General features: G+C 69.1%; 100 protein-coding genes and 2 tRNA genes (2 of these 102 cut by a window edge). 49 read left to right on the forward strand and 53 right to left on the reverse strand.

What is annotated here, in order from left to right; genetic code table 11:
• From gyrB to dnaA, 6 genes are all read right to left on the reverse strand, one after another.
• On the reverse strand, nucleotides 1–1,543 hold the 5' portion of the coding sequence (gene gyrB / locus ACSHXN_RS20635; protein WP_355128698.1) for a DNA topoisomerase (ATP-hydrolyzing) subunit B. 518 nt of this gene lie to the left of the window's left edge; the window shows 1,543 of its 2,061 coding nt (coding positions 1–1,543); the start codon lies at nucleotides 1,541–1,543; its stop codon lies off the left edge, out of view.
• Between the two features lie 387 nt (nucleotides 1,544–1,930).
• Entirely contained in the window at nucleotides 1,931–2,464 is a 534-nt protein-coding gene (locus ACSHXN_RS20640; RefSeq protein ID WP_355128696.1) for a DUF721 domain-containing protein, read from the reverse strand.
• Nucleotides 2,461–3,582: a DNA replication/repair protein RecF gene (recF, locus tag ACSHXN_RS20645; protein WP_383352691.1), complete on the reverse strand. Its 1,122-nt coding sequence runs from the start codon at nucleotides 3,580–3,582 to the stop codon at nucleotides 2,461–2,463. The genes ACSHXN_RS20640 and recF overlap by 4 nt, the downstream gene beginning before the upstream one ends.
• Before the next feature lie 53 nt (nucleotides 3,583–3,635).
• Nucleotides 3,636–4,511, reverse strand: a complete 876-nt coding sequence (gene gnd / locus ACSHXN_RS20650) for a phosphogluconate dehydrogenase (NAD(+)-dependent, decarboxylating) (RefSeq protein WP_356291593.1) — start codon at nucleotides 4,509–4,511, stop codon at nucleotides 3,636–3,638.
• A 193-nt stretch (nucleotides 4,512–4,704) separates the two neighbouring features.
• Complete coding sequence (dnaN, locus tag ACSHXN_RS20655) at nucleotides 4,705–5,835, reverse strand: DNA polymerase III subunit beta (RefSeq protein ID WP_059127416.1); 1,131 nt, start codon at nucleotides 5,833–5,835, stop codon at nucleotides 4,705–4,707.
• Nucleotides 5,836–6,980: 1,145 nt separating this feature from the next.
• On the reverse strand, nucleotides 6,981–8,831 hold the full coding sequence (gene dnaA / locus ACSHXN_RS20660) for a chromosomal replication initiator protein DnaA (RefSeq protein WP_355128689.1): 1,851 nt from the start codon (nucleotides 8,829–8,831) through the stop codon (nucleotides 6,981–6,983).
• 399 nt (nucleotides 8,832–9,230) lie between these two features.
• Here dnaA and rpmH point away from each other — a divergent pair, with 399 nt between their 5' ends.
• From rpmH to ACSHXN_RS20705, 9 genes are all read left to right on the forward strand, one after another.
• A complete protein-coding gene (rpmH, locus tag ACSHXN_RS20665) occupies nucleotides 9,231–9,368 on the forward strand; it encodes a 50S ribosomal protein L34 (RefSeq protein ID WP_003956500.1) in 138 nt (45 codons plus the stop codon).
• Nucleotides 9,369–9,389: 21 nt separating this feature from the next.
• Complete coding sequence (gene rnpA, locus ACSHXN_RS20670; RefSeq protein WP_355128687.1) at nucleotides 9,390–9,764, forward strand: ribonuclease P protein component; 375 nt, start codon at nucleotides 9,390–9,392, stop codon at nucleotides 9,762–9,764.
• The gene (gene yidD, locus ACSHXN_RS20675; protein WP_059127414.1) at nucleotides 9,761–10,117 is read left to right on the forward strand and encodes a membrane protein insertion efficiency factor YidD; all 357 of its coding nucleotides are present in this window, start codon (nucleotides 9,761–9,763) and stop codon (nucleotides 10,115–10,117) included. The genes rnpA and yidD overlap by 4 nt, the downstream gene beginning before the upstream one ends.
• 3 nt (nucleotides 10,118–10,120) lie before the next feature.
• Nucleotides 10,121–11,413, forward strand: a complete 1,293-nt coding sequence (gene yidC / locus ACSHXN_RS20680) for a membrane protein insertase YidC (RefSeq protein ID WP_355128685.1) — start codon at nucleotides 10,121–10,123, stop codon at nucleotides 11,411–11,413.
• 15 nt (nucleotides 11,414–11,428) lie between these two features.
• Entirely contained in the window at nucleotides 11,429–11,941 is a 513-nt protein-coding gene (locus ACSHXN_RS20685; protein ID WP_438303495.1) for a protein jag, read from the forward strand.
• 160 nt (nucleotides 11,942–12,101) lie between these two features.
• The gene (rsmG, locus tag ACSHXN_RS20690; RefSeq protein ID WP_355128681.1) at nucleotides 12,102–12,818 is read left to right on the forward strand and encodes a 16S rRNA (guanine(527)-N(7))-methyltransferase RsmG; all 717 of its coding nucleotides are present in this window, start codon (nucleotides 12,102–12,104) and stop codon (nucleotides 12,816–12,818) included.
• Nucleotides 12,819–13,153: 335 nt separating this feature from the next.
• Complete coding sequence (locus tag ACSHXN_RS20695; RefSeq protein WP_438306486.1) at nucleotides 13,154–14,227, forward strand: ParA family protein; 1,074 nt, start codon at nucleotides 13,154–13,156, stop codon at nucleotides 14,225–14,227.
• Complete coding sequence (locus tag ACSHXN_RS20700) at nucleotides 14,224–15,327, forward strand: ParB/RepB/Spo0J family partition protein (protein WP_355128679.1); 1,104 nt, start codon at nucleotides 14,224–14,226, stop codon at nucleotides 15,325–15,327. The genes ACSHXN_RS20695 and ACSHXN_RS20700 overlap by 4 nt, the downstream gene beginning before the upstream one ends.
• A gap of 327 nt (nucleotides 15,328–15,654) precedes the next feature.
• A complete protein-coding gene (locus tag ACSHXN_RS20705) occupies nucleotides 15,655–16,272 on the forward strand; it encodes a GNAT family N-acetyltransferase (protein WP_355128677.1) in 618 nt (205 codons plus the stop codon).
• Nucleotides 16,273–16,391: 119 nt separating this feature from the next.
• Here ACSHXN_RS20705 and trxA read toward each other — a convergent pair whose 3' ends face one another.
• The 7 genes from trxA to ACSHXN_RS20740 form a co-directional block, all read right to left on the reverse strand.
• Entirely contained in the window at nucleotides 16,392–16,724 is a 333-nt protein-coding gene (gene trxA, locus ACSHXN_RS20710) for a thioredoxin (protein ID WP_059127407.1), read from the reverse strand.
• A 40-nt stretch (nucleotides 16,725–16,764) separates the two neighbouring features.
• The gene (gene trxB, locus ACSHXN_RS20715) at nucleotides 16,765–17,736 is read right to left on the reverse strand and encodes a thioredoxin-disulfide reductase (protein WP_355128675.1); all 972 of its coding nucleotides are present in this window, start codon (nucleotides 17,734–17,736) and stop codon (nucleotides 16,765–16,767) included.
• A 180-nt stretch (nucleotides 17,737–17,916) separates the two neighbouring features.
• Entirely contained in the window at nucleotides 17,917–18,846 is a 930-nt protein-coding gene (locus tag ACSHXN_RS20720; RefSeq protein ID WP_355128673.1) for an anti-sigma factor family protein, read from the reverse strand.
• Entirely contained in the window at nucleotides 18,843–19,550 is a 708-nt protein-coding gene (gene sigM / locus ACSHXN_RS20725) for an RNA polymerase sigma factor SigM (RefSeq protein ID WP_355128671.1), read from the reverse strand. Before sigM ends, ACSHXN_RS20720 begins: the two co-directional genes overlap by 4 nt.
• Nucleotides 19,551–19,580: 30 nt before the next feature.
• A complete protein-coding gene (locus tag ACSHXN_RS20730; RefSeq protein ID WP_355128669.1) occupies nucleotides 19,581–21,299 on the reverse strand; it encodes a protein kinase family protein in 1,719 nt (572 codons plus the stop codon).
• 118 nt (nucleotides 21,300–21,417) lie between these two features.
• Nucleotides 21,418–23,736, reverse strand: a complete 2,319-nt coding sequence (gene murJ, locus ACSHXN_RS20735) for a murein biosynthesis integral membrane protein MurJ (RefSeq protein WP_438303497.1) — start codon at nucleotides 23,734–23,736, stop codon at nucleotides 21,418–21,420.
• Between the two features lie 46 nt (nucleotides 23,737–23,782).
• A complete protein-coding gene (locus ACSHXN_RS20740) occupies nucleotides 23,783–26,221 on the reverse strand; it encodes a DUF6049 family protein (protein ID WP_356107970.1) in 2,439 nt (812 codons plus the stop codon).
• 244 nt (nucleotides 26,222–26,465) lie between these two features.
• Between ACSHXN_RS20740 and ACSHXN_RS20745 the strand changes: the two genes are divergently transcribed.
• Nucleotides 26,466–27,932, forward strand: coding sequence for a CCA tRNA nucleotidyltransferase (locus ACSHXN_RS20745; protein WP_356107973.1), 1,467 nt, complete (start codon nucleotides 26,466–26,468; stop codon nucleotides 27,930–27,932).
• Nucleotides 27,933–28,055: 123 nt separating this feature from the next.
• On the opposite strand, the gene ACSHXN_RS20750 is transcribed toward ACSHXN_RS20745, so the two are convergent.
• From ACSHXN_RS20750 to ACSHXN_RS20765, 4 genes are all read right to left on the reverse strand, one after another.
• Nucleotides 28,056–28,640, reverse strand: coding sequence for an LppU/SCO3897 family protein (locus ACSHXN_RS20750; RefSeq protein ID WP_438303498.1), 585 nt, complete (start codon nucleotides 28,638–28,640; stop codon nucleotides 28,056–28,058).
• A gap of 85 nt (nucleotides 28,641–28,725) precedes the next feature.
• Nucleotides 28,726–30,018, reverse strand: a complete 1,293-nt coding sequence (locus tag ACSHXN_RS20755; RefSeq protein WP_355128659.1) for an MFS transporter — start codon at nucleotides 30,016–30,018, stop codon at nucleotides 28,726–28,728.
• A 98-nt stretch (nucleotides 30,019–30,116) separates the two neighbouring features.
• Nucleotides 30,117–31,199, reverse strand: coding sequence for an inositol-3-phosphate synthase (locus ACSHXN_RS20760; RefSeq protein ID WP_355128657.1), 1,083 nt, complete (start codon nucleotides 31,197–31,199; stop codon nucleotides 30,117–30,119).
• A gap of 44 nt (nucleotides 31,200–31,243) precedes the next feature.
• Entirely contained in the window at nucleotides 31,244–31,924 is a 681-nt protein-coding gene (locus ACSHXN_RS20765) for a PadR family transcriptional regulator (protein WP_355128655.1), read from the reverse strand.
• A 374-nt stretch (nucleotides 31,925–32,298) separates the two neighbouring features.
• Here ACSHXN_RS20765 and ACSHXN_RS20770 point away from each other — a divergent pair, with 374 nt between their 5' ends.
• A complete protein-coding gene (locus ACSHXN_RS20770) occupies nucleotides 32,299–34,992 on the forward strand; it encodes a transglycosylase domain-containing protein (protein WP_356291583.1) in 2,694 nt (897 codons plus the stop codon).
• Nucleotides 34,993–35,121: 129 nt separating this feature from the next.
• Complete coding sequence (locus ACSHXN_RS20775; RefSeq protein ID WP_355128651.1) at nucleotides 35,122–36,630, forward strand: glycosyltransferase family 87 protein; 1,509 nt, start codon at nucleotides 35,122–35,124, stop codon at nucleotides 36,628–36,630.
• Nucleotides 36,631–36,724: 94 nt separating this feature from the next.
• On the opposite strand, the gene ACSHXN_RS20780 is transcribed toward ACSHXN_RS20775, so the two are convergent.
• The 3 genes from ACSHXN_RS20780 to ACSHXN_RS20790 all read right to left on the reverse strand — a co-directional run bounded on the left by ACSHXN_RS20780 (nucleotide 36,725) and on the right by ACSHXN_RS20790 (nucleotide 39,488).
• Complete coding sequence (locus tag ACSHXN_RS20780; protein WP_355128649.1) at nucleotides 36,725–37,756, reverse strand: alanine racemase; 1,032 nt, start codon at nucleotides 37,754–37,756, stop codon at nucleotides 36,725–36,727.
• A 137-nt stretch (nucleotides 37,757–37,893) separates the two neighbouring features.
• A complete protein-coding gene (femX, locus tag ACSHXN_RS20785; RefSeq protein WP_355128647.1) occupies nucleotides 37,894–39,012 on the reverse strand; it encodes a peptidoglycan bridge formation glycyltransferase FemX in 1,119 nt (372 codons plus the stop codon).
• Nucleotides 39,013–39,170: 158 nt separating this feature from the next.
• Nucleotides 39,171–39,488, reverse strand: a complete 318-nt coding sequence (locus ACSHXN_RS20790; RefSeq protein ID WP_355128645.1) for a hypothetical protein — start codon at nucleotides 39,486–39,488, stop codon at nucleotides 39,171–39,173.
• 264 nt (nucleotides 39,489–39,752) lie between these two features.
• Between ACSHXN_RS20790 and rpsF the strand changes: the two genes are divergently transcribed.
• The 4 genes from rpsF (at nucleotide 39,753) to rplI (ending at nucleotide 41,494) form a co-directional block, all read left to right on the forward strand.
• The gene (gene rpsF, locus ACSHXN_RS20795) at nucleotides 39,753–40,043 is read left to right on the forward strand and encodes a 30S ribosomal protein S6 (RefSeq protein ID WP_355128643.1); all 291 of its coding nucleotides are present in this window, start codon (nucleotides 39,753–39,755) and stop codon (nucleotides 40,041–40,043) included.
• Between the two features lie 74 nt (nucleotides 40,044–40,117).
• Nucleotides 40,118–40,711, forward strand: a complete 594-nt coding sequence (locus ACSHXN_RS20800; RefSeq protein WP_355128641.1) for a single-stranded DNA-binding protein — start codon at nucleotides 40,118–40,120, stop codon at nucleotides 40,709–40,711.
• Nucleotides 40,712–40,792: 81 nt separating this feature from the next.
• Nucleotides 40,793–41,029, forward strand: coding sequence for a 30S ribosomal protein S18 (rpsR, locus tag ACSHXN_RS20805; RefSeq protein WP_003949403.1), 237 nt, complete (start codon nucleotides 40,793–40,795; stop codon nucleotides 41,027–41,029).
• A gap of 18 nt (nucleotides 41,030–41,047) precedes the next feature.
• Nucleotides 41,048–41,494 (forward strand): 50S ribosomal protein L9, encoded by a 447-nt coding sequence (gene rplI, locus ACSHXN_RS20810; RefSeq protein WP_355128639.1) that lies wholly within the window; start codon nucleotides 41,048–41,050, stop codon nucleotides 41,492–41,494.
• A gap of 158 nt (nucleotides 41,495–41,652) precedes the next feature.
• Here rplI and ACSHXN_RS20815 read toward each other — a convergent pair whose 3' ends face one another.
• Complete coding sequence (locus tag ACSHXN_RS20815; protein WP_355128638.1) at nucleotides 41,653–42,990, reverse strand: MATE family efflux transporter; 1,338 nt, start codon at nucleotides 42,988–42,990, stop codon at nucleotides 41,653–41,655.
• A gap of 460 nt (nucleotides 42,991–43,450) precedes the next feature.
• Here ACSHXN_RS20815 and dnaB point away from each other — a divergent pair, with 460 nt between their 5' ends.
• The gene (gene dnaB / locus ACSHXN_RS20820) at nucleotides 43,451–44,926 is read left to right on the forward strand and encodes a replicative DNA helicase (protein ID WP_355794815.1); all 1,476 of its coding nucleotides are present in this window, start codon (nucleotides 43,451–43,453) and stop codon (nucleotides 44,924–44,926) included.
• A gap of 194 nt (nucleotides 44,927–45,120) precedes the next feature.
• Here dnaB and ACSHXN_RS20825 read toward each other — a convergent pair whose 3' ends face one another.
• Complete coding sequence (locus tag ACSHXN_RS20825) at nucleotides 45,121–46,605, reverse strand: S1 RNA-binding domain-containing protein (RefSeq protein WP_438303500.1); 1,485 nt, start codon at nucleotides 46,603–46,605, stop codon at nucleotides 45,121–45,123.
• Between the two features lie 180 nt (nucleotides 46,606–46,785).
• Between ACSHXN_RS20825 and ACSHXN_RS20830 the strand changes: the two genes are divergently transcribed.
• Entirely contained in the window at nucleotides 46,786–48,171 is a 1,386-nt protein-coding gene (locus ACSHXN_RS20830; RefSeq protein ID WP_438303501.1) for a serine hydrolase domain-containing protein, read from the forward strand.
• Between the two features lie 76 nt (nucleotides 48,172–48,247).
• Here ACSHXN_RS20830 and ACSHXN_RS20835 read toward each other — a convergent pair whose 3' ends face one another.
• Nucleotides 48,248–48,700, reverse strand: a complete 453-nt coding sequence (locus ACSHXN_RS20835; protein WP_355128630.1) for a GNAT family N-acetyltransferase — start codon at nucleotides 48,698–48,700, stop codon at nucleotides 48,248–48,250.
• Between the two features lie 52 nt (nucleotides 48,701–48,752).
• Nucleotides 48,753–49,211 carry a MarR family winged helix-turn-helix transcriptional regulator gene (locus ACSHXN_RS20840; RefSeq protein ID WP_059127383.1) on the reverse strand — a complete coding sequence of 153 codons (459 nt, stop codon included), beginning with the start codon at nucleotides 49,209–49,211 and terminating at the stop codon, nucleotides 48,753–48,755.
• Between the two features lie 140 nt (nucleotides 49,212–49,351).
• Between ACSHXN_RS20840 and ACSHXN_RS20845 the strand changes: the two genes are divergently transcribed.
• Nucleotides 49,352–50,560, forward strand: a complete 1,209-nt coding sequence (locus tag ACSHXN_RS20845) for an MFS transporter (protein WP_356107985.1) — start codon at nucleotides 49,352–49,354, stop codon at nucleotides 50,558–50,560.
• A gap of 73 nt (nucleotides 50,561–50,633) precedes the next feature.
• Here ACSHXN_RS20845 and ACSHXN_RS20850 read toward each other — a convergent pair whose 3' ends face one another.
• On the reverse strand, nucleotides 50,634–51,506 hold the full coding sequence (locus ACSHXN_RS20850) for a GNAT family N-acetyltransferase (protein WP_383352641.1): 873 nt from the start codon (nucleotides 51,504–51,506) through the stop codon (nucleotides 50,634–50,636).
• A 229-nt stretch (nucleotides 51,507–51,735) separates the two neighbouring features.
• On the opposite strand from ACSHXN_RS20850, the gene ACSHXN_RS20855 reads away from it, so the two are divergent.
• The gene (locus ACSHXN_RS20855) at nucleotides 51,736–52,368 is read left to right on the forward strand and encodes an HAD family hydrolase (protein ID WP_355128624.1); all 633 of its coding nucleotides are present in this window, start codon (nucleotides 51,736–51,738) and stop codon (nucleotides 52,366–52,368) included.
• Between the two features lie 416 nt (nucleotides 52,369–52,784).
• Nucleotides 52,785–54,215, forward strand: coding sequence for a globin domain-containing protein (locus ACSHXN_RS20860; protein WP_438303502.1), 1,431 nt, complete (start codon nucleotides 52,785–52,787; stop codon nucleotides 54,213–54,215).
• A 25-nt stretch (nucleotides 54,216–54,240) separates the two neighbouring features.
• On the opposite strand, the gene ACSHXN_RS20865 is transcribed toward ACSHXN_RS20860, so the two are convergent.
• From ACSHXN_RS20865 to ACSHXN_RS20885, 5 genes are all read right to left on the reverse strand, one after another.
• Nucleotides 54,241–54,723: an NUDIX hydrolase gene (locus ACSHXN_RS20865; RefSeq protein WP_355128620.1), complete on the reverse strand. Its 483-nt coding sequence runs from the start codon at nucleotides 54,721–54,723 to the stop codon at nucleotides 54,241–54,243.
• Nucleotides 54,724–54,875: 152 nt separating this feature from the next.
• Nucleotides 54,876–55,784, reverse strand: a complete 909-nt coding sequence (locus tag ACSHXN_RS20870; protein ID WP_355128618.1) for a LysR family transcriptional regulator — start codon at nucleotides 55,782–55,784, stop codon at nucleotides 54,876–54,878.
• 258 nt (nucleotides 55,785–56,042) lie between these two features.
• Nucleotides 56,043–57,197 carry a cystathionine gamma-lyase gene (locus ACSHXN_RS20875; protein ID WP_356291571.1) on the reverse strand — a complete coding sequence of 385 codons (1,155 nt, stop codon included), beginning with the start codon at nucleotides 57,195–57,197 and terminating at the stop codon, nucleotides 56,043–56,045.
• On the reverse strand, nucleotides 57,194–57,685 hold the full coding sequence (locus ACSHXN_RS20880) for a low molecular weight protein-tyrosine-phosphatase (protein WP_356291569.1): 492 nt from the start codon (nucleotides 57,683–57,685) through the stop codon (nucleotides 57,194–57,196). Before ACSHXN_RS20880 ends, ACSHXN_RS20875 begins: the two co-directional genes overlap by 4 nt.
• Before the next feature lie 9 nt (nucleotides 57,686–57,694).
• Entirely contained in the window at nucleotides 57,695–58,072 is a 378-nt protein-coding gene (locus ACSHXN_RS20885) for a phage holin family protein (protein WP_059127376.1), read from the reverse strand.
• Between the two features lie 59 nt (nucleotides 58,073–58,131).
• On the opposite strand from ACSHXN_RS20885, the gene ACSHXN_RS20890 reads away from it, so the two are divergent.
• The 4 genes from ACSHXN_RS20890 to ACSHXN_RS20905 all read left to right on the forward strand — a co-directional run bounded on the left by ACSHXN_RS20890 (nucleotide 58,132) and on the right by ACSHXN_RS20905 (nucleotide 60,448).
• Nucleotides 58,132–58,449 carry a cupin domain-containing protein gene (locus tag ACSHXN_RS20890; protein WP_059127375.1) on the forward strand — a complete coding sequence of 106 codons (318 nt, stop codon included), beginning with the start codon at nucleotides 58,132–58,134 and terminating at the stop codon, nucleotides 58,447–58,449.
• Between the two features lie 164 nt (nucleotides 58,450–58,613).
• Nucleotides 58,614–58,826 carry a DUF5326 family protein gene (locus ACSHXN_RS20895; RefSeq protein WP_355128610.1) on the forward strand — a complete coding sequence of 71 codons (213 nt, stop codon included), beginning with the start codon at nucleotides 58,614–58,616 and terminating at the stop codon, nucleotides 58,824–58,826.
• A gap of 242 nt (nucleotides 58,827–59,068) precedes the next feature.
• The gene (locus ACSHXN_RS20900) at nucleotides 59,069–59,911 is read left to right on the forward strand and encodes an IclR family transcriptional regulator (RefSeq protein ID WP_355128608.1); all 843 of its coding nucleotides are present in this window, start codon (nucleotides 59,069–59,071) and stop codon (nucleotides 59,909–59,911) included.
• A gap of 99 nt (nucleotides 59,912–60,010) precedes the next feature.
• Complete coding sequence (locus ACSHXN_RS20905; protein ID WP_059127372.1) at nucleotides 60,011–60,448, forward strand: SsgA family sporulation/cell division regulator; 438 nt, start codon at nucleotides 60,011–60,013, stop codon at nucleotides 60,446–60,448.
• A gap of 223 nt (nucleotides 60,449–60,671) precedes the next feature.
• Here ACSHXN_RS20905 and ACSHXN_RS20910 read toward each other — a convergent pair whose 3' ends face one another.
• Entirely contained in the window at nucleotides 60,672–62,132 is a 1,461-nt protein-coding gene (locus tag ACSHXN_RS20910; RefSeq protein ID WP_438306487.1) for a YibE/F family protein, read from the reverse strand.
• A 229-nt stretch (nucleotides 62,133–62,361) separates the two neighbouring features.
• Between ACSHXN_RS20910 and thiC the strand changes: the two genes are divergently transcribed.
• From thiC to ACSHXN_RS20925, 3 genes are all read left to right on the forward strand, one after another.
• A complete protein-coding gene (thiC, locus tag ACSHXN_RS20915; protein WP_438303504.1) occupies nucleotides 62,362–64,164 on the forward strand; it encodes a phosphomethylpyrimidine synthase ThiC in 1,803 nt (600 codons plus the stop codon).
• Nucleotides 64,165–64,305: 141 nt separating this feature from the next.
• Nucleotides 64,306–64,449, forward strand: coding sequence for a hypothetical protein (locus ACSHXN_RS20920; RefSeq protein WP_355128604.1), 144 nt, complete (start codon nucleotides 64,306–64,308; stop codon nucleotides 64,447–64,449).
• A 165-nt stretch (nucleotides 64,450–64,614) separates the two neighbouring features.
• Nucleotides 64,615–65,244 (forward strand): pyridoxamine 5'-phosphate oxidase family protein, encoded by a 630-nt coding sequence (locus ACSHXN_RS20925; protein ID WP_355128602.1) that lies wholly within the window; start codon nucleotides 64,615–64,617, stop codon nucleotides 65,242–65,244.
• A gap of 555 nt (nucleotides 65,245–65,799) precedes the next feature.
• Here the strand turns inward: ACSHXN_RS20925 and ACSHXN_RS20930 are convergent.
• The 3 genes from ACSHXN_RS20930 to ACSHXN_RS20940 all read right to left on the reverse strand — a co-directional run bounded on the left by ACSHXN_RS20930 (nucleotide 65,800) and on the right by ACSHXN_RS20940 (nucleotide 69,310).
• The gene (locus ACSHXN_RS20930; RefSeq protein ID WP_438303506.1) at nucleotides 65,800–66,666 is read right to left on the reverse strand and encodes a hypothetical protein; all 867 of its coding nucleotides are present in this window, start codon (nucleotides 66,664–66,666) and stop codon (nucleotides 65,800–65,802) included.
• Between the two features lie 192 nt (nucleotides 66,667–66,858).
• Nucleotides 66,859–67,953: a metallophosphoesterase gene (locus tag ACSHXN_RS20935; protein ID WP_355128598.1), complete on the reverse strand. Its 1,095-nt coding sequence runs from the start codon at nucleotides 67,951–67,953 to the stop codon at nucleotides 66,859–66,861.
• A gap of 244 nt (nucleotides 67,954–68,197) precedes the next feature.
• Nucleotides 68,198–69,310, reverse strand: coding sequence for a LacI family DNA-binding transcriptional regulator (locus tag ACSHXN_RS20940; protein ID WP_355128596.1), 1,113 nt, complete (start codon nucleotides 69,308–69,310; stop codon nucleotides 68,198–68,200).
• Between the two features lie 455 nt (nucleotides 69,311–69,765).
• Here ACSHXN_RS20940 and hisC point away from each other — a divergent pair, with 455 nt between their 5' ends.
• From hisC to ACSHXN_RS20965, 5 genes are all read left to right on the forward strand, one after another.
• Nucleotides 69,766–70,845: a histidinol-phosphate transaminase gene (gene hisC, locus ACSHXN_RS20945; RefSeq protein ID WP_355794785.1), complete on the forward strand. Its 1,080-nt coding sequence runs from the start codon at nucleotides 69,766–69,768 to the stop codon at nucleotides 70,843–70,845.
• A 318-nt stretch (nucleotides 70,846–71,163) separates the two neighbouring features.
• A complete protein-coding gene (locus ACSHXN_RS20950; RefSeq protein ID WP_438303508.1) occupies nucleotides 71,164–72,672 on the forward strand; it encodes a cytochrome ubiquinol oxidase subunit I in 1,509 nt (502 codons plus the stop codon).
• Between the two features lie 20 nt (nucleotides 72,673–72,692).
• Nucleotides 72,693–73,706, forward strand: coding sequence for a cytochrome d ubiquinol oxidase subunit II (cydB, locus tag ACSHXN_RS20955; protein WP_355128590.1), 1,014 nt, complete (start codon nucleotides 72,693–72,695; stop codon nucleotides 73,704–73,706).
• Between the two features lie 55 nt (nucleotides 73,707–73,761).
• Complete coding sequence (cydD, locus tag ACSHXN_RS20960) at nucleotides 73,762–77,310, forward strand: thiol reductant ABC exporter subunit CydD (protein ID WP_438303509.1); 3,549 nt, start codon at nucleotides 73,762–73,764, stop codon at nucleotides 77,308–77,310.
• A gap of 135 nt (nucleotides 77,311–77,445) precedes the next feature.
• On the forward strand, nucleotides 77,446–78,495 hold the full coding sequence (locus ACSHXN_RS20965; protein ID WP_355128586.1) for a M23 family metallopeptidase: 1,050 nt from the start codon (nucleotides 77,446–77,448) through the stop codon (nucleotides 78,493–78,495).
• A 16-nt stretch (nucleotides 78,496–78,511) separates the two neighbouring features.
• Here the strand turns inward: ACSHXN_RS20965 and ACSHXN_RS20970 are convergent, their stop codons facing one another.
• The 4 genes from ACSHXN_RS20970 to ACSHXN_RS20985 form a co-directional block, all read right to left on the reverse strand.
• On the reverse strand, nucleotides 78,512–79,381 hold the full coding sequence (locus tag ACSHXN_RS20970; RefSeq protein ID WP_355128584.1) for a Cof-type HAD-IIB family hydrolase: 870 nt from the start codon (nucleotides 79,379–79,381) through the stop codon (nucleotides 78,512–78,514).
• 90 nt (nucleotides 79,382–79,471) lie between these two features.
• On the reverse strand, nucleotides 79,472–80,374 hold the full coding sequence (locus ACSHXN_RS20975) for an LLM class flavin-dependent oxidoreductase (protein ID WP_356108012.1): 903 nt from the start codon (nucleotides 80,372–80,374) through the stop codon (nucleotides 79,472–79,474).
• A gap of 78 nt (nucleotides 80,375–80,452) precedes the next feature.
• Nucleotides 80,453–81,013, reverse strand: a complete 561-nt coding sequence (locus tag ACSHXN_RS20980) for an RNA 2'-phosphotransferase (RefSeq protein WP_355128580.1) — start codon at nucleotides 81,011–81,013, stop codon at nucleotides 80,453–80,455.
• Nucleotides 81,014–81,538: 525 nt separating this feature from the next.
• Entirely contained in the window at nucleotides 81,539–83,293 is a 1,755-nt protein-coding gene (locus ACSHXN_RS20985; RefSeq protein WP_438303510.1) for an SDR family oxidoreductase, read from the reverse strand.
• A gap of 364 nt (nucleotides 83,294–83,657) precedes the next feature.
• Here ACSHXN_RS20985 and ACSHXN_RS20990 point away from each other — a divergent pair, with 364 nt between their 5' ends.
• From ACSHXN_RS20990 to ACSHXN_RS21015, 6 genes are all read left to right on the forward strand, one after another.
• Nucleotides 83,658–84,620 (forward strand): ABC transporter ATP-binding protein, encoded by a 963-nt coding sequence (locus ACSHXN_RS20990; RefSeq protein ID WP_355128923.1) that lies wholly within the window; start codon nucleotides 83,658–83,660, stop codon nucleotides 84,618–84,620.
• A complete protein-coding gene (locus ACSHXN_RS20995) occupies nucleotides 84,610–85,518 on the forward strand; it encodes an ABC transporter permease (RefSeq protein WP_059127356.1) in 909 nt (302 codons plus the stop codon). The genes ACSHXN_RS20990 and ACSHXN_RS20995 overlap by 11 nt, the downstream gene beginning before the upstream one ends.
• A gap of 49 nt (nucleotides 85,519–85,567) precedes the next feature.
• Nucleotides 85,568–86,479, forward strand: coding sequence for an ABC transporter ATP-binding protein (locus tag ACSHXN_RS21000; RefSeq protein WP_355128575.1), 912 nt, complete (start codon nucleotides 85,568–85,570; stop codon nucleotides 86,477–86,479).
• A gap of 10 nt (nucleotides 86,480–86,489) precedes the next feature.
• A complete protein-coding gene (locus ACSHXN_RS21005; protein WP_355128573.1) occupies nucleotides 86,490–87,209 on the forward strand; it encodes an ABC transporter permease in 720 nt (239 codons plus the stop codon).
• Nucleotides 87,210–87,391: 182 nt separating this feature from the next.
• Nucleotides 87,392–87,631, forward strand: coding sequence for a hypothetical protein (locus ACSHXN_RS21010; protein WP_355128572.1), 240 nt, complete (start codon nucleotides 87,392–87,394; stop codon nucleotides 87,629–87,631).
• Nucleotides 87,632–87,927: 296 nt separating this feature from the next.
• Nucleotides 87,928–88,015, forward strand: a tRNA-Ser gene (locus tag ACSHXN_RS21015).
• Between the two features lie 48 nt (nucleotides 88,016–88,063).
• Here the strand turns inward: ACSHXN_RS21015 and ACSHXN_RS21020 are convergent.
• From ACSHXN_RS21020 to ACSHXN_RS21060, 9 genes are all read right to left on the reverse strand, one after another.
• On the reverse strand, nucleotides 88,064–88,882 hold the full coding sequence (locus ACSHXN_RS21020; protein WP_355128570.1) for an HAD family hydrolase: 819 nt from the start codon (nucleotides 88,880–88,882) through the stop codon (nucleotides 88,064–88,066).
• Nucleotides 88,879–90,156 carry a serine--tRNA ligase gene (gene serS / locus ACSHXN_RS21025; RefSeq protein ID WP_355128568.1) on the reverse strand — a complete coding sequence of 426 codons (1,278 nt, stop codon included), beginning with the start codon at nucleotides 90,154–90,156 and terminating at the stop codon, nucleotides 88,879–88,881. The genes ACSHXN_RS21020 and serS overlap by 4 nt, the downstream gene beginning before the upstream one ends.
• Nucleotides 90,157–90,690: 534 nt before the next feature.
• Complete coding sequence (gene pheA / locus ACSHXN_RS21030) at nucleotides 90,691–91,623, reverse strand: prephenate dehydratase (protein WP_355128566.1); 933 nt, start codon at nucleotides 91,621–91,623, stop codon at nucleotides 90,691–90,693.
• Between the two features lie 78 nt (nucleotides 91,624–91,701).
• Entirely contained in the window at nucleotides 91,702–93,072 is a 1,371-nt protein-coding gene (gene efeB / locus ACSHXN_RS21035) for an iron uptake transporter deferrochelatase/peroxidase subunit (protein ID WP_438303511.1), read from the reverse strand.
• An 8-nt stretch (nucleotides 93,073–93,080) separates the two neighbouring features.
• Nucleotides 93,081–95,027, reverse strand: a complete 1,947-nt coding sequence (locus tag ACSHXN_RS21040; RefSeq protein ID WP_383352812.1) for a copper resistance CopC/CopD family protein — start codon at nucleotides 95,025–95,027, stop codon at nucleotides 93,081–93,083.
• Nucleotides 95,028–95,133: 106 nt separating this feature from the next.
• Entirely contained in the window at nucleotides 95,134–95,592 is a 459-nt protein-coding gene (locus tag ACSHXN_RS21045) for a copper chaperone PCu(A)C (RefSeq protein WP_355794763.1), read from the reverse strand.
• The gene (locus ACSHXN_RS21050; RefSeq protein WP_355794761.1) at nucleotides 95,589–96,260 is read right to left on the reverse strand and encodes an SCO family protein; all 672 of its coding nucleotides are present in this window, start codon (nucleotides 96,258–96,260) and stop codon (nucleotides 95,589–95,591) included. The genes ACSHXN_RS21045 and ACSHXN_RS21050 overlap by 4 nt, the downstream gene beginning before the upstream one ends.
• A gap of 105 nt (nucleotides 96,261–96,365) precedes the next feature.
• Nucleotides 96,366–97,115: a YcnI family copper-binding membrane protein gene (locus tag ACSHXN_RS21055; protein ID WP_355128558.1), complete on the reverse strand. Its 750-nt coding sequence runs from the start codon at nucleotides 97,113–97,115 to the stop codon at nucleotides 96,366–96,368.
• Nucleotides 97,116–97,266: 151 nt separating this feature from the next.
• A complete protein-coding gene (locus ACSHXN_RS21060; protein WP_438303512.1) occupies nucleotides 97,267–98,088 on the reverse strand; it encodes a hypothetical protein in 822 nt (273 codons plus the stop codon).
• A gap of 254 nt (nucleotides 98,089–98,342) precedes the next feature.
• Here ACSHXN_RS21060 and ACSHXN_RS21065 point away from each other — a divergent pair, with 254 nt between their 5' ends.
• Nucleotides 98,343–98,789 carry an ATP-binding protein gene (locus ACSHXN_RS21065; protein ID WP_355128554.1) on the forward strand — a complete coding sequence of 149 codons (447 nt, stop codon included), beginning with the start codon at nucleotides 98,343–98,345 and terminating at the stop codon, nucleotides 98,787–98,789.
• A gap of 131 nt (nucleotides 98,790–98,920) precedes the next feature.
• Here ACSHXN_RS21065 and ACSHXN_RS21070 read toward each other — a convergent pair whose 3' ends face one another.
• The 3 genes from ACSHXN_RS21070 to ACSHXN_RS21080 form a co-directional block, all read right to left on the reverse strand.
• Entirely contained in the window at nucleotides 98,921–100,315 is a 1,395-nt protein-coding gene (locus ACSHXN_RS21070) for a PLP-dependent aminotransferase family protein (RefSeq protein ID WP_356108022.1), read from the reverse strand.
• A 70-nt stretch (nucleotides 100,316–100,385) separates the two neighbouring features.
• Nucleotides 100,386–101,843 (reverse strand): aminopeptidase P family protein, encoded by a 1,458-nt coding sequence (locus ACSHXN_RS21075; protein WP_355794753.1) that lies wholly within the window; start codon nucleotides 101,841–101,843, stop codon nucleotides 100,386–100,388.
• A 100-nt stretch (nucleotides 101,844–101,943) separates the two neighbouring features.
• Complete coding sequence (locus ACSHXN_RS21080) at nucleotides 101,944–103,461, reverse strand: PP2C family protein-serine/threonine phosphatase (protein WP_355794751.1); 1,518 nt, start codon at nucleotides 103,459–103,461, stop codon at nucleotides 101,944–101,946.
• A 480-nt stretch (nucleotides 103,462–103,941) separates the two neighbouring features.
• Here ACSHXN_RS21080 and ACSHXN_RS21085 point away from each other — a divergent pair, with 480 nt between their 5' ends.
• The gene (locus ACSHXN_RS21085; RefSeq protein WP_356108025.1) at nucleotides 103,942–104,607 is read left to right on the forward strand and encodes a bifunctional DNA primase/polymerase; all 666 of its coding nucleotides are present in this window, start codon (nucleotides 103,942–103,944) and stop codon (nucleotides 104,605–104,607) included.
• 55 nt (nucleotides 104,608–104,662) lie between these two features.
• A complete protein-coding gene (locus ACSHXN_RS21090) occupies nucleotides 104,663–105,259 on the forward strand; it encodes a hypothetical protein (RefSeq protein WP_438303513.1) in 597 nt (198 codons plus the stop codon).
• Between the two features lie 254 nt (nucleotides 105,260–105,513).
• Here ACSHXN_RS21090 and ACSHXN_RS21095 read toward each other — a convergent pair whose 3' ends face one another.
• From ACSHXN_RS21095 to ACSHXN_RS21105, 3 genes are all read right to left on the reverse strand, one after another.
• Nucleotides 105,514–106,479: a DUF5926 family protein gene (locus ACSHXN_RS21095; protein ID WP_355128544.1), complete on the reverse strand. Its 966-nt coding sequence runs from the start codon at nucleotides 106,477–106,479 to the stop codon at nucleotides 105,514–105,516.
• Between the two features lie 354 nt (nucleotides 106,480–106,833).
• Entirely contained in the window at nucleotides 106,834–107,466 is a 633-nt protein-coding gene (locus ACSHXN_RS21100) for an ATP-binding protein (protein ID WP_355128542.1), read from the reverse strand.
• Between the two features lie 104 nt (nucleotides 107,467–107,570).
• On the reverse strand, nucleotides 107,571–108,380 hold the full coding sequence (locus ACSHXN_RS21105) for a glycerophosphodiester phosphodiesterase (protein WP_355128540.1): 810 nt from the start codon (nucleotides 108,378–108,380) through the stop codon (nucleotides 107,571–107,573).
• Nucleotides 108,381–108,660: 280 nt separating this feature from the next.
• On the opposite strand from ACSHXN_RS21105, the gene ACSHXN_RS21110 reads away from it, so the two are divergent.
• The 7 genes from ACSHXN_RS21110 to ACSHXN_RS21140 form a co-directional block, all read left to right on the forward strand.
• Nucleotides 108,661–110,133, forward strand: a complete 1,473-nt coding sequence (locus ACSHXN_RS21110) for a S1C family serine protease (protein WP_438303514.1) — start codon at nucleotides 108,661–108,663, stop codon at nucleotides 110,131–110,133.
• 459 nt (nucleotides 110,134–110,592) lie between these two features.
• Nucleotides 110,593–111,885 carry an alkaline phosphatase gene (locus ACSHXN_RS21115; protein ID WP_355128537.1) on the forward strand — a complete coding sequence of 431 codons (1,293 nt, stop codon included), beginning with the start codon at nucleotides 110,593–110,595 and terminating at the stop codon, nucleotides 111,883–111,885.
• A 214-nt stretch (nucleotides 111,886–112,099) separates the two neighbouring features.
• Nucleotides 112,100–112,184: transfer RNA gene (locus ACSHXN_RS21120), tRNA-Ser, on the forward strand.
• A gap of 197 nt (nucleotides 112,185–112,381) precedes the next feature.
• A complete protein-coding gene (locus ACSHXN_RS21125) occupies nucleotides 112,382–112,948 on the forward strand; it encodes an HAD domain-containing protein (RefSeq protein ID WP_356108033.1) in 567 nt (188 codons plus the stop codon).
• A gap of 376 nt (nucleotides 112,949–113,324) precedes the next feature.
• Nucleotides 113,325–113,843, forward strand: a complete 519-nt coding sequence (locus ACSHXN_RS21130; protein WP_356108036.1) for a toxin-antitoxin system HicB family antitoxin — start codon at nucleotides 113,325–113,327, stop codon at nucleotides 113,841–113,843.
• Between the two features lie 80 nt (nucleotides 113,844–113,923).
• Complete coding sequence (locus tag ACSHXN_RS21135) at nucleotides 113,924–114,766, forward strand: DUF4097 family beta strand repeat-containing protein (protein ID WP_355128531.1); 843 nt, start codon at nucleotides 113,924–113,926, stop codon at nucleotides 114,764–114,766.
• A gap of 78 nt (nucleotides 114,767–114,844) precedes the next feature.
• A protein-coding gene (locus ACSHXN_RS21140; protein WP_355128917.1) for an ATP-binding cassette domain-containing protein crosses the window boundary here: on the forward strand, nucleotides 114,845–115,343 show its 5' portion. The gene runs 506 nt beyond the window's last position; only the first 499 of its 1,005 coding nucleotides appear in the window; the start codon lies at nucleotides 114,845–114,847; the stop codon falls past the right edge of the window.

Raw genomic sequence — 115,343 nt, forward strand, 5'->3', positions numbered from 1 at the left:
GGATCTCCTGGTTCTGCAGGATCTTGTCGATCCTGGCCTTCTCGACGTTGAGGATCTTGCCGCGGATCGGGAGGATCGCCTGGTACTGCGGGTTGCGGCCGGACTTGGCCGAGCCGCCGGCGGAGTCACCCTCGACGATGAAGATCTCGCACTTGGTCGGGTCGTTGGACTGGCAGTCCGAGAGCTTGCCCGGCAGGGACGCGCTCTCCAGCAGGCCCTTGCGGCGGGTGAGGTCGCGCGCCTTGCGGGCCGCAACGCGCGCGGTGGCCGCCTGGATGCCCTTGCGGACGATGTCCGCCGCCTCGTTCGGGTTGCGGTCGAGCCAGTCGTTGAGGTGCTCGTAGACCGCCTTCTGGACGAACGTCTTCGCCTCGGTGTTGCCCAGCTTGGTCTTCGTCTGGCCCTCGAACTGCGGCTCGCTCAGCTTGACCGAGATGATCGCCGTCAGGCCCTCGCGGATGTCGTCGCCCGTGAGGTTGTCGTCCTTCTCGCGGAGCATCTTCTTGTCGCGCGCGTACTTGTTGATCAGCGAGGTCAGCGCCGCACGGAAGCCCTCCTCGTGCGTACCGCCCTCGTGGGTGTGGATGATGTTGGCGAAGGAGTACACGCCCTCGCTGTATCCGCTGTTCCACTGCATCGCGACCTCGAGGGACAGGCTCTTGTCCTTGTCCTCGGCCTCGAGATCGATCACCGTCTGGTGCACCACCTCTCCCTTGCGGGAGTTGAGGTACTTCACGAAGTCGACGATGCCGCCCTCGTAGTGGTACGTGACGCTCTTGACCTCGTCCTTCTCGTCGGCACCGGCCTCGTCCGCCCCTGCGGTGGCCTTCGCCGACTCGCGTTCGTCGGTGAGCCTGATCGTCAGGCCCTTGTTGAGGAACGCCATCTCCTGGAAGCGCCGCGAGAGCGTCTCGAAGGAGTACTCGGTGGTCTCGAAGATGTCCGGGTCGGCCCAGAAGGTGACCGAGGTGCCGGTGTCGCCGGTCTCCTCGTGCTGGGCGAGCGGGGCCGTCGGGACGCCCATCTTGTAGTCCTGCGTCCAGCGGTGGCCGTCGGTCCTGACCTCGACCGACACCTTGCTGGACAGGGCGTTCACGACGGAGACGCCGACGCCGTGCAGACCGCCGGAGACCGCGTAGCCGCCGCCGCCGAACTTGCCGCCCGCGTGCAGGACGGTCAGCACGACCTCGATGGCCGGCTTGCCCTCGGAGGGGACGATGCCCACGGGGATGCCGCGGCCGTTGTCGACGACGCGCACGCCGCCGTCGGGCAGGATCGTCACGTCGATGGTGTCCGCGTGGCCGGCCAGAGCCTCGTCGACGGAGTTGTCCACGACCTCGTACACGAGGTGGTGCAGACCGCGCTCGCCGGTGGAGCCGATGTACATACCGGGTCGCTTGCGGACCGCGTCCAGCCCTTCGAGCACGGTGATGGCGCTGGCGTCGTACGAGGCGGTGACCTCGCCGTTCGACGGAGTCACCGCACCGTTCTCGCCGGCGTCGGTGGACGGGATGTTCTCGTTGGGGTTGCCGGAATCGGCCACGAAGCGCCCTTTCTGGCACAGCACGAGCCGGGCTCGTCGGCGGCTTGCCGGAGCGGCTGCGGCATGTTGCGTTGGTAAGCCTTGATCAGCGTTGCTCAGCTATTCCCGGACGGTCCCCACGTTTGGGGCGGGATTCGCTTCTAGTCTACCGGTAGCGCCGACAGTGATGGGGGTTTGCCGGTACCTGAGTCCGCATGTGCCGCCCTCAACCGGTCTCGCCCGACTCCCCATATGCGGAGCGGGGCTCCAAGAGGCTCTACGAGGCACTCAGCGCTTCCGGCTGTCAACCCTTGGCAACTGAGGAGTCGGACCCGGCTTCGCAATCGCATGTGGGTACGACGAAACGGCCGCCGGGCGCCTGCCGCGGACGGTGCCGAGTGATGTCCGTCACCCGTACGTGTCACCGGGGCCCCGGCTGCCGGGGGCGCGCAGCGGGCCGAAACGCTGGGCCGGAGCACCGGGTCCGTGCACCTTGATCAACCGGACGGTGCCGTGCCCCAGGTCCTCGTTCAGGCGCGCCACGAGCTGCGGGGCCAGCAGCCGCAGCTGCGTCGCCCAGGCCGTGGAGTCGCAGCTCACGGTGAGCACGTGTTCGTCCTCGTCATACCTCTGCGGTACGCAGTGCCTGGCGAGGTCCGCGCCGACGATCTGCGGCCAGCGGCCCATCACCCCGCCCACCGCGGCCGGTGTCTCCCAGCCGCGCTCGGTGATCAGCCGGTTGATCGCCGCACCGAGTGCCATCGGGTCGCGGCCGTCGGCTCGGGCGCCCGAGCGCAGTCCGCCGCGGCGCGCCTGCTTCTTCTGCTGCGCGGCGTCGCCACGCGCGCGTGCCTGTTCCTTCGCGGCCCGCAGCGCCACGCGCGCGAGGTCCACGCCCGAGAGTTCGGAGGTCTTCTTCGGTGCGGGTTCGTCGGTGCTCATGCGCGCTCCACGGTGCCGTCGGACACGGCGAACCGCGTCCCCGTCAGTACGTGCGGTACGTCGTCGTCGACCGCGGCGGTCACCAGGACCTGCTCGCCGGGTGCGACCAGCTCGGCCAGTCGTTCGCGCCGGCGGGTGTCCAGCTCGGCGAAGACGTCGTCGAGGACGAGCACCGGCTCGTTGCCCTCCGCGCGCAGCAGGTCGTAGGACGCGAGGCGCAGCGCCAGTGCGTACGACCAGGACTCGCCGTGGGACGCGTAGCCCTTGGCGGGCAGCTGACCGAGCTTGAGCAGCAGATCGTCCCGGTGCGGTCCCACCAGGGTGACGCCGCGTTCGATCTCCTGCTTGCGGGCCTCGGTGAGCGCGGCCGTCAGCTGCTCGTACAGCGCCTCACGGGTGTGGGCGTCGCCCGGCGCGGACGGCCTGTACTCCAGGGTGACCGGGCCGCCGCCGGGTGCCAGCTGCTCGTAGGCCTTGTCCGCGAGCGGCTGGATCGCGGCGATCAGATCGAGTCGCTGGGCGAGCAGCTCGGCCCCGGCGCGCGCCAGGTGCTGGTCCCAGACGTCGAGTGTGGACAGGTCCGTGCCCCGGCCACCGTGGCGGCGGGCCAGCGCGGCCGTCTTCAACAGCGTGTTGCGCTGCTTGAGGACCCGGTCGTAGTCGGAGCGGACGCCCGCCATGCGCGGGGAGCGGGCGGTGATCAGCTCGTCGAGGAAACGGCGGCGCTCGCCGGGGTCGCCCTTGACCAGTGCCAGGTCCTCGGGCGCGAACAGCACGCTGCGCACTATGCCCAGCACGTCACGCGGCTTGACCTGTGAGGACCTGTTGATGCGCGCGCGGTTGGCCTTGCCGGGGTTCAGCTCCAGCTCGACCAGCTGCTGCCGGTCGCCCTGGCGGACCCGCGCCCGGATGATGGCCCGCTCGGCGCCCATGCGGACGAGCGGCGCGTCGGAGGAGACGCGGTGGCTGCCGAGCGTGGCCAGATAGCCGACCGCCTCGACCAGGTTCGTCTTGCCCTGCCCGTTCGGGCCGACGAAGGCGGTGACGCCCGGGTCGAGCGGGACTTCGACCCGGGCGTACGAGCGGAAGTCGGCCAGCGACAGGTGCGCGACGTGCATGGTCGTTCGCCGACCTCCCCCAGGGGTTGTGGACCGCCGGGCGGTCCTGTGGATTACTTCTGCGCTACGGCGTGGCCGCCGAACTGGTTGCGCAGCGCCGCGATCATCTTCATCTGCGGCGAGTCGTCCTGCCGCGAGCTGAAGCGGGCGAACAGCGACGCCGTGATCGCCGGAAGCGGCACGGCGTTGTCGATGGCCGCTTCCACGGTCCACCGGCCCTCGCCGGAGTCGGCGGCCCAGCCGCGCAGCTTGTCGAGGTGCTCGTCCTCGTCGAGGGCGTTGACCGCGAGGTCGAGCAGCCAGGAGCGGATGACGGTGCCCTCCTGCCAGGAGCGGAAGACCTCGCGGACGTTCTCCACGGAGTCGACCTTCTCCAGCAGTTCCCAGCCCTCGGCGTAGGCCTGCATCATCGCGTACTCGATGCCGTTGTGGACCATCTTCGCGAAGTGGCCCGCGCCGACCTTGCCCGCGTGCACCGCGCCGAACTCGCCCTCGGGCTTGAGGGCGTCGAATATCGGCTGGACCTTGGCGACGTTCGCGGCGTCGCCGCCGTACATCAGCGCATAGCCGTTCTGCAGGCCCCAGACGCCGCCGGAGACGCCGCAGTCCACAAAACCGATGCCCTTGGCCGCCAGCTGCGCGGCGTGCTTCTCGTCGTCCGTCCAGCGGGAGTTGCCGCCGTCCACGACGACATCGCCCGGCTCGAGGAGTTCGGCGAGCTCGTCGATCGTGGACTGGGTCGGGGCGCCGGCCGGGACCATCACCCACACCACCCGCGGTCCCGCGAGCTTGTTCACAAGCTCCTCGAGGCTGTGGACGTCGGCGAGGTCCGGATTGCGGTCGTATCCGATGACGGTGTGGCCTGCGCGGCGGATCCGCTCGCGCATGTTGCCGCCCATCTTGCCGAGGCCGACGAGACCGAGATCCATCAGTTGTTCCTTAGGTTGCGATGTGGCATGAGGGGCACTTTCGTACCCGCGTCCGAGCCTAGACCCGGGGCCTCATGCACATCTCCAGACCCTCCATGCCCACGCAATGGGCCCGGACCTGCGGCTTCGTCCCGAGGCCCACAGGTTCCGACGATCCACCGGACCACCGGAACCTGTGGACGGCGACCGACGCTCAGCCGCTCAGCCGCACCGGCATGATCAGGTACTTGTACGCGTCGTCCGCCTCGGCGTCCATGGCCGGCTTGCCGCCCAGCAGCGCGGGCTTCGTGGACGTCGTGAAGGACAGCTGGGCCACCGGGGAGTCGATCGCGCTCAGGCCGTCCAGCAGGAAGGTCGGGTTGAAGGCGATCGAGATGTCGTCGCCCTCCAGGTTGGCGTCGACCCTTTCCACAGCCTGTGCGTCGTCGCTCGAACCGGCCTCCAGGATCAGCACACCCTGCTCGAAGCTGAGCCGCACCGGGGTGTTGCGCTCGGCGACCAGGGCGACGCGCTTGACGGCCTCCACGAAGGGGGCGGTCTCGATGGTGGCGACCGAGTTGAACTCCGTCGGGAACAGCGTCCGGTACTTCGGGAGGTCGCCCTCGAGAAGGCGCGTCGTCGTACGGCGGCCGGCGCCCTCGAAACCGATCAGACCCTCGCCGGCGCCCGAGCCCGACAGGGCGAGCGTCACGGTGTCACCGCTGGTCAGGGCCTTGGCGGTGTCCAGCAGGGTCTTGGCGGGCACCAGGGCGACCGCGGACGCCTCGGGGTTCTCCGGCTTCCACAGGAACTCGCGGACCGCGAAGCGGTAGCGGTCGGTGGAGGCGAGCGTGACCGTGTCGCCCTCGATCTCGATGCGCACACCGGTGAGGACGGGAAGCGTGTCGTCGCGTCCCGCGGCGATGGCCACCTGCTGGACCGCCGATGCGAAGACCTCGCCCGGGACCGTGCCCGTCGCGTTCGGCATCTGGGGCAGTGCGGGGTACTCCTCCACAGGCAGTGTGTGGAGTGTGAAGCGCGAGGACCCGCAGACCACCGTCGCCCGTACACCGTCTGTGGAAATCTCCACGGGGCGGTTGGGCAGGGCCCGGGAGATGTCGGCGAGGAGCCGGCCGGAGACGAGGACCGTGCCCTCCTCCTCGACCTCGGACTCCACGGACACACGCGCCGAGACCTCGTAGTCGAAGCTGGACAGGCTCAGCTGGCCGTCCTCGGCCTTCAGCAGCAGGCCGGCGAGGACAGGCGCCGGCGGACGGGCCGGAAGGCTGCGCGCCGCCCAGGCCACTGCCTCCGCGAGTACGTCGCGTTCCACCCGGATCTTCACCTAAGCCGCCTCCTGCTGTTGCCGGCGTTCTCGCCCTGCCTGGCCTTCGTCGTCTGACTCGGTGTCGGGGGCCCCTGGGAGGGGAAGACACCGGGGAACAGTCTGACGCACCGCACCGACAGTAGGCGCCTGTCGGGGTCAAGTCGTGATGCGGGGCAGCCGGAGGCCGGACAGCGAGTTGTGCACAGGACCCACTTCGAAGCGAAATTCCTGGTCTCTCTAGTTGGGAGTAGTAGTAGGGCCTGTGGAAACCGTGGATAACCTTGTTTTCCCAGGTCAGAGGCGAAATTTTGTCCACGGGCCCTGTGGGCGGGATCGGTGGACAACCCGTGGTCTCTGTGGAGAACGGAAAGTTCTGCACACCCCGTGCACAGCCTCAGGGCACTTCTCCCCAGTGCCGTCCCCAGCTTTACCCACCTTTCCCACAGACCAACCCAGCACCTTGGTGTGACGCCTTTCACTCGTGCCGGTGAGAGGCCGCGTCGCGTTGCCGAACAGTGGACAAGGATGTGGAGAAGACCGAGTTCACTGGGGACAACGGGCCCCGAGCTGTGGGTGGGCAGTGGACAACTCCGTCCACAAGCTGTGGATCTTCGTCTTCTCCACAGTCTGTGGAGATCGACTGTCCACCAATCCACAGGCAGTTGAGCTGGGCTGATCGCCGTTCCCCAGGGCAGCCTGTGGACACCGTCTGGACAACTTCGCGGTCCCCAGGATGTGGACGGAAGAAAGTCGCCGGATCTGTGGAGCGCGGCCGTAACCCATGCAGATATTCGAACAGGGCGTGTCCTGTGTACGACCCGAACCGGACGGCCGCGCTCGCCGGGACGGGCCGGACCACGGCTGTGGAGGGCCTCCGCGCGTGGACGGGGGACGCCGGAGAGCTTCCTCGGCGTACGGACGGGAACGGCGGAGCGACGCCGTCGAGCCCGGTTCGGCGGGCGGAGGTGCTGGAGGCCGCCCTCCGCGCAGGGAGGTGCGACGGTGCGGGGCCCTCGGTGCGCATCGAGGGGAATCGGGCGGGAGACGCCCGGGCGTGCCGCGTCGGGGACGCGGCACCTCACGCTCCATGCGGTGGCCGGACAGCGGAAGGCGCCCGCGGGAGAGATTCCCGGGGCGCCGTCGGTGACGTGTGTGTGCGGTCGTCAGCCGTTCTTGATGCGGTTCGTCAGCTCGGTCACCTGGTTGTAGATGGAGCGCCGCTCCGCCATCAGCGCGCGGATCTTGCGATCGGCGTGCATGACCGTCGTGTGGTCGCGGCCACCGAACTGCGCACCGATCTTCGGCAGCGACAGATCCGTCAGCTCCCTGCACAGATACATCGCGATCTGCCGGGCGGTGACCAGGGCACGGCCGCGTGAGGTCCCGCACAGGTCCTCCACCGTCAGCCCGAAGTAGTCGGCGGTGGCCGCCATGATCGCGGTCGCGGTGATCTCGGGGGCCGTGTCCTCGCCGCCGGGGATCAGGTCCTTGAGGACGATCTCCGTCAGACCGAGGTCCACGGGCTGGCGGTTGAGCGACGCGAACGCCGTCACCCGGATCAGCGCGCCCTCCAGCTCGCGGATGTTGCGGGAGATACGGGAGGCGATGAACTCCAGCACCTCCGGTGGGGCGTTGAGCTGCTCCTGCACCGCCTTCTTGCGAAGGATCGCGATGCGCGTCTCCAGCTCGGGCGGCTGGACGTCCGTGATCAGGCCCCACTCGAAGCGGTTGCGCAGCCGGTCCTCCAGGGTGATCAGCTGCTTGGGCGGCCGGTCCGAGGAGAGCACGATCTGCTTGTTGGCGTTGTGGAGCGTGTTGAAGGTGTGGAAGAACTCCTCCTGCGTCGACTCCTTCTGCGCGAGGAACTGGATGTCGTCGACCAGAAGGATGTCCATGTCGCGGTAGCGCTTGCGGAACGCGTCCGCCTTGCCGTCCCGGATGGAGTTGATGAACTCGTTGGTGAACTCCTCCGAGCTCACGTAGCGCACGCGCGTGCCCGGGTAGAGGCTGCGCGCGTAGTGCCCGATCGCATGCAGCAGGTGCGTCTTGCCGAGCCCCGACTCCCCGTAGATGAAGAGGGGGTTGTACGCCTTCGCGGGCGCCTCGGCGACAGCGACCGCGGCCGCGTGCGCGAAACGGTTGGAGGCACCGATGACGAAGGTGTCGAAGAGGTACTTCGGGTTGAGGCGTGCGGTCGGCTCGCCGGGACCGGCGGCCGGCGCGGGCTGCGCGGCCAGTGGACCGGGCGCGCCGGTGGCGGGACCGGGGCCGACCGGTCCGCCCCGGTGCACATGGCCGTCGGCGGAGGGCCGCTCGGGCCGGCCGGAGCGCTGCTGCTCGAAGTCGGACCGTGCGCCGTCGTAGTCCGGGCGCTGCTGTTCGTAGGGCGAACGGGGCAGTGACTGCCCGTGGTAGTCCGGTGCCGGCGTCGCGTACGGGTCGCGGTCGGGGAAGCCGAGACGCTGCTGCTGCCAGCTGTAGTCGTCCTGCGACGGGCGCGGCCAGGCGCCGGGCTCCGGGCGCTGGTACTCGCTCGGGTAGGCCGGACGGGCACTGGGCAGCTGGTCGCCGGGTCCGGCCGGAAGGCGGTCGGAACGGCCCCCGCGGTGGTCGTCCGCACGGTGCCGGCCGTATCCCTCGTAGCCGCCGCCCTGGCCCTCGTACGGGTCGCCCGGCTGGGGCGCCGTGAACTCGGGTTCCTCGTAGCGCGGCTGGGCGGGCGGAGCCGGGGGTTCGCCGACGGAGTCGTCGACGGTGATCGCGATGCGGATCGGGCGGCCGCACTCGCGGCTCAGCGTCTCACTGACAACGGGCGCGAGCCGTCCTTCCAGGACGCCCTTCGCGAACTCGTTGGGAACGGCGAGCAGAGCGGTGTCCGCGACCAGCGCCAGCGGCTGGCAGCGCTTGATCCAGTGCTCGTCCTTCGCCTCGACACCCGGTCCGTGCCCCTCACCGAGGAGCTGCTCGAGTACGCGCGGCCACACTGCGGCAAGATCGGCAGGTACATCAGCCACAGGGCACGCTCTCTCACAGGTCCCACGAACGTGTGGTTGCGGGACGGGTCGGGATGTAAATCGGGTGGGGCAGGGACAAGGGAACGAATCGGAGTCCAGCCACGGTAGTCAGGGCGGCCCGTGCGGTTCAAGTTGTTGTCCCCAGCCTGTGGACAAGTGTCTCCCACGGGTCGTTGGTTTGACCGGATGGCGTAGCCGCGCGTACCGTAACCAGGTCGAGTTGTCGATGGCTGCTGCCGCCTGCCTCCGATGGGCACAGATCACGTACCAGTGTCCCCACCAGGGCACATTCGGTGATCGGGAAGCGGTGCACTCGGGCGTAATGCGAGCTACTCGTGGGCGCACGGTGACAGCCAGGCGACACCCCGCGAACCACCGAATCATTACTGGAGCCCCCGAGTGAGCAAGCGCACCTTCCAGCCGAACAACCGTCGTCGCGCGAAGACCCACGGCTTCCGGCTGCGTATGCGCACCCGTGCCGGCCGCGCCATCCTGGCGTCCCGCCGTAGCAAGGGTCGCGCCCGCCTGTCCGCCTGATCGCGTACAGGGCATGACGTCGTGCTGCCTACCGAGCATCGGCTGAGGCGGCGCGAGGACTTCGCGACCGCGGTACGACGAGGACGCCGGGCCGGACGCCCGCTTCTCGTGGTCCACCTTCGCAGCGGTGCAACGGACCCGCATGCGCCTGGGGAGAGCGCTCCCCCGACGCGTGCGGGTTTCGTCGTGAGCAAGGCCGTGGGCGGAGCGGTCGTACGCAACACGGTCAAGCGCAGACTTCGTCATCTGATGCGCGATCGAGTGGCACTGTTGCCCACCGGTAGCCTGGTAGTCGTACGAGCGCTACCCGGTGCGGGTGACGCCGACCAAGCACAGCTGGCCCGAGACCTGGATGCCGCTCTTCAACGGCTGCTGGGAGGAGGGAGCGCGCGGTGAAGTACCCGCTGCTGGCTCTGATCAAGATCTATCAGTGGACGATCAGTCCGCTGCTCGGTCCGGTGTGCAAGTACTACCCGTCGTGTTCCCACTACGGCTACACGGCCATAGACCGGCACGGTGCGATCAAGGGAACCGCACTCACCGCCTGGCGCATCCTGCGGTGCAATCCATGGTCGCTGGGTGGTGTGGACCATGTCCCACCGCGCAAGCGTCCTCGGTGGCACGAAATGCTGCGCGACGCCTGGCGTGCACGCAAGGGCGGGCCCTCCGCCGCCGAACCGGCCATCGAGGGGGACATGATCCCCTCGAGCCCGGCCGCAGAGACCTCGTCCCATGCCCAAGGAGCATGATTAGTGGACACGATTGCCAGCCTCTTCAGTTTCATCACGACACCTGTCTCCTGGGTCATCGTCCAGTTCCACTCGGTGTACGGGAAGATCTTCGGACCGGACACGGGCTGGGCCTGGGGCCTGTCCATCGTGTCCCTCGTGATCCTGATCCGTATCTGCCTGATCCCGCTCTTCGTGAAGCAGATCAAGGCGACCCGGGCCATGCAGACGCTGCAGCCCGAGATGAAGAAGATCCAGGAGCGCTACAAGAACGACAAGCAGCGCCAGTCCGAAGAGATGATGAAGCTGTACAAGGAGTCGGGTACCAACCCGCTCTCCTCGTGCCTTCCCATCCTGGCGCAGTCTCCGTTCTTCTTCGCCCTCTACCACGTGCTCAACGGCATCGCGACGGGCAAGACGATCGGCGTCATCGACGATCAGCTGCTCGCCAGCGCCCGTAAGGCGCACATCGTCGGTGCTCCGCTGGCCGCGAAGTTCACCGACGGCGCGGACAAGGTCGCGGCGCTCGGTGCCTCGCTGACCGATGTGCGTGTGGTCACCGCGATCATGATCGTGCTGATGTCGGCGTCGCAGTTCTACACGCAGCGCCAGCTGATGACGAAGAACGTCGACACCACGGTGAAGACGCCGTTCATGCAGCAGCAGAAGATGCTGATGTATGTCTTCCCCGTCATGTTCGCCGTCTTCGGTATCAACTTCCCGGTCGGTGTCCTCGTCTACTGGCTGACCACCAACGTGTGGACCATGGGTCAGCAGATGTACGTGATCCGCAACAACCCGACCCCCGGTTCCAAGGCGCAGGCCGCGTACCTGGAGCGTCTGCACAAGCACGTGACGCACCACGGCAAGACCCGCAACCGGCGGGAGAAGACCATCGTGAAGGCGATCGTCGCCAAGGGCCGTGACCGCAACGAGTTCGAGCGGAAGTTCATCAACGGCCTGACCAAGGCCGGCCTGGCGGCGCAGGCCGACGGCACCGTGGCGACGAGCGAGGCCGTGGCCGTCGCCACCGTCGAGGACGGCACGCCCACCACCGCCGCCGTTCCCAGGCGCCAGCAGCCCAAGCGGCAGTCCAAGTCGCAGCGACAGTCCGGCGGCGCCAAGTCGCCAGGCGACTCCGAGGAGTCGTCGCCTTCGGCACCATCGCTGAGCAAGTCCGACGCACCGCAGGACGCCAAGGAGACGGGCGAGACCGGAAAGGCGACGCCCAAGTCCGGCACCGGCGGCACCCGCAGCAAGGCCCAGTCCGGCCAGCGCAAGGGTCCGCAGCGGCCCAAGTCCCCGTCCAAGAAGTAAGAAGGAGTCCATCCCGTGACGGAAGGCACCACCTCCGCCGCTGCCGAGGGTGCAGACACCCTGAGCACCCTGGAGCAGGAGGGCGAGATCGCGGCGGACTACCTCGAGGGTCTGCTGGACATCGCCGATCTTGACGGCGACATCGACATGGACGTCGAGGCCGATCGGGCGTCCGTGTCGATCATCAGCGACACGGGCGGCCGTGACCTGCAGAAGCTGGTCGGCCGTGACGGTGAGGTGCTGGAGGCGCTCCAGGAGCTCACGCGCCTGGCCGTGCACCGGGAGACCGGCGATCGCAGCCGGCTGATGCTGGACATCGCGGGCTACCGGGCCCAGAAGCGTGCCGATCTCTCGGAGATCGGCGCCAAGGCTGCGGCCGACGTCAAGAACACCGGTGAGCCGGTGAAGCTCAAGCCGATGACCCCCTTCGAGCGCAAGGTGGTCCACGACGCGGTCAAGGCGGCGGGCCTGCGCAGCGAGTCCGAGGGCGAAGAGCCGCAGCGTTTTGTCGTTGTGCTTCCCGCCTGATCCGATCTTGGCGCTTCTTCGGCCCCGTCTGTTGAGCAGGCGGGGCCGAACTTTGTCAGCCTGGTAGTCCCTCACAGCTGCGCTGAAGGCAGCTCGTGGTCTCTCATAGTTCTGGTGGTCGGCGCTCAGTGCGCTCATGCGGTACGGAAGGACGGTCCTCGTGACGGAGGCAGCAGAGCTTCCCCCTGCGCCCGAGCAGGCGCCCGAGGTGTTCGGCGATCGCTTCGCGGATGCGGTCCGCTATGCGGAGCTGCTCGCCGAGGCAGGTGTGCAGCGCGGTCTGATCGGCCCGCGGGAAGTGCCCCGACTGTGGGAGAGGCACCTGCTGAACTGTGCGGTGCTCTCCGAGGCCGTGCCCGAGGGAGTCAGCGTGTGCGACGTGGGCTCCGGCGCGGGACTGCCCGGTATCCCTCTTGCGCTCGTGCGGGATGACCTGAAGATCACGCTGCTCGAGCCGCTGCTGCGGCGGACGAACTTTCTCACCGAGGTCGTCGAACTGCTGGGCCTCGACCATGTGACGGTCGTCCGCGGACGTGCCGAGGAGGTCATGGGCAAGCTGCCTCCCGTCCATGTCGTGACCGCACGTGCTGTGGCGCCACTGGACCGCCTGGCCGCCTGGGGCATTCCTCTGCTGCGCCCTTACGGCGAAATGCTCGCGCTCAAGGGCGACACCGCGGAGGAGGAGCTGAAGAGCGCATCTTCCGCTCTGACCAAACTGGGTGCCGTGGAGACGTCCATCCTGCATGTGGGTGAGGGAGTCGTAGACCCGCCCTCGACCGTGGTTCGTGTCGAGGTCGGCGAGAGCCCAGGCGGGGTGCGCTTTGCGGCCAAACGAGCGAAGGCGGCCCGGACGGGCCGAACTCGTCGGCGTCGGTGAGAACCTGAACGATCCTGTCGTCGGAGTGACGGACTGACCCGTCTCGACGATCAGTCGTACGCCACACAAGCTGCCAAACCCATGCATCTCGGAGTGTCGCAAAGCCCTGGCCGGAGCTGCTGTGCATCGTGTTTCACGTGAAACGTCGCTCACTGCTCCACGGCATCATCAGTCGCGGCCGGGCTGCGGCCGAACCCCGCGAACGCAAGCCCCTCGGATCCCTACGTGAACCGTCCACTCACGGCGTTTTGTCCCCCGTGGAGGGCTCAGAGTTGTCCACAGAGGTGGATTTCTCCACAGAAGGCCAGACCTCACTGGTTCACGACCCCGAAGGCATGGGAGGCTCTGTTCATAGCGAGCCTGAAGTCGAGGAGAGTGAATCCTTGCGGTCCGACGCCAACATCGCGGGACCGATGACCGATCCGGTCCCCGGTCCCCGTACCGAGTCGATGGGGGACGATGTTTCACGTGAAACACCGCCCCCGATGGACGACACTCCCATCGGTCGTGCTGCCCAACTTGCGGTGGAGGCATTGGGGCGCGCCGGCGAGGGACTGCCGCGACCCGAGCAGACCCGTGTCATTGTGGTCGCCAACCAGAAGGGTGGGGTGGGCAAGACCACGACGACCGTCAACCTTGCCGCCTCGCTCGCCCTGCACGGTGGCCGGGTTCTGGTGATCGACCTTGACCCTCAGGGCAATGCGTCCACTGCGCTGGGGATCGACCATCACGCCGAAGTCCCCTCCATTTACGACGTGCTGGTGGAGAGCAAGCCGCTCGCCGAGGTCGTCCAGCCTGTCCCCGATGTCGAAGGTCTCTTCTGCGCCCCCGCCACGATCGATCTCGCCGGTGCGGAGATCGAGTTGGTGTCCCTGGTGGCGCGGGAGAGCCGACTGGAGCGGGCCATCCAGAGCTACGAGCAGCCCTTGGACTATGTCCTCATCGACTGCCCGCCCTCTCTGGGCCTGTTGACGGTCAATGCGTTGGTCGCCGGGCAGGAAGTACTCATCCCGATCCAGTGCGAGTACTACGCACTGGAGGGCTTGGGGCAGCTGCTGCGGAACGTTGATCTGGTGCGGGGGCACCTCAACCCCGCCTTGCATGTGTCGACCATCCTGCTCACCATGTACGACGGACGGACGCGACTGGCATCCCAGGTCGCAGAAGAGGTGCGGACCCATTTCGGCGACGAGGTGCTCAGGACGAGCATTCCGCGCTCGGTCCGTATCTCCGAGGCCCCGAGTTATGGGCAGACGGTGCTGACCTACGATCCAGGGTCGAGTGGCGCTCTCTCGTATCTTGAGGCGGCACGTGAAATCGCGCTGAGGGGCGTTGGCATCCACTACGACGAGCAGCAGGCCCACCTCGGCGGCCAGACGGAACAGAGCATGGTGGAGGGGATCCAGTGAGCGAGCGACGGAGGGGGTTGGGTCGCGGTCTAGGCGCGCTGATCCCTGCCGCCCCGACGGGCGAAAAGACGGTGACCTCGGGTGCGGGGGGCAGCGGTGCGTCCGGATCCCCCGCTGCGGCACCCGTGTTGACCACGGAGCGGGGGGTGGCGGCCGCGAAGGTGGCCACTCTCGCGCCGGTTTCATATGAAACCGAGGAGCCGTCGGCGAGCAGTGCAGCGGAGACGACCACACCGCCGCTCGGTGCTCATTTCGCAGAGCTGCCCCTCGACACCATCACCCCGAACCCGCGGCAGCCCCGAGAAGTGTTCGACGAGGATGCCCTCGCCGAACTGATCACCTCCATCAAGGAGGTTGGCCTTCTCCAGCCCATCGTGGTGCGACAGGTCGCTCCCTCCCGCTATGAGCTCATCATGGGTGAGCGCCGCTGGCGGGCCTGCCGTGAGGCGGGGCTCGAGTTCATCCCGGCGATCGTGCGGGCCACGGATGACGAGAAGCTCCTCCTGGACGCTCTTCTGGAGAACCTGCACCGGGCCCAGCTGAATCCGCTGGAAGAGGCGGCCGCCTACGACCAGCTCCTCAAGGACTTCAACTGCACTCATGATCAGCTGGCGGACCGGATCGGCCGTTCCCGCCCACAGGTCTCCAACACGCTGCGCCTGCTGAAGCTGTCGCCCGCGGTCCAGCGCAGGGTCGCCGCGGGAGTGCTCTCGGCAGGACATGCCCGAGCCTTGCTGTCCGTGGAGGACTCGGAGGAGCAGGACCGGCTGGCCCATCGGATTGTGGCCGAAGGTCTGTCCGTGCGAGCTGTCGAAGAGATTGTCACGCTGATGGGGTCGCGTCCGCAGAGCGCTCCGCGCGCCAAGGGGCCCCGCGCCGGTGGCCGGGTCTCGCCGGCGCTGAGCGATCTGGCGACACGGCTTTCGGACCGCTTCGAGACCCGGGTCAAGGTCGACCTCGGCCAGAAGAAGGGCAAGATCACCGTCGAGTTCGCCTCGATGGAGGACCTGGAGCGGATCCTCGGCACCCTTGCACCGGGTGAGGGGCCGGTCTTTGAGCAGAGCCTGGTGGATGACGACTCGGAGGAGCCGGAAGACTGAGTCGACCGATGGCACGACTGATTCTGTGCCGTCGACCATCAGAGCGGGCCATGTCCGGTGTGTACCGGAACACGGCCCGCTCTTTGCTTTCAGGCGGTATCGATGGAATCGCATCGTGGATACGATGCGTTCGGGTATGGCGCATCCACCTGGGAGCACCTTCATCAGGGAGGCGGGGGCCTTGCGAACCATGAGCCGTACCGGACTGGTGACCGCGGGCCTGGGCCTGGGAGCGGTCGGCGGGTTCGTCGGCAGCATGCTCAGGGAGCGGAGCACTCTGACAGCCGCCCGTGAAGCTGCGGGCGAAGGAAGCGAGGAACTGCCTTCATGGGGCGTCGGCTCGTACCGCTCACGCTGGACAACCTTCCGGACCTTCCCCATCGTTGTCGGGCGTGTGTCTTCTGGGAGCTCGACCCCGTCAGCGGCGAAGCAGCGGTAAAGTCCGGCACCTCCTCGCTGGAGAAGGAGGCATGGATCTCTGCCGTCCTGCTCGACTGGGGATCCTGCGGCCGGGTGGTCTATGTGGACGATGTACCGGTGGGGTTCGTGCTGTACGCACCCCCCGCGTACGTTCCTCGGTCCACGGCATTCCCCACGAGTCCGGTCTCCCCGGATGCGGTGCAGTTGATGACCGCCTACATCATGCCCGGGTATCAGGGCCAAGGGCTCGGCCGGGTGATGGTTCAGACCGTCGCCAAGGATCTGTTGCGCCGGGGATTCAAGGCGATCGAGGCGTTCGGTGACGCCCGCTGGAAGGAGCCCGCGTGTCTCCTGCCCGCCGAGCATCTCTTGGCGGTGGGCTTCAAGACGGTGCGCACCCACCCGAGGTATCCGCGGCTGCGGCTGGAGCTGCGCACGACGCTCTCCTGGAAGGAGGACGTCGAGCTGGCGCTGGACCGCCTTCTGGGGGCCGTACAGAAGGAACCGGCGCTGCGGCCACTGTGAGCTCCTGAGAGGGCGCCTACGCGGCCCCTCTCCGCTTTATACGAATGGGCCAGCCCTCAAGGGCTGGCCCATTCGTGTTTCACGTGAAACATCGCTGCTTCGGTGCGGCAGTGCGGGTCCTACTCGGCGATGAAGTCCTCGAGGTCGCGGACGATCGCGGCCTTCGGCTTGGCCCCGACGATCGTCTTGGCGACCTCGCCACCCTGATACACGTTCAGGGTCGGGATCGACATGACACCGTACTTGGCTGCGGTGGCCGGGTTCTCGTCGATGTTGAGCTTGACGATCTCGATCTTGTCTCCGTACTCGCTGGCGATCGCCTCGAGGGAGGGCGCGATCTGGCGGCACGGACCGCACCAGGCGGCCCAGAAGTCCACCAGGACGGGCTTGTCGCTCTTGAGGACGTCCTGCTCGAAGGAGTCGTCGGTCACATTCTTCAGGGTGCCGGCCACGGCGGGCTCCTTAACTCGGTGGTGCGATGGGGAAGGGGGGTCAGACGGTGGTCTTCTCCGGCTCGGCCCGCTGCTCGCTGTCTGCGAGAGCGGCGAGGAAGCGCTCGGCGTCCAGGGCGGCGGAGCAGCCGGTGCCGGCCGCGGTGATCGCCTGGCGGTACGTGTGGTCGACGACGTCGCCGGCGCCGAAGACTCCGGTCAGGTTGGTTCGGGTCGTGGGGGCGTCCACCTGGAGGTAGCCCTCCGCGTCCAGGTTCAGCTGGCCCTTGAAGAGCTCGGTGCGCGGGTCGTGGCCGATCGCGATGAACAGACCGGTCACGGGCAGCTCCGTGAGCTCCCCGCTCTTCAGGTTGCGCAGCGTCAGGCTCTCCAGCTTCGGGTCGCCCTTGATCTCCGCGACCTCACTGTCCCAGACGAACTTGATCTTCGGGTCGGCGAAGGCGCGGTCCTGCATTGCCTTGGAGGCACGCAGGGTGTCACGGCGGTGGACGATCGTCACGGACTTGGCGAACCGGGAGAGGAAGGTGGCCTCCTCCATTGCGGTGTCTCCACCGCCGATCACGGCGATGTCCTGGTCCTTGAAGAAGAACCCGTCACAGGTGGCACACCAGGAGACACCGCGACCGGAGAGGGCGTCCTCGTTGGGCAGACCCAGCTTGCGGTGCTGAGAGCCGGTGGCGACGATGACGGCCTTCGCCTTGTGGACCGTGCCGGCGGTGTCCGTGACCGTCTTGATGTCACCGGTGAGGTCGACCGAGACGATGTCGTCCGGGAGGAGCTCGGCACCGAAGCGCTCCGCCTGGGCGCGCATGTTGTCCATGAGCTCGGGGCCCATGATGCCGTCCTGGAAGCCGGGGAAGTTCTCCACTTCGGTGGTGTTCATCAGTGCACCGCCCGCGGTGACGGCACCCTCGAACACCAGCGGCTTCAGTGAGGCGCGCGCGGTGTACAGCGCCGCCGTGTAGCCGGCAGGGCCGGAGCCGATGATGATCACGTTACGGACGTCGCTCACGGCTTGATTCCTCGTCTCTGGAGTCTGGCTGCTACTCGGTGGAGGCTCTCTCTGACTCTCACCCCACCCAACGGATCCTAAGGGGCCCGCATTCCCACCGTGTCCGGGCACACGGAGACCCGTCACCGTACACGGATATCAAGGGGGTACCGAGGCGGGAACCTTCGGACGGGGGGCGCCTCAGGAGCGGGGGTAGGACTGGGTCAGCAGGACCTTGCCGGGCGTGGCCGAGGCCTGCTTCACACATGTCGCATCAACGATGTAGGCGGTGACCCGGGTGCTGTCGGAGGCGTCGGGAGTGAGGACGAGATAGACGACCGTCCCCTGGTACACGCCCTCGTCGGCAGCGAGCACGGTCTGATTCGCCCGGATGGCTTGCTCGATACAGCTCGGCACGGTGACGGTGGTACCGCCGAAGGTCTTGTTGTGGCCCAAGCCCGACGAGCCCGTGTTGCCGTCCGCGGACTCGATGCCCCAGGGCTTGGCGCTCTCGGGGCGGGCGCTTCCGCCTTCCTCGCCGCTGAGCAGCGTCGTCACCTGACTCTGCAGGGTGCCCTCGGAGTAGGTGTGTGCGGCGTCGGTCTGCGCCCCGATGGCCGTCGATGGAGTCTTGCCCGAGTCGTTGCCCAGGGTCTGCACCAGGAAGGTGCCCAGCCCCAGGGCGCCGATCGTGAGAACGGCCGTGAAGGCGACGGTCCGGCGACTGGTTCGGCGCTTTCGCGGCGAGCGCCCTGGTCCGGTGGCTGCGGCAGCGCGTCCCGAGGGACGGCCGGACACGGAAGAGGGCGATGTTTCACGTGAAACATGTGCGGCGGCAGGACCGGCCGACGGGGTGTCCCCGGCGGCAGGTGTTGTCGCGTCCAGCAGTGCCTGGGCGGCCAAGGCCGCGTCGATCCGCTCGGCTACGTCGTCCGGCATGGGCGAAGGTTCCGGTGCCGCGCCCAGGATGCTCCGGATCTCCTCGAGGGAGTCGTACACGTCGGAGCAGAGAGCACAGCCTTCCAGGTGCCGTCGTACCTCTCCGGTGCGGGACGGCTGAAGAAGGCCCTCGCTGAGGTCGGAGAGCTCTTCGACGTCCGGGTGCCCGGCTGCGTCGGTCGTGGATGTCACGCTCGCCCACCTCCGCCCTTCACAGCAGCTGAATCGCTTGGCCCTGCATCCTGTGGTCCCGCTGCGGGTGGGACGGACGTCTCCCGCGTCCGGTTCCGTCCGTCACCCGACTTTCGGTCGTCCCGACCCTCCGTACGCAGATGGGTCAGGAGCGGCAGCAGTCTGGCTCTGCCTCTGGCGCAGCGGCTCTTCACCGTCCCGGTCGGCACGTCGAGGATCCGGGCGGCCTCCGCGACGGGGTAGCCCTGCATGTCCACCAGGACGAGAGCGGCCCGCTGGTCGGCCGGCAGGGTACCCAGGGCCTCCACCAGTTGACGGTGGAGGTCGTTGCGCTCGGCCGGTGCGGAGGCCGACTCGTGCGGCTCCAGCAACTGCTCAAGCCGCTCCGTGTCGTCGACCGGTGAGGTCTTCCTGGAGGCCGCCTTGCGGGCGCGGTCCAGGCAGGCGTTCACGGTGATCCGGTGCAGCCAGGTGGTGACGGCCGACTGGCCGCGAAAGGTGTGGGCGGCTCGGTAAGCGGAGACGAGGGCGTCCTGGACGGCGTCAGCGGCCTCTTCACGGTCTCCCAGCGTTCTCAGCGCCACGGCCCAGAGTCGATCACGGTGGCGCCGCACAAGCTCACCGAAGGCATCGGGATCGCCCTCGACATGACGGGCGAGGAGGTCCTGATCGCTGATATCGCCGTAGGCGGCCTCATGAGCCATCGGACCCCCTCCCCCCGTCAAACGTGTTGCTCAGCCCGTGAACTTCACGTCGGTGATGGCCTGCTTGTACCCGGCGCTGCTGTAACCGTCACCGGGCGCCTGCGGCACATCCGTGATCCACAGCAGCACGTACTGGCTCTTCACCGTCTTCTTCGCCGTCACCGTGAGAGAGTCCCCGCTCGTCGTGGCGGTTCCGATCTCCTTCATCCCGTCGACTCCGGTCGAGGGCGTCAGTGAATCCGTGGCGTAGAGATGGACCGTCGTGTGGTCGCCGGAGTACCGGAGGCCTATCGACGCGGAGGTGAGCTCCTTGGCCGAGCCGAGGTCGTAGACGATGCCGACGCCGGGCTTGTAGGGCGCCAGTTTCGGGCCCTCGTTGTAGCGCTTGGTCCGCCAGTACGTGGAGCTGTCGCCGTCATAGGTCTTGGCGACGTCCTCGGGTGCCTGGGCGTCGCCACTCGCGACATACTCCCGTGCGTCCTGGATCTTTATGGGCGCGACAGGCTTCGGCTGGTCGCCGTTCTTGTCGTTGCCGTCCGTCGTCTGCGTCTGGTGCGTGTCGTTGGACTTGTCGCCCCGGTCCATGAGGGCGTCCGCCAGCTGCCAGCTGCCGAGTCCCAGCGCGACGATCAGCAGAGCGGACACGACCCACTTGAGGGCCTTGCCGGTCGGGCTCTGCAGCGGGGGCGGCGGCGTCGGCACGGGCTGGGCGACGCCGGGACGGGCCGAGGGGCGGCCGTAGGTGCCCTGCTGGTACGTCGTGCGCTGATACTCGGGCGGGGCCGTGAACGTGGGCTCCGGCGGGCGGACGCGGGGCATTTCCCCGACCGCCTTCACCAGTTCCTCGGGGGTGGTGCAAGGGGTCTCGTGGCGGGACGCCGTGGCGCCGTTGTTGGCCAGTGCCCGCATGGAGAGTTCGGACAGGCCTCGGTGGACGCCGGCACGGACCTGGTCGGGCGCGATGAGGCCCACGCCCTTGGGCAGCCCGGACAGACCGTAGGCGTCGTCGTCGTACGGCCAGCGCTGGGTGAGCGCGGCGTAGAGGAGTGCGCCGATGGCCTCGGTGTCCGTGCGCTGCGGGGTGTCCGAGCCGATGCCGCGCAGCGCGGCGTTCACGGCGAGACCCCGGATCCGCCACTGACCCGAGGAGGTGCGCAGCACGGTGCCCGGGTTCAGACGCAGATGGGACAGGCCTTCGCGATGGGCGGCGGCCATGGCCTGGGAGACCTGGGTGACCATGTGGTAGGCGTCGTGCGCCTCCAGCGGCCCCGAGGCGAGCAGTGTCGTCAGCTCGGTGGCATCGGGCAGCCACTCGTGCACGACATAGACGACGTCGTTCTCCTCGACGGCGTCCAGCACCTGCACGAAGCGGGGGTCGCCGAGCAACGCCGAGGAGCGCGCCGCGGCCAGCACGGAACGAGCCCGTGCATGGTCTGCGGGAAGGATGTGTACGCCGACGGCACGGCGGAGTTTCTCGTCCACCGCACGCCAACTGCTGAATCCGTCCAGACGGGTGACGCACTCCTCGAGGCGATAGCGTCTGGCGAGCTTATGACCGCTGTGCAGGTCGGGCGGCGATGTCTTCGCTGGACGGTCGGTCGCACCGTTCCCCTGTGCTTCGTCGCTGTCCGTGTCCCGCTCCCGGTCCTGGGTTGGCCCGTCGGACGTGGACTGGCCCGCCTTGGCGGTCAGCGGCTCGTCACCGCTGTTGTCTGCCACGTCGACGGCAGCCGTGCTCCGTTCCGCCACCGTCGTTCCTGCCTCCCCATCCATTGCGCGCTGTCCGACGCAGAAACCAATTGTGCCCACAGTCCGTCGCTATGCACGACACACGGCGACGGGCGATGGTTGTGCGCGTACCCCCGCCTCAGCGCCCCAGGCGCCCGCGGACCATGCCGACCATTGAGTTGAGTTCCTCGATGCGCATCTTCCGTGCGGCGATGTAGAAGACACCGAGAAGCAGTGCACCACCGCCGAGCAGGGCGGCGAACGAGCCGCCGACGCCCTGGCCCAGCGAGTGGCCGATTCCGTAGCAGGCCGCGCCGCTCAGCAGAGCGGCCGGCACCGAGGCGATCCCCAGCCGGGCGTAGGTCCGCACCACCCGCGCGCCGTCCAGGTCGCCGTTCAGCCGGTTGCGCAGCCGGGCCCAGGCGACGCCGACACCGATCGCGTACGCCAGCCCGTACGAGGCCGCCATACCGACCACGGCCCAGCGGGCCGGAAGGACGAGGTAGCAGACGGCCGAGGCGCTCGCGTTCACAACGGCCACGATCACCGTGTTGTAGAAGGGGGTGCGGGTGTCTTCGTACGCGTAGAAGGCGCGGAGCACGACGTACTGCACGGAGTAGGGGATCAGGCCGAGGCCGAAGGCCATCAGCATGAAGCCCATGTTCGTGGCTGCGTCGGTGCCGGAGGAGCCGAAGATCAGGGTGCACATCGGGATACCGAGCGAGAGGAACCCGAAGGCGATCGGCACGATCGCGACGGCCGTGGTGCGCAGGCCCTGGGAGATGTCGTCGCGGACTGCTCCGCCGTCGCCCTCGGCGGCCGAGCGCGAGATCCGCGGCAGCAGGGCGGCCATCAGGGAGACGGTGATGATCGCCTGCGGGAGGCCCCAGATCAGCTGGGCGTTGGCGTAGGCGGCGAAGCCGGTGCCCTTGAGGGGGGACGCCTTGCCCGAGGCGGTCGACAGCTGGGTGACGACCATGGCGCCCGCCTGGTTGGCGAGGACGAACAGGACCGTCCACTTGGCCAGCATCGCGGCCTTGCCGAGGCCGTGTCCCTTCCAGTCGAAGCGCAGCCGGAGGCGGAAGCCGGTCTCCCGCAGGTAGGGGATCATCGCCAGGGCCTGGACGACCAGTCCGAGCAGCACACCGACTCCGAGGAGCCGCTCGCCGTCCGGCGGGATGGTGTGGACGGTCATCCCGGAGTCCGCGGAGGTGCCGTAGACCCAGATGAACGCCCCGAGCGTCACGATGATCACGATGTTGTTGAGGACCGGGGTCCACATCATCGCGCCGAACTTGCCGCGCGCGTTCAGGATCTGCCCCATCACCACATGGATGCCCATGAAGAAGATCGAGGGCAGGAAGTAGCGGGTGAAGGTGACGGCGACCTCGTTGGCGGCCGGGTCGTTGGCCACGGGGACGGACAGGACGCGGACCAGAAGGGGCGCGCCGAGCATCGCCAGTGCGGTGAGCAGGCCCAGTGCCACCATGACGAGCGTCAGCAGCCGGTTGGCATACGCCTCGCCTCCGTCCTCGTCCTCCTTCATCGAGCGGACGAGCTGCGGCACGAAGACGGAGTTGAGACCGCCGCCGACGGTGAGGATGTAGATCATCGTTGGGAGCTGGTAGGCGACCTGGAACGAGTCGCCGAGGAGGCCGAGGCCCAGGGCCGACACGATCAGCGCGGAGCGGATGAAGCCGGTGAGGCGGGAGACCATCGTGCCCGCCGCCATGACCGCGCTGGACTTCAGCAGACCGGAAGCCTTCCCGCCCTTCTTCGCCGCAGGTGCGGGAGCAGGCTCGGGAGCCGGGGCAGGGGCGGACGGCATGCCCTGTGTCATCGGGGCGGGGCCCGGAGCGTACGGGCCCGCCATCGGGGGCGCGGGGGCGGCGTACGCCTGACCCGGGTACTGCCCCGCCGGGTTCTGGCCGGGGTAGGGCGCGGTGGGGGCGCCGGGAGCGGCCGGGGGCTCGGTGTACGGCCGGCCGCCGCCCTGCTGCTGGTCCCGGAAGAGATGGGCGAAGGCGTCCCGCTCCTCGCCTTGCTCGCCGGTCGGCGTCACCAGGTCGTCGACGCCCATGAACTGCGTCGTGCGGGGGTTGTCACCGTACGGAAGGTACTGCGAGGGCCCTTCGGGCTCCGGCGCCGATGGCTGGGCCCAGACGCGCGGGTCCGGTGCGTACTGCGAGGTCGGAGGCTGCCCGTACGGGGGCTGCTGCGGCTGGTACGCGCCCGGGGGCGGCGGGTGCGCGGCGCGGTCGTAGAGCGCCTCGGTCACCGGGTCCTGGGCGGAGGGGTCCTGCGAGCGGTAGGGGTCCTGGTCGTAGGCGTCCTGGAGGTACATGTCCGCCGGGGGCTGCGCGTGCACCTGACCGGGCTCGTGCGGCGGCGGGCTCTCGGGATAGCCCTGGCTGCCCGCAGCACCCTGGCCGCGGTCACCGTCGTACGGCGCGTTCATGGTTACCCCACCTCATTGTCAGCAGGCCCACCGGCCACGACATCGCTCAACGGTCCACTCTCTCACCCGCGCCGGACGGGTCGGCGCTTTCCGTTGCGGTGTCCGGTGTCGGGTCACTCGGCTGCTTCCGGTCGTCTGCCCCGGTCTCCGCGTCCGACTCCCCTCCCGGTGTCCTTGCCGAGGTTTCGCCGTCCCCAGTGTCTACGGCCCCGTCCGCGGCCCCGTTCAGACCCCCCTCTTCCGAGGCGCTGTCCGGGCCTTCGGGGCCGTCGTTCTGCTCTTCCTCGGCCCGCCGTGCAGCCAGCCTCTTGCGTTGCGTGTACATGCGGAAACCGGCGAGCACCAGCAGCAGGACGCCGCCGGCGATGACCAGCATCACCGTGGGCGTGATCTCGGTGACGTTCACATCGAAGGTGACGGCGGAGCCGTAGGCGCGACCGTCCTCCGTGAAGAGCTGGGCCACCACGGAGGCCCGGCCGTTGGCGTTGGCCGTCGTCGTGAACTTCACGGACTGGCTGTGGCCGCCCGAGACGGTGATGGGCTGCTCGTAGTAGGGGCCGTTGCCGATCTTCAATCGGGTCGGCTGCTGCGAGGTGAGCCGCAGGACCAGATGGTCGACCCCCTGCATCAGGTTGTTCTGGACCGTGACCGGGATCGTGGCGCTGCGACCGGAGAGCTTCGTCTCGGACTTCTGGATCAGCCGGACCTGGCTGGTGAGCTGCTCGAGGTACGACTCCACGCCCTGGCGGAACGTCGACGCCCCGGTGACGTGCCCTCGCCACGACGTGGACACGGAGCGATCTATCGCCCGTCCGAAGGGGGTCACGACCCGGGAGGGGTCGCTGAGGATCACCTTGAAGCTGTCGAGCTTGTCCTGGGTCTCCTCGATCTGCTGGAACGCCGACTGGGGCAGCTCAGCCTTGCGCAGCGACGAGGGGTAGCGGGACATGGACGGCACCTTGGTCGTGGCGCCCGGATCCGGCTTGGCCTTGGCGGCATCCGACAGACCGGCGGGCAGTGACCAGCCGCCTCCCTGGAGGGTCCTCACCGCCTGCGCCATCGACTGGGCCTGGTCCGCGGAGGGCATCCGCTGAGGTGCGATGACGATGCTGCGTGCCCTGTCGGGTTTCTGCAGGTTGATCATCAGGCTCTGGGCGAGGAACTCCTGCACGGCGAGGGTGGAGTCCGCGGCCGAGGTCATGTCACCCCCGAACAGCGTCGACAGGCCGGCGTCCGCGACCACGGCCGTCGTTCCGCCGCCGATGGGGCGGGCGGCCGTGGGCGTGTACGACAGCCGATCGTCCTGGAGGCTGTCGCTGCGGGCGATCACCTTGTCGGCGCCCGCGGAGGTGGCGACCTTGACGATCGACGGATCGATCGCGCCGTTCACCGGCCAGGCGAAGTCCGTGTCGGGTTTCACGTGGAGGACGGTCTCCACGGTGCTGGACGCCACATCCGTGGCGTCCTTGAGGTGGCTCAGGGAACCCGTGACGTTCCTGCCGTTGTGCGCCAGCGAGGCCAGATCGGGGTCGGCGAACGGGAGTGCCACGACCTCCTTGTCCTGGACCGCCTTCTCGAGCTCGGAGAGCCACTGCTTGGCGATCGTCTGGTTCTTGCCCGTCGTGACCTTGTCGCCCTCGCCCTTGATGCTGTAGCTGCCCGTCATGGCGTCCACCGAGGCGAGCAGGTCCGGGTCGATCACCCATGTGACGTCCAGGTCCTTGCCGAGCGACAGGAGCTGGGAGAGACGGCCGCCAGGAGCGAGCTCCCGGGCGAGGTCGTCGTTCTGGAAGACGGGTGTCTGCTGCTGGTTGGGCAGCGTCTCCGCGGTCATGTGGACGCCGGAGATCAGCGGCCACAGGAACGTCGTCCTGGTCTTGGTGGAGGCGCCGTCGGGCTGCCACGGCAGGAAGGTCCGCTGTATGCCGAGCACCTGCTCGTAGGGCTGCGAGGCGGTCTCACCGGAGAGCGAGACACCGAGCGGGTAGACCCCGTCGGAACCCAGATCCAGATCCTCGACGGGGACGGAGATACTGAAGGGCTGCGAGACGCCCGGGGCGAGCTTGTCGAACTCGGTGACGTACTTGCCACCCAGCTCGGAGCCGTCGGTGCCGGGCCGGTATCCGGTCCGCTCGGCGGCGTCGGCGATGGCCGCGCGACTGTACAAGGGCGTCGGACCGACACGCAGACCCACATGCGCGTCCGTGACGGGCTGCTTGCCGTTGTTGGTGACCGTGCCGGAGACGGTCAGGGTGTCGTGGTCGGTCGGCGTACTGGGGGTGAGTGAGTCGACGGAGACGCTGACCGTGCGGGAACCGCTGGCCTGCGCCGGAGAGCCCTTCTCGGCGGCCTGAGCGGCCTGGCCTGCGGGCAGCTGCAGCAGGCCGGTCAGCAGAGGCGCGCCCGCGAGCAGCGCTCCGGTGCGCCGGAGCCACCGACGGGCAGGTGAGGGACTCATCCCCTGGAAGTCTGCCGCCTCGGCCACGCGCTCGCCCGTCCCTCGTCGTCGTCAGTGGTCGTCGGAATGTGCGTCCACGCATGGTAACGATGCGCGCGGAAGGGAAGTGCCACGGTCCGTGCCCCAAGATCCGCACCGGGCGTCCGGCTGCCCTTTATCTACTGAGATACGAGTAAACATCTAGGGGGGATGTTTGTGCATGTTCACCGGGCGCCCGTACTCGTTTAATGGAGGCGCCCGTCCGCGTCCCGGCCACGTACCCTTTTCTGCTGTGCCGAACGCCAACGAAGACAATCCCAGTGCCCTGAACCAGGTGCAACGCCGTGCAGTGAGTGAACTACTGCGCGTGTCCCCTGTCGCCGACGATCTCGCCCGTCGTTTTGAGGACGCCGGGTTCTCGCTCGCCCTGGTCGGCGGCTCGGTGCGGGATGCCCTGCTCGGGCGTCTGGGCAATGACCTCGATTTCACGACCGATGCCCGTCCAGAGGACGTTCTGAAGATCGTGAGGCCGTGGGCGGATGCCACATGGGACGTGGGCATCGCCTTCGGTACGGTCGGCGCGCAGAAGGACGCCCGCGTCGGAGACGCGGTGCAGCGCTTCCAGATCGAGGTGACGACCTACCGGTCCGAGGCCTACGACCGGACCTCGCGCAAGCCCGAGGTGTCGTACGGCGACTCCATCGAGCAGGATCTGGTACGTCGGGACTTCACGGTCAACGCGATGGCCGTCGCGCTGCCCGAGAAGGAGTTCATCGATCCGTACGGCGGCCTCGGTGACCTCGCCGCCCGGGTGCTCCGCACCCCCGGGACGCCCGAGGATTCGTTCTCGGACGACCCGCTGCGCATGATGCGGGCCGCCCGCTTCGCCGCTCAGCTGGACTTCGAGGTCGCTCCCGAGGTGGTCGAGGCCATGAAGGAGATGGCCGGCCGTATCGAGATCGTCTCCGCCGAGCGTGTGCGGGACGAGCTGAACAAGCTCATCCTGTCCGCACACCCCCGCAAGGGGCTGAGGCTGCTGGTCGAGACCGGGATCGCCGACCGTGTCATCCCGGAGCTTCCTGCTCTGCGGCTGGAACGTGATGAGCACCACCGCCACAAGGACGTCTACGACCACACGTTGATCGTGCTGGAACAGGCGATGGCACTGGAGGAGAACGGTCCCGACCTGACCTTGAGGATTGCCGCGCTGCTCCATGACATCGGAAAGCCCAGGACGCGACGTTTTGAGGATGACGGCCGGGTCTCCTTCCATCACCACGAGGTGGTCGGCGCCAAGATGACCAGGAAGCGGATGACGGCGCTGAAGTATCCCAACGACCTGGTGAAGGACGTCTCACGCCTGGTCGAGCTGCATCTGCGTTTCCACGGCTATGGCGCCGGCGAGTGGACGGACTCCGCCGTACGCCGCTATGTGCGTGACGCCGGTCCGGTCCTCGACCGCCTCCACAAGCTGACGAGGTCGGACTGCACGACCCGCAACAAGCGCAAGGCGGCGGCGCTCTCCCGGGCCTACGACGGCTTGGAGGAGCGTATTGCCCAGCTCCAGGAGCAGGAGGAGCTGGACGCGATCCGCCCCGACCTGGACGGCAACCAGATCATGGAGATCCTGGGTGTCGGCCCAGGGCCGGTTGTGGGTCAGGCGTACAAGTTCTTGCTGGAGCTCCGGCTGGAGAACGGCCCGATGGAGCACGATTCCGCAGTGGCGGAACTCAAGCACTGGTGGGCCGAGCAGAGCTGAGATGTGGAACGGGGTCATGTTTCACGTGAAACATGACCCCGTGATGCGGCGAAGTCCCGGAACCTGACGGGGGCGATGTTTCACGTGAAACATCGCCCCCGTCGTCGTTTTCGGCCCGAGGTGTTACTTGGTCTCCTTCAGGCAGAGCACCACGTCGTGGCCTCCACCGGACTGGATGTAGGAGATCGTCGCTGCCTCGACGTTCTGGCACTTGTTCTCGTCGCTGCTGCCGTCAAACTTCTGGACGACCTTGTACTGGGCCTCGCTGGAGGAGCAGTCGACTTCCTTGAGGTCGGCACTGCTCTCCGTGCCGGCGTTGTGCATGCAGGAGCCCACCGATGTGGTCTCCGCGTCCGTCTCGGACATGAACCAACCTATGCCGAACTTGATGCCGGCAACGATGAGCGCGACAACGATGATGCCGACGATACGCAGGGCCTTCTTGCCGCCGCGCTTGGCAGGGCCCGGCTGCGGCGGGACCGGAGCGGGACCACCCTGGTTCGGGAACGGCGCGTAGGGGGCACCCTGCGGCGGAACGCCGGGGTAGGCGCCCTGCTGCGGCGGGACCCCCGGCTGGCCGGCCTGCTGAGGGGCTCCGGGGTAAGCGGCTTGCTGCGGCGGGACTCCCGGGTAGCCGGGCTGCTGCCCCATGGGCGCGGTGGGCTGCTGGGCGTAAGGATTCGAACCCTGGGGCGGCGGAGTGGTCACTTTGGGAGTCCCCCTCGAACGTGGGTGCGCATGGCGCGAAATAAGACGCACGTAAGCTACCGGTGAGGACTGACAACCCTGAAGTTCAGCGGGGGTCCGTAGCCTTGATGTGACACTTGAGGCGTTCAAATCGGTGCATAGCCATGGCGATGGCCGCGTAGACGAGGCCGACCGCGACCACGAGTGGGACTGAGCGGCCGTCAGGGGGCAGCATCAGGGCGGCGACCCCGGCGGCGCCGACGAACGCGACGTTGAAGAGGACGTCGTAGACGGAGAAGACCCGCCCCCGGAAGCCGTCGTCGACAGCGTGCTGCACGAGCGTGTCGGTGGAGATCTTCGCCCCCTGTGTGATCAGCCCCAGCACGAAAGCGGCGACCAGCATGGGGCCCGTGGCGAACGGCAGACCGAGCGCGGGCTCCAGGACTGCTGCAATCGCGGCGCACACGATGATCCAGCCACCGGGGCCGAGGCGCCCCGCCGCCCACGGTGTCACCACCGCGGCAACGAAGAACCCGGCACCGGACACCCCCAAGGCCAGTCCCAGGAGGGCGAGTCCACGGCTGGGGTCCGAGGACAGGGCGTACCGGCAAAGCATCAGCACCAGGACGAGCAGCGCGCCGTAGCAGAACCGCATCAGCGTCATCGCCCCCAGAGCCCAGGTGGCTTCCCGGCGCGGAGGGTCCCCGAGATGCCGCACGCCCGCTGCCAGGTCGCGTGTGGCGCCGACGAGGGCGGTGCCGAGCCTCGGCGGCACCGACTCCCGGTCGGGGCCCAGCTGTTCCGGGGCCAGGCTCAGCGAGGCGAGTGCCGCACCCAGATACAGACCGGCGCCGAGGAGCACCACCGCCGCGTCGGAGTCCGCTGCTGCCAGGCGCACGACGAAGGCGAGCCCGCCGCCCGCGGAGGCGGCGAGCGTGCCGGCCGTCGGGGAGAGCGAGTTCGCGATGACCAGACGTTCGTCGTCGACGACGTGCGGCAGCGCCGCGGACAGGCCCGCCAGGACGAAGCGATTGATCGCGGTGACGCACAACGCTGAGGCGAAGAAGAGCCAGTCGGGGACATGGCCGAGCATCAGGACGGCCGTCGCGCAGGCCAGCACGGCACGCAACAGGTTGCCGTGGAGGAAGACCTGTCGGCGCCGCCAGCGGTCCAGCAGAACGCCGGCGAACGGGCCGACGAGAGAGTAAGGAAGGAGCAGTACGGCCATGGCGGAGGCGATGGCCCCTGGTGAGGTCTGCTTCTCCGGGGAGAAGACGACGTAGGCGGCGAGCGCGACCTGGTAGACGCCGTCGGCTCCCTGGGACAGCAGCCGCACGGTGAGCAGCCGCCGGAAGTCCCGGAAGCGCAAGAGGACACGCAGGTCGCGCACGACGGACATGGGGCACAGCCTCACATACTGCGCGGGTCCCCGGGCGCGCGGCCCAGGGACCCGATGAGGACCGGCGGACCGGTCGTGGAGCGCGGTTGTTCGCCCGCTCAGCGCTCGACGTCGCCCCTGATGAACTTCTCGACGTTCTCGCGGGCCTCGTCGTCGAAGTACTGGACCGGCGGGGACTTCATGAAGTACGAGGATGCGGACAGGATCGGGCCGCCGATGCCGCGGTCCTTGGCGATCTTCGCGGCACGCAGGGCGTCGATGATGACACCGGCGGAGTTCGGGGAGTCCCAGACCTCGAGCTTGTACTCCAGGTTCAGCGGGACGTCACCGAAGGCGCGGCCCTCGAGGCGGACGTACGCCCACTTGCGGTCGTCGAGCCAGGCCACGTAGTCGGACGGGCCGATGTGGACGTTCTTCTCGCCGAGGTCCCGGTCGGGGATCTGGGAGGTGACGGCCTGCGTCTTGGAGATCTTCTTGGACTCCAGGCGCTCGCGCTCGAGCATGTTCTTGAAGTCCATGTTGCCGCCGACGTTCAGCTGCATGGTCCGGTCCAGGACGACGCCCCGGTCCTCGAACAGCTTCGCCATGACGCGGTGCGTGATGGTGGCGCCGACCTGGGACTTGATGTCGTCACCGACAATCGGGACGCCCGCCTCGGTGAACTTGTCGGCCCACTCCTTGGTGCCGGCGATGAAGACCGGAAGGGCGTTGACGAAGGCGACCTTGGCGTCGATGGCGCACTGGGCGTAGAACTTCGCCGCCGCCTCGGAACCGACCGGCAGGTAGCAGACGAGGACGTCGACCTGCTTGTCCTTCAGGACCTGGACGATGTCGACCGGGGCCTCGGCGGACTCCTCGATGGTGGCGCGGTAGTACTTGCCGAGACCGTCGAGGGTGTGGCCGCGCTGAACCGTCACACCGGTGGACGGGACGTCGCAGATCTTGATGGTGTTGTTCTCCGAGGCGCCGATGGCGTCCGAGAGGTCGAGGCCGACCTTCTTGGCGTCCACGTCGAACGCGGCGACGAACTCCACGTCACGGACGTGGTAGTCGCCGAACTGGACGTGCATCAGACCCGGGACCTTGGACGCCGGATCGGCGTCCTTGTAGTACTCGACTCCCTGCACCAGCGACGCAGCGCAGTTGCCCACGCCGACGATGGCTACGCGAACCGAACCCATTCCGGTTGCTCCCTGTGTGTACGAGGTGAAGCCCCGACTGGACCTCACGTGGTGGTGTCGTCGGACGGATCCGGCCGGGACGTGTCCCGGTTCCGGGGCAGGCCGCCCGTCTCTCCAGATGTGCTGTTCGAAGCGGAACCGTCGGCGGTGGAACCTCTGAGATCCCGCCCGGCCCGCTCGCTCTCGATGAGCTCGTTCAGCCAGCGCACTTCGCGCTCCACGGACTCCATTCCGTGGCGCTGGAGCTCGAGGGTGTAGTCGTCGAGGCGCTCCCGGGTACGTGCCAAGGAGGCACGCATCTTCTCCAGGCGCTCCTCGAGGCGGCTGCGGCGGCCCTCCAGGACGCGCATGCGCACGTCCCGGGAGGTCTGTCCGAAGAAGGCGAAACGAGCGGCGAAGTGCTCGTCCTCGTACGCGTCGGGACCCGTCTGTGCGAGCAGCTCCTCGAAGTGCTCCTTACCCTGCGCCGTCAACCGATAGACGATCTTGGCACGCCGCCCCGTGAGCGGAGCGGCGAGGACGTCGTCGGGTGTGCCGGCCGATTCCTCGATCAACCAGCCGTTGGCGACCAGCGTCTTGAGGCATGGGTAAAGCGTCCCGTAGCTGAACGCACGGAACACACCCAGTGACGTATTGAGTCGTTTGCGCAGCTCGTAGCCGTGCATCGGGGACTCGCGGAGCAGACCGAGGATGGCGAACTCGAGGATCCCGGAACGCCGGCTCATGTGCGCCACCTCCCTGTCACTGACTCGTCCACACGGACTTTATCTCGTGCTGATGTATCGACTCGATACATCAGCACGATAGAACGCCCCTCCGGGTGCGACAAGAGGGGCGAGGGTGAACGGGGTCACATCACCGATTCGTAGGAGGCAAGTTGCCTGATTTGGGGTGACCTTGGGGACTCGGGGGGTTTCGACGGTGCGTAGTCTGTGCGGCATGCACAACACCGGGAACCGAGTGACGCCCGAGGGCGTCCTCGTCCTCGGTGCCGTACGGGTGAATGCAACAACGACCACATCCGTACTTCGGGGGGACCGGAAACCTGCTGCCGTTTCCAGGCGCGCAAGGATGCGCCTGCCCGAGGAGTAATCGTTCGATGAGCGAGCACCGTCGCAAACTGTCGCAGCCCCAAGGAGGCGGACGTGCCGCGGCCCGACGTGGCCAGTCGGCGTCGTCCTCCGACCGCCGCGCGGCACCGCGAGGCGCCACCGGGTCTCCTTCCGATGAGTATGGAGCGGGAGGTGAGGAGCGCCCGTACGGTGGCCGAGCCGAGGCCCGGCGGGCAGCCCAGAGAGGTGGAGGAAGCCGGCGCAGGGCCGCGGAGGGCCCAGGGCGTGGGCCGGGTGGCCCGAGCGGACCCGGGCGGGGCAGAGGGCGTGCCACACCTCCCGGCAAGAAGCGCCTCATCGACTACCCGCGGGCGGGCAAGTACGGAGCCGCGCGCTGGGTGCCCTCGTGGAAGCTGGTGAGCGGCCTGTTCATCGGCTTCATAGGAAGCCTCGTGGCAGTCGCGGGCATCGGCTACGCCATGGTGAGCGTCCCGAACGTGGCACAGACCGCGCAGGCGCAGAACAACGTCTACTACTGGGCCGACGGCACCCAGATGGTGGCGACGGGCGGTGAGACGAACCGCCAGATCGTCAATCTCTCGCAGATTCCCCAGGCGATGCGGTACGCGGTCATCTCCCAGGAGAACAAGACCTTCTACACCGACAGCGGCATCGACCCGAAGGGCATCGCTCGCGCCGTCTTCAACATGGCGACGGGCGGTCAGACCCAGGGTGGCTCCACCATCACCCAGCAGTACGTGAAGAACGCGCGCCTCGACGACCAGTCCCAGACGGTCAGCCGCAAGTTCAAGGAGATCTTCATCTCGATCAAGGTGGGGGCGACCGTCAAGAAGGACGACATCCTCGCCGGCTACCTGAACTCCGCGTACTACGGCCGCAACGCCTACGGCATCCAGGCCGCCGCGCGTGCGTACTTCGACAAGGACGCCGTCAAGCTCAACCCGGGTGAGTGCGCCTTCCTGGCGGCGATGCTCAAGGGCGCCACGTACTACGACCCGGCGGGCGCGACCTCGATCGACACGTCCGCCACGCCGACGGCCAACAGGGCGCGTGCCCTGCGCCAGATGCAGGACACCTTGGACAAGATGGTCCTGTACAACCACCTGAGCGCCTCGGACCGGGCCAAGTACACGACCTTGCCCAAGTCCAAGAACCCGCGGTCCAACACCCGGCTGAGCGGTCAGATCGGTTACCTCGTCGACCTGGCCAACAGCTACCTGGTGACCCACAGCGACAAGACGCACGTCTCCCAGGACATCCTGCAGCGGGGTGGCCTCTCGATCTACACCACCTTCCAGAAGAAGAAGGTGGACCAGCTCGAGTCCGCCGTGAAGAAGGTCCAGCAGGCGAACATCAAACCCGAGAAGCGCCCGAAGACGGACAAGTTCGTCCAGTTCGGTGGTGCTTCGGTGAACCCGACCTCCGGCGCCATCGAGGCGATCTACGGCGGTGAGGACGCGACCAAGCACTTCACCGACAACGCCGACCAGACCGGTGCCCAGGTGGGTTCGACGTTCAAGCCGTTCGTGCTGGCGGCCGCGATGAAGTGGGGCGTCCGCGACAAGGACCTCGGACCGGAGCAGGCACAGGACGAACGCACCGTCGCGTCTCCGAAGAGCCTGTACAGCGGTAAGAACAAGCTCAAGATCAAGCAATACGACGGGACCGTCTGGACCGACAAGGACGACAAGGAGTGGCTGCAGACCAACGACGGCGGTGAGTCGGTGGGACGTGCGCCGGACTACAGGATCGACCTCCGTGAGGCGATGCGGGAGTCGGTCAACTCCGTCTACGTCCAGCTCGGCATGGATGTGGGACTGGACAAGGTCAGGCAGAGCGCCCTGGACGCGGGTGTCCTGGACAGCAGTCTGGCCAGCTCCAACTTCCCGTCGTTCTCCATCGGTACGTCCGACCCCAGCGCGATCCGCATGGCCGGTGCTTACGCCACCTTCGCGGCCAGCGGCAAGCAGAACGACCCGTACTCGGTCGACAAGGTCACCAGCAAGGACGGAACGACCTACCAGCACGCCAAGGCGACCAAGCAGGCCTACACCTCGGCCGTCGCCGACAATGTGACGGACGTCCTGAAGACGGTGGTCGACAAGGGCACCGGTACCGCGGCCAGGCTCCCCGGCCGTGAGGTGGCGGGCAAGACAGGTACGACGGACGGCAACAAGTCGGCCTGGTTCGTCGGATACACCCCGCAGTTGTCCACCGCGATCGGTATGTACCGCATGGACGACGACGAGAAGAGCAAGTCGCGCACGTTCTTGGAGATGTACGGAACGGGTGGGCAGGACAAGATCCACGGTGCCTCGTTCCCGGCCGAGATCTGGCACGACTACATGGCGCAGGCGCTCGACGGGCAACCTGTGCAGTCGTTCCCGACGCCCGAGCCCATCGGTGAGGTCGTCAACGACGCTCCGAGCCCGAGTGCGACCCCGTCGCCCACGCCGAGCCTCACCCAGAGCCCGTCGCCGACCCCGACGCCGACGAAGTCGCAGCTCACTGCTCCGCCCTCACCGAGCGACACCTGCGGCAACTTCGGTTGGGGCTGCGCGAACAACGGCGGCAACACCAACGGTGGCAACACCAACGGCGGCACCGACACCGGTGGCACAGGTGGAGTGACCTCGTCGCCGACGGAGAGCCAGGGCTCCGGGAACACCCGGGGCAACGGGAACAACGGAGGCGGACTCTTCGGAGGACCAAACGGGTAACCGTCACTGAGTGTGTTTCACGTGAAACGTTCTGTTTCACGTGAAACGCCGGCCGGACAAGGGCCGTCACACCGACCAGGTGTGGCGGCCCTCGGCGTGTTCCTACTCCGATGCGGCAGTATGAGCCCCATGCCCAGTGCAGAGACGACGCGTGCGAGCGTCCACGAGCCGGACACGGTGCGGCCGACCCGGGAAGACGAGGTCGCTGCGGCCGGCAGTGAGCTGATCGGGGGCCCCATCGGGCGGCGTGCGCTGCTCGGGATCTCCTGGTGGACTCCCGTACGGGTCGTGGCGCTCGTCGCGATCGGGATGTTCGCCCTGGGGATGGTCCAGAAGCTGCCCTGCTACGACAGCGGCTGGTTCTTCGGGGCAACCGCCCAGTACACGCACGCGTGCTACTCGGACATCCCGCACCTCTACCAGGGGCGCGGTTTCGCCGACGGGCTTGTGCCCTACTTCGACCGGCTTCCTGGCGACATGAGCTACCTCGAGTACCCGGTGCTCACCGGTGTGTTCATGGAGGTCGCTTCATGGCTGACCCCGGGCAGCGGTGCTCTCCAGTCCCGGGAGCAGACCTACTGGATGGTCAACGCCGGGATGCTCATGGTGTGCGCCGTGGTCATCGCCGTATGCACCGCACGTACGCACCGCCGACGCCCCTGGGACGGCCTTCTGGTCGCGCTCGCGCCCGCCTTCGCACTGACGGCCACCATCAACTGGGACCTGCTTGCCGTGGCCCTGCTGGCCGCCGCGATGCTGATGTGGTCGCGCGGTCGGGTGCTCGCTTTCGGAGTCCTCGTCGGGCTCGCCACGGCCGCCAAGTTCTATCCGTTCCTCGTTCTCGGACCGCTGCTCGTGCTGTGCTGGCGGGCGGGCAGATGGCGGGAGTACGGGACCGCCCTCCTGGGGGCTGTCGGCGCGTGGCTCCTGGTCAATCTGCCCGTGATGTTCCTCGCCCCCGAGGGCTGGTCGAAGTTCTACAGCTTCAGCCGTGAACGCGGTGTCGACTTCGGCTCGGTCTTCCTGTTCATCTCGCGCTGGTTCAATATCGAGATCACCAAGGACACGGCCAACACCTGCGCGATGATCATGATGGTGTTCGCCTGTCTGGGCATCGCCGCGATGACACTGACGGCTCCACGCCGTCCGCGCTTCGCACAGCTCGCGTTCCTGATCGTCGCGGTGTTCATCCTCACCAACAAGGTCTACTCGCCGCAGTACGTGCTGTGGCTGGTTCCCCTCGCGGCGCTGGCCAGGCCCCGCTGGCGTGACTTCCTGATCTGGCAGGCCTGCGAGGTGGCGTACTTCCTGGGGATCTGGATGTACCTCGCGTACACGACCAGCGGAGACGCCCACAAGGGCCTGCCGACGGACGGATACCAAGTCGCCATCGCCGCACACCTCTTGGGCACGCTCTTCCTGTGCGCCATGGTCGTACGCGACATCTTCATGCCGGAACGGGACACAGTGCGCCGGGCCGGTGACGACGACCCGTCGGGCGGGGTGCTGGACGGTGCACCGGACGCCTTCGCGCTGGGAGCCGCGGCTCATCCGCCCCGGCACGCGGCGCACTTCGAAGGGCCCCACGTGGAGTGGGGCAGCCCGGCTGCGGAGTCCACAGGAAAGAGTTCGCTCTGAGCGAACAGGGCCGCCAGGACCCGATGACTGAGGCCGTACACGGAATCCGTGTACGGCCTCAGTCATCGGGCCCAGGGGCGGTTGCGCCCAGCCCTCAGCGGTCGACGATCCGGTCGAACTGCGTCGTGGTGTGGCGCAGGTGGGCCACCAACTCGTCGCCGACCTTCGGCTCGGTGGCATCCGAGGGGATGAACAGGATCGAGACCTGCATGTGCGGGGGCTCGGCGAACCAGCGCTGCTTGCCCGCCCAGACGAACGGCGAAAGATTCCGGTTCACCGTCGCGAGACCGGCCCGGGCGACGCCCTTGGCGCGCGGCATGACGCCGTGCAGGGCCTTGGGGGCCTCCAGACCCACCCCGTGTGACGTTCCGCCCGCCACGACGGTCAGGAAGCCGTCGGAGGCCGCCTTCTGCTGCCGGTAGCCGAAGCGCTCGCCCTTGGAGATCCTCGTGACGTCCAGGATGGCCCCGCGGTACTCCGTGGCCTCGTGGTCCCCCAGCCAGAGCCGGGTGCCGATACGGGCGCGGAAGCGCGTCTGCGGAAACTGCTGCTGAAGCCGGACCAGTTCCTCGGCCTTGAGGTGGCTCACGAACATCGTGTGCAGCGGCAGCCGGGCCGCACGCAGCCGGTCCATCCAGCCGATGACCTCCTCGACGGCGTCGGAGCCGTCCGTGCGGTCGAGGGGCAGATGAATGGCGAAGCCTTCGAGGCGGACGTTCTCGATGGCGGAGTGCAGAAGGGACAGTTCCTGCTCGCTCACGCCGTGCCGCTTCATCGAGGACATCACCTCGATGACCACACGGGCCCCCACGAGCCCGTACACGCCGTCCACGGACGACACCGAGCGGATGACCCGGTCGGGCAGCGGAACGGGCTCCTCGCCGCGCCGGAAGGGCGTCAGCACCAGCAGGTCACCGCCGAACCAGTCCTTGATCCGGGCCGCTTCGTACGTCGTGCCCACGGCGAGGACGTCGGCTCCCAGCCGGGTGGCCTCCTCCGCCAGCCGCTCGTGGCCGAAGCCGTAGCCGTTGCCCTTGCAGACGGGGACGAGCCCCGGGAACTGCTCCCGCACGTGCTTGTGGTGTGCCCGCCAGCGCGCGGTGTCGACGTAGAGCGTGAGCGCCATGGCCGGTCCCGGAACCTTTCTTGTGGCTGCCGTGTGTCAGAGGTCTGAGAGGAAATTGTGACGTATCCGCCGGGCCGGCGGGGCGATGCCGGAGCGCTCGGGCCGTCGGCCCGTGGGCCTCGGCTGCGGCGCCGTGGTCAGCGGCGCGACATGTAGAGGTCGAGCGCCTTGTGGAGCAGCTTGTTCAGGGGGAAGTCCCATTCGCCGAGGTACTCGGCGGCCTGCCCGCCCGTGCCCACCTTGAACTGGATCAGGCCGAAGAGGTGGTCGGTCTCGTCCAGGGAGTCGGAGATACCGCGCAGGTCGTAGACGGTGGCGCCGAGCGCGTAGGCGTCGCGCAGCATCCGCCACTGCATCGCGTTCGAGGGCCGGACCTCGCGCCCGACGTTGTCGGAGGCGCCGTAGGAGTACCACACGTGCCCGCCGACGATCAGCATCGTCGCGGCCGAGAGGTTCACGCCGTTGTGCCGCGCGAAGTACAGCCGCATACGGTTGGGGTCCTCGCTGTTGAGGGCCGTCCACATGCGCTGGAAGTACGACAGCGGGCGGGGCCGGAAGTGGTCGCGCACGGCCGTGATCTCGTACAGCCGCTGCCATTCCTCGAGGTCGTGGTAGCCGCCCTGGACCACGTCGACGCCGGCCTTCTCGGCCTTCTTGATGTTGCGGCGCCACAGCTGGTTGAAGTTCTTGTGGACCTCTTCCAGGGAGCGGTTGGCGAGCGGCACCTGGAAGACGTACCGGGGCTGCACGTCACCGAAGCCGGCGCCGCCGTCCTCGCCCTGCTGCCACCCCATGCGGCGCAGCTTGTCGGCGACCTCGAAGGCCCGCGGCTCGATGAAGTCCGCCTCGATGTCGCGCAGACGCTTCACGTCCGGGTCCTGGATGCCCTGCTTGATGGAGCTCGCCTCCCAGCGCCGGATGATCACCGGCGGGCCCATCTTCACGGAGAAGGCGCCCTGCTGCTTGAGGTGCGCGAGCATCGGCTGGATCCAGTCGTTCAGATTCGGCGCGAACCAGTTGATGACCGGGCCCTCGGGCAGATAGGCGAGGTAGCGCTTGAGTTTGGGCAGCTGGCGGTACAGAACCAGCCCCGCGCCCACGAGTTCACCGTTCTTGTCGAACCAGCCGAGGCTCTCGGAGCGCCACTCCGCCTTGACGTCTGCCCAGGCCGGGACCTGCATGTGGCTCGCCGCCGGCAGGCTCTGGATGTACGCCAGATGCTGCTCGCGGCTGATCGTCCTCAGGGTCAGGCTCATTCGGGGCGCTCCTCGGGCTGGTGTGTCCCCATGGGTACAGGGGCTCCGGCTCTCGCGCCGAAGCCTACTGCGCCCTACGAGCGCCCCGAATGGCTGTATGGAACCTTTGTGCCCATCGAATCCCGCCGCGGCCCGCGGGGCCGCGGCGCGATTCGGCGTCAGCTGCCGAGGATGCCGCCGAACAGACCGCCGTGGGCCATGCCGAGGAAGAAGCCGATGGCCGCGGCGCCGAGGCCCAGGATCAGGCCGAAGCGCTCACGGGTCGTGACGGAGATGTACTGACCGAAGGCACCGGTGAAGATCCCCACCAGGCCGGTCCAGGAGCTGATCAGATGCAGGCTGTGGAACATCGCCGTGACGAAGGACGTGATCCCGAGCACCAGGGTCACCAGGAGAAGGGTGTCCTGGACGGGATGGGCCTTGCCGTCCGTGGCGAAGAGAGAACCGGTGGTGTTGGGTCGCAATACCTGTGCCATGGGGCACCTCCTGCGGAAGGCGGCGCATCGTAGCGCCATACACACCCGATGTGTACAGATTGACGGGCTCCCCGGCCGGATTTCAACCGGAAGCACGTGTGCGGGTACTCTGTACCGTCTGCACCGGTGTCTGCCCAGGCTGTGCCGGGTCAACCGCCGACCGACATCCGATTGTCGGTGGCGGCCGATACCGTTGCGTACGCATCACAACCCTCCTGCCACGGAACGACCGTGGCCGCTGAGTCCAGAGGAGGTGGGTTCCACATGCGTCACTACGAGGTGATGGTCATCCTCGACCCCGAGCTCGAGGAGCGTGCTGTCTCCCCGCTGATCGACAACTTCCTTTCGGTCGTCCGTGATGGCGGCGGAAAGGTCGAGAAGGTCGACACCTGGGGTCGTCGTCGTCTCTCGTACGAGATCAGGAAGAAGCCCGAGGGCATCTACTCGGTCATCGACCTGCAGGCCGAGCCTGCGGTCGTCAAGGAGCTCGACCGCCAGATGAACCTGAACGAGTCGGTCCTCCGGACCAAGGTCCTCCGTCCCGAGACCCACTGAGCTTTCGCTCAGTGATCCCGGGATCCGAGTAGCAGCACAAGCAGCCAGCAGCAAACCCGCCGAGAGGTTCCCCCATGGCAGGCGAGACCGTCATCACGGTCGTCGGCAATCTTGTCGATGACCCCGAGCTGCGCTTCACCCCGTCCGGTGCGGCGGTCGCGAAGTTCCGTGTCGCGTCCACCCCCCGCACCTTCGACCGGCAGACGAACGAGTGGAAGGACGGCGAGAGCCTGTTCCTGACCTGCTCGGTCTGGCGTCAGGCGGCGGAGAACGTCGCCGAGTCGCTCCAGCGAGGCATGCGCGTCATCGTGCAGGGCCGACTGAAGCAGCGGTCCTACGAGGACCGGGAGGGCGTCAAGCGCACGGTCTACGAGCTCGACGTCGACGAGGTCGGCGCGAGCCTGCGCAACGCGACGGCCAAGGTCACCAAGACCGCGGCCGGACGCGGTGGGCAGCAGGGTGGTTACGGCGGCGGTGGCGGTGGCGGCCAGGGTGGCGGCGGCTGGGGCGGAGGCCCCGGTGGCGGCCAGCAGGGCGGCGGCGCTCCGGCCGACGACCCGTGGGCGACCGGCGCTCCGGCCGGTGGCCAGGGCGGTGGCGGCTGGGGCGGAGGCTCCGGCGGCTCCGGCGGCGGCGGTGGCGGCTACTCGGACGAGCCCCCCTTCTAGGCCTTTGCGCCGGGTCCTCGGTCCCGGACGGGTCGAAGGTGGGCCGTACCCCACACTTCTTGATCACACAGGAGAAACACCATGGCGAAGCCGCCTGTGCGCAAGCCGAAGAAGAAGGTCTGCGCTTTCTGCAAGGACAAGGTCACGTACGTGGACTACAAGGACACGAACATGCTGCGGAAGTTCATTTCCGACCGCGGCAAGATCCGTGCCCGCCGCGTGACCGGCAACTGCACGCAGCACCAGCGTGACGTCGCCACGGCCGTCAAGAACAGCCGTGAGATGGCGCTGCTGCCCTACACGTCCACCGCGCGCTAAGGGAAGGGTGACCGACACATGAAGATCATCCTCACCCATGAGGTCTCCGGCCTCGGTGCCGCCGGCGAGGTCGTCGACGTCAAGGACGGCTACGCTCGCAACTACCTGATCCCGCGGAAGTTCGCGATCCGCTGGACCAAGGGCGGCGAGAAGGACGTCGAGCAGATCCGTCGTGCTCGCAAGATCCACGAGATCCAGACCATCGAGCAGGCCAACCAGGTCAAGGCGCAGCTCGAGGGTGTCAAGGTCCGTCTGGCTGTTCGCTCCGGCGATGCCGGCCGTCTGTTCGGTTCCGTCACCCCGGCCGACATCGCCTCGGCGATCAAGGCCTCCGGTGGCCCCGAGGTGGACAAGCGTCGCATCGAGCTGGGCACGCCGATCAAGACGCTGGGCGCCCATGAGACGTCCGTCCGTCTGCACCCCGAGGTTGCCGCCAAGGTCAGCATCGAGGTTGTCGCGGCGTGAACGCTGCGCTCGGCTTGAACAGCTGAGGGAAGGGCCGTACCCGTCGGGTACGGCCCTTCTTCGTTTCCAGCAAGGCGTGGGTGCCGTTTCACGTGAAACAGCGCGAATCAGGACGCCGTTTCACGTGAAACGGCACGAACCCCGGCCCTTGGGTCCGTTCAGCGCGTCGCCCCGGTCACGATCCAGTGGCCCGAGCGAGAGCGCAGCCACAAGGTGACCATGCGCACGGTCATCATCAGGGTCATGGCTGCCCAGAGCGCAGTGAGCGCTCCACCGAGAACGGGGACGATCAGGGCCACGGGTGCGAAGACCGCCAGGGTCAGCAACATGGCCCATGCGAGATACCGTCCGTCCCCCGCACCCATCAGTACGCCGTCGAGGACAAAAACGACGCCACAGATGGGCTGTGAGACGGCCACGAGGATCAGGGCCGGAAGGGCCGCCTGATGGACGCGCGGATCGCCGGTGAACAGGGGCAGGAAGAGTGGGCGCGTCGCGAGCACAAGCAGACCGAGTCCGACCCCGGTGGCGATGCCCCACTGCACCATGCGGCGGCACGCATCGCGGGCTCCCAGTGGATCGTCCGCTCCGAGATAGCGTCCGATGATGGCCTGTCCTGCGATGGCGATCGCGTCCAGGGCGAAGGCGAGCAGGCTCCACAGGGACAGGACGATCTGATGCGCGGCGATATCGGCGTCCCCAAGCCGTGCGGCGACGGCAGTGGCGATCATCAAGATCGCCCGCAAGGACAGGGTGCGGACCAACAGAGGTACTCCGGCCTGTGCGGAGGCACGTATCCCGGCCGTATCAGGCCGCAACGAGGCACCATGCCGACGGGCGCCACGGACGACGACGACCAGATAGACGGTGGCCATACCGCACTGGGCCATGACTGTTCCCCAAGCGGAGCCCGCGATGCCCAGACCGACACCGTAGACGAGGACCGCGTTCAGGGCGGCGTTGGCGACAAAGCCGCCGATGGCCACGTACAGCGGTGTCCGGGTGTCCTGCAGCCCGCGCAGGACACCGGTCGCGGCGAGCACGACCAGCATTGCGGGGATGCCCAGGGCGGAGATCCGCAGGTACGTCGTCGCATAGGGGGCGGCTGTCTGCGAGGCACCGAAGAGTTCCACGATGCCGGGAGCGGTGGGCAGGACGACGGCGATCACGGCGGCTCCCAGGAGCAGCGCGAGCCAGATCCCGTCCATGCCCTGGCGGATGGCCGCTCTGAGTTCGCCGGCGCCGACCCGGCGGGCGACCGCGGCCGTCGTGGCATAGGCGAGGAAGACGAATACGCTCACGGCGGTGGTGAGGAGCGCCGAGGCGACGCCGAGGCCGGCCAGTTGTGCAGTGCCGAGATGGCCGACGATCGCACTGTCGGCCATGACGAACAGGGGCTCTGCGACGAGCGCGCCGAAGGCCGGAACGGCCAGTGCGACGATCTCCCGGTCGTGCCGGTGTCGGATGGCGCGCGATGTCGCCGGGGCCTGTGTCATGGGCATCAATCTAACCGTCCACAGGTAAGAGACGCAAAGCAGTTGTGCCCCTTACGAAGATCGAAGTGGGACGCGACGTCGTGTCCCCTTCGCGGGGATCTTGCTCTTACGGGGGAAGTTTTTCTTCTGCACAGCCGGTGGATGGGAAAAGTGCTGGTCAACGAGTTTTTGACGGGGTGCCTGAGGGCTTGTTCACAGGACTGTCCACCGCACCGTGCACAGGTTTTGCGGAGTTCTCCACAGCATCCGGGCGCTCGTCCACATGGCCTGTGGATAACCAGATTGGCTGACGGTGCCGACGGGCCTAACGTGGTGCGGCGCCCGCTCCCTCCTCCGTCCTCGGAAAACACACAAAACCGACGCGCTAGAACCGGAGCAGCGCTTCTCGCTTTGTCAGTGTCGTGCCCTAGAAATGAGGTGCACGGCGAGGTCCGCGCGGCGGACGGGAGGAGGCGGCCCGGTGAGCATTTCCGAGCCCTTGGACGATCCGTGGGCCGACAGCGCTCCGGGTGATCGTGTCCCTGCCTCCCGCCAGGGCCGTGACGGTGGCCGAAGCCGCGACGAGCAGCACGACCGCGGTCAGGACAGTGGGGCATGGGACGGCGCGGGCTCCTCCTTCGAGCGTGTCCCGCCGCAGGACCTGGACGCCGAGCAGTCCGTGCTCGGCGGCATGCTCCTGTCCAAGGACGCCATCGCCGATGTCGTCGAGCTCCTCAAGGGCCATGACTTCTACCGGCCCGCGCACGAGACGATCTACCAGGCGATCCTCGACCTGTACGCAAAGGGCGAGCCGGCCGACCCCATCACGGTCGCCGCCGAGCTGACCAAGCGCGGTGAGATCACCAAGGTCGGCGGTGCCCCATATCTGCACACCCTGGTCCAGACGGTTCCGACCGCGGCGAACGCCGAGTACTACGCACAGATCGTGCACGAGCGGGCGGTCCTGCGCCGCCTGGTCGAGGCCGGCACCCGCATCACACAGATGGGATACGCGGCCGACGGCGACATCGACGAGATCGTCAACAGCGCCCAGGCCGAGATCTTCGCCGTCACCGAGCAGCGCACCGCCGAGGACTACCTGCCGCTCAGCGAGATCATGGAGGGCGCTCTCGACGAGATCGAGGCGATCGGTTCACGCTCGGGGGAGATGACCGGCGTGCCGACCGGCTTCACCGATCTCGACCAGCTCACCAATGGTCTGCATCCGGGCCAGATGATCATCGTCGCGGCCCGTCCCGCCATGGGTAAGTCGACCCTGGCACTGGACTTCGCGCGGACGGCGTCCATCAAGCACAACCTGCCCAGCGTGATCTTCTCGCTCGAGATGGGCCGCAACGAGATCGCGATGCGACTGCTGTCCGCCGAGGCGCGGGTGGCCCTGCACCACATGCGGTCCGGCACGATGACCGACGAGGACTGGACCCGGCTCGCCCGCCGGATGCCCGATGTCTCGGCCGCTCCTCTCTACATCGACGACTCGCCGAACCTGTCGATGATGGAGATCCGTGCCAAGTGCCGGCGCCTGAAGCAGCGCAACGACCTCAAGCTGGTCGTCATCGACTATCTGCAGCTGATGCAGTCCGGCTCCAAGCGGTCCGAGAGCCGGCAGCAGGAGGTCTCCGAGATGTCCCGGAACCTCAAGCTCCTGGCCAAGGAGCTGGAGCTGCCCGTGATCGCACTCTCGCAGCTCAACCGAGGCCCCGAACAGCGGACCGACAAGAAGCCGATGGTGTCCGACCTGCGTGAGTCCGGCTCGATCGAGCAGGACGCCGACATGGTGATCCTGCTGCACCGCGAGGACGCCTATGAGAAGGAGTCCCCCCGCGCGGGCGAGGCGGACATCATCGTCGGCAAGCACCGTAACGGCCCGACGGCGACGATCACGGTCGCCTTCCAGGGCCACTACTCACGATTCGTGGACATGGCGCAGACCTGATCCGGCTGGAGCTTCCGACCGCCCGGTGACCCACTTCTCGGGCCGTGGCGTCGCCGTCTCTGCCGGGCAAGCCGGGTACATGACACGGAGCCGGGACTCGAGCGGATGACACGGCGCGACAAGCCCGAGAACCGTCGAGGTCAAGGACGCGGCAGACGACACGCGTCGCGGAACCCACAGCTCGCGAGGTGGGCTCAGAGCTCTGAGATCGCTTGCCGGTGCGAGAGGGCGATGCGGCGCCGGACCAGGTCGATGTCAACGATCTTGACGAGCAGAGCGTCACCGAGCTGAGGGGTTTCCGACGGCTCGGCGGCCAGTTCGGAGCGGGGCACCAGCCCTTCGAAACCGTTCTCCACTTCTTCGATGCGTACGAAGGCTCCCAGCGGTACGAGTTCGGTGACACGGCCGACGATCGTCCGGCCGATCTGTCCGGTCAGCGACTGCATCGGATCTTCGTGGAGGTCCTTGAGGGACAGTGATACGCGTTCCCGGGTCAGGTCGACATCGAGAATTTCGGCGGTGATCTCCTGACCGACGGAGACCACGTCGGTGGGGAAGTTGATGGGACGCCAGGACAGTTCGGGGACATTGATCATCGCTTCGAAGCCGCCGATGTCCACGAAGGTGACGCCGAAGTCGGCGATATGGGTCACCGTGCCGCTGACGATCTCACCGCGGTGAAGGGTGGTGAGGAAGGCCCAGTTGAGGTCGCTCGGCGTCGGCTCGGTCTGCCAACGGGCCCGTACCACTCCGTCGCTGTCGGGCATGACGGCGGTGAACAGAGGCACACGCTCGTCGGCATACACGGACAGGAGCGCCGCGGCCTCGGCACCGGACATCCAGGCGGCCGGCTCCGTGAATTCGTCCGCGTCAGCGACAGCGCTGTGCATCCGGCCGTCCTTGTCCTGCCAGACACATTCGACCAGGCCTTCGGTGGGAAGGGCGCTGAGGACCGCATCGATGTCGCAGGACAGGTCCGGCCACACGGCCAGCCGCGCCCGGGGGGAGATCCCGGCGCGAACCGTGTTGATGGTGTCGCAGGTGAGACGGTGCCATCGTGAGGCGCCCTCGAGATACGTCTCCTCCAGAACTCCGGCGCGGGACATGGCGACCGCCTGGTGCAGAGCGGCCCAGAAGTCGTCGTCGGCCGGCCGCTGGATGCTGTTGGTGTCCGTCTCCACGTCGTACGGGGATGCGTCCAGACGTTCCGGGAACAACCCGAGCGCGCGTGTTCGTGTCAGCGCCTCGTCGCAGGGCCGACCACTGCCGACGTAGAGGTATTGGTCCCACCCGACGTGCACTGCGAATGCGCCCTCCGCCTCCAGTCGGCACCAGGCGCCACTGCCGCGCAGCATGAGCCGTACCAGCTCCAGTCCGACACCGAGCGGAACCTCCGCCCCGTCGTGGAAGCCGGTAAGGCCGGTCGGAAGGAACGCGTCGAGCCCGAAGTCGTCCAGGGGTGGCTCGACGCCGAAGTGAACGAGGGACGGGATCTGTGGCTCGCGGATGGACAGGCGGTCGATGCCGGCTCCCGCAGCGAACGCCTCGACCGCCTGGAGACAGGCCGTCTCGGTCTCGCCGTGATCGCTGACGGTGTCCTCGGTACCGGTGTATCGCCCATGTTCGTCACGTTCGGCGGGGTCGTACTTGGTGACGCGATAGACGTAGGGAAGCTGCACGTCTCCATCTTCCCGTACGGCCCTGGCACCGACTTGAGGAAGTGACATGGGAGTTGGAACTGAGACACGGTCGCCGAAGCTTGTCGTTCCGCCGCCATCACCTCCACTGAAGGGCACCCTGCCGGCAGGAGCCGGATATTACGCTCGACGTGGAATTGCCTGGCGGGGTGGACTGTAGCCATGACGACACCTCAAGAGGATCTGCTTCCCGCGACGCGTCGGGCTCTGTTGCATCGGATCGCCGTTGCGCAGGCCGAAGGGCGGGCTCCGTCGCTGGTGGCCGCCGTGGTGCGGGGCGGGCGGACGGTGTGGCACGGCTCGCGTACCTCCGTGGACGGTCACGGGCCCGACGAGAACGTGCAGTACCGGATCGGTTCCATCACCAAGACCTTCACCGCGGTTCTGGTGATGCGGCTGCGGGACGAGGGGCTCCTGGACCTCGGAGACCCGTTGGAGAAGCATCTGCCGGGCACCGGGGCCGGTGAGGCGACCATCGCCGCACTGCTCTCCCACACGAGCGGCCTGGCGGCCGAGTCGCCCGCGCCGTGGTGGGAACGTACGCCTGGGTCCCTGCGTCCGGAGCTCGCGGACGTACTGGGTGAGCAGCCGTTCCTGCATGCGGCCGGTAGGCGGTTCCACTACTCGAACCCCGGCTACACATTGCTGGGAGCGCTGGTCGAGAAGCTGCGTGGGGCCCCGTGGGAGGAGGTTCTGCGCAGCGAGGTGCTCGAACCGCTGGACCTGCGTCGCACAAGCGAGCGTCCCCAAGCGCCCCATGCAGGAGGCTGGGCGGTGCATCCCTGGGCCGATGTCATGCTTCCGGAACCGTCCGAGGACCTCGTGCGCATGGCCCCAGCCGGGCAGTTGTGGTCCACGACGGGCGACCTCGCCAGATTTGCGGCCTTCCTGGTCCAGGGCGACGACAGGGTGCTGAGCGCCGAATCGCTTCTGGAGATGCGCACACCGGCGGCTCCGCCCGAAAGCGCCGATGTGATGACCGGTTACGCCTACGGTCTGGGTCTGGAGACCAGGCGTTCGGGCGAGCGGCTTCTGGTGGGACACACGGGGTCTCTGCCGGGCTTTCTCGCCTCCCTCACCATCGGTGTGGAGGACGATGTCGCGGCCGTCGTCCTGGCGAACTGCACCTCCGGCCCGCAGGTGTTCACGGTGGGTGCCGATCTCGTCCGCATCGTGGCCGAGGCCGAACCGAGGATCCCCGAGCCATGGCGCCCGTTGGCGGACGTCGATCCGTCCGTGCTGGAGTGGGCGGGACAGTGGTACTGGGGGACGCACGGTTTCGCCCTGCGCATCACGGCGGACGGGCTCATTGCGTTGGAGCCGCTGTCCGGCAACGGCCGTCGCTCCCGGTTCCGTGCGAACGGTGACGGCACCTGGACGGGGCTGGAGGGCTACTACGCCGGAGAGGTTCTGCGGGCCGTACGGAGCCCCGACGGGGTCGTGAACCACCTGGACATCGGGTCCTTCGTCTTCACGCGTCAGCCGTACGACGAGAGCGCTTCGGTGCCGGGCGGTGTGGACCCGGACGGATGGCGAGGGATCGGCTAGCGACCGTTGTCCGGCCGGCGGCCTGTTTCACGTGAAACGCGCCGTCGGCCGGGTGAACCGGTCCGACCGGGGTCGCTCAGAGCGCGAGCTTGAACCCCATGTGTGACGCCTCGAATCCCAGGCGCTCGTAGAACCGGTGGGCATCGGTCCGGCTGACATCGGACGTCAGCTGGACCAACTGGCAGTTCTGGCGGCGGGATTCGTCGATCGCCCACTCGAGGAGCTGTGTACCGAGGCCACTGCCGCGTTCCTCGGCGTGGATGCGCACGGCCTCGACGATCGAGCGCGTCGCACCCCGGCGGGACAGCCCCGGGATGATCGAAAGCTGGAGGGTCCCCACGATACGTCCGTCGCGCACGGCGACCACGAGGTGCTGGTTCGGATCGCCGTTCACCCGCTCCAACGCGTTCAGGTACGGGGTCAGATCGTCAGGCGACTCACGCTGGGCGCCGAGCGGGTCGTCGGCCAGCATGGCGACGACGGCGGAAACGTCGTCCGTGACGACAGGGCGTATCTCAAGGTCTCCCATGCCCGCACCCTACGTGGAGGGACGGGTTCACCGGCTGCTGAGGTGGGCCTCGCTATGCAGGCACACTCAACGACTCGACGACGCGGACCAGAGGCGCCAGCTCGGGGTTCTTGGTCGCTTCGTCCAGTGCCTCGCGCAGTGCGGCGTCATTGGTGGGACGGGCTTCCTCGAGGAGTTGGAGGCCGGCCTCTGAGACGTTGGTGTAGATCCCGCGGCGATCGGTCGGGCAGAGGTAGCGCGCGAGCAGACCGCGGTCCTCGAGCCGTGTGACCAACCGAGTCGTGGCGCTCTGGCTGAGGACCACCGCGTCGGCGACCTGCTTCATCTGGAGATGTCCTCCCTCGCCGTCGTGCTGGCGGCTCAGCACGTCCAGCAGGGAGTACTCGCGGACACTCAGTCCGTGCCTGGCCTGCAGGGCTCGCTCGATACGGGCCTCGATCCTCCCGTGCAGTAGGGAGAGGGCACACCAACCCTGGGCAAGGGCGGTGAGCGAGGGGTCCGTCGCTGTCATGGCGTTCTCCTCCGTCCCGGAGCGGCTCACCCTCAAGGATAGGGCACCGCCGCAATATCCTGCGATTGCATATATGACGCGTCTGCAATTAATGTGTACGCTTACAAAGCGCACATGCAATCGCTTGGAAGGTCTACCTCATGCCTCTCGCGCTTCTGGCCCTCGCGATCGGGGCCTTCGGGATCGGGACCACGGAATTCGTGATCATGGGAGTGTTGCCTGAGGTCGCCGATGACTTCGGGGTCTCCATCCCCACGGCCGGTCTGCTGGTGACGGGCTATGCCCTGGGCGTGATGTTCGGTGCGCCGATCATGACCGCGCTCGGTACCAAGGTCTCCCGTAAGCGGATGCTGATGCTCCTGATGGGCCTCTTTGTCCTCGGCAACCTGATCTCCGCCGTTGCCCCGTCCTTCGGTCTGATGCTGGCGGGGCGTGTGGTGGCATCCCTGGCCCATGGCGCCTTCTTCGGCATCGGCTCGGTCGTCGCTGCCGAGCTGGTCGCACCACAGCGGAAGGCCGCCGCCATCTCCATGATGTTCAGCGGCCTGACCATCGCCAACGTCGTGGGTGTTCCGCTCGGCACGCTCGTCGGGCAGTCCGCCGGCTGGCGGGTCACCTTCGCACTCGTCGCCGTACTCGGTGTGATCGGGCTGCTCGGTGTCGCGAAGCTCGTCCCCGACCTGCCCAAGCCGGAAGGCGTCCACCTCCGCCAGGAGCTGGCCGCCTTCAAGAACGTTCAGGTCCTGCTCGCCATGGCGATGACCGTCCTCGGCTTCGGTGGCGTGTTCGCGGCCATCACCTACATCGCGCCGATGATGACCCACGTCACAGGATTCGCCGACAGCTCGGTCACTCTGTTGCTGGTGCTGTTCGGCCTGGGCATGGTGGGCGGCAATCTCATCGGCGGCCGGTACGCGGACCGTGCGCTCATGCCGATGCTGTACGTGTCCCTCGGCGGTCTGGCCCTCGTCCTTGCGCTGTTCACCCTGACCGCGCACAACAAGCTGCTCGCCGCGCTCACGATCGTCCTGGTTGGGGCTCTCGGGTTCGCCACCGTGCCTCCGCTGCAGAAGAGGGTGCTGGATCATGCGCACGGTGCCCCGACACTCGCCTCGGCCGCCAACATCGGCGCCTTCAACCTCGGCAACGCGTTGTCCGCGTGGCTCGGCGGCATGGTGATCGCCGCAGGGCTCGGCTACACCGCCCCCAACTGGGTCGGCGCACTCCTCGCGGTGTCGGCTCTGCTGCTGGCCTTCCTCTCCGCGGCCCTGGAACGCCGCGAGACGGCCTCCGGCACGGTCGTGGCGGGTGGCGTGCCCAGCGAGCGGCCCACTGCGGTGCGCCACTGACCGGGCTGCCCCTTCCACGGACGAGACGCGTGTCTCCGGCCTCCCGGACACGCGTCTCGTCCGCAGGGCCGGCTCAGCCGGCGGCGACCGTCACCGGGGCGAAACGCCTCGTCCAGTCGCCGGGCAGGTCCGGGATGCCATGGGTCATGACCGAGTTGAAGCCGACGGAAGCGAGGCCGCGTTCCTTCAGCCAGTTCAGCAGTTCCTCGTGGCGCACATCGACGTCGGTGCGCAGCGGCCGGGGGGTGTGGGCGGCGAGCGACGTGATCAGGGCCTTCGCCGTCTCGGTGTCGCGGGCGATGAGCGGACCAACGACATGGGTGTCCATGTTGGGCCAGGCGGCCGCGTAACCGATGATCCGTCCGTCCTCCTCGGCGACACGCAACTGGTCGGCGAAGGCGGGCAGGCGGGTGATCACATGGGTGCGGTCGGCACCGAACACCTCTGCATCGAGCCGGACAAGGGCGGCGAGGTCCTCGCCGGTGGCCGCGCGGGTGGCGACGGCCGATGCGGTCCCACGTGGCGTGAAATGGCCGCGCACCATCTCGGCGCTGCCGGTGACCTTGAAGCCGAGCTCTTCGTAGAGGGGTCGGCCATAGGGCGTTGCGTAGAGCGTGAGCGGAGTGGTGGTGGCGCCCGTCTCGGCCACCACATGCCGCATCAGACGACGACCGACACCCTGACGGGCATGCCGTTCGGCGACGAGCACCATGCCGATGGCGCACAGATCGGGGCGGTACTCGGTTCCGTACTGGGTCACGACACAGGCGGAGACGAGACCACCGTGTGGGTCGTCGATGCCGTAGCCCTTTCCGGCGGCCAGCAGAAGTCCCCACTTGTGTTCCTCGCGTGGCCACCCCCGGTCCTCGGACAAGTCGGCGCAGGCGATGAGATCGCGGGGCGTCAGACGGCGAATGGGCAGATCGGCGAGGGAAGGTGTCGACACGCAGGTCAGGCTGTCGGACATGAGCCACTGGCGTCCACCGGTTTGAGGTCGAACGCACACCCTTTTCGCCATGCCGCGCCCGACCGCACAGGACAGGGTCAGATGTTTCACGTGAAACGGTGATGATCCGATCACGACCGGTCGTCGGTGGGCGAATGACCGGGCCGGATCCCGGACGTCAATGGGGCGTCCGGGACGCGGGAGCAGGCGGACGCTAGCCTCCTCACCCATGGCAAGACTGCATCTCTTCGATCTGGACGGGACGTTGCTGCATGGAACGACGGCACCCGTGGAGATATCGCGGCAACTCGGCCTGGAGGCCGAGACCGTGGCGCTGGACACGGCGATTGCGAGCGGGCGCATAGGACCGCCGGAGTACGCCGCGCAGGTGTACGGACTGTGGAAGGAACTCACGGAGGAGCATGTGGCGGCCGCGTTCGCGGCGGCTCCCTGGCTGACCCGTATCCAAGAGGTGTGGACGGAGATCCGCGAGGCCGGCGACTACTGCGCTGTGATCTCGCTCTCGCCCTCGTTCTTCGTGGAACGGCTGACACAGTGGGGAGCGCATGCGACGTTCGGCTCCCGCTTCCCCGCGTTGCCCTTCAGGAAGCCGGTGGATCCGGCGGGACTCATGAGCTCCGCCGCCAAGGTGCGGATCGCGGCCGGACTCTGCACGGAGTTCGGAGTGGGGCTCACCGACTGCGTCGCCTACGGTGACTCGCAGTCGGACAAGGACCTGTTCGAGGCGGTGCCGGTGTCCGTCGCGGTCAATGCGGACCGGCATCTGGAAGGCCGCGCAACCCACACGTATGCCGGGCGGGATCTATGGGATGCCTATGAATTGGTGCGCCGCGCCCGGTAATCGAGGGAATCGCTGGTTCGCACCCTTGCCGCATCACGGCCGACCCAAAGGGGACTTGTGTGTGACACGGCGACCGGTATGGTCGAGTCCGGTTCGCGTCCGGTGTGATGTGCGCACGTTCCGCAGGGCGCGAACGCATGCCAATGCAGCTTAACGGGACGGAGAGATCGAAGGCCCGCATTCTCTGTTACGCGGCCGAGAGCCGGGGCCGAGTGGGATGCTGCGGTGGGAGTGCTGCGGTCAACCTCACACTCTTGGCTTACCTGTCCGTACACAGCGGGATTCCGGGTTGACTGTGCCGCATTGGACTTCAGGGGCCGAACGGGGGAAGCAGGCCTGTCGGCGGGGTGAAGCAGTCGCCCTGCGACCGGGGAAGTGCGCAGACCGACCGAAAGATGTTCGAGGCGAGGCACACCATGAACGCTCCGACCACCATGTCGGCCGACGACGGCACGTCCGGCGGCAGCGGCGGGGGCGGCTGGTTCACGCCCCACAGCCAGCCCCAGACGCCCCCGGGAGGGGACCGGGAGACGCCGGAGGGCAGCCGTCTGGCGGCGATGCGGCCCGTCGGCCGCCCGACGTCCGGTCGCGGTACGGAACAGCCCCGAATACATCCGCAGTCGGGAGCGGCCGCCCCGTCGGGGCGCCCCCTCACAGAGCCGGAACCCGCCCACGGGGCGGCCTCCCCGGAGCGGCAGGCGCCCCCTCGGCGCTCCGCCCCCGAACCCGAGCCATCGCCCGACGCCGTACTCATCCGGCGGACCATGGCCGAGGTCGGGCCCATCGCCGACAAGGTCACCTCGTACTTCTACGCGCTCCTGTTCGTGCGCCACCCCGATCTGAGGCCGTTGTTCCCCGCTGCCATGGACACTCAGCGGGACAGGCTGCTCAAGGCATTGCTGACCGCTGCCGAGCACATGGACAACACCGAGGTCCTCGTCGCCTATCTGCAGAACCTCGGTCGCGGCCACCGCAAGTACGGCACGCGGCCCGAGCACTACCCGGCCGTCGGCGAATGCCTTATCGGTGCGCTCAGCAAGTACGCCCCCGCGATCTGGGACGAGCGGACCGAGGCCGCCTGGGTGCGGGCGTACACAACGATCTCCCAGGTGATGATCGACGCGGCGGCTGCGGACGAGTTGCGGGCCCCGGCCTGGTGGTATGCGGAGGTGGTCTCGCACGACCTGCGTACACCGGACATCGCGGTGATCACCGTGCGTCCCGACCAGCCGTACCCGTTCCTCGCCGGGCAGTACACCAGCGTGGAGACCCCGTGGTGGCCACGGGTGTGGCGGCACTACTCCTTCGCCTCGGCGCCGCGCTCGGACGGACTGCTCTCGTTCCATGTGAAGGCGGTCCCCGCCGGTTGGGTCTCCAACGCGCTCGTCCACCGGGCCCGCCCCGGCGACGTCATCCGCCTCGGCCCGCCCGCCGGCACGATGACCGTCGATCACACCACACACAGCGGGCTGCTCTGCCTCGGCGGCGGCACCGGTATCGCACCCATCAAGGCCCTGGTCGAGGACGTCGCCGAACACGGTGAGCGACGCCCGGTCGAGGTCTTCTACGGGGCGCGCACCGACCACGACCTGTACGACATCGACACCATGCTGCGACTCCAGCAGAGCCATTCCTGGCTGTCGGTCCGGCCGGTCGTCGACGAGCAGGCGCACCAGCAGATGCCGGACGTCATACGCGGGTACGGGCCCTGGAACGAGTACGACGCCTATCTCTCGGGACCGCCCGGAATGATCCGCAGCGGTGTGGGTGTGCTCCGGGACGTCGGTATACCGCCGGGGCGCATCCGCCACGACTCGGTGGAGGAACTGGTCGCCGCCGGACCCTGACCCCGGCCCGCCATGCTGCGGTACGTCAGCCCAGATCGGGCGCGTGCATGGCCCGTACGCCTTCGATGTTCCCGTCGAGATAGTGCCGCAGGGACAGCGGCACCATATGGACGGACGCGATGCCGACGCGGGTGAAGGGCACACGCACGATCTCGTACTCGCCGGCGGGCTCCTCGACCTCAGGACCGTGCCGCAGACGCTCGTCCATGGACTCCAGTCGGCAGACGAAGAAATGCTGGACCTTCACACCGGTCGCGCCGCCCCCCTCACCGATGTGCTCGACCGTGTCGACGAAGCAGGGCACCACATCGGTGATCTTGGCACCGAGTTCTTCGTGCACCTCGCGGTGGAGAGCGTCGACGACGGTCGCGTCCGAGGGCTCGACGCCGCCACCTGGTGTGACCCAGTAGGGATCGACACCGGGCTTGGTGCGCTTGATCAGAATCAGGTCGTCGCCATCGAGCAGGATGGCGCGGGCGGTGCGCTTGACCACGGGGCGAACGGTCATGGGTGGAATGTGGCCCAACCCGTTCCACGTGAAACATCGCTCACTCCACACGGAGGCGAATCCCATGTGAACCCCGGGTTGCGGCCCGTGACAGCGCGCCGCAACCGCCCAGCATCCCGGTAGCGGCGCCGGGTACGGCGTCTCGTTCTCGATCAGCACCAATCGGCTGCTGTCCGCAGCAGCCACTCATGTGCCCGGGCTATGTGCGGCATGGCCAGTGTCCCCGTACGGACCACGAGGAAGTACGTCCGCAGCGGAGGGACCGCGGGTTCATGGAGGGCCACCACATCACCCCGCTCCAGTGAGGCGCCGCAGAGATAGCGGGGCAGCACGGCGAGTCCGGCCCCGGTGACAGCGCAGGCGAGGACCGCACGCAGATCGGGAACGATCACGGTGCCGGAGGCGGCCGGCAGGGAGTCGAAGACGGAGGCCCAGTAGCGGGAGACGAAGGGCAGGGACTCGTGCACCTCGACCACCGGAAGGTTCTCCAGCGCATGGGCCCCCTTGCGGCGCAGCTTGCCGGGGCCGCCGATGCGTGCGGCCCAGCGCGGGGCGGCGACCAGGACATGCTCTTCGTCGCAGAGCGGAGTCGCCGTGAGCAGGGCGCCACGCGGCCGGGTCGTGGTGATGGCCAGATCGTGGTGCCCGGCGGAAAGTCCTTCCAAGGTCTCGTCGGCGTTCCCGAAGGAGGCGCGCAGCGCGAGCCCTTGTCCGCCGTCGTCGGACAGCTCCGCGAGCGCGGGAAGGGCCCGCTCGGCGGTGAACTCCGGAGGGCCCGCGAGATGGAGGGTGCGCAGCGAGGAGTGCTCGTCGAGTCCGGTCTCGGTGATCTCCACCAGGGCGTCGAGATGGGGTGCCGCCTTGTGCGCGAGTTCGTCCCCGATGGTCGTGGGGGTCACCCCGCGGGCCTGCCGTAGGAAGAGCGGGCGGCCCAGCTGCCGTTCCAGGGTGCGGATCTGCGAGGTGACCGCCGGTTGCGAGAGGCCGAGCAGCGCCGCGGCACGGGTGAAGGAACCTGCCCGGTGCACGGTCACGAAGGTCCGCAGCAGGGCCAGATCCATCGTGTTCTCTCCCCTCCTCGCACCCCGACGGCGCCCAACTATAAATAAGTCGATAGGCCGCTGTCGCTACTGTGATTGGACACTGACACAGAGTCAACTAGCCTTGGTCGCGCGGTTCTTCGCGCGCAGAACCGGGACGGTCCGAGCCACGAGGGGGGAGGCTCGGACCGTCCGTTGTACGTAGAAGGTATCCGCGGGGCGGCGCCTCGACGCTCCGGAACTGCGTAGCCGGAACGGGTGCCACCGCCGCGACGTGGGTCAGTGTGCCGATTCGTCCAGCGCACGGAGCACATCGGCCACCAGGTCCTGCGGGTCCTCCGCGCCGGCGGAGAAGCGGATGAAGCCCTCCGGCACCGCGTCACCGCCCCAGCGTCCACGCCGCTCGGCCGTGGACCGTACACCGCCGAAACTCGTGGCGTCGTCGACGAGTCGCAGGGCCTCGAGAAAGCGCTCGGCATGGGCGCGCGTGGGCAAGGTGAACGACACCACACACCCGAAGCGCCGCATCTGCTGCGCGGCGATCTTGTGGGAAGGGTCGTCGGACAGGCCCGGATAGCGCAGCCCGGTCACCTCGGGGCGGCCGCGCAGCGCCTCGGCGAGTGCGAGCGCGTTGGCGGTCTGCCGCTCGGCGCGCAGATGGAGCGTGGCCAGTGAGCGGTGTGCGAGCCAGGCCTCCATGGGACCGGGGATCGCGCCGATGATCTTGCGCCAGCGTCGCACCGAGGACATGAGGCCGGCATCACGGGACGCCACGTACCCGAGCAGCAGGTCACCATGTCCGGTGAGCATCTTGGTGCCGCTGGCCACGGAGAAGTCGGCACCCAGCTCCAGGGGCCGCTGCCCGAGCGGGGTCGCCAGGGTGTTGTCGACGGCGACGAGGGTGCCCTGCGCGTGCGCCACCTCGACGATCCTGCGCAGGTCGCAGACGTCGAGCCCCGGGTTGGAGGGTGTCTCGATCCACAGCAGCTTCACGCCGTCGAGCACACCGAGCTGGGCGTCGTCACCGGTGGGTGCGGTGCGCACCTCGATGCCGTAGGCGGTGAGCTGCTCGCGCACCAGGGGCAGCACCTGGTAGCCGTCCGTGGGCAGCACCACGGTGTCGCCCGCGCGCAGCTGCGAGAAGAGAACCGCCGAGATCGCGGCCATGCCGGAGGCGAAGGCGAGCGTCTCGACTCCGTCCCCGCCGGGCGCCTCCAGCTCGCCGATGGCCCGCTCCAGATGGGTCCAGGTGGGGTTCTCGTCACGACCATAGGTGTACGGACCGGTCGGCTCGCCGGGCAGATGGAAGTGCGCGGCGAAGACGGGGCCCGGGAGCGTCGGCTCGTACTTGACCGGTTCGGGCAGCCCCGCCCGGACGGCGCGCGTACCGTCGCCGATCCCCGTACCCGGCGTGTCGATGTGCCCTGGCTTCATGCCGCCCGTCCCTCCAGATGCTCTCTCACCTCGGCGAGCAGTCCGTGGCTCGCCGTCTCCACCATCTCAAGACAGGTCTCGAACCCGTCCGTCCCCCCGTAATAAGGATCGGGCACGTCGAGGTCGTCGCCGGCCGCCGGATCGTAGGAGCGCAGGAGCCGGACCTTCGCCGCGTCCTCGGGGGTGGATGCGAGCCGCCGCAGGGCCTTGAGGTGGCCGGAATCGAGCGCGATCACGAGATCGAGCCGGGAGAACCAGGAGGCCTGGAACTGCCGGGCGACGTGATCACTGCCGTAGCCGTGCTCCTCCAGGACGGTGACGGTGCGCGGATCGGCGCCGTCACCCTCGTGCCAGTCGCCCGTCCCCGCACTGTCGACCTCGACCAGCTCGTCGAGACCGGCCAGCTCGACGCGTGCGCGGAAGACGGACTCGGCCATCGGCGAACGGCAGATGTTGCCGGTGCAGACGAAACAGACGCGATAGGTCATGGGGCTCACTCAGTCCTCGTCGGGCAGCACCATGTGCAGCGCCCAGGAGACGATCGAGATGATCAGGCCGCCGAGGACTGCGGTCCAGAAGCCCTCGACGTGGAAGCTCAGATCCAGCTTGCCCGCGATCCACGAGGTGAGCAGCAGCATCAGAGCGTTGACGACCAGGGTGATCAGGCCGAGGGTCAGGATGAACAGCGGGAAGGTCAGCACCTTCACGACGGGCTTGACCAGGAAGTTCACCAGGCCGAAGAGCAGGGCGACGACAATGAGCGTGCCTATCTTCTTGCCGGTGCTCGTCCCGGTGAGGGTGATCTTGTCCAGGATCCAGACGGCGACGGCCAGGGCCCCCGCGTTGGCGATCGTCTTGACTACGAAATTCTTCATGTGTCTGATCGTGGCAGACGCGATCAGAGACGAGTACCGAGCAAGGGCGGACAACTGCGATGAAGGCATTCCGGCTGGACGAACTGGAGGCGGAGCGCGCAGTCAACGAGGGTGCCTATCTGCAGTTCCTGCGGGAGCGGAACATGTCGGTCGGGCTGTATGCGCTCGATGCGGGTGAGCGGGACCCGCAGACCCCGCACCAGCAGGACGAGGTGTACTTCGTGGTCAGCGGCCGGGCCTCGATCACCGTGGGCCTGGAGACCACTCAGGTCGCCCGCGGCAGTGTCGTCTACGTGCCCGCCGGCGTCGCCCACAAGTTCCACCACATCACCGAGGACCTGAGGGTGCTGGTGATGTTCTCTCCGCCCGAGAGCTGAGGCCGGTTTCGGGGTTCCCTAGGGGGACGGTCAGGGGAGGACGGGGGATGGGAGGCGTACGCTCCGCCCCTTGGCGGCCCTAGCATCGAAGACAGGACAGGGACCCGTGAGCAGAGCCCCCGAACTGGACGTGGGGCGACGGGCACAGAGACAAGGACAAGGCGATGCGAGAGATCTTCGCGGGTTTGCCGTGGTGGGTGAAGTGGATCGCGGTGCCGGTCATCGCCCTGGTCGTCTTCGGGGGTGTGATCGCGAGCATCATCGGCTTTGTCATCGGGCTGCTGTTCAAGCTGCTGGTGTTCGTCGCCCTGGTCGGCGGACTGATCTACGTCGTGCGGAAGTTCATGTCGAGCTCGTCGTCGCGCGGAGACTGGTGACGGTCGGGAGCCGGCGGGGCATGCGACGCAGCGGCGCGGTGCCGGGCGGGGTGGGCCGGAGGAAGCGGCCGGTAACAGTGGGCTGAGGTTCCCTCGGCAGGGGGAAGTTTCTCGGTGAGGCCGTCGGCAGGGGGTGGCGGACCGTTAAAGTCCGGAGCTCGACGCGCGGCAGGCCCCGCGCGCGGCGCATCCCCTTCCGTGACCCCGCACGGGAGGCCCTCCTCGCGCTCCGGGAGTGATCCTTGGCCACGGTTGGCACCGCACGCGCAGACTCACCCGCCCCACCTGTTCAGCGGCGCGCCTCACCGGTGGAGGAGCGCCTTCCGCCCGGGCAACCGCAATCCACCCTCATCGGGTCCGTGCAGCGGGCGATGCGGCTGCTCGAAGCCGTCGCCGACCGTGAGTACGGGGCCCCGGCCAAGCAGCTGGCGCGCGAGGTCGGCCTCGCGCTCCCCACGGCGTACCACCTGCTGCGCACCCTGACCCACGAAGGCTATCTGCGCCGGGAGAAGGGCCTGTTCTTCCTCGGTGACGCCGCCGAGCGGCTGAGCAGCGATGCGGTCCAGCAGAAACGTCGCAGCGTCATGGACGACGCACTCGCACAATGGCGTGATTCGATCGGTGCCCCCGTGTACTACGCGGTCTATCGCGAGGGCGAGATCGAGGTCCTCGGCGTGGCCGACAGCCCGGGTACCCCGGCGGTCGCGGAATGGGCCGACTTCCGCGAGACCGGGCACGCACACGCGATCGGTCAATGCCTCCTGTCGCAGCTCGACGAGGAGGCCCGGCGGGACCACATCGATCGCTATCCTGTGCGATCGATCACCCCCTACACGGTGCGCGACGAGCGCATTCTCCTGCGGCGGCTCGACCGCCTCGGACGGATGGAACCCGTCCTCGAGCGCCAGGAGTACGCACTGGGTACCGTCTGCGCCGCGGTGCCCATCACCGCTGGTGCGACGGCTGCGACGGTGGCCATCTCCCTGCCCGCCCACCAGGCCGACCGGCTGCTGCCCGCGGCATATCGGTTGCAGGCGGAGGTAGGAAGGCTGGTAGGGACACTCGCCGGCTCTATCAACATCTGAAAACTCACTCCTTGTGATCTGCCATCTACGTTCAGCAAACTTCTGAATGTGTCAGGGGGATCATTCCTGGCCAGTCGACGGCTACTGACGGGGTAGGCGATGCGCGAGTCGGTACAGGCAGAGGTCATGATGAGTTTTCTCGTCTCGGAGGAGCTCTCGTTCCGCATTCCGGTGGAGCTGTGTTACGAGACCTGCGATCCCTATGCCGTACGGCTGACCTTCCACTTGCCCGGCGACGCGCCTGTGACCTGGGCCTTCGGACGCGAACTGCTGGTCGACGGGGTAGGGCGGCCGTGTGGTGACGGCGATGTGCACATCGCGCCCGCCGAGCCGGACACCTTCGGCGACGTGCTGATCCGGCTCCAGGTGGGCGCCGATCGGGCACTGTTCCGATCGGGTGCGGTGCCGCTCGTGGCGTTTCTCGACCGCACGGACAAGCTGGTGCCGCTCGGGCAGGAGGGCTCCCTCGCCGACTTCGACGCGCATCTGGACGAGGCGCTGGACCGGATCCTGGCGGAGGAACAGAGCGCCGGCTGAGGCTCTGCACGGCGCTGTAACGGTTCCTCGCGGGTGCTGTGCGTCCCTGGAGGTGCCGCGGCGTTTCCGGCGCTGTAACGGTTCCTCAGGCGTGACAGGGCCATGAGCGGGCGAGTCGGCCGGACAGTGAAGTCGGCAGCGGCAGACGGACTCGGCGCGTCTGCCGGGCTGCCCCACGGTCCAGGGCGGATCACTGCTCCGGGCGACCGATCGCTCCAGCGGATCACCGCCTCCGGCGGCGCCCCCGTCCCCCGCGCGCCGGGGCCATGTCCGCGGCCGCCGCCGTCTCCGGACGGTCGGCCGAGACCATGAGGGCGGCCAGGGCGGTGGTGACCGGCACGGACGCCACCAGCCCGATCGATCCCACAAGCGTCCGCACGATCTCCTCGGCGACCAACTCGCTGTTGGCGACCGTCACCACGCCGCTCTGCGCGATCGAGAAGAGCAGCAGCAGGGGCAGCGCGGCACCCGCGTACGCCAGAACGAGTGTGTTCACGACGGATGCGATGTGGTCGCGTCCGATGCGGATGCCCGCGCGGTAGAGGCCGCGCCACCCCACCGAGGGGTTCGCCTCGTGGAGCTCCCAGACCGCCGACGTCTGGGTCACCGTCACATCGTCGAGAACGCCCAGCGAGCCGATGATGACGCCGGCGAGCAGCAGACCGCTCATGTCGATGTGCGGGTACAGGCCATGGATCAGACCGGTGTTGTCGTCCGTGTTCCCGGTCAGCGCGGCCCAGTCGATGAACTCCGAGCCCAGCAGACCGATCAGCGACAGTGAGATGAGGGTGCCGAGCACCGCCACCGAGGTGCGTGCCGAAAGGCCGTGGCACATATAGAGGGCGATCAGCATGATGGCGCTCGATCCGACCACGGCCACGAGCAGTGGGTTCGAGCCCTGCAGAATCGCGGGCAGGATGAAGAGGCTCAGCACCAGGAAACTCACGGCCAGCGCGACGAGCGCCATGACGCCGCGCAACCGGCCCACGACCACCACGGCGACCGCGAAGAGGCCGGCGAGCAGGGCCATGGGGAACTTGCGGTTCACATCGGTGACCGAGTACTGCAGGTCCTTGGGCGCGGAGGGCTCATAGGCGACCACGACCTTCTCGCCCTGGTGCAACTGCCGTGACTGGTCCGGCTGGACGATCTCCGTGAACGTACGGCCCTTGCCATTGCCGGTGTCGACGCGGATCGTCGCCTTCTTGCAGGTACCGCCCGCCTCTTGCTGTGCGGAGGAACCCTCGGCGGTAGAGGTGTCGCCGGTCGGTGTCTCACCCGAGGCGTTCACGGACTTGCAGTCCACCGCCACGACCGTGGTGACCGTCGCCTGCTGGGTCTGCCGGTCGAAGCCGACACCGGTCCGCTTGTGGTCCGGTACGCCGCCGGGCCACAGCACCACGAGGCCGACGACGACCGCCGCGGTGAAGGGGATGAGGATCGCCGCGATGACTCTGCGCAGATGGCGGGAGACGGGGGCGGCGGGTCCATGGCTGTGGGAGCGGCCGTGCCCGCCGGGCCCGTTGCCGTCCTCGGACCCGTTTCCGTCGCCGGAGCCGTGGCCATGGCCGCCTCCCTGCCCGTCCCCGGGCCCGTGACCCCCTCCATGGCCATGGTTGTGCCGGTCGCCCGGACCGCGGCCGTGAGGCGGCCCCGAGGGCGGATAGGGGGGCGGGTGCTGCATCGAGGTCACCGACCGATCATTGCAAGATGGCGCGAGGCCTACTGTGCAGGCCGCGGAATTAGACGCTAGCGTGAGAGGACCTTTGCACACGCGGGAGCTCGGAGCACCGGGCTGAGAGGGCGCTGACCTCCGTGGACGCGATGTTTCACGTGGAACATCGTGGGGCGGAAACCGCTGCGTCGACCGCTGAACCTGTTACCGGGTAATGCCGGCGTAGGGAGTAGGTCTCATGACCAACAAGGATGCGCACACGCCTGCCTCCGATCAGGAGCACATGTCCTCGGAAGCCGGACAGTCCATCGGATGGCACAAGGCGTACGTCGAGGGTTCGCGCCCCGATCTGCGGGTGCCGGTCCGTCAGGTGCATCTCACCAACGGGCAGTCGGTCACGCTGTACGACACCTCCGGCCCGTACACCGATCCGCTGGTGGAGACGGACGTCCGCAGGGGCCTGACACCGCTGCGAGAGAACTGGATCGTCGCTCGCGGAGACACCGAAGAGTACGCGGGGCGGCCCGTCCGTCCCGAGGACGACGGGATCAAGCACACCTCGCCGCGTGGGGGTCTGCGCAACCTCGACGCGGTCTTCCCGGGCCGACCGCGCCAACCGCGTCGAGGTCGTACCGGCGAGGCGGTCACACAACTCGCCTACGCGCAGCGCGGCCAGATCACACCCGAGATGGAGTTCGTGGCGATCCGGGAGAACATGTCGCCCGAGGTCGTACGCGAGGAGATCGCGGCGGGTCGTGCGGTTCTCCCCGCCAATGTCAATCACCCGGAGATCGAGCCGATGATCATCGGCAAGCGGTTCCTGGTGAAGGTGAACGCCAACATCGGCAACTCGGCGGTGACGTCCTCCATCGAGGAGGAGGTCGAGAAGATGACCTGGGCGACCCGGTGGGGCGCCGACACGGTCATGGATCTGTCCACCGGCCGCAACATCCACACCACGCGCGAGTGGGTGCTGCGCAACTCCCCCGTGCCGATCGGCACGGTGCCGCTGTACCAGGCCCTCGAGAAGGTCGACGGGAAGGCCGAGGAGCTGACCTGGGACATCTACAAGGACACGGTCATCGAGCAGGCCGAACAAGGCGTGGACTACATGACGGTGCACGCGGGTGTGCGGCTGCCGTATGTGCCGCTGACCGCGAACCGGAAGACCGGGATCGTCTCCCGCGGCGGTTCGATCATGGCGGCATGGTGCCTCGCACACCACAAGGAGTCCTTCCTCTACGAGAACTTCGAGGAACTCTGCGAGATCCTCGCGGCGTACGACGTCACCTACTCGCTGGGCGACGGACTGCGACCGGGCTCGATCGCCGACGCCAACGACGAGGCACAGTTCGCGGAGCTGCGCACCCTCGGGGAACTCAACCGGATCGCCCGGCGCTTCCATGTGCAGACCATGATCGAGGGCCCGGGGCATGTCCCGATGCACAAGATCAAGGAGAACATCGATCTGCAGCAGGAGGTCTGCGACGAGGCCCCGTTCTACACGCTGGGGCCGCTGACGACGGACATCGCGCCCGCGTACGACCACATCACCTCCGGTATCGGTGCGGCGATGATCGCCTGGTGGGGCACGGCCATGCTCTGTTACGTCACGCCCAAGGAGCATCTGGGTCTGCCCAACCGTGACGACGTCAAGACCGGCGTCATCACCTACAAGATCGCCGCCCATGCGGCCGACCTCGCCAAGGGGCATCCGGGCGCCCGGACCTGGGACGACGCGCTGTCCGACGCACGCTTCGAGTTCCGCTGGGAGGACCAGTTCAATCTGGCCCTCGATCCGGACACGGCCCGCGCCTTCCACGACGAGACCCTTCCGGCCGAACCGGCCAAGACGGCCCACTTCTGCTCGATGTGCGGACCGAAGTTCTGCTCGATGAAGATCAGCCAGAGCATCACGGAGCGGTTCGGCGGCGCCGCGTCCGAGGGAGCGTCCGCCGAGGAGATCGCCGAGGGGATGCTCCAGAAGTCGAAGGAGTTCGCGGAGAGCGGGAACCGGGTGTATCTGCCGATCGCGGACTGATGTTTCCGGACGGTGCCCGTGGTTGTCGGTCGATCACGGGCACCGCCCGTCGTGATGGCGCGTGTCTCCCGCCCACCCGCGTTGTGGCTCCGGCCGTTGTCGCATGTCGCCGCCACGGTCCCTTCGGACCATCGGTGAGGCTTGGAACGGGCCGGCAGTGATCTCGTCTCCTTCTGCACCGGCGGGGACGGAACATACCCGGTGTGGCTGGGGCGTTCGATCACGAGGAAGCCGGCGTGCGTCGTTGTGGTGATCACCTACCTGCCGGAACTGCGGCTGCTCTGAACAGCTCACGACCCGACGGGCGATCCGGGCGGCTCGCGCCTCGCGACGCCTCAGCGAGGATGCCGCAGAAGTCCGAGGAGTTCGGGGTGAGCGGGAACTGCCCGTTCGAAGCGAACTCCTCTACTCTCGGCCACGCGATCACGTGCCGGACGGAGGGGGTGGGTCGTGGTCTCCAAGGATCTCGTCGAGGTGACGTCACTCGAGGAGCTGGGCGCGCTGCTCGGAGAACCGACGCCGGCGGCGGCGGACAAGGTGCGGACCAGCCTGCACGAGCTCGACAAGCAGTGGTTGGCCGCGTCGTCGTTCTGCCTGGTGTCGACCTCCGCCGCCGACGGCAGTTGCGACACGTCGCCGAAGGGCGATCCCGCCGGTTTCACGCTGGTTGTCGACGACACCACGATCGCCATACCCGACAGGCCCGGCAACCGGCGCGGCGACGGGTTCCGCAACATACTGACCAATCCGCAGGTCGGGCTGCTGTACCTGGTTCCCGGCCGCAGTGACACCCTGCGCATCAACGGACGGGCGCGCATCCTCCAGGACGCCCCGTTCTTCGAGCAGATGGTGGTGAAGGGGAATCGCCCGAAGCTGGCGCTGCTGATCGAGGTCGACGAGGTCTTCTACCACTGCCCGAAAGCCGTGTTGCGGGCCGGGCTCTGGAAGCCGGAGAGCTGGAACCCGGACGCCGCCCCGCCGCGCTCCCTGATCGCCAAGACCCTGGAGCACCGTCCGGAGAGCCTGGAGGAACTCGAACAGCACTACGGCCCGCAGTACGGAAAGCGCCTGTACGGCTGATCGCCGCCACCGGTCCGGCGACACGGACACGGCGGGTGGAGCGGCGCGGCAACCGGCACGCCGGCCGGCGGTGAGGACGAGGCCACGCCCACAGGTGACGGCAGGGCAACGACGATGTCCGCTGCAAGGACGTACAACAGCCGCCTGCCCTCGGCCGAGGGCAGGCGGTGACGTTCATCGGCGGCGGGGCGACGGCGCGGGCCCTACTGTCCTGGCGGCAGGGGGACGTCGAGCACGATCCTGATCGTCATCCGGAAGGCCTGCCGACGGTTCGCGGGCCCACCCGGCGGGCCGCGCTCTGCGCGAGTCGACCCCCACCGGAACCCGATGAGCGCTGCCCGAAGCAGATTCCCGGCGGCGCCCGTCGGCAGCGGTCTTTCCGGTGCGCCGCACGGCCTCCACGGGTCTCGGCGAGACGATGGCTCCTCCCCGGCCGTCGAAGCGGCGCGAGCCCGTGGACGCCGTGGCGGGGCCCTCGGCCCGGGGCACCGGCACCCGGCGGCACTCTCGGTGCCGTCGGCGCCGGTGGCACCGGCACGGTCGGCCGGCGCCGCCTCACTCCGGTCGGTGCTCCGGCCCCCCGAAGTCCGGGCTGGTGAAGTCCGGGCTGCTGAAGCTGGGCCGCGGTCCCGCGGAGGCGCCGCTGTCGGGGCTGCTGAACCCCGGGCGGTCGTACCCGAGGTGCGGGATGCGGCTGGGGGTCGTTTCCGGAGTCTTCCGGCTCATCGCGGCCGTACCCGGGTCGGCGAGCGCCTCGCGGAGGAACGGCAGGATCCCGCGCTCCAGCAGGGCGTCTCGCCAGGATTCCCTGGCTCGGGCCACCTCCAGGGCCAACTCGCCCTGCGGGCCCGGTTCGTCCTCGGCGGAGCTGTTGCGCAGGGCGGTGATCAGCAGGCCTATCGCGGCGATGAGGATCGTCGCCGCCGTCATCGCGCCGAAGACCCACCCGGTGGTCAGGAGGGTACGGGCGAAGGCCTGGTCGGGATCGACCATCTTGAGGATGTATCCGACGAGCAGGAAGATCACCGCGGCGGCACCGGCGAGGAAGGGAGCGAGCACCGCGACGACGGCACCGGCTCCGGCGCTCGCGGCGGCCTCTCCCATGGTGGCGGCGAGCCCCAGGCCGTCCATCTTCTGTTCCAGGGAGCGGGAGCTGCTGTCGTGGACGGGCGGGGTGGACGGCGCCGGTCGGCGCAGTTCCTCGCGGACCTTCACGTAGTGGTGGTACTCGGCCGCTGCCGCCGCCGTGATGAGAGCGGTGGCGTTCAGCGCCATGGTGCGCAGTTGTTCGGGGTTGAGCCGCTGTCCCACAGCGGCCAGTTCCGGGCGGTGTGGTGCGGAGCGCAGCGCCTCATCGAGGATCCGCTCGTAATCCTGGCGGTCCTCGCTCAGCAGGTGCTGCGGAACGCTGTTCATGTGCATCCCCCGATGCTCCGTAGGGCTTGGGGCTCGGCATGCTGACGAGCCGTCGGGCAGAAACGGAGGGGAGCCTGCTACGGATAAGCCGATGGTAGAGCGGCGACGGCACCCGGTGACAGGGGGTTTCAGGAAATTGCACGCCCTGCCGCATGGTCCGCGGCGGTACTGTGCCGGGGTCACGTGCCGCGTGAACCTCTAGCGTTCCAAGGGGAGTTGCTGGACGAGCAGCTTCCCGGCCATGGTCACTCCGCCGTCCATCGCGATCGCCAGCCCGTCCGCGTACACGTGCGGACCCTCGACCACCGGTCCGGTGTTGTCCTCGCCCTCCTCCGAGCCGACCTGGCCCAGCAGATAGGGGATGGGGCTGTGGCCATGGACGACGCGCCGGCCGCCGTACATCTCCAGCAGGGACCGTGCGGCGTCGGCACCGCCCTCGTCGCGGAAGGAGAAGCGCTTGGTGAACTTCCGGAACATGTCCCACACCTCGTCCGCGTCGTTGCGCGTGAGCGTCTCGCGGATGGTGTCGTTGACCGCTTCGATCGAGTCGCCGTAGTCGAGGTACGCGGTGGTGTCCGAGTGGACCAGAAGATGTCCGTCGACCTCCTCCACCGCGTCCAGACGGGCCATCCACTGGAGGTGGTGATCCTGCAGGCGGTCCATGTCCGTCTTCTGGCCGCCGTTGAGCAGCCAGGCCGCCTGGAAGGTGGCCGTTCCCGCGCCGGAGCTGACGGGGGTGTCGCCGAACCGCTTGGCGCCGAGGAGCAGCAGCTCGTGGTTGCCCATGAGCGCCTTGCAGTAGCCACCCGCCGCGGCGGCCTCGGCCGACAGCCGCATCACGAGATCGATGACACCGATGCCGTCGGGACCGCGGTCGGTGAAGTCCCCCAGGAACCACAGCCGCGCCGTGCCGGCGGACCAGTTGCCGGCGGCGTCGATGAGGCCCTTGTCCTGGAGCGCGGCCACGAGCTGGTCGAGGAAGCCGTGGACGTCCCCGACCACGAACAGCGGCCCCGGTCCCTCGCCGGGCTGCTGGGCCGGGACGGACGCGGGGTCGACGCCGGTCTGGAGGGTGTCGCCGCGATTGACGACGGGGAGGTCACGCTCGGTGGGCGTGTAGTCGGCGGAGTACCCGTCGGGGTAGGCCGCCGGCGGTGCGGCGGTCGGGGCGACCTGGCCGGGGGGCGTGTTCTGGGCGTACGGACCGGGCTCGTGGACGTACCCGGGCACCCGGAAGTCACGCAACGTCGCCGCCTGCTCCGCCTCGGGTCCCTGACCGGCCCCCTGAGTCATCGACCCCTCCACCATTGCGCCGCATCTGCACCGCTTCGGACTGCCTGGTCGCAGCGGCCCGCGGTGTCGTGGGCCCATCATAGGAATGCGGATCGCGCCATGTGATGACCCAGGGGTGGTGAATCGGGGAAGGGCCCCGGATCACCGTGGCTTTCGCCCTAAATGGGTGGAGCTTTCCCCTGTCGACGGCCGGCCCTTCGGCCGCCCGCGGGCCATCCGTGCGTCGCCCGCGGGTCGCCCGCGGCTACCCCTGCTCGGGCGACCGGGGCGGACTGACGGTCGTACGCGGCGGGCGTCGCTCGGACGACGTACGGACGATCAGTTCCGTCGGTATCACCTGCTCGACGGGCCGCTCCGACTGCACTCCCTCGATGGCGTCGATGAGGAGCTGGACCACCGCCGTGCCGATCCGGCGGGGCTTCAGCGAGAGCGTCGTGACCGGAGGCTCGGTGTTGGCGTACACGGCGGACTCGCTGCAGCACACGAGCAGCAGGTCGTCGGGGACGCGCAGTCCGTATCGGCGGGCGGCCGCCAGCAGGTCGGTGCCGTTCGGGTCGAAGAGCCCGTAGACCGCGTCGGGACGGTCGGGACGGGCCAGCAGACGGTCGGCGGCGACGGCGCCCGCGCACGGGTCGTGAGCCGGATAGGCCTCGTAGACGGGCTCCTGCCCGACGCGCTCGCACCAGTTCAGGTAGGCGGTCGTGGACAGGTGGGTGTAGGTGTCCGTGGTGGTGCCGGTCAGCAACCCGATCCGGCGGGCGCCCGCCTCCGCGAGGTGGTCGAGGATGCCCAGGACCGCTGCCTCGTGGTCGTTGTCGACCCAGGCGGTGACCGGGAGCGAACCGGCCGGGCGGCCGTCGGAGACGACGGGTAAGCCCTGTCGGACCAGCTCGCTGACCACCGGGTCCTGGTCCGACGGGTCGATCACGACCGTGCCGTCCAGGGCGACGTTCGACCACACGTCGTGGCGCGAGGTCGCCGGCAGGATCACCAGCGCGTAGCCCCGGGCGAGCGCGGCCGAGGTGGCGGCTCTGGCCATTTCCGCGAAGTACGCGAACTCGGTGAAGGTGAAAGGTTCATCCCCGTACGTCGTCACGGTCAGACCGATCAGGCCCGACTTGCCGGTACGGAGGGTGCGGGCCGCGGCCGAGGGGCGATACCCCAGCCGGTCGGCGACCTCGCGAACGTGGCGTCGGGTGGCGTCCGGCAGCCGGCCCTTGCCGTTGAGGGCGTCGGAGACGGTCGTGATGGAGACCCCGGCGGCGGCGGCCACATCTCTGATGCCCGCCCGTCCCTGTCGGCTTCCTCGGCGGGAGGTCTCCGCCCGGCTCACCTGGTGCTTCCCTGCTGCTGTCATGGCGAGCCGATAGTAGGGCTCATGCGGTGGGGTAGTGCGGACGCATATGCACCCGTTGACAGGCACGTTTCTGCATGGTCAATATCCGTCAAATGCCTGGGAACCCAAGAGACTTGATCGATCCAACATCAGTACGTGACTTGTCGGCACGTATGGGCCTGCCAAGGTCGCCATATTTCGAAGAGGTCTCAACTCACCTTCACGAGGGATGCGCGCCAGGGCGTGAGCCACGGGCGCGCACGAAAGTCGGTGACGCGCCCCCCGGGCTCACACGCCTTCGGGCGGTGATGCGCCCCGGTTCGTACGCTGATGCGCCGCCGTTTTCGCGGGGACGGGAACGGAGGCGCACACGGTTGTCCACAGCCCATTCGCAGCGGCGCCGAATCCTCATAAGGTGAGAAGCATTGGACGCCGGTGGCGGGCCACGGGCGGTGGTGTGCGCGAGGAGGACTGCGGTGAGCGAGACGAGCCCGAGGCTGCGTGCCGTGCTGGAGGACATCCCCACCTACAAGCCCGGGAAGCCTGCCGAGACGGGCGGTCCGGCGGGCTACAAGCTGTCCTCGAACGAGAACCCCTACCCCCCGCTTCCGGGCGTGCTGGAGAGCGTGACCGCGGCGGCGTGTTCCTTCAACCGCTACCCGGACATGGCGTGCACGGGCCTGATGGACGAGTTGTCGGAGCGCTTCGGGGTGCCCCGGGCGCACCTCGCGACCGGGACGGGCTCGGTCGGGGTCGCCCAGCAGCTGCTGCAGGCCACGAGCGGCCCGGGTGACGAGGTGATCTACGCCTGGCGCTCCTTCGAGGCGTACCCGATCATCACGCGGATCAGTGGTGCGACCCCGGTGCAGGTGCCGCTCACCCCGGGCGACGTGCACGACCTGGACGCGATGGCGGACGCGATCACCGACCGCACCCGGCTGATCTTCGTCTGCAACCCCAACAACCCGACCGGCACGGTGGTGCGCAGGGAGGAGCTGGAGCGCTTCCTGGACCGGGTACCGGACGATGTGCTGGTCGTGCTCGACGAGGCCTACCGGGAGTTCATCCGCGACGTCCGGGTGCCGGACGGCGTCGAGCTGTACCGTCGGCGGCCGAACGTCTGCGTGCTGCGCACCTTCTCCAAGGCCTACGGCCTCGCGGGGCTGCGTGTCGGCTTCGCGATCGCCCATGAGCCGGTGGCCGCGGCGCTGCGCAAGACGGCGGTGCCGTTCGGTGTGAGCCAGCTGGCACAGGAGGCGGCGATCGCCTCGCTGCGGGCGGAGGACGAACTGCTGGGCCGCGTCGGCTCGTTGGTGGGCGAGCGCGCCCGGGTCGTGGACGCCCTGCGCGCCCAGGGCTGGACGGTGCCCGAGACGCAGGCGAACTTCCTGTGGCTGCGGCTGGGGGAGCGGACCATGGACTTCGCGGGCGTCTGCGAGCAGGCCGGCGTGGTCGTGCGGCCCTTCCCGGGTGAAGGGGTGCGGGTGACGATCGGCGAGGCCGAGGGGAACGACATCTTCATGAAGGTCGCGGAGGGCTTCCCCAGGGAGGGCTAGCGGCCCTCGCACCGGCGTGCATCGGCGTGCCCCCACCGTCCCCGTGGCGGTGAGGGCACGCCGAGTGCGTTCGGGCCCGCCGGTCTCCGGGACCGGCGGAAGCGGCCGGGTCGCGCCATGGGCCGGCCGGTCCCGGTCCCGGGCCGATCGGCCGTCGGCTTAAGGGACCCCCCACCCATCCGGTCTCGAACCCCTATGCGCCATAATTGCTTGTGAATGTGAACGCGTTCACAAACGCGTCCCGATTGGTCCCCTGATGTCTGGGGCAAACGGGGCAAGCCGCCGCTTGTGACCACGGCGACGTAAGGAGAACATGACGTGGACATGGCTTTGGCACCGGAGACTCTGGCGCGATGGCAGTTCGGTATCACCACCGTCTACCACTTCCTGTTCGTTCCGCTGACGATCTCGCTCGCAGCGCTGACGGCCGGTCTGCAGACGGCCTGGGTGCGATCGGAGAAGGAGAAGTACCTCCGGGCCACGAAGTTCTGGGGCAAGCTTTTCTTGATCAACATCGCGATGGGTGTCGTCACCGGCATCGTCCAGGAGTTCCAGTTCGGCATGAACTGGTCCGCCTACTCGCGCTTCGTCGGGGACATCTTCGGTGCCCCGCTCGCCTTCGAGGCACTCATAGCCTTCTTCTTCGAGTCCACCTTCATCGGTCTGTGGATCTTCGGCTGGGACAAGCTGCCGAAGAAGATCCACCTCGCCTGCATATGGATGGTGTCCATCGGCACGATCCTGTCGGCGTACTTCATCCTCGCGGCCAACTCCTGGATGCAGCATCCGGTCGGCTACCGGATCAACAAGGAGAAGGGCCGCGCCGAACTCACCGACTTCTGGCAGGTCCTGACCCAGAACACCACGCTCACCCAGGTCTTCCACACCCTGTCCGCGGCCTTCCTCACGGGCGGCGCGTTCATGGTCGGCATCGCCTCCTACCACCTGCTGCGCAAGAAGCACATCTCCGTGATGAAGAGCTCGCTGCGGCTCGGTCTGGTCACCGTCGTCATCGCCGGCCTGCTGACCGCGGTCAGCGGTGACCTCCTCGGCAAGGTCATGTTCAAGCAGCAGCCGATGAAGATGGCCGCCGCCGAGGCCCTGTGGGACGGCGAGAGCCCCGCACCCTTCTCGATCTTCGCCTACGGCGACGTCAGCAAGGGACACAACAGCGTCGAGCTGTCCGTCCCGGGTCTTCTGTCCTTCCTGGCCAACGACGACTTCAGCTCCTACGTCCCCGGCATCAACGACACCAACAGCGCGGAGCAGCAGAAGTACGGCCCCGGTGACTACCGTCCGATCATCCCCGTCACCTTCTGGGGATTCCGCTGGATGATCGGCTTCGGCATGGCGTCCTTCACCATCGGGCTCGCCGGACTCTGGCTCACCCGTAAGAAGTTCCTGCTCCCGGCCCATCTGCGGGTGGGTGAGGACGAGGTGCCGCATCTGGTCCTCTTCCTGAAGGAGCCGCTCGGCCCGAGGCTCACCACGTGGTACTGGCGCACAGCCGTCCTGACCCTGGGCTTCCCGCTCATCGCCAACTCCTGGGGCTGGATATTCACCGAGATGGGTCGCCAGCCGTGGGTCGTCTACGGCGTGCTGCGCACCCGTGACGCGGTCTCCCCCGGTGTGTCCCAGGGCGAGGTCCTCACGTCCATGACCGTGTTCACACTGCTGTACGCGATTCTCGCGGTCATCGAGGTCAAGCTGCTCGTCAAGTACGTCAAGGCCGGACCGCCGGAGCTCAGCGAGTCCGATCTCCATCCGCCCACAAAGATCGGCGGCGACTCCATGGACGCCGACAAGCCGATGGCCTTCTCGTACTAGGCCGAGGGAGCGCTCAGATCATGCAACTTCACGACGTCTGGTTCGTCCTCATAGCGGTTCTCTGGATCGGCTACTTCTTCCTGGAGGGCTTCGACTTCGGAGTGGGCATCCTCACCAAGCTGCTGGCTCGCAACCGGCCGGAGCGGCGGGTGCTGATCAACACGATCGGGCCCGTCTGGGACGGCAACGAGGTGTGGCTGCTCACCGCGGGCGGCGCGACCTTCGCGGCGTTCCCCGAGTGGTACGCCACGCTCTTCTCCGGGTTCTATCTGCCGCTGCTGGTCATCCTGGTCTGCCTGATCGTGCGCGGTGTCGCCTTCGAGTACCGGGCGAAGCGGCCCGAGGAGAACTGGCAGCGCAACTGGGAGACCGCGATCTTCTGGACCTCGCTGATCCCCGCCTTTCTGTGGGGTGTGGCCTTCGCCAACATCGTGCGGGGCGTCAAGATCGACCGGAACCTCGAGTACGTGGGCGGTGTCGGGGATCTGCTGAACCCCTTCGCGCTCCTCGGCGGTCTGGTGACGCTGACCCTGTTCACCTTCCACGGCACGGTGTTCACGGCGCTCAAGACCGTCGGGGACATCCGGGAACGGGCCCGGAGGCTGGCCCGGTGGGTCGGACTGGTGACGGCCGTCCTGGCACTGCTCTTCCTCGTCTGGGCACAGATCGACCAGGGCGACGGCAAGAGTCTGGTCGCCATGATCGTGGCGGTGGCCGCGCTCGTCGTGGCCCTCGTGGCGAACCAGGCCGGACGTGAGGGATGGGCGTTCGCGCTCTCCGGTGTCACCGTCGTGGCAGCGGTCGCGATGCTCTTCCTGACGCTGTTTCCGAACGTCATGCCGTCCACGCTCGACGCGGACTGGAGTCTGACGGTGAGCAACGCCTCGTCGAGCCCTTACACCCTGAAGATCATGACGTGGTGCGCCGGTATCGCCACGCCGCTCGTCCTGCTCTACCAGGGATGGACGTACTGGGTGTTCCGCAAGCGCATCGGCACGCAGCACATCGCCGACGCCGCAGGAGCCACGCACTGAGTTCTGGTCGGGACGGGCGTTTCACGCGAAACGCCTGTCCCCCGTCCGGAAAGGCATGTTTCACGTGAAACCGATCGATCCGCGGCTCCTCCGCTACGCGCGGGCCACCCGGCTCTTCCTGGTGGCGGTCGTCGGGCTGGGTGCCGTCGGGGCCGCACTGGTCATCGCCCAAGCCATGCTGATCTCCGAGGTGGTGGTGGGCGCCTTCCAGCACCACCACTCGGCCGCCGAACTGCGCACACCCCTGGTGCTCCTGGTCGCGGTGGCGGCCGGCCGGGCCGTGGTCTCCTGGCTCACCGAACTCGCCGCACACCGAGCGAGTGCGGCCGTGAAGTCCGAATTGCGCCGGCGACTGCTGGAGCGGGCTGGGGCACTCGGCCCCGGGTGGCTCGCCGATCAGCGGACCGGATCACTGGTAGCTCTGGCCACCCGAGGTGTCGACGCCCTCGACGACTACTTCTCCCGGTACCTCCCGCAGTTGGGTCTGGCGGTCGTCGTGCCGGTGGCGGTGCTCGCACGGATCGTGACCGAGGACTGGGTGTCGGCGGCGATCATCGTCGCAACGCTTCCGCTCATCCCGCTCTTCATGATGCTGATCGGCTGGGCCACTCAGTCGCAGATGGACCGGCAGTGGCGGCTGCTGTCCCGGTTGTCCGGGCATTTCCTCGACGTGGTCGCCGGGCTGCCGACGCTCAAGGTGTTCGGCAGGGCCAAGGCGCAGGCGGAGTCCATCAAGCGGATCACCGGTGAGTACCGGCGGGCGACGATGCGGACACTGCGGATCGCGTTCCTGTCGTCCTTCGCGCTGGAGTTGCTCGCCACGATCTCGGTCGCGCTCGTCGCGGTGACCATCGGCATGCGACTCGTCCACGGCGACATGGATCTGTACATCGGGCTTGTCATCCTCGTCCTCGCGCCGGAGGCGTATCTGCCGCTGCGGCAGGTGGGCGCGCAGTACCACGCGGCGGCGGAGGGCCTTTCCGCGGCGGAGGAGATCTTCGCGGTGCTGGAGACCCCCGTGCCCGCCCGTGGGACCCGGTGGCTTCCGGACGGGGAGATCACCTTCGAGGGCGTGAGCGTGCGGTACCCCGGACGGTCCTCCGATGCGGTGTCGGCGGTGTCCTTGTCGGTCGGGGCCGGTGAGACGGTCGCCCTCGTCGGGCCGAGCGGCGCCGGCAAGACCACGCTGCTGAACGTACTGCTCGGCTTCGTCCGGCCCGATGAGGGGCGCGTATGCGTCGGGGGTGCCGACCTCGACACCGCCGATCTCGACGAGTGGCGCTCGCGGATCGCATGGGTGCCGCAGCGACCGCATCTGTACGCGGGCACCGTCACCGAGAACGTACGGCTGGCCCGGCCGGACGCGGACGACGCCGCGGTACGGGGTGCGCTGGCCGATGCCGGGGCGCTGGAGTTCGTCGACGCCCTGCCCGCCGGTGCGGACACGGTGCTCGGCGAGGACGGTGCCGGACTGTCCGCGGGGCAGCGGCAACGACTCGCACTGGCACGGGCGTTCCTCGCCGACCGGCCGGTGCTGCTGCTCGACGAGCCGACGGCGTCCCTGGACGGAGCGACCGAGGCGGACATCGTGGAGGCGGTGCGCCGTCTGGCCGTCGGCCGTACGGTGCTGCTCGTTGTGCACCGGCCGGCGCTGCTCGCGTTGGCGGACCGGGTGGTGCGGCTCGAAGCGCAGGAGCACGCCGTCACGAGCGGTCCCGACCGGGCAGGGTCCGTACCGCCGCCCCGTCAGGCGACAACGCTGGGAGCAGCGGCACACGACGAGCGGATACCCGTCACCGCTCCGTCGCGGCCCGCCGGCCTCTTCGCCCGCGTCCGGGCCATGGCGGGCCCTCGGCGCGGACGGCTCACCCTTGCGCTGCTGTTCGGCAGCCTCGCGCCGGCGAGCGCCGTCGGGCTGATGGCCACGTCCGGCTGGCTCATCTCGCGAGCTTCTCAGCAGCCCCCTGTGCTCTATCTGATGGTCGCCGTGACGGCGACGCGGACGTTCGGCATCGGGCGGGCGGTGTTCCGGTACGCGGAGCGGCTCGTGTCGCACGACGCGGTGCTGCGGATGCTGGCCGACACCCGGGTGGCGGTGTACCGCCGACTGGAACGGCTCGCCCCGGCCGGATTGCGGACGACCCGGCGCGGTGATCTGCTGACGCGCCTCGTCGCCGATGTGGACACGCTGTCGGACTACTGGCTGCGCTGGCTGCTGCCCGTGGGCGCAGCGCTCGTCGTGTCGGCCGGCTCCGTCGGCTTCACCGCCTGGCTGCTGCCCGAGGCCGGTGCCGTCCTGGCCGTCGGGCTGCTGGCGGCCGGCGTAGGCGTACCCCTGGTGACCGGCGCCGTGGCACAGCGCGCGGAGCGGAGACTGGCGCCCGCCCGGGGCGCGTTGGCGATCCGGGTGACGGACCTGCTCACCGGGACCGCTGAATTGACGGTCGCGGGTGCGCTGCCCGAGCGGACGGCCGAGACACGGCGGGCGGACGGAGTCCTCACCCGTATCGCCTCCCGCGCCGCCACGGCCACCGCGCTCGGCGACGGACTCACCGCGCTCGTCACCGGGCTGACCGTCGCGGCCGCCGCCCTCGTCGGCGCCGTGGCCGTGGCCGACGGCCGGCTCCACGGGGTGGCGATGGCCGTCGTGGTGCTGACCCCGCTGGCCGCGTTCGAGGCGGTGATGGGGCTGCCGCTCGCCGTGCAGTACCGGCAGCGCGTGCGCAGGAGCGCGGAGCGCGTGTACGAGGTGCTGGACGCCCCGGAGCCGGTGCGTGAACCGGACCTGCCGCGACAGGCGCCTCCGTCACCCTTCCCGCTCGTCCTGGAAGGGCTGACCGCCCGTCACGACGGACAGGACCGGGATGCCCTGAGCGGATTCGACCTCACGCTGGGCCAGGGCCGCAGGGTCGCCGTGGTGGGCCCGTCGGGCGCGGGCAAGACGACACTCGCGCAGGTTCTGCTGCGGTTCCTGGACGCGGACGGCGGTTCCTACACGCTGGGTGGCACCGATGCGTACGCCCTCGAAGGGGACGATGTGCGACGCATGGTCGGGTTGTGCGCGCAGGATGCGCATCTCTTCGACAGTTCCGTGCGGGAGAACCTGCTGCTCGCGCGGAAGAACGCGGATGAGGCGGAGCTGCGCGACGCGCTCGCGCGGGCCCGTCTGCTCGACTGGGCGGACGGACTCCCCGACGGCCTCGGCACCTTGGTCGGCGAGCACGGCGCACGACTGTCCGGGGGGCAGCGGCAGCGGCTCGCACTGGCGCGGGCCCTGCTCGCCGACTTCCCCGTCCTGGTCCTGGACGAGCCCGCGGAACACCTCGACCTGCCGACGGCGGACGCGCTCACGGCGGATCTGCTGGCCGCCACGGAGGGTCGTACGACGCTGCTGATCACCCATCGGCTGGCCGGTCTCGAGGCGGTCGACGAGGTGATCGTGCTCGCGGAGGGCCATGTGGCCCAGCGCGGTCCCTACGCCGAACTCGCAACGACGGACGGACCGTTGCGGGAGATGCTGGAACGGGAGGCCCGCGGCGACCTCTTGGGCGACCGGGCGGTGCGCGCCGTGCCGGCCGCTCGGGAACCCGCCGAAGTCCGCTAGGCGGCACGGTGTGGCGGACGGAGCAGTGGCCGACCCTCTCGCGGGGGAAGCCACTGGGCCATATGTGGTCGTCCTGTCCCCCGGGCGTAGGACGTCAACAGGACCGCGGCGGCGACACGGGCCACGATCATTGACATGCGATCATCTCACTGTTGTCCCCTGGTTGTTTCCCTGCTGCTGTGCACCGTCGCGGTGTTGCCGGGTCGGTCCGCCGCGGCCGCCGACGGGGCGTCGGGTGTCGACGCGGCCGCCGGCGCCAGCGTCCTGGTGGCGCGGCTGAACGACGACGCCGCCGTGGTGGCGGGGCAGTACGAGACGGTGCGTCGCGAGTCCGAGACGCAGCGTTCGATAGCCAGTAGGGACGAGAAGCTCCTCGTCCGTGCGCGCACGGTGATGACGGCCCTGCACAAGGACCTCGGACGAATAGCCCGCGCGCAGTACCGCCAGAGCGGAGGGGTCTCCTACACCTCGCTGCTCCCGGACAGCACCCGCGAACTGATGCAGACTCATGACGCGCTCGCCCGTGTGGACCTCGCGGTCGCCGACGCGGTGGCCAGAAGCCGTGCGGTGGAGACCCGCCTCATCAGGGAACGGACCCGCGCTTCGGCGCGGTGGCGGGCGCTGCAGAAGCAGAACGGGGTCCTGGCCACGCGGAACCGGACCCTTCAGACGAAGCTGGACGTCGCGCGAGCAGTACTTCAGCGCCAGGCCGACGCAGCCGCGGCCACGAGGACCTGCCGGGGCGCCGTCCATCTCCAGCAGCCGCGGCGGAGAATCGGGCACCCATGGGTGACGCCCGTGGAGGGATATCGGCTGTCCGCCGGGTTCGGCAGTGGGGGCAGCCACTGGGCGCGCGGGCACACCGGCCAGGACTTCGCGGTGCCCATCGGGTCGCCGGTGCGGGCCGTCGGGGCCGGGCAGGTGGTGCGCGTGACGTGCGGGGGCGCGTTCGGCATGGAGGTCGTGATCAAGCATGCGGGCGGCTTCTGCACCCAGTACGCCCATCTCGCCGCCGTCACCGTCGGCCCGGGTGACCGGGTGACGGCCGGGCAGTGGATCGCCCAGTCGGGAACGACGGGCAACTCGACCGGTCCCCATCTGCACTTCGAGGTCCGGTCCACACCGCAGTTCGGGTCGGGTGTCAATCCGGTGCCCTGGCTGGCGGCCCGGGGCGTGAAGGTGTGACGTGCCTCGCCGGCGACTACAGCCGTTCCGCGAGGATCCGCTCGATCACGACGGCCACCCCGTCCTCGTTGTTGGCCACGGTCCGCCCCGACGCCGCCGCGATCACGTCCGGGTGTGCATTGCCCATGGCGTACGACTGCCCCGCCCAGGACAGCATCTCCACGTCGTTCGGCATGTCACCGAAGGCGACGACCTCTTCGTGCGAGATACCGCGTTCGGCGCAGCACAGCGCCAGCGTGCTCGCCTTGGAGACGCCGGGACCACTGATCTCCAGCAGTGCGCTGGGGCTGGACCGGGTGATGGTCGCCCGGTTGCCGACGGTGAGCCGGGCGAGGGTGAGGAAGGCGTCCGGGTCCAGGTCCGGGTGGTAGGCGAGGATCTTGAGCACCGGCTGCCGGGTGCCCGGGGCGTCCCGGGCGAGCAGTTCCTCGGCGGGCGCGCGGAGATCCGGGCTCTCCATGTGCAGCTTGGGGTAGTCCGGTTCCTGGTAGAAGCCGTACGTCTGCTCGATGGCATAGACCGTGCCGGGCGCGGCGTCCCGCAGCAGGCGTACGGCGTCCACCGCGTTGTCCCGGGGCAGCTCCCGGACCTTGACGAAGCGGTGGGTGCCCGGGCCGCCGTGCAGATCGACCACGGCGGCGCCGTTGCCGCAGATCGCCAGTCCGTGTCCGTGCACGTGGTCGCTGACGACGTCCATCCAGCGGGCCGGGCGGCCCGTGACGAAGAACACCTCGACACCGGCCTCCTCGGCGGCGGCCAGTGCGGCGACCGTGCGCTCGGAGACCGACTTGTCGTCGCGCAGGAGGGTGCCGTCGAGATCGGTCGCGATCAGACGGGGCGGAACGATGGAGGCAGGGGTCTCGGGCTGTCGGGTCGCTGAGGTCACGGGCCTCATTCTCGCGCATATGCCCGCACGATCGTGCGAAAGTCCGCACAGGTGAGTGATAACACTCCCCGGTGCCACCCTCCGTCACGGTCAGCCCAGCTGTGCGGGTGCCTCCAGGGCGATCCGTTCGAAGACCTTCTCGTCCGCCGCGAAGTCGGAGTCGGGGATGGGCCAGTGGACCACGAGGTCGGTGAAGCCCAGTTCCTGGTGCCGGCCGGCGAAGTCGACAAACGCGTCGAGGGACTCCAGGGGACGGGCGCGGTCCGGGGTGAAGCCGGTGAGCAGGACCTTGTCGAGCTCCGTCGCGTCGCGGCCGGCCGTGGCGCACGCCTCGGCCAGCTTCTCGGTCTGCGTGCGCAGCGCCTGGACCGACTGCTCGGGGGTGCCGGTCTCGTACAGGTTCGGGTCGCCGGTGGTCACCCAGGCCTGACCGTGTCGCGCGGCGAGCAGCAGACCGCGGGGTCCCGTCGCGGCGACCGCGAACGGCAGGCGGGGCCGCTGGACACAGCCGGGGATGTTGCGTGCCTCGTCCGCCGAGTAATGCCGGCCCTCGTACGAGACGGAGTCCTCGGTGAGCAGCCGGTCGAGCAGCGGGAGGAACTCCCCGAACCGGTCGGCACGCTCGCGCGGGGTCCAGGGTTCCTGGCCGAGCGCGGTGGCGTCGAAGCCGGTACCCCCCGCACCGATGCCGAGCGTGATCCGGCCACCGGAGATGTCGTCGAGGGAGATCAGCTCCTTGGCGAGGGTGACCGGGTGCCGAAAGTTCGGCGAGGTCACCAGCGTGCCGAGGCGCATACCCTGCGTCACGGAGGCCGCGGCCGTCAGAGTGGGGATCGCGCCGAACCACGGGCCGTCGCGGAAGGACCGCCACGACAGGTGGTCGTAGGTGAACGCGGTGTGGAAACCGAGCTGCTCCGCACGCTGCCAGGCGGCACGCCCGCCCTCGTGCCAGCGGAGGTGGGGCAGGATCACGGTGCTCAGACGCAGACTCATACGTCGAGCGTACGGGGGTGCAGGTGGTGGCCGGATCACAGGCCGGAACAGCGGGCGCCGCGCGGTGCGGGCGACGGGTCAGTGCGGGCCGGGGAAACGCAGATAGCGCGGCGGTACGGACCGGGTCAGCCATACCCCGTTGGCGCTGACATGGAAGACATGGCCGTCGCGGTGCATGGCCTCCGCGTCCACGCCGAGGACGACCGGCCGGCCGCGGCGGGCGCCGACGCGGGTGGCGGTCTCGCGGTCCGGCGAGAGGTGGACGTCGTGGCGGTTCATCGGCCGCAGGCCCTCCGCCCGGATCGCGTCCAGATGGCGCGCGACGGTCCCGTGGTAGAGGTACGCGGGCGGGGTGGCCGGAGGCAGCCCCAGGTCGACGTCGACGCTGTGGCCCTGGCTGGCACGGATGCGGCCGCCCTCGACGGCGAAGCGCTTTTTGTCATTGGCGGCGACCACATGGTCCAGTTCGTCGCGCGTGATCCGGAAGCCGTGTGCGGCGGCTGCGGCGAGCAGCGTGTCGATCTCCACCCAGCCGGCCTCGTCGAGGGTGAGCCCGATCCGCTCCGGCTGGTGCCGCAGATGCTTCGAGAGGTACTTCGACACCTTCACGGTGCGTCTGTCGTCGTTCTCGTCCTTCATGTCTCCAGCGTGAGGGACGAGACGTGGATCACGCATCTGATTTCACCGTCGATGTTTGGTCCACAGCCAAGTGTGGTTATCCACAGGCTACTTGGCAATTCTGTGGACAACTTGTAAGTGAAAGAGGCGGGTTCGGCAACTGGAGTCGCTGGAGTGAGGTCTGCATCCCGTGGGATCAAGCGCCCTTCACGGGAATGGAGTTGCGGGCGTGCCATGACGGGCGCGGCAGGAGTTCTTGTCGGAACCTACGGGTGAACAAGGCGAATTGCCCGTTCGCCTGATCGGTGAGTGGCGGCCATCACGCCGAACATCTCAACCTCAACACCCGTCAAGCAGATCTGAGTTGATCCGAGGCGGTCGGGCCTCGAAGCCGGCCGGAACGGGCCGTGGACCGGGGCTGTCCGACGGACGTCGAAGCGGAGCGAACCAGGCGCAGGGGAAGGCCCGATGGCCCTTGGGCGCATGAACAGCACCCAGAAGCAGCGTAGATGGCGAAGGATGCCGCGACCGACCCCAACTCGGCCTTCACAGCGGTGGATCGATCCGGGCGATCGCCCGCAGTGCCTTCGGAGCCAAGCGGGACATCAGGCGCGCACCCCGTGCCTCGGGGGTGACCGGTACGACCGCCTGGTTGCGTACGACGGCCCGCAGGATCGCGTCGGCGACCTTCTCCGGCGGGTATCCGCGCAGGCCGTACAGGCGCGCCGTCCTCTCCTGCCGCCGCTTCTCCTCCGCCGCGTCCACGCCCGTGAACCGCGCGGTCGACGTGATGTTCGTGTGGACGAAGCCGGGGCAGACCGCCGACACGCCGATGTCCCGCCCGGCCAGCTCCGCGCGCAGGCACTCGCTGAGCATCAGGACCGCGGCCTTGGAAGTGCTGTAGGCGGGCAGTGCCCTGGAGGGCTGATACGCCGCAGCCGAGGCGACGTTGACGATGTGGCCGCCCTGCCCCCGCTCGGCCATCTTCCGCCCGAAGAGACGGCAACCGTGAATCACCCCCCACAAGTTGACGTCGAGGACCCTGCGCCAGTCGTCGGTGGTCGTGTCGAAGAACGAACCGGACAGCCCGATACCGGCGTTGTTCACCAGTACGTCCACGACCCCGTACTCGGCGGCGACCTTTTCGGCGAGCTTCTCCATGGCCTGCTCGTCGGAGACGTCGACCGTCTCGGCCCATGCCGACCGGGCGCCGTTCGACCGGGCCTGCTCCGCGGTGCGGGCGGCTCCCTCCGCGTCCCGGTCGACGGCCACCACACGCGCTCCGGCCTCGGCGAAGGCGAGCGCCGTGGCCCGCCCGATGCCGCTGCCCGCGCCGGTCACCAGCACGAGTTGTCCCGCGAACCGCTGCGCGTACCGGCCGTTCGCCGCCGGTGCCGGATCTCCGCTCTCGACGGCTGTCACGAACTCCGAGATCCAGCCTGCCACCCGGTCCGGCCGGGTGCGCGGGATCCAGTGTTTGGCGGGGAGCGTGTGACGGGTCAACTGCGGTACCCACCGCTCCAGTTCGTCGTAGAGCCGCTCGGAGAGGAATGCGTCCCCGAGGGGCGTGATCAGCTGGACGGGAGCATGCGCATGGGCGTCGGTGCGTGGACGGCTCAGCCGGGACCGCACATTGTCGCGGTACAACCAGGCGCCATGAGCGGCATCCGCGGGAAGGGACGGGGTCGGATAGTCACCGCCGGGCACCTTCTCGATCCGTCGCAGGACCCCGGGCCACCGGCGGCCGAGCGGACCGCGCCACGCGAGCTCCGGCAGGACGGGCGTGTGCAACAGGTACACGTACCAGGACTTCGCGCCCTGGCCGAGCAGTTGGCCCACCCGGCGGGGGGTCGGACGCCGCACGCGCTGCTTGATCCAGTGCCCGAAGTGATCCAGGGACGGTCCGGACATCGAGGTGAAGGACGCGATCCGGCCCTCGGTGCGCTTGACGGTGACGAACTCCCAGGACTGCACCGATCCCCAGTCGTGCCCCACCAGGTGCACCGGCCGGCCGGGGCTGACCGCGTCCAGGACCGCCAGGAAGTCGTCGGTCAGCTTCTCCAGCGTGAATCCGCCGCGCAGTGGTCTCGGCGCGGTCGACCGGCCGTGCCCGCGGACGTCGTACAGCACCACATGGAAACGGCCGGCGAGCCGGTCGGCCACCTCCGACCACACTTCCTTGCTGTCGGGATAACCGTGCACGAGCACCACCGTGGGCCGCGCGGGGTCTCCCAGCTCGGCGACGCACAGCTCGATTCCGCCCGTCCGCACCCGGCGCTCGCGCGCCCCTGTGAGAGTCACCCGTCCTCCGTCCGGCGCCCGCGGTCGGTGGTCCGCGGTCCGCCACGATCGAATGGTGTGCTGCGGCCGCCCCGCGCACGCCGCGGCTCCGCCCCGAACCCCGCCGCGAGTTCGCGCGCCACCGCCGTCCCCGCGACACGCTTCGGGCCCCGGCGATTGCGCTACGTGCCCGTAACGTGACATCGGCGAATCTCGCAGTTGTTAGAGATTTCGTCAATAGCGGTACTTCCGCCGGCGCGGAGCCGCCGGCGGGTTCGACTTGAGGGGGACCCCTAAGGACCCGTACGACTGGAGGCTGATGTCAAGACGGCTCTGCGGTCTGACGACCCGCATGGGCTGTGTCACTACCTTCGGGGATGTGACTGTGATCGCGACCGAAAGCCTGAGCAAGCGGTTCCCCAGGGTGACCGCGCTTGACCGGCTCTCCGTGGACGTCGGCCCCGGTGTGACGGGACTCGTCGGTGCCAACGGAGCCGGCAAGTCCACACTGATCAAGATCCTGCTGGGTCTGTCCCCCGCCAGCGAGGGCCGAGCCGAAGTGCTCGGACTCGACGTCGCCACCAAGGGCGGCGCCATCCGCGAGCGCGTCGGGTACATGCCGGAGCACGACTGCCTGCCGCCCGACGTGTCGGCCACCGAGTTCGTGGTCCACATGGCGCGCATGTCCGGACTGCCCCCGGCCGCCGCCCGTGAGCGCACCGCCGACACCCTGCGCCATGTCGGCCTGTACGAGGAGCGCTACCGCCCCATCGGCGGTTACTCGACCGGCATGAAGCAGCGCGTCAAGCTCGCCCAGGCCCTGGTGCACGATCCCCAACTGGTCTTCCTGGACGAGCCGACCAACGGCCTGGACCCGGTCGGCCGCGACGAGATGCTCGGCCTGATCCGCCGCGTCCACACCGACTTCGGCATCTCGGTCCTGGTGACCTCCCATCTGCTGGGCGAGCTGGAACGCACCTGCGACCACGTCGTCGTCATCGACGGCGGCAAGCTCCTGCGCTCCAGTTCCACCCGGGACTTCACCCAGACCACCACGACCCTCGCGATCGAGGTCACCGACACCGACGAGCACCCGGACGGCACCGGAGCGGTCCGCGACGCGCTCCTGGCGCGCGGGGTGACCACCCACGACAGCAGCGGTCTGCCGGGCGCCGGCCACATCCTGCTGCTGACCGCGGAGGGCGAGCAGACGTACGACCTCGTCCGGGACGTCGTCGCCGAGCTGGGCCTCGGCCTGGTCCGCATGGAGCAGCGCAGGCACCAGATCGCAGAGGTCTTCAAGGACAGCGACGAGCAGCGGAAGGAGGCGATCGGCCATGGCGGTTGAGCAGTCCACGGCCCGTGGCGCCGAGCAGACCCGGATCCACAACATCGGCTATCGCAACTACGACGGCCCGCGACTCGGCCGCGCCTACGCGCGCCGCTCGCTGTACTCGCAGTCCCTGCGCGGCGCCTACGGCCTCGGCCGGTCGGTGAAGTCCAAGGTGCTGCCGATGCTGCTGTTCGTGGTCATGTGCGCGCCCGCGCTGATCATGGTGGCGGTCGCGGTCGCCACCAAGGCGAAGGACCTGCCCGTCGAGTACACCCGGTACGCGATCATCATGCAGGCCATCATCGGCCTGTACGTCGCCTCGCAGGCACCCCAGTCGGTCTCCCGCGACCTGCGCTTCAAGACCGTTCCGCTGTACTTCTCGCGGCCCATCGAGACCGCCGACTACGTCCGCGCCAAGTACGCGGCCCTGGCCTCGGCGATGTTCATCCTCACGGCCGCACCGCTGCTGGTCCTCTACGTGGGCGCACTGCTGGCGAAGCTGGACTTCGAGCACCAGACCAAGGGGTTCGCCCAGGCGCTGGTCTCCGTGGCCCTGCTCTCCCTGCTGTTCGCCGGGATCAGCCTGGTCATCGCGGCGGCCACACCCCGGCGCGGATTCGGGATCGCGGCGGTCATCGCCGTCCTGACCATCTCCTACGGAGCGGTCTCCACCATCCAGGCCATCGCCGACGCGCAGTCGGGCGACTCCAACGCCATCGTCTGGATGGGTCTGTTCTCGCCCGTCACGCTCATCGACGGTGTGCAGACGGCCTTCCTGGGCGCGACCTCCTCCTATCCCGGAGGACACGGACCCTCCGCCGCGCAGGGCATCGTCCATCTCCTCGTCGTCCTGGGACTGGTCGCAGGCAGCTACGGACTGCTGATGCGCCGCTACCGAAAGGTCGGACTGTGATCTCCCGCCCGTCGCCCGCCACCACCCTCCCAAGGAATGGGCTGCGCCCATGAGCACTCTTTCCATCGACCACGTCTCGCGCTGGTTCGGCAATGTGGTCGCCGTCAACGACGTCACCATGACCATCGGCCCCGGGGTCACCGGGCTGCTGGGCCCCAACGGCGCCGGGAAGTCCACCCTCATCAACATGATGGGAGGCTTCCTCGCCCCCTCCACCGGCACCGTCACCCTGGACGGGCAGCCGGTGTGGCGCAACGAGCAGATCTACCGGCAGATCGGCATCGTGCCCGAGCGGGAGGCGATGTACGACTTCCTGACCGGACGCGAGTTCGTCGTCGCCAACGCCGAACTGCACGGTCTCGGCGCGAAGGCCGCGGCACGCGCCCTCGCCACGGTCGAGATGGAGTACGCGCAGGACCGGAAGATCTCCACGTACTCCAAGGGCATGCGCCAGCGCGTGAAGATGGCGTCCGCGCTGGTGCACGATCCGTCCCTGCTGCTGCTCGACGAGCCGTTCAACGGCATGGACCCGCGTCAGCGCATGCAGCTGATGGACCTGCTGAGGCGGATGGGCGCCGAGGGCCGCACCGTGCTCTTCTCGTCGCACATCCTCGAGGAGGTCGAGCAACTCGCCTCGCACATCGAGGTGATCGTGGCCGGACGGCACGCGGCGAGCGGCGACTTCCGCAGGATCCGCCGCTTGATGACCGACCGCCCGCACCGTTACCTCGTGCGCTCCAGCGACGACCGGACGCTCGCCGCCGCGCTGATCGCCGACCCGTCGACGGCCGGTATCGAGGTCGACCTCGCCGAGGGTGCGCTGCGCATCCAGGCGGTGGACTTCGGCCGGTTCACGGCCCTGCTGCCCAAGGTCGCGCGCGAGCACGGCATCCGGCTGCTCACGGTCTCGCCGTCCGACGAGTCCCTCGAGTCCGTCTTCTCGTATCTGGTCGCGGCGTAGGAGGCCGAAGATGTACGACCCCACAGTCGCCCGGCTCACCTACCGGGGCCTGCTCGGCCGCCGCCGTGCCCTCGTTCTCGGCGCACTGCCCGTCCTGCTGATCGTGATCTCCGCCGTCGTCCGGGCGCTGACCGGCGCCGACGACCAGGTGGCCCACGACGTCCTCGGCGGTTTCGCCCTGGCCACGATGGTGCCGATCATCGGCGTCATCGCCGGCACCGGCGCCATCGGGCCGGAGATCGACGACGGCTCGGTGGTGTACCTGCTCGCCAAGCCCGTGAAGCGGCCCACGATCATCTTCACCAAGCTGATCGTCGCGATCGCGGTCACCATGGCGTTCTCGGCGCTGCCGACGTTCGTCGCGGGAATGATCCTCAACGGCAACGGCCAGCAGATCGCCGTCGCCTACACGGTGGCCGCGCTGGTCGCCTCGATCGCGTACGCGGCGCTGTTCCTGCTGCTCGGCACCGTGAGCCGGCACGCCGTGGTCTTCGGCCTGGTGTACGCACTGGTCTGGGAGGCGCTCTTCGGTTCGCTGGTCTCCGGGGCGCGCACGCTCAGCGTCCAGCAGTGGGCGCTCGCCGTCGCGCACAAGGTCTCCGACAGCTCCCTCGTCACCTCGGACGTGACGCTGCCCACCGCGACCGTGCTGCTGGTCGTGGTGACCGTGGCCGCCACCTGGTACGCGGGACGGAAGCTGCGGACGCTGACGCTGGCGGGCGAGGAGTAGGCGGATCGCCGGGCGGAGGCCCGGCGCCCCCCGGGGGGCGCGGCCCGCACCGCGGCCGTGCCCCCCGACGCGTTCCGCCGCCGGATCGTCGGGCCCGCCATTTCGAACGCATTCTTGACAGCGGCTTCACCCCTACCCATGCACACTTGGGCAAAGGGGATGTGCAGTGGAAAGGAACGGGGATGGCCGCGCAGGCACCTCAAGGAGATGGAGCGGGCGAGGCAGGGGACGGCTTCGACGGCGTCGTGTTCGACGAGGACTTCATACGGTCCGCGCCCACGACGGAGCAGTCCGCGCGCGCCCGGATGCTGGCGGCTCGCTGGCGCGCCCAGGCGCCCGACCCCCAGCCGTGGCGCTCCGACGAGCCGCCCGCCGGCTGGTTCTTCAGCAAGGCGCGCCGCCGCAGGTGGCGGCGCCGGTAGCGGCTGCGCCCGCGCCGCACGAACGGCGCGGTTCGGCCACAGGCCGACGTGATTTATTCGGTGGCGCCCGATTCGGTTGCCCGGCACAGTAGTGATGTCCACGACGCCGGTGACCGGCGCCACATTCTGGGAGAGGAGCCGGGCGATGTCCATGCACGACAGTCCGTCCTGCTCCCTGCAGGGCAGCCGCGGCGGACTCCGGAGCAGTTAGCCCTCCGTCGAGCCCCGACCGTGTACAGAGCTGCCCGGGGCGGCCGCTTCGAGCGCGCGAGTGGATTCGCGCGGGCCGCCCACCCGGAGGATTGGCCGAGTGGTAAGGCACCGGCTTGCTAAGCCGTGATCGGGTCCTGAAGGCCCGCGCGCGTTCGATCCGCGCATCCTCCGCACGACGACACCACCGACGACCCGACCGAGTACGACGGCCCGCCGGCCCTAGGCGAGCAGTTGCTCCAGTACGACCGCGATGCCGTCCTCCTCGTTGGACAGCGTCACCTCGTCCGCGACCGCCTTGAGGTCCGCGTGGGCGTTGGCCATGGCGACGCCGTGCGCCGCCCACGCGAACATCGGGATGTCGTTCGGCATGTCGCCGAAGGCGATCGTGTCCGCACCCTTCACCCCGAGGCGCCGCGCCGCCAGCGACAGCCCCGTCGCCTTGTTCAGGCCCAGGGGAAGGATCTCGACTATGCCCTCTCCCGCCATCGTCACCCCGACCAGTCCGCCGGCCGCCTGCTCCGCCGCCTCGGCCAGCTCGTCGTCGCCCATCGTCGGGTGCTGGATGTACACCTTGTTCAGCGGCGCGGACCACAGGTCCGCCGCGTCGTGCATCGGCCGGTAGGGAAGCGGGCCCTCATGGGCCCGGTAGCCGGGACCGATCAGGACCTCTCCGTCGAGTCCGTCCCGGCTGGCGGCCAGCAGCAGCGGGCCCACCTCGGCCTCGATCTTCGCCAGGGCGAGACCGGCTATCTGCCGGTCCAGCGTCAGCGACGTCAGCAGCCGGTGCTCCCCCGCGTGGTACACCTGCGCACCCTGGCCGCACACCGCGAGACCCCGGTAGCCGAGGTCGTCGAGGATGTGGCGGGTCCAGGGGACGGCGCGCCCGGTGACGACGATGTGCGCCGCGCCCGCCGCGGTGACCGCGGCGAGCGCCTCGCGCGTGCGCCGCGAGACCGTCTCGTCGGGTCCCAGCAGGGTCCCGTCCAGGTCGGTCGCGATCAGCCTGTACGGGATTCCGGCGGGTTCGGCCGTACTCACTTGGCGACGGGCTCCAGCAGTTCCCGGCCGCCCAGGTAGGGGCGCAGGACCTCCGGCACCCGCACCGAGCCGTCGGCCAGCTGGTGGTTCTCCAGGATCGCCACGATCGTGCGCGGTACGGCGCACAGCGTGCCGTTCAGCGTCGCCAGCGGCTGCACCTTCTTGCCGTCCCGCATGCGGACCGACAGGCGGCGGGCCTGGAAGCTGTCGCAGTTGGAGGCCGAGGTCAGCTCGCGGTACTTGCCCTGGGTGGGGATCCAGGCCTCGCAGTCGTACTTGCGCGAGGCGGACGCGCCCAGGTCGCCCGACGCCACGTCGATGACCTGGAACGGCAGCTCGAGGGCGTTCAGCCAGTCCTTCTCCCACTCGAGGAGCCGCTTGTGCTCGTTCTCCGCGTCCTCGGGGTCGACGAACGAGAACATCTCGACCTTGTCGAACTGGTGCACACGGAAGATGCCCCGGGTGTCCTTGCCGTACGTACCGGCCTCGCGGCGGAAGCAGGGAGAGAAGCCCGCGTAGCGCAGCGGAAGCTTCTCCGCGTCGATGATCTCGTCCATGTGGTACGCGGCGAGCGGGACCTCGGAGGTGCCGACCAGGTAGAAGTCGTCCTTCTCCAGGTGGTACACGTTCTCGGCGGCCTGGCCGAGGAAGCCCGTGCCCTCCATGGCGCGCGGCCGGACCAGGGCAGGCGTCAGCATCGGGGTGAGCCCGGCCTCCGTGGCCCTCGCCATCGCGGCGTTGACGAGTGCCAGCTCCAGCAGCGCGCCGACGCCCGTCAGGTAGTAGAAGCGCGAGCCGGACACCTTCGCGCCGCGCTCGACGTCGATCGCGCCGAGCGCCTCACCGAGTTCCAGGTGGTCCTTGGGCTCGAAGCCCTCGGCACCGAAGTCGCGGACGGTGCCGTGCGTCTCCAGGACGACGAAGTCCTCCTCGCCGCCGACCGGGACGTCGGGGTGCACCAGGTTGCCCAGCTGGAGGAGGAGCCGCTTGGTCTCCTCGTCGGCCTCGTGCTGCTCGGCATCCGCCGTCTTGACGTCCGCGGCGAGTCGGCTCGCCTTCTCGAGCAGACCGGCCTTCTCGTCGCCGGAGGCCTTCGGGATCAGCTTGCCGAGCGTCTTCTGCTCGGAACGGAGCTCGTCGAAGCGGACGCCGGACGACCTGCGCCGCTCGTCGGCGGAGAGGAGGGCGTCGACGAGCGCGACATCCTCACCACGGGCGCGCTGGGAGGCGCGAACACGGTCGGGGTCCTCACGGAGCAGGCGAAGGTCAATCACCCCTCAAGGCTACCGGTGCGCAGATCCGTCTCACGACTGTGTTTCGCACTCGCGGCACTTGGACCGTTATGGGGGAATTGCGCTACGTGTCAAGAAAACGGTCGCCGCCCCTCGGAAGGGTGTACTCCGGCAGTGGTGCATTGACCCGACTTCCCCGAGGGGAACGGGATTTGGGATGCGCTTGTCCACAGGCATCCACAGTCACCCAGGAGTTATCCACAGCCTGTGCGGAAGATCTGTGGACTCCGGAAATGATCATTTCGAAGGTCGCGCCCACGGGGGAGAATTCCCTGTACAAATCCGAACTAGCTGCACTTTCGGTGGTAAACGGGTCACTCGAAAGGGGTGATCAAAAGAAACACGTGGACAACTGTTGCAGACGCGGCGGTGGACGGATGGGAGCCTTTAGAGAGATTTGTCGACCCTCTGATGCCACGTTGTCGACTTGTCCCCAGGTCGAGAAGCCAACCTGTGGATAACTTCTGTGGACAGCGAAAATCTGCAGGTAAGACCGAATGCCATGGCCCCGCCAGTCTAGAACCGGCCGTCCTGGCAACGTGCCACCCAGTCGGCCGCCGACATGAACTCGCCGTCCGACGTCCCCGGCAACGGGGTACGGACGTCGTCAAGACCGACATCCGCGCGCGGATAGGAGCCGAGGAACCGGACCTGGAGGCAGATCCTCTTCAGTCCCATCAGCGCCTCGGCCACCCGCCGGTCCGAGATATGGCCCTCGGCGTCGATGCAGAAGCAGTAGTTGCCGATACCGGCGCCGGTCGGGCGGGACTGGAGCAGCATCAGGTTGACACCCCGCACGGCGAACTCGCCCAGCAGATCACGCAGCCCACCGGGGTGGTCGTCGCGCTGCCACAGCACGATGGACGTCTTGTCCGCGCCCGTGGGTGCCGCCGGGCGGGCGGGCCTGCCGACCAGCACGAACCGCGTCTGCGCGTTCTCCGCGTCGTGGATGCCCGTCTCCAGCGCCTGCAGGCCGTAGCGCGCCGCGGCGAACTCACCTGCGAACGCGGCGTCGTAGCGGCCCTCCTGGACCAGACGGGCGCCGTCCGCGTTCGAGGCGGCCGATTCCCAGACGACGTTCGGCAGATGGGCCTTGAGCCAGTTGCGCACCTGCGGCTGCGCGGCCGGGTGCGCGGTGACCGTTTTGATCCCGGAGAGCGTGGTGCCCGGCCTGACCAGGAGCGCGAAGGTGATCGAGAGAAGCGCCTCGCGATAGATCATCAGCGGTTCGCCCGCCACCAGCTCGTCCAGCGTGGTGGTGATGCCGCCCTCCACCGAGTTCTCGATCGGTACGAACGCGGCCTCCGCCTCGCCGTTGCGCACGGCGTCGAGCGCCGCGGGCACCGACACCATGGGAACCAGTTCCCGGGTCGCGGTCTCGGGCAGCGTCCGCAGGGCGACCTCGGTGAAGGTGCCCTCGGGACCGAGATACGCATAGCTCGCTGGCATGTCCTCACCCTAGTGGGCCGCGTCGGGCCGCGGCCCGTATCCGGGCGCGCGGGGCCCGCGGGGCGGGTTTGCCGGCGGTCAGCCCTCCAGCAGCCGCTGTCCCACGTACTCGCCCGGCGCGGCGCCCCCCGGCACGGCGAACAGTCCGCTCGCCTCGTGGCGGATGTATTCCGACAGCGCGTCGCCCCGGTCGAGCCGGCGCTGCACCGGTACGAAGCCGCGCACCGGGTCCGCCTGCCAGCAGATGAACAGCAGGCCCGCGTCGGGCGTTCCGTCGGCGTCGAAGCCGTCGTGGAAGGAGAACGGGCGGCGCAGCATCGCCGCGCCGCCGTTCTGGTCGGGGCGGGTGATGCGCGCGTGCGCGGTCAGGGGCACCACGAGCGAGCCGTCGGCGGCCGTCTTCTCCAGGTCCATCGCGGTGGTCTCGGTGCCGCCGCTGAGCGGCGCCCCGTCGGACTTGCGGCGGCCGATGACGTCCTCCTGGGCTCTGGGCGAGAGCTTCTCCCAGTCGTCGAGCAGCATGCGGATGCGGCGGACGACGGCGTAGGAGCCGTGCGCCATCCAGTCCGGATCGCCGGACCCGGGGACGAAGACGCGCTGCTCGAAGTCGGTCTCGGCCGGCTTGGGGTTACGTGTGCCGTCGATCTGGCCCATCAGGTTGCGGGCCGTCGCCGGGCGGGCGGTGGCGCCCGGGGTGCGGTTGAAGCCGTTCATCTGCCAGCGCAACCGGGCCGCGTCACCGGCGTCCTTCTGGATCGTCCGCAGGGCGTGGAAGGCGACCAGCGCGTCGTCGGCGCCGATCTGCACCCACAGATCGCCGTTGCTGCGGGAGGTGTCGAGGTGGTCGGAGGAGAAATCGGGCAGCGGGTCCAGGGCGGCGGGACGCCGGCCGTCCAGCCCCGTGCGGGAGAAGAAGCTGTGGCCGAAGCCGAAGGTGATCGTCAGGGAGGACGGTCCCGCGTCCCGGGCGACGCCTGTGTCGTCGTGCCCGGCCGGCTCGCCCGCCATCAGCCGCTCGGCGTTGGCCGACCAGCGGCGCAGCAGGGCGGCGGCCTGGGTGCGGCCCGCGCCCGGCGCCAGGTCGAAGGCGAGGAGATGACCTCGGGCCTGTGCCGCGTCGACGATGCCGGGCTGATGCCGTCCCCGGAACGACACCCGGCCCGTACCGAGCGAGGTCAGGGGCGCGGTCTTCTCCGACTCCGCGGGCGCCGCGGTGTATCCGGCGGCGGCGCCCGCCGCGCCCAGCGCGAGCCCGGTGGCACCGGCGGTGCCCAGCAGCCGGCGCCTGGAGATCACTCCGGTGGAGGCGGCGCCGTCCGCGACGGCGCCGCCCGGGGCGCTCCGTCCGGACGGGCGCCGCGTGGGGGCGTCCTTCGTGGCGGGACCCCGCTCGGTGCTCTGGGAAGGGATGCCCTCGGAGGACGCCTCGGGTGTGGACTGCTCAGCCATGGTGTCGTTCAGCCGATCTTCGCGTTCTTGCTCACGCTTGTCTGGTCGATGTCGGACGTCCGCACGGTCACGGCGATCTTCCAGTCGCCCGCCATGGGGATCTGCACCCCGCTCGCCGACCAGTGCCCGGTGGCGATGCGGTCGGGCACGACGGGCAGCGGGCCGATGCTCTTGGCCTCGAGGGTGAAGGCGACCTTCACCTCGGGGACGTCGAAGGCCCTGCCGTTCGGGCGCACCACATAGAGGTGCATCTCGTTGGCGCCGACACGGGCCGGGTCGAGGGTGACCTCGACGGTGCCCTTGCCGTCCTGGCCGCCGGTGTCGAAGGGGAGCTTCAGCGACAGGGGTCCCGACCGCTGCGCCGCGGTGGAGGTGGCGGCCTTGGCCACTTCTTCCGTGCGCCCCGGTTCGGTGGTCGTCAGCGCGGTGGTGACGGCCAGCACGACGACGGCGACGGCCGTCTCCGTGAGCACCGAGCGGCGCAGCCCGGAACGGGCGGGATCGGCGTCACGGAGCCGCTTGGCCCGCGCGGCGGCCACGGCGGCGCGCTGCCTCGCCAGCTGGGCGGTGCGCTCGGAGGCTCCCGTAGCCCCCTTCCGGGAGGCGTTCGAGCCGCCGCCCTTGGCCGCCGCCTTCGCCGCCACTCGCTTCTTCTGCGTCGTGCGCTGCGCCTTCGCCGCGGGCACGTCCGCGAGCCGGGCCGTCCAGCGCCGTGAGATCCAGGCGACGCCGAGCAGGACGGCGACCAGCGCGACCTTCACGAGGAGCAGCTGTCCGTACGCCGTACCGGTCAGCGCCGACCAGGAGCCGAGCTGACGCCAGGACTGGTACACACCGGTCGCGGCCAGGGTCACGACGCTTGCGAAGGCGACGCGCGAGAAGCGCTGGACGGCCGACTTCTCGATCGACGGTACGCGGTACAACGCGACCAGCATCGTCGCGAGACCACCGAGCCAGACGGCGACCGCCAGCAGGTGCAGGATGTCGACGGGCATCGCGAGGCCGGTCTGGATACCGGTCGAGGCGTGTTCGGCCATCGCCCAGGTGGCCGCGAGACCGGCCGCGACGACAAAGCCGCCGACGGCGAGTCCGAAGGTGAGGTCCTGCTTCGTGGCCGCCCGTTCCGCGTCGAGGGCGTCGCCGCCCGACGCGCCCTTGCGGCCCCCGGACCCGTTCGCCTCGCCGGCCGTCTCCTCACCGTCCGTGTCCCGTCTCGCGAACGCCCCGAAGAGCACCGCGATGAACAGGGCCGCCGCCGCGAGCAGCAGCAGCCGGGAGACGAGGGCGGCGCCGGCCTTGGTCTGGAGCACCTGCCCGACCAGGGAGAGGTCGAAGACGTCGGCGACCTTCCCCGAGCCGGTGTACGAGCCGCGCAGAAGCAGCAGCGCGAGCGTGGCGGAGGTGAGCGCCACCCACCCGGAGACCACGAGCCGCTGCACCGCCCGCACTCCGGCCCCCCGCTGCCAGCAGGCCAGGACGAAGGCGGCGCCGCCGATCAGGACGATGAACCCGGCGTACGAGACATACCGCGCGAACCCGTACAGTCCGCCGACGACCCCGCCGCCCACGGTCTGGCCGGAGGCGGAGACCGTGGTCGCGGACGGGGCCCCGACGGAGAAGGTGAAGGCGCCCGAGACGGGATGGCTGTCCGCGGACACCACCTGGTAGGTGACCGTGTAGGTGCCGCGGGGCAGACCCGGGCGCACCTTCACGCCGTACATCGTCCCGGTCAGCTCGGCCGGCTTGCCGGTGTCGACCCGCTGTCCCTTGGGGTCGAGGACCTTGAAGGACCCGTCCGACAGGGCCACCTTCTCGGAGAAGTTGAGCGTGATCTGCGTGGGCGCCTTGTCGACCACCGATCCCTGTGCGGGGTCGCTGCCGAGCAGCGCGGCGTGGGCGGAGGCGGGTGCGGCCCCGCCGAACAGCGTGCCCGCCACGGCGAGCAGCAGCGCCATCAGCGCCAGGACGCCCCGGAGCCGCGGTGTGCGGGGGGACTTTGCGCGGATGCCGCCCTGGACGTGTCCGGTGGGAGCGGTGGCCTGCGTCACGGTGATCCCTCTCTCAGTGCCCGGTCTCAGGGGTGTACGTCGGCGACTTCACCGGCATCTCGACCGTGACCGTTCCGGACTTTGCGAAGTGCAGCTGCACGGACACCTTCTCGCCCTGTTCGGGCTTGTGGGTGAGCTTCTCGAACATGAGGTGGTTGCCGCCGGTCTCGAAGTCCAGCCGGCCGTCCGCGGGCACGGCGAAGGACTTCTCCTCCTCCATGACGCCGTCCTTGGTGGAGTGCAGCGTGACGTCGCCGGCGAGCCGGCTGGTGACGGAGGTGAGGGTGTCGGCACCACCGGAGTTGGAGACGACGAAGAATCCGGCCGCGAGATCGCCGGTGGGCGGGGCGGGCATGTAGGCCCCGGTGACCTTCAGCTCGGGCTCGGAGGACGACGAGGAGCCCGTGCCGCAGCCCGCGAGCACCAGCCCGGCCGCGATCACCACGGCGAGGTGGACGGGGCGGTGGTTCACGGGTTCTCCCCCTTGATGATCTTGGGGAGGTCCTTGGTGTAGTCGTCGACGGTGGCGTCCTCGCCGTACACCACATAACCCGCGTCGGTCTTCGGCGAGAACGCGATGACCTGGGTGCCGTGGAAGGAGACGATCTTGCCGTCCTTCTCCTTCTTCGGCGGCTCGATGCTGATGCCGATGGAGCGGGCGCCGGCCTGGACCGTGGCGAAGTCCCCGGTCAGTCCGACGACATCGGGGTCGATGCCCTTCAGCCATGCGCCGAGCGCGGACGGTGTGTCGCGCTCGGGGTCGGTGGTGACGAACACGATCCGCAGCGACTCCTTCTGCGCCGGGGTCAGCTGCTTGTCCTTCTCCACCTCCTTCTTGGCGACCGCGAGGTTGTTCATCGTCAGCGGGCAGACGTCGGGGCAGTGGGTGTAGCCGAAGTAGATGAGGGTCGGCCTGCCCTTGGTCTGCGCACGCAGGTCGTACTTCTTGCCGTGCGTGTCGGTGAGGACCAGATCCGGCTTTTCGAACGGCTGGTCGAGCACGGTCGCGGCCTTGCCCGATCCGGACTCCGCGGAGACCACGGCGATCGGCTTGTCCCCGCCGTCGCCGGAGCCGCAGGCGGAGAGGGTGAACGCGGCGGCGGCCAGGAGGGCTGCCGCGGCGAGCGTCTTCTTGAGCATGGAGAACGTCCCAGATGTGAGTGCTCCGGTGTGCACGGGGACCGTGCGCCGCGCGCCACGGCGATGGCGCACGATCCCCGCGCGTGCCCGGAGGCGAGTGGTACCTCAGGCCTCGGTGCTGCGCCGACGGCCGGCCATGACGCCGTACGCGACACCCGCCGCGCCGACGACGATGCCCACGACACCGAGGACGCGGGCGGTGGTGTCGCTGCCGCCGGTGGAGGTCACGGCCGCGGTTTCCTTGCCGGCCGAGGCGGCGGAGGCGTCCTCGGCCTGGCTGCCGTTGTGGCCCGCGGCGGAAGCCGAGGCCAGCTCGAGCACCGGGGCCGGGTTCTCCGGCTCCTCCTGGCCGTCCTTCTGGACCTCGATCCAGCGGACGACGTCCTTGTCCGAGTACGTCTGCAGGGCCTTGAAGACGAGCTGGTCGGCGTCCTCGGGCAGTCGGCCGACCGAGAGCGGGAACTTCTGGAAGTAGCCCGGTTCGATGCCCTTGCCGGTGGCGGTCCAGGTGACCTTGGTGACGGCCTCGTCGATCTGCTCACCGTGCAGAGTGAGCGGCTTGTCGAGCTTGGACTTGGTGACCTGCACCGTCCAGCCGTCGACCGGCTGCGGCATCACGGACGCCAGCGGGTGGTCGGCGGGGAGGTTGACCTCGAGCTTGGTGGTCGAGGCGTCGTCGCGCTCGTTCGGGACCTTGAAGTCGACGACTGCGTAGCCGCCCTTGGCGGCCTCGCCCTCGGGCTGCACGGTGACGTGTGCGAAAGCGGGCGAGGACAGGACGAGAAGGGCCGACGCGGCGGCGGCACCTGCGACGGCGAGGCGCGAAGCCTTCAGGGAACCCTTGATGGCCTTCATGGCGTAAGAGCACTCCACTTCGAGTGTGAGTCCATTGGGAGGAGCGGTGCGCGGATGCAGCCGTGACCACGGGTGTGGCACGGCACGGGCGCGCACGCGTGCTGCACGACGGCAGCCCTTCCGGAGGAACGAGTGGAGAGGCGCGTCGTGTTCAGGCAGCGAGGACGTGCGGAGTGGAGGACGGCGGTCCGCGCCGGATCACCGTGTGCTGCAGTGCTCTCGTCCGCTGCTTCGGCGGGACGAGAAGGGAGGCGCGTGGCGCGCGGGTCCACGCCTCGGGCGCCTCGGGGAGCCCGGCCAGCAGGGCGCGCACAAGCGTGAACGCCGATCGCAGGGACCGGACGAGCGCCCCCTCCGCGACTCCGTGCGCGGACAGCCGCATGAGCCGCAGCAGTGCGATGTCACCGTGGCGCAGCACCCAGCCCGCGGCGACCGCGGCGAGTACGTGCCCGATCAGCATCGGCACGGACGGCAGCATCGACCACCACGAGCCGGCTGCGGTCGACAGGGCGTCCGCCGGGTCGTGCATGGCGGCCATGTCGGACCCCGGGCCGAGCTGCGCATCGGAGAGGATCCGCTGCGCCTGTGCCGGGGAGATCGTCGCCGCCGTGGCGCCGCACATGATGTGTGCGGCCCGCGCCACGAGTGTGGCGTCGGGCGCGGACATCGCGTTCGAGGTCATCGACATGGCACCGGAGGACTGTCCCAGGCCGAACAGGGTGTGCAGGACGGCCTGGCCCACCGCGAGGACCGCGGCGATACCAGGTAGCGAGCGCTCCCGTCCGGCGAGCGTGGCGGCGACGGCGAACACGCCGAGGAACCCGGCGCCCAGCGTCCACAGCGGAACCGTGGCGCAGGAGGCGAGCGCGTGCCCCGCGGCGGCCAGCACGACGCAGACCGCGGCGAACACCGCGGCCCGCAGGATCCGGAGTTCGTGTCCGGTGCGCGCCGTGCGCTGACGAGGGGCACTCATGGCGGCCTCATCATCCCACTGGCCCCGCGGGCTCCGTACAGCAGGTCCGCAAGGTGGCATCCATGCGGTTATCGGAGGAGTGATCCGGAAGATCGCCTTCTGCTGCGTTCATGTCGTCCGCGCCCACTCCTTACACCCGCGCACGGCACGGGCGCATCCGCCGATCGAGCGGGATCTCGTCCAACGGGCGATTGCACGCGGGCAGTCGTGGCAATACGTAACGGTATGTCGAGCCGCGGCCAGGAGGCTGGAGCATGAGCATCTGGTGGTCACTCCATCTGCGGCGCGAGGCTGCGAGCGTGCCGCTCGCCCGGCGGCTCCTCATGGGCACCATGGAGACCGCCGGAGTCGACCCCGACATCTCCTACGACCTCTCCGTCGCCCTCAGCGAAGCCTGCGCCAACGCGGTCGAGCACGGCGGCGGCGCCGCCCACGGCGAGGCGTACCGGGTCACGGCGTATCTCGACGGGGAGACGTGCCGCATCGAGGTCACCGACTCGGGGCCCGGCTTTCCCACGGGCAGGTCCCGTCCCGCGATCCGCCCGGCCCGCACCGACGCCGAGCACGGCCGTGGACTGTGCCTGATCGAGCAACTCGCCGATCACGTCCACATCGGCAACAAGCCGGACCGCGGCGGTGCGGTGGTGAGCTTCGACAAGATCCTCAAGTGGAAGAAGGACGCCCCGCTGGTGGCCGTATAGCGCGTCGGCACGGTGCCGTGCGCAGTCGGAGAGGACGTGCTGGCGCGCCGATCGCAAGGGCCACGCCGGTCGGCAGCGGCGGAGACGTGATCTTCGGGGAACGGACCGCGCCCGGCCCTCCGGAGGACCCGTCAGACGTCCAGGTGGTCCAGTACCCGTCCCAGGGCGTCCAGTGTCTCGGGATACGACCGCTCCCGCGGCGTTCCGTACCCGACGACCAGGCCCTGCGGCCGTCCCTCGCCCACCGAGTGCCAGTGGTCGCCGAGCCGCCCCACCGCGAGCCCTTCCGCCTCGGCCCGCGCCACCGCCGCCTCCTCGTCGGGGACGTCGACCAGCGCATGCAGACCGGCCGCGATCCCCCGGACGCGGCGACGCGTGCCCAGCCGGTCGAGGAGCTGGTCGCGTCGGCGCCGGTAGCGCAGCCGGCAGGCGCGGATGTGCCGGTCGTAGGCATGGCTGTCGACCAGTTCCGCGAGGGCCAACTGGCCGATGGTCTCGGTGTGGTGGTCGCTGTGCAGCTTGGCGTCGGCCACCGCGTCCACCAGGTGCGGCGGCAGCACCATCCAGCCCAGGCGCAGTGCGGGACCGAGCGTCTTGGAGGCGGTGCCCAGATAGACGACGTGGTCGGGCGCCGTCCCCTGGAGCGCACCGACGGGCTGCCGGTCGTAGCGGAACTCCCCGTCGTAGTCGTCCTCGACGACCAGTCCGCCCCGCGCGCGTGCCCACTCCGTCAGCGCCCGGCGCCGCTCCGGGTGCAGCGTGACCCCGGTCGGGTACTGATGCGCGGGAGTCACCACCACGGCCGCCTCGTCCGTCAAATCCCCGGTGCGAGCACCCCGTTCGTCGACCCGCAGCGGGACCACGCCACCGCCGTTGTGCCGCACCACGTCCCGGTGGAACGGCAGGCCGGGATCCTCCATGGCGATCGACGCGCCGTCCAGCACACGCGTGAGGAGGGCGAGCCCCTGCACATACCCGGAAGTGATCACGATCCGCTCGGGCGGCGCCGGCACGCCCCGGGCCCGGCCCAGATAGCCGGAGAGCGCCGTGCGCAGTTCGATACGGCCGCGCGGATCGCCGTAGTCGTACGCGAGGGACGGCGCGGTCGCGATCGCGCGGCGCAGCGCCCGCAACCAGGCCGCCGCGGGGAAGGCGCCGACATCCGGACTGCCGGGCCGCAGGTCGAGACGCGGGGCACGCGTGTGCGGTGCGACCGCTTCCCGCACGGGCGCCTGCGCGGGAAGCGCGGCGACCCGGGTGCCCGAGCCCTGCTGCGCCGTCAGATAACCCTCGGCGACCAGCTGGTCGTACGCCGCCTTCGCGGTGCCCCGGGAGACACCCAGTTCGGCGGCGAGCTTCCGGGTCGCCGGAAGCCGCGATCCGGGCGCGAGCCGGCCGTCCCGCACGGCGTCCCGAAGCGCCCGCTCCAGACCGGCGCGGCGACCGTCCGCCGCGTCCGGTTCGAGGTGCAGGTCGACGCCGACGCCGGACCAGAACGCGTCCGCGGACGCAGGTGCTCCGACCAACGGAAATCCCCCCGTACGTCATGCGGATGGCCGGGTACCTTCCTTCGGTACCCGGCCATCGGCTCCCGTATCAGCCCTTCAGCGCGGCCATCCACGCCTCGACCTCGTCGGAGCGCCGGGGCAGGCCCGCCGAGAGGTTCCGGTTGCCGTCCTGGGTGACGAGGATGTCGTCCTCGATGCGGACGCCGATGCCCCGGTACTCCTCCGGGACGGTCAGGTCGTCCGACTGGAAGTACAGGCCGGGCTCGACCGTGAGCACCATGCCGGCCTCCAGCGTGCCGTCCACGTACGTCTCCACACGCGCGGCGGCGCAGTCGTGGACGTCCATGCCGAGCATGTGGCCCGTGCCGTGCAGGGTCCAGCGGCGCTGCAGACCGAGTTCCAGGACACGCTCCACGGGCCCCTCGACGAGCCCCCACTCGACCAGCTTCTCGGTCAGCACCCGCTGCGCGGCGTCGTGGAAGTCGCGGTACTTGGCACCCGGCTTCACCGCCGCGATGCCGGCCTCCTGGGCCTCGTACACGGCGTCGTAGATCTTCTTCTGGATCTCGCTGTACGTGCCGTTCACCGGCAGTGTGCGGGTCACGTCGGCGGTGTAGTAGGTGTGCGTCTCCACGCCCGCGTCCAGCAGGAGCAGGTCGCCGGAGCGGACGGGGCCGTCGTTGCGCACCCAGTGCAGCGTGCAGGCGTGCGGGCCGGCCGCGCAGATGGAGCCGTAGCCGATGTCGTTGCCCTCGACGCGCGCGCGAAGGAAGAACGTGCCCTCGATGTAGCGCTCGGAGGTGGCCTCCGCCTTGTCGAGGACCTTCACGACGTCCTCGAAGCCCCGTGCGGTCGAGTCGACGGCCTTCTGCAGTTCGCCGATCTCGAAGTCGTCCTTGACCAGCCGCATCTCGGAGAGGAAGACACGCAGCTCCTCGTCGCGCTCGGCGGTCACCTTGTCATGCAGCGCGGACTCGATGCCGGCGTCGAAGCCGCGGACCAGCCGGACCGGGCCGGTGGCCTCCTTCAGCTTCTCCGGCAGCTTCCGCACGTCCGACGCCGGGATGCCGTGGAGCTGCTCGGCCTCGGCGAGCGAGTGGCGGCGGCCGACCCAGAGCTCGCCCTGGCCGGACAGCCAGAACTCGCCGTTCTCACGGTCGGAGCGGGGGAGCAGATAGAGCGTCCCGGTGTGGCCGTCGGCGGTCGGTTCCAGGACGAGCACGCCGTCCTCGGTCTGGTTGCCGCTGAGGTACGCGTACTCGACGGAGGCGCGGAAGGCGTAGTCCGTGTCGTTCGAGCGGGTCTTGAGGTTGCCCGCGGGGATCACCAGGCGCTCGCCCGGGAAACGCGCGGAGAGCGCGGCACGGCGGGCGGCCGTCTCGGCGGCCTGGGCGATCGGCCGCAGGTCGTGCAGCTCGGTGTCGGCCCAGCCGGACTTCATGCTCTCGGCGAGCTCGTCGGACACGCCCGGGTACAGGCCGTTCTTGCGCTGCTTGATCGGCTTTTCGGTCTCTTCCGGGGTCTCCGGGGTGAGCTCGTCCGCCACGGTCATCCTCCTTGGATACGGCACTGGGCCTCATCCATCGTACGGTCGCACTGAAGGGGGCCCCAGGCGGGAAGGCCTGTTACCGAAGGCGGTCGCGCCCTCACTCGAAGCGCGCGGCCAGCAGCACCACGTCCTCCGCACTGTCCGCCTGGTCGAGCCCGTCCGGGAGCACCGACCGCAGGACGTGGTCGGCGATCGCCCCCGGGTCCGTCCGCACCGGCCGCGGCACGCTCGCGGCCGCCGCGTGCAGCCGGGCGAAGGCACGGTCCATGGGGTCGCCGGTGCGGTGCAGCAGACCGTCGGTGTAGAGCAGTACGGTCTCGCCCGGCTCGGCCGTCACCTCGATGCTCGGCGCCTCCCAGCAGGCCAGCATCCCGAGGGGTGCCGACAGCGAGGTCTCCACGAACTCCGTGCGGCGCGGTCCGACCACCAGGGGCGGGCTGTGCCCGGCCCCGGCGAGGGTGAGCTTGCGCAGCGCGGGTTCGCAGTACGCGAACAGGGCGGTGGCCGAGCGGGCGGGCTCGGTGAGTCGCAGCAGCAGTTCGAGGTCCGACAGGACCGCGACCGGATCCTCGCCCTCCATCACCGCGTACGCGCGCAGTGAGGCGCGCAGCCGGCCCGACGCGGCCACCGCGCTCGGCCCCGAGCCGGTGACGGAGCCGACCGCCAGGCCGAGCGCCGCCTCGGGCAGCGGCAGAGCGTCGTACCAGTCGCCGCCGCCGCGCGGACCGGTGTGGCGCCGGGCGGCGAGCTGGACGCCGGCGACCCGTGGCAGCCGTGCGGGGAGCAGTTCCTCGACGATCGTCGCCGTGCACACGCGGGTGCGCTCGATCTCGACCATCCGCGCCAGGTGTTCGGCGGCGTAGCGGGCGTAGAGGCCGACGAGGTGGCGCTGGCGCTCCACCGGCTCGGCCGGCTCGTCGTAGAACCAGACCGCGGCGCCGAGCCGGCCGGCCGCCTCTCCGGACAGAGGGAGCGCGTAGCTGGCGGCGTACCCGAGCCGGGCGGCCACCTCGCGGTGGCGGGGGTCGAGCCCGACCTCGGAGAACAGGTCCGGCTGCGCGATCTCACGCTCGCCGCCCGGCAGTCCGTCCAGGATCCTGCCGTACGACATGGAACCGCGCGGCACGGTCTCGATGTGCCCGAGGTCGGCGCGGGCCAGGCCCAGGCCGACGGTGGTGTCCGGTCCCAGACCGTCGCGCGGCTCCAGCACGACGAGACCGCGCCGGGCGCCCACGAGCGCGGCTCCGGCCCGCAGCAGCTCCTGGAGCGCGCCGGCCAGCGTGTCGGTGCGGGCCAGGCGCTCGGTGAGCTCGTGCAGTGTCGTGAGATCGGACACCCAGCCGGCGAGACGGTCCTGGAGGACGGCACCCGGGTCGACGGGGACGCCCGGGGTGTCCGGTGGGACGCCCACGGTGGCCGTCGCGGGCGCGACAGTGTGTGCGGGGGCCGGAACCGTTGAATCGATTCCGGCCACTTTCGGAGGGTGAGGGGCGTTCATGGTGACCGGCTTTCGAACCGGTGCAAAGTGCTCGATAGCATCGCAAACCCCCATGTCAATCTGCGCCGCTAGCGGTGTCTCCACATGTACACGCACTTGTGAGGAGATGTCCAGCATTGTCCTGCCGGGATTCCTGGTGTCCGCAGGGTCTTCCTACTCTCTTGAGGAACAGTAAAGTTGGCTCAAAACTGCCTCGGGTAGCCCCTTATTGCGGTCGACTGGCCTTGTTCGACAGAGCGTCACAGCGGTCGTGATGGGTACGTACTCGGTGAAGGCCAGGGGTGGTTGGGGGCTACCCGGAACCTGGCGGCGGACCCGGGCGTCTTAGCCACCGACGACCAAGCCCCATCCTCCCCTGGCGGAGGCGGCGAGCAAGAGCGGGACGGCAAATCGCCAGGTGCCGCCACCCCGCGCCATGCCCATCCTTGTGACGGGCACAGTGGGACGCGGACGCAGCCAAGGCTCGGCCCATAGGGGTTCCCCTTGTCCAGGACAAGGGAGTGATGCGCCAGTAGGTACGCACAGTGAAGTGATCGACACATGGTGTGATGTGGACCTCGGTGTTGCCAGGCGTGCAACGGAAAGGAACGAGCGCTCATGCGCGAGATCCTCGGAAGGCGACGCAGGCTCTTGTCCAGGCGGAACGACGGCAGGCCTGAGCCGATCAGCGCGGCCCTGACCTTCGCGACCGAATGGCAGTGGCCGGTTCTCCCGGGTGTGGCACCGGACCCGCAGGGGCGGGCCCGCTGCGGATGCCCGGACCCCGAGTGCACAGTGCCAGGAGCGCACCCGTTCGATCCCGGGCTGCTCGCGGCCACCGCCGACGAGCGCATGGTGCGCTGGTGGTGGACCAACCGGCCCTCCGCACCCATTGTGCTGGCCACCGGCGGCCGGGCGCCCTGTGCCGTGAGCCTGCCCGCCCTCGCGGCCTCACGCGCCCTGGCCGCGCTCGACCGGAAGGGCATCCGCCTCGGCCCGGTCGTCGCGGCGCCGCACCGCTGGGCGATCCTGGTGGCGCCCTACTCCATGGAGCAGCTGGGCGAGCTGCTGTACGCACAGGACTTCGTCCCCGGGTCGCTGCGCTTCCACGGCGAGGGCGGCTATCTGGCGCTGCCTCCCTCCGAGACCGGTCACGGGGAGATCCGCTGGGAGCGGGCGCCGCTGCCCGGCTCCGCCTCGCCCTGGGTCCCGGACGTGGAGGCGGTCGTGGACACCGTTGTGGAAGCCCTCACTCGTACGGGTGTGAGCGCGCCCGAGTTGTAGGGGTTTCGGGTGCGCGGCGGACCGGGCGCCCGTGATCCGTCGATATCTTCGATCCATGCTGATTCGCCCTGGTGGACACGGGAGACGGGCGCGGGGAGCGGGCTCGTGGGTCCGCGAGCGGTCCGACGCCGGCAGGGTCCGGTTGTTCGCCCTCATGGGCGCGGTCGCGGTCGTGGTCGCGCTTCCGCTCGCCGTGGCGTCCGCGGGGTCGGTCGGCGAGGGCGATCAGGACGTGATCCGCACGCCCGTGCCCGAGGAGGAGAAGCGTCCGGTCTCCGTCCACTCCCCGCAGCCGGGTCCCGGTCTCACCACCGCCGCCCACTGCGGTCCCCAACTCTCGTCCGTGGACGGGATCGAGGCGCAGACCTGTGTCATGACACAGGGCCGGGAGGCCTGGGCGCGCACGTACTACCGCAATGCCACGGGCCAGGAACTGAGGTCCGTCCTGAGCTTCATGGGACCGAACGGCCGCAGTGTCCAGATTCACTGCGTGGTGGCCGCGGGCGACGACCCGGAGAGCTGCGAGACGCCGCGGCGGCCTCTGGCCGGCGAAGCGATCGCGTACTCGGCGGTCGCGGAGTTCGCCGCGGACGACGGGGAGGGACCGCTGCTGCTTCGCTCCGGCAGCGAGGTCGGTGCGCACGGTCTGTAACGCGACGGCCTCGCACGGCAGTTGAGGCCGATGCGGGCGGTGACCCGGAGCCGGACATGGAAAGACCCGGTTGCTGGCGACGGGGGATGCACCAGCAACCGGGCTACTGGAACGGTAACAAGAGATCGGCGGTTCGCAAATTCGATCTCGGCTATTCGGACACGGATTTGCCTGTGGCCGGGGGGACTTGTGACAGGGGTCACCCGCAGCGGCGTCCGGGCGAGCCGACCGTTCGATGTGGCGAACGTCTCGCCTCAGCTGAGCGTCACCTGCCGGTTCGTCAGCCCGCCGCGCGCCCGGCGCTCGTCGGCGGTGAGCGGTTCCTTCGAGGCGAGGGCGGCCGCGAGTCGCTCGGCGAACTCGGCGGCGGGCTTCTCGATGTCCTCGGCGCCCATCGCGGAGGGCAGGTCCCAGACCGGCACCGTGAGTCCGTGCGCACGGAAGGAGCCGACCAGGCGCGTGCCCTCGCCGAGGCTCGACTGCCCGGCCGCGTGCAGCCGCGCGAGAGCGTCCAGAAGCTGCTCCTCGGCGTGCGGCATGACCCACCGCAGGTGGTTCTTGTCGGGGGTCTCGCACCAGTACGCGGCGTCCACGCCGGCGAGCTTCACGGTGGGGATGGCGGCCTCGTTGGCACGCTCCAGGGAGGCGGCCACCTCCGGCGTCGTGTTCTGCGCGTCCGGGACCCAGAACTCGAAGCCGCTGTGCACGACGGGCTCGAAGGGGCCCTCCGGGTCCAGCAGGTCCTGCAGTCGCGGTCCGCCGGCCGACGGGCGACGGCCCTGCACCGGGGTGCCGGGCTCGGCCACGAGGGCACGCTCGAGGGTGTCCGCGAGGTCGCGGCTGATGTCGCCCGACGCCGTGTCGTTCTGCAGGCCGAGCAGGACCGTGCCGTCGTCCCGGCGCAGCGCCGGCCAGGCCATCGGAAGGACCGTGGCGAGCACGACGGACGGGACGTCCTCGGGCAGGCCCTGCCTGAGGTTGAGCTCGACGGTCGCCGCGGGCACCAGCTCGCGCAGCGCGATCCAGTCGCACTCACCGGCGAGTCCCTCGAACGGACGGTGCACCAGCTCGGTCACCGCGTGCGCGGCGGCCCGGCCGTGGCAGGCCTTGTAGCGGCGGCCGCTCCCGCAGGGGCAGGGCTCGCGGGCGCCGACGACCGGGATCTCGGCATCCGTGAGCTCCGGGCGCTCGGCCTTGGTCTGGGGTCGCTTCTTGGCCATCGTGGATGTCTCCCGGTTACGGCTCGTTTCGTACGGGCGCGAGCCTAGCCGCTCCGACCACGGGCGACGGGATCCTGTGGACAACGCACCGAGTCGTCCCCGAAGGGGGGTGCGCCGGACCGGACGGGGAGCGTGCGCACGGGGTCTCACGGGGTCGGCACATGAGGTCCGCGCGATACGAAGAGCCCTGGTCGGGGAAGGGAGTGCAAGGGCCTGGCCACCGTGTCCGTGCGTCCCGCGACGGATCTCCGCTCGGACGTCCGTCCGCGTGTCGCGCGCGGGGCGGCCCGGATCGTTCCGGTCGCGGCCCGGCGCTCCCGACCGGGTCGGCCGCCTCGTCCCGGTCGCCCGGTCTCAGTCCAGCTCGTCGAACGCGTCCGCGAAGTCCAGCCCGGGTATCTGCGACACGGAGGGCGCCGTGACGCGCGTAGCGAAGTCCTCGCGCCGACGGGCCGAGCAGACGTCGTCCTGGACCACGACCCAGACCGTGACCTCGCCGCGGACGTCGTCCCGGACGCCCCAGTCCTTGGCCAGTGCCGTGATGATGTTCAGGCCGCGGCCGCCGCGCGCGGTGACCGAGGGGGTGGCGGGAACCGGACGGGTCGGGCCCCCGCCGTCCGTCACCTCGACGGTGAGTCGTCCCGAGGCGTCGACGCGCCATGCGACGCGCACGTCCCCGTCCCCTGCCAGGCTGCCGCCGAGCGGCCTGCCGTGCCGACAGGCATTGCTGAGCAATTCCGAAAGGATAAGTACGGCATCGTCGATGACCGTTTCCGAGACGCCGCCGGTCCGCAGATGATCCCGCATGCGGTGCCTCGCCTCCCCCACGCCCGCAGGACCATGGGGTACAGCCATGCTCGACGACGTGGGCACCTCCTGTGCCACCACCAACGCCACCCCCGAGACCTCCTTCGCCCCACGCCACCGAGTGGATGCCCCGACGGGCCGGACCGGAAACCGGCCGTGTATGTGGGCTGACGCACTCATAACGGTCGAACACAGCCCGAACGCGCCGGTGCACTCCCCGTATGCGTGTGGCCGGATCCCGCCCCTTGCGGAAGTGGCGTCAACGGGGCCCTGAAAGGCGCCGCTCAGCGGCCCAGCTGCTGCAGAACGGCGCGCGGGCGGTTGGTGATGATGGCGTCCACGCCCAGCTCGAGGCAGAGATCGACGTCCTCCGGCTCGTTCACGGTCCACACGTGCACCTGGTGCCCGGCCTGCTTCAGGCGCTGGATGTACGCGGGGTGGCTGCGCACGATCCGCATCGAGGGGCCCGCGATCCGGACACCCGCCGGCAGCCGTCCGTCGCGCAGCCGCAGGGACAGGAACTGCAGGAGGTAGACCGTCGGCAGCGTGGGGGAGGCGGACCGCACCCGGTGCAGCGAGCGCGCGGAGAAGCTCATGACCCGCACCCTCGACTCGGCCGGCGACTGGGGGGCGTCCAGACCGAACCGCTTCAGCAGTTGCAGCAGCCGCTCCTCGACCTGGCCCGCCCAGCGTGTCGGATGCTTCGTCTCGATCGCCAGGTCGATGGGGCGCCCGGCGTCGGCGACGAGCTCGAGCAGACGCTGCAGGGTGAGGACGGAGGTGTCCCCCGGGTCCTGGGGCCGGCGCTCCCAGTCGGGCTCCTCGTCCCGGCTCTTCCAGGAGCCGAAGTCCAGGGCGGCGAGGTCGGAGAGCTCCAGTGCGGAGACCGCGCCGCGGCCGTTGGACGTACGGTTGACACGTCGGTCGTGAACGCAGACCAGGTGGCCGTCGGCGGTCATCCGGACGTCGCACTCGAGGGCGTCCGCGCCGTCCTCGATCGCTTTCTTGTACGCGGCCAGGGTGTGCTCGGGGGCCTCTTCGGAGGCTCCTCGGTGGGCGACGACCTGGACCAGGTGCTGTCGTGCGTGGGTCACCGCGTCATGGTGTCACCGTCGCGAGGAGCGTGTGTGGTCGGAAGGCGACGTGACGGCGTCGGCGAGGTGTCGGGTATACAGATTTTTGTTCGGACAGGTCCGGTATAAAGAGAGGTCGCGGACCCACAGCCACGGTTTATGGTGCCCTGACGCCCGGTGGGAAAAGCTTGACGGCGTACAACAGGACATGCACAGCTGAAACGCGCCCGGCGCCGCGCAGGGTGAGTGAGCGTGGCCGAGTGCGACCGAGAAGGACAGCCGTGGAACGAGGAGAAGAGCTGTGAGCACCGAGAACGAGGGCACTGCGGTCCCCCCGGCCCCGTCTGCACCCCCTGTGCCGGTGGATGCTCCCGCTTCCGCGCCGGAAGGGGCCCACGAAGGACACCCGCCGATCGCGGGCGGCCCGGCACCGGACGCGGGCCCGCCCGCCGGGGGCCCGGCCTACGGACCGCCGCAGCACGAGGGCGCACCCACCACTCAGCTTCCGCCGGTGCCTCCGGGGCAGCCGGGGGCGCCGTCGGCCGCCGCGGCGGGATGGCCGCCGCCTCCGCCGGTCACCCCCGCGTACGCGGGCGGCGGCGGTGCGGGCGACGTCTGGGGAGCCTCGTACCAGCAGCCCGCCCCGAAGCCGAAGAACGGCCGCGGCGGCCTGATCGCCGCGGTCCTCGTGGCCGCCCTGGTCGCGGGCGGCGTCGGCGGCGGCATCGGCTACCAACTGGCCAGGGACGGCGACTCCGGCGGCTCCACCACCGTCTCCGCGGCCACCAGCGGCGGCGACGTCAAGCGCGACAACGGCTCGGTCGCGAGCGTGGCCGCCAAGTCGCTGCCGAGCACGGTGACCATCGAGGCCGAGAGCAGCAACGGTCAGGGCGGCACAGGCACGGGCTTCGTCTTCGACACCCAGGGCCACATCGTCACCAACAACCACGTCGTCGCCGACGCGGTCGACGGCGGCAAGCTCACGGCGACGTTCCCGAACGGCAAGAAGTACGACGCCGAGATCATCGGGCACGCGCAGGGCTACGACGTCGCCGTCATCAAGCTCAAGAACGCCCCGTCGGACCTCAAGCCGCTCGCGCTCGGCGATTCCGACAAGGTGGCGGTCGGGGACTCGACGATCGCGATCGGTGCACCGTTCGGTCTTTCGAACACCGTGACCACGGGCATCATCAGCGCGACGAACCGTCCGGTGGCCTCCAGCGACGGGAGCTCCTCCAGCAAGGCGTCGTACATGAGCGCCCTGCAGACGGACGCCTCGATCAACCCGGGCAACTCAGGTGGCCCCCTCCTGGACTCCCAGGGTGCGGTCATCGGCATCAACTCCGCGATCCAGTCGTCGAGCGGCGGCGGTCTCGGCAGCGGCGGGCAGTCCGGTTCGATCGGTCTGGGCTTCGCGATCCCGATCAACCAGGCGAAGTACGTCGCCCAGCAGCTGATCAAGACGGGCAAGCCGGTCTACGCGAAGATCGGTGCCACGGTGTCGCTGGACGAGGCCACGGGCGGGGCGAAGATCACCGACCAGGGTGCGGGCGGTTCCTCCGCGGTCGAGTCGGGCGGTCCCGCGGCCAAGGCGGGCCTCAAGCCGGGCGATGTGATCACGAAGCTCGACGACAGGGTGATCGACAGCGGCCCGACGCTGATCGGCGAGATCTGGACCCACCAGCCCGGCGACAAGGTCACGATCACCTACCAGCGGGACGGCAAGCCCCACACGGTCGAACTCACCCTGGGTTCCCGGGCCGGCGACAGCTGATCCCGACGGGCCGCGCGGGGCCGGCCGTGACGGGCTGCGCGGATGGTGAACAGAGAGCAGACAAGAGGGGCCGCCGATCCGTTCGGCGGCCCCTCTGCGCTGGTCCGGGCACCCCCGGACGGGACGGCCTGCGCCCGGCTCCGCGGCCGTCGGGCACCGCTTCGGTATGCCCGGAGGCCGACGTGCGGACGGGTGCGCATCCTCCCCGCACGTATCCGATATCTGATCGCACGACGTCGACTCGCGTCACCGCAAAGGCCGTTGTGGAGGCGAGCGCACAGCCGCTCACCGTCCCTGCGCGCCCCGTGCCGTACCGGACGCCGGCGTGGGTCTCCCCTGGAAGAACGATTACCCCACGCGTGCACTGTTCGCCCAGGCGTCACTTGTGGTTAGGCATAAACCGTTTGTCGCTCCCTAGATTGCAAAAGGAGTGTATTGCCACATCCATGGGAGGGTTTTGTGAGCAAGAACGTGCGCGGTATGCGTTGGGGGGCGCCCGTCGCAGCCGCTTCGGCCGCGGTGGTGGCGACCATGGTGTTCAACCCCACGCTGGGTGCGTCCGCCAGTGCTCCGCAGAGCACGGCGAAGGCGAAGGCCCCCGCCGCGAAGAACGTCATTTTCATCAATGGTGATGGCATGGGCGCTGCCTTCCGTGAGGCGGCGCGACTGCACCTCGCGGGCCTGCAGGGCCAGCTGACGATGGACCGTCTTCCCGTCTCCGGCCAGCTGACGACGACGCCGGACGACCCCAAGGCTATCGTCACGGACTCCGCGGCCGCCGCCACCGCGTGGGCCACGGGCGAGAAGACCTACAACGGCGCGATCAGCGTCGACCCCGACGGAAACCCGCTTCCCACGCTCGGGGCGCAGGCCAAGGCGGCCGGCAAGGCCACCGGCCTCGTGACCACGGCTCAGGTCACCGACGCGTCGCCCGCGGCCTTCTTCTCCAACACCGCCGACCGCGGCAAGCAGGACGAGATCGCGCGCCAGTACCTCGAGGTCAGCAAGCCGGACGTGATCCTGGGCGGCGGCGAGGACTGGTGGCTGCCGGCCGACAACGCGGGTGCCTACCCCGACAAGCCGGCCGAGGACACCAGCGAGGGAAGCCGCGGCACCAAGGGCAACCTGATCGCCAAGGCCCAGCGCTCCGGCTACACGTACGTGAACAGCGCCAAGGATCTGGACAAGGCCAAGGGCGGCAAGCTGCTCGGCCTCTTCAGCAACGAGGAGATGTTCCAGCAGCGCCCCGAGGGCCAGGGCGACGTGTACAGCCCGGTCGTCGACCTCGCCACGATGACCAGCAAGGCGCTGAACACGCTGGACAAGAACAAGAAGGGCTTCTTCCTCATGATCGAGGAGGAGGGCACCGACGAGTTCGCCCACAGCAACAACGGCGCGCGTGTCCTGCAGTCGATGCAGCAGCTGGAGAAGGCCGTCGCCGTGGCCCGCTCCTACCAGGCGACGCACCCGGACACCCTGATCGTCGTCACCGGTGACCACGAGACCGGCGGTCTGTCGGTCGAGGAGAACGACGCGGCCGACGAGTCCGGCAGCGGCATCTCCGTCGAGGACGGTCCGTTCACGATCCACGGCAGCGACCGCACCTTCACGATCGACTGGACGACGTCCGGCCACACCAGTGTCGACGTCCCCGTGACGGCCGCGGGCCCGCTCGCGAACCAGTTCACCGGCAAGCACGCCAACACCTACGTCCACGACGTCCTGTCCCAGATCCTGGCTCCCCGCCACTGATCTGCCCGACCGGCAGGTCCTCGTCCCGGATCGGCGCGCTGTTCCGGGACGAGGACGAGCGGACGCACAACGGACCCCGCCTCGGCGGGAGTAGGGCACCGGGCGTCCTGCCCGGTGCCCGGCCGTCGCCCGTGGCCGTCGGTTGGCCGGTCCCCGTGCCCAAGGTCGTCAGGCGCTAGGCTGTACCTGCTCCGCCCCTGGTGGGCGGGCGCGGGGTGGGTTGCCCGAGCGGCCTAAGGGAACGGTCTTGAAAACCGTCGTGGCGCGAGTCACCGTGGGTTCAAATCCCACACCCACCGCGCAGGTGAACGGCCCCTGATCAGGCGATACGGTCAGGGGCCTTCGCGTTGTGCGGTGCCCGTCCGGCACCGTCCTTCCCCGCGGTTCCCCGTGCGATCGGGCACGGACGGGGCGCGGCACCTTCCGTCCGCAGCGGGGACAGGGGCCGGGCGCAGGCTCGTCCGGCTTCTCCGCCGCACAGAGCTATCGTGCCGACATGACCGGCTCAAAACAGCGTCCTCTTCTCTTCCTGGACGTGGACGGACCACTCATCCCGTTCGGGCCGTCGCCCGGTCGGCTGCGCGCCGCCGCTGCCGGCTCCGAGATGCTCCTCGACCGGGAGAATCCCCTTTTGGGACGGCTCGATCCCACCGTTGGGCCGCGCTTGACGGCGCTGGAGTGCGATCTGGTGTGGGCCTCGACATGGGTGGAGGAAGCGAACGAGTCCGTCGCTCCGCGGATCGGACTGCCGAGGCTGCCTGTGGTGGGGTGGCCGGAGGAGCCCGCCGACGAGGGTCCACGCGGCCTGCACTGGAAGACTCGCCACTTGGTCGAGTGGGCCGGCCGTCGACCGTTCATCTGGGTCGACGACGAGATCGGCGACATGGACCGCATGTGGGTCGCGGCACAGCACCGAGAACCCGCACTGCTTCACCGCGTGGATCCGCGGGTCGGCCTCACGGACGGCGACTTCTCCGTGCTTGCCGATTGGCTCCGTGCCACCGTGGTGAACCGTGCCGCGAAAGAGCACGGTCAGCGACAGCGCTCCCCAAGGGTCCTCTGACCAGGCCGGTCAGGGACGGCCGTTCCGGCCGCCATTCCGGCGGGGTGACGACGGAACAGCATCGGAACCCGGGGCCGGGCGCCGCCGCCACGGGGCGAGGTCCCACCCGGCCGGTGTCCGGTTTCGGGCCCGCTTCTTCGGGTGCCTGGACATCACATGGCACCCGAGTGGCACCGAGTGGCATCAAGTGGCGCCATCCGGTGTCAGACGGTGCCAGGCTTGTGCTCCAGACGGTGTTCGGGCCCGCATGGCGCCGCCGTGGCTCAGCTCGGACAGCGGGCCTTTTCGCAGGTCAGAGTCTGTTTCTTCAGGCCCGGCCCACGTGCGGCGCCATGGGGGGTTGCGTGTGGCGCCATAGTGGTGCCATGATGACGTCATGGACCTCACCCCGTATGTCGACACCCTCCGCCGCGAACTTGCGGTGGCCGCCGAAGCCGGCGGGGACGATGCCCGCGAACTGGCCGAGCGGCTCACCGCTCCTCTGGAGTCGGCGACCCGCCTGACCATGCTCAATGTGCTCTCCGCCGCGATGGACGAGATCACCCGCGAGCTCGCCCCCGGCTCGGTCGACGTACGGCTGCGCGGGCTCGACCCCGACTTCGTGGTGACGCCGCCGCCCACCTACGGTGCCCCCGCGGAGGCGGTCACCGCTCCCGCCGAACCGCTCAACGTGCAAGCACCCGCCGAAGCCGACGAGGGCGGCACCGCCCGCGTCAATCTGCGTCTGCCGGCCCACCTCAAGGCGCGTGCCGAAGAGGCCGCGAGCCGTGAGGGCCTGTCGGTCAACGCATGGCTGGTGCGGGCCGTGTCGGCCGCGGTCGACGGCGGCGCGCGGCCGCGTACGCCGGAGAAGACCCGCAGCATCGGACAGAACTTCACGGGCTGGGTGCGCTAGCCGCGCCCGACCGCCCCACTTCACCCACACCACGTCCCACCAGCGGGGACGCCCCAAGGACTCAAGAGGACGGTACAGCCATGCCTTCTTTCGACACTCCCGAACCGATTTCGGTCACCGCCCATGTGGGCGCCGGTTCCATCCGGTTCACCGCGAGCGACCGCCCCGACACGGTCGTCGAGGTCCGGCCCCTCAACGCGAAGAGGGACAAGGACGTGCGGGCCGCCGAGCAGACCGACGTCGCGTACGCGAGCGGCGTCCTGACCGTCAGGACGAAGGAGCGCCGTCTCATCGGGCCGAGCGGCGCCGTCGACGTGACGGTCGAGCTGCCCACGGGCTCGCGCGTCGACATGGACGGCTCCTGGACCCAGGTGCTGGGCGAGGGCCGGCTCGGCGAGGTCCGGGTGAAGGCCTCGGGCGGTGACGTCCGCCTGGACTCGACCGGGCCGCTCCAACTGACGGTCTCCCACGGCTCGATCACCGTCGACCGGGTCGAGGGCCTGGCCGAGGTCGTCACCAGCTTCGGCAGTCTGCGCGTCGGCACCGTCAACGGTCCCGCCGTCCTGAAGAACTCGCACGGCACCACGACCGTCGGGGCCGCGATGGGCGACCTGCGGGTGAGCGGTGCCCACGGCAACATCGACATCACGCGCGCCGAGGGCTCGGTCACCGCCACCACCGCCCACGGCACCCTGCGTGTCGACGAAGTCGCCCGCGGAATCGTCCAGTTGGAGACCTCCTACGGCGCCATCGAGGTCGGCATCCGGGAGGGCACCGCCGCCTGGCTCGATGCCAGTTCCGAGCGAGGACAGGTGCGCAACACGCTTGCCGCCTCCGCAGCCCCGGAGGAGACCGAGGACACCGTCGAGGTCCGCGCCCGCACCCGCTGGGGCAACATCGACGTGCGCCGCGCCCGGGCCTGAGCGCCTGCCCCGCGAACTCACCCACCCCACCCCGTCACTTCACCCCTCGAACGGGAGGGCTCCATGCCTTCATCTGTCATGCCCACGCCCAGGCGGGGCGACGGTTCGCAGTCGCCCGCCGCCGTCTCCACCATCGGTCTGCGCAAGTCGTACGGCGACAAGACCGTGCTCGACGGCATCGACCTGCGTATCCCGGCCGGGTCCGTGTTCGCGCTGCTCGGGCCGAACGGGGCCGGCAAGACCACCACCGTGCAGATCCTGTCCACGCTCATCGCCGCCGACGGCGGACAGGCCCAGGTCGCCGGGCACGACGTCGCCACGGCACCGGACAGGGTGCGCGCCGCGATCGGCGTCACCGGACAGTTCGCCGCCCTCGACGACCTGCTCACCGCCGAGGAGAACCTGCTCCTCATGGCCGACCTGCTGCGCCTCGGCAAGCGTGAAGGGCGCCTGAGGGCGGAGGAGTTGCTGGAGCGGTTCGGCATCGCCGACGTCGCGCACAAGCGGGCCGCGACCTTCTCCGGGGGTATGCGGCGCCGGCTCGACCTCGCCATGACCCTGGTCGGGGACCCGCAGG

The organism is Streptomyces sp. HUAS TT11 (assembly GCF_051553595.1).
Classification (GTDB): domain Bacteria; phylum Actinomycetota; class Actinomycetes; order Streptomycetales; family Streptomycetaceae; genus Streptomyces.

Bases quoted from the DNA above. Each gene is read 5' to 3' on its own strand.
- ACSHXN_RS20830 (WP_438303501.1), top strand. From the start codon at position 46,786: ATGACGACACCTCAAGAGGATCTGCTTCCCGCGACGCGTCGGGCTCTG.
- ACSHXN_RS21065 (WP_355128554.1), top strand. From the start codon at position 98,343: ATGAGCATCTGGTGGTCACTCCATCTGCGGCGCGAGGCTGCGAGCGTG.
- ACSHXN_RS20930 (WP_438303506.1), bottom strand. From the start codon at position 66,666: ATGCACATGAACAGCGTTCCGCAGCACCTGCTGAGCGAGGACCGCCAG.
- ACSHXN_RS21090 (WP_438303513.1), top strand. From the start codon at position 104,663: ATGCTGATTCGCCCTGGTGGACACGGGAGACGGGCGCGGGGAGCGGGC.
- ACSHXN_RS20640 (WP_355128696.1), bottom strand. From the start codon at position 2,464: ATGAGCACCGACGAACCCGCACCGAAGAAGACCTCCGAACTCTCGGGC.
- ACSHXN_RS20870 (WP_355128618.1), bottom strand. From the start codon at position 55,784: ATGGATCTGGCCCTGCTGCGGACCTTCGTGACCGTGCACCGGGCAGGT.
- ACSHXN_RS20770 (WP_356291583.1), top strand. From the start codon at position 32,299: ATGAGCGAGCACCGTCGCAAACTGTCGCAGCCCCAAGGAGGCGGACGT.
- pheA (WP_355128566.1), bottom strand. From the start codon at position 91,623: ATGCCAGCGAGCTATGCGTATCTCGGTCCCGAGGGCACCTTCACCGAG.
- ACSHXN_RS20840 (WP_059127383.1), bottom strand. From the start codon at position 49,211: ATGACAGCGACGGACCCCTCGCTCACCGCCCTTGCCCAGGGTTGGTGT.
- ACSHXN_RS20845 (WP_356107985.1), top strand. From the start codon at position 49,352: ATGCCTCTCGCGCTTCTGGCCCTCGCGATCGGGGCCTTCGGGATCGGG.
- ACSHXN_RS21055 (WP_355128558.1), bottom strand. From the start codon at position 97,115: ATGAAGGCCATCAAGGGTTCCCTGAAGGCTTCGCGCCTCGCCGTCGCA.
- ACSHXN_RS20980 (WP_355128580.1), bottom strand. From the start codon at position 81,013: ATGAAGGACGAGAACGACGACAGACGCACCGTGAAGGTGTCGAAGTAC.
- ACSHXN_RS21085 (WP_356108025.1), top strand. From the start codon at position 103,942: ATGCGCGAGATCCTCGGAAGGCGACGCAGGCTCTTGTCCAGGCGGAAC.
- ACSHXN_RS20965 (WP_355128586.1), top strand. From the start codon at position 77,446: ATGCGATCATCTCACTGTTGTCCCCTGGTTGTTTCCCTGCTGCTGTGC.
- recF (WP_383352691.1), bottom strand. From the start codon at position 3,582: ATGCACGTCGCGCACCTGTCGCTGGCCGACTTCCGCTCGTACGCCCGG.
- ACSHXN_RS21000 (WP_355128575.1), top strand. From the start codon at position 85,568: ATGAGCACTCTTTCCATCGACCACGTCTCGCGCTGGTTCGGCAATGTG.
- femX (WP_355128647.1), bottom strand. From the start codon at position 39,012: ATGAGCCTGACCCTGAGGACGATCAGCCGCGAGCAGCATCTGGCGTAC.
- ACSHXN_RS20800 (WP_355128641.1), top strand. From the start codon at position 40,118: ATGGCAGGCGAGACCGTCATCACGGTCGTCGGCAATCTTGTCGATGAC.
- ACSHXN_RS20760 (WP_355128657.1), bottom strand. From the start codon at position 31,199: ATGGGTTCGGTTCGCGTAGCCATCGTCGGCGTGGGCAACTGCGCTGCG.
- ACSHXN_RS21005 (WP_355128573.1), top strand. From the start codon at position 86,490: ATGTACGACCCCACAGTCGCCCGGCTCACCTACCGGGGCCTGCTCGGC.
- efeB (WP_438303511.1), bottom strand. From the start codon at position 93,072: ATGGCTGAGCAGTCCACACCCGAGGCGTCCTCCGAGGGCATCCCTTCC.
- ACSHXN_RS20995 (WP_059127356.1), top strand. From the start codon at position 84,610: ATGGCGGTTGAGCAGTCCACGGCCCGTGGCGCCGAGCAGACCCGGATC.
- ACSHXN_RS21040 (WP_383352812.1), bottom strand. From the start codon at position 95,027: ATGGCGCTGCTGCTCGCCGTGGCGGGCACGCTGTTCGGCGGGGCCGCA.
- ACSHXN_RS20765 (WP_355128655.1), bottom strand. From the start codon at position 31,924: ATGAGCCGGCGTTCCGGGATCCTCGAGTTCGCCATCCTCGGTCTGCTC.
- ACSHXN_RS20895 (WP_355128610.1), top strand. From the start codon at position 58,614: ATGCGAGAGATCTTCGCGGGTTTGCCGTGGTGGGTGAAGTGGATCGCG.
- ACSHXN_RS20790 (WP_355128645.1), bottom strand. From the start codon at position 39,488: ATGGCACAGGTATTGCGACCCAACACCACCGGTTCTCTCTTCGCCACG.
- ACSHXN_RS20890 (WP_059127375.1), top strand. From the start codon at position 58,132: ATGAAGGCATTCCGGCTGGACGAACTGGAGGCGGAGCGCGCAGTCAAC.
- ACSHXN_RS20705 (WP_355128677.1), top strand. From the start codon at position 15,655: ATGGGGCGTCGGCTCGTACCGCTCACGCTGGACAACCTTCCGGACCTT.
- ACSHXN_RS20865 (WP_355128620.1), bottom strand. From the start codon at position 54,723: ATGACCGTTCGCCCCGTGGTCAAGCGCACCGCCCGCGCCATCCTGCTC.
- ACSHXN_RS21125 (WP_356108033.1), top strand. From the start codon at position 112,382: ATGACCGGCTCAAAACAGCGTCCTCTTCTCTTCCTGGACGTGGACGGA.
- ACSHXN_RS21080 (WP_355794751.1), bottom strand. From the start codon at position 103,461: ATGCTGGACATCTCCTCACAAGTGCGTGTACATGTGGAGACACCGCTA.
- ACSHXN_RS20775 (WP_355128651.1), top strand. From the start codon at position 35,122: ATGCCCAGTGCAGAGACGACGCGTGCGAGCGTCCACGAGCCGGACACG.
- ACSHXN_RS21060 (WP_438303512.1), bottom strand. From the start codon at position 98,088: ATGAGTGCCCCTCGTCAGCGCACGGCGCGCACCGGACACGAACTCCGG.
- ACSHXN_RS21010 (WP_355128572.1), top strand. From the start codon at position 87,392: ATGGCCGCGCAGGCACCTCAAGGAGATGGAGCGGGCGAGGCAGGGGAC.
- ACSHXN_RS20935 (WP_355128598.1), bottom strand. From the start codon at position 67,953: ATGACTCAGGGGGCCGGTCAGGGACCCGAGGCGGAGCAGGCGGCGACG.
- rpsR (WP_003949403.1), top strand. From the start codon at position 40,793: ATGGCGAAGCCGCCTGTGCGCAAGCCGAAGAAGAAGGTCTGCGCTTTC.
- ACSHXN_RS20855 (WP_355128624.1), top strand. From the start codon at position 51,736: ATGGCAAGACTGCATCTCTTCGATCTGGACGGGACGTTGCTGCATGGA.
- ACSHXN_RS20695 (WP_438306486.1), top strand. From the start codon at position 13,154: ATGGGAGGCTCTGTTCATAGCGAGCCTGAAGTCGAGGAGAGTGAATCC.
- cydB (WP_355128590.1), top strand. From the start codon at position 72,693: ATGCAACTTCACGACGTCTGGTTCGTCCTCATAGCGGTTCTCTGGATC.
- ACSHXN_RS20880 (WP_356291569.1), bottom strand. From the start codon at position 57,685: ATGACCTATCGCGTCTGTTTCGTCTGCACCGGCAACATCTGCCGTTCG.
- sigM (WP_355128671.1), bottom strand. From the start codon at position 19,550: ATGGCTCATGAGGCCGCCTACGGCGATATCAGCGATCAGGACCTCCTC.
- ACSHXN_RS20860 (WP_438303502.1), top strand. From the start codon at position 52,785: ATGAACGCTCCGACCACCATGTCGGCCGACGACGGCACGTCCGGCGGC.
- thiC (WP_438303504.1), top strand. From the start codon at position 62,362: ATGACCAACAAGGATGCGCACACGCCTGCCTCCGATCAGGAGCACATG.
- ACSHXN_RS20910 (WP_438306487.1), bottom strand. From the start codon at position 62,132: ATGCAGCACCCGCCCCCCTATCCGCCCTCGGGGCCGCCTCACGGCCGC.
- ACSHXN_RS20780 (WP_355128649.1), bottom strand. From the start codon at position 37,756: ATGGCGCTCACGCTCTACGTCGACACCGCGCGCTGGCGGGCACACCAC.
- murJ (WP_438303497.1), bottom strand. From the start codon at position 23,736: ATGAACGCGCCGTACGACGGTGACCGCGGCCAGGGTGCTGCGGGCAGC.
- ACSHXN_RS20940 (WP_355128596.1), bottom strand. From the start codon at position 69,310: ATGACAGCAGCAGGGAAGCACCAGGTGAGCCGGGCGGAGACCTCCCGC.
- ACSHXN_RS21135 (WP_355128531.1), top strand. From the start codon at position 113,924: ATGCCTTCTTTCGACACTCCCGAACCGATTTCGGTCACCGCCCATGTG.
- ACSHXN_RS20975 (WP_356108012.1), bottom strand. From the start codon at position 80,374: ATGAGTCTGCGTCTGAGCACCGTGATCCTGCCCCACCTCCGCTGGCAC.
- ACSHXN_RS20755 (WP_355128659.1), bottom strand. From the start codon at position 30,018: ATGTCCGTCGTGCGCGACCTGCGTGTCCTCTTGCGCTTCCGGGACTTC.
- cydD (WP_438303509.1), top strand. From the start codon at position 73,762: ATGTTTCACGTGAAACCGATCGATCCGCGGCTCCTCCGCTACGCGCGG.
- ACSHXN_RS20885 (WP_059127376.1), bottom strand. From the start codon at position 58,072: ATGAAGAATTTCGTAGTCAAGACGATCGCCAACGCGGGGGCCCTGGCC.
- ACSHXN_RS21095 (WP_355128544.1), bottom strand. From the start codon at position 106,479: ATGGCCAAGAAGCGACCCCAGACCAAGGCCGAGCGCCCGGAGCTCACG.
- ACSHXN_RS20875 (WP_356291571.1), bottom strand. From the start codon at position 57,197: ATGAAGCCAGGGCACATCGACACGCCGGGTACGGGGATCGGCGACGGT.
- ACSHXN_RS20835 (WP_355128630.1), bottom strand. From the start codon at position 48,700: ATGGGAGACCTTGAGATACGCCCTGTCGTCACGGACGACGTTTCCGCC.
- ACSHXN_RS21130 (WP_356108036.1), top strand. From the start codon at position 113,325: ATGGACCTCACCCCGTATGTCGACACCCTCCGCCGCGAACTTGCGGTG.
- gnd (WP_356291593.1), bottom strand. From the start codon at position 4,511: ATGGATCTCGGTCTCGTCGGCCTCGGCAAGATGGGCGGCAACATGCGC.
- ACSHXN_RS20815 (WP_355128638.1), bottom strand. From the start codon at position 42,990: ATGACACAGGCCCCGGCGACATCGCGCGCCATCCGACACCGGCACGAC.
- ACSHXN_RS21100 (WP_355128542.1), bottom strand. From the start codon at position 107,466: ATGAGTGCGTCAGCCCACATACACGGCCGGTTTCCGGTCCGGCCCGTC.
- rpsF (WP_355128643.1), top strand. From the start codon at position 39,753: ATGCGTCACTACGAGGTGATGGTCATCCTCGACCCCGAGCTCGAGGAG.
- rplI (WP_355128639.1), top strand. From the start codon at position 41,048: ATGAAGATCATCCTCACCCATGAGGTCTCCGGCCTCGGTGCCGCCGGC.
- ACSHXN_RS20905 (WP_059127372.1), top strand. From the start codon at position 60,011: ATGCGCGAGTCGGTACAGGCAGAGGTCATGATGAGTTTTCTCGTCTCG.
- ACSHXN_RS21050 (WP_355794761.1), bottom strand. From the start codon at position 96,260: ATGCTCAAGAAGACGCTCGCCGCGGCAGCCCTCCTGGCCGCCGCCGCG.